Annotated in this window: 109 protein-coding genes (2 of these 109 only partly in view); 43 read left to right on the plus strand and 66 right to left on the minus strand. The window is 67.1% G+C overall.

Features of this window, described 5'->3' with window-relative positions; genetic code table 11:
* The 4 genes from ftsH to AZL_RS08715 form a co-directional block, all read left to right on the plus strand.
* A protein-coding gene (gene ftsH, locus AZL_RS08700; RefSeq protein ID WP_012974260.1) for an ATP-dependent zinc metalloprotease FtsH crosses the window boundary here: on the plus strand, positions 1-305 show its 3' end. Its footprint begins 1,477 nt before the window's first position; only the last 305 of its 1,782 coding nucleotides appear in the window; its start codon lies beyond the left edge, outside the window; it ends in the stop codon at positions 303-305.
* Positions 306-455: 150 nt separating this feature from the next.
* The gene (locus AZL_RS08705) at positions 456-1,220 is read left to right on the plus strand and encodes a transporter substrate-binding domain-containing protein (RefSeq protein WP_247894330.1); all 765 of its coding nucleotides are present in this window, start codon (positions 456-458) and stop codon (positions 1,218-1,220) included.
* A complete protein-coding gene (locus AZL_RS08710) occupies positions 1,217-2,827 on the plus strand; it encodes a SpoIIE family protein phosphatase (RefSeq protein ID WP_148219259.1) in 1,611 nt (536 codons plus the stop codon). The genes AZL_RS08705 and AZL_RS08710 overlap by 4 nt, the downstream gene beginning before the upstream one ends.
* A gap of 178 nt (positions 2,828-3,005) precedes the next feature.
* A complete protein-coding gene (locus AZL_RS08715) occupies positions 3,006-3,761 on the plus strand; it encodes a response regulator transcription factor (RefSeq protein ID WP_042442835.1) in 756 nt (251 codons plus the stop codon).
* Between the two features lie 7 nt (positions 3,762-3,768).
* Here AZL_RS08715 and AZL_RS08720 read toward each other — a convergent pair whose 3' ends face one another.
* The 4 genes from AZL_RS08720 to AZL_RS08735 form a co-directional block, all read right to left on the minus strand.
* Complete coding sequence (locus tag AZL_RS08720) at positions 3,769-4,827, minus strand: sensor histidine kinase (protein ID WP_012974264.1); 1,059 nt, start codon at positions 4,825-4,827, stop codon at positions 3,769-3,771.
* Positions 4,824-5,222, minus strand: a complete 399-nt coding sequence (locus AZL_RS08725; RefSeq protein WP_012974265.1) for a DUF1987 domain-containing protein — start codon at positions 5,220-5,222, stop codon at positions 4,824-4,826. The genes AZL_RS08720 and AZL_RS08725 overlap by 4 nt, the downstream gene beginning before the upstream one ends.
* Before the next feature lie 23 nt (positions 5,223-5,245).
* The gene (locus AZL_RS08730; RefSeq protein ID WP_247894177.1) at positions 5,246-5,818 is read right to left on the minus strand and encodes a SiaB family protein kinase; all 573 of its coding nucleotides are present in this window, start codon (positions 5,816-5,818) and stop codon (positions 5,246-5,248) included.
* Between the two features lie 81 nt (positions 5,819-5,899).
* Positions 5,900-7,660 carry a sensor histidine kinase gene (locus AZL_RS08735; RefSeq protein ID WP_247894178.1) on the minus strand — a complete coding sequence of 587 codons (1,761 nt, stop codon included), beginning with the start codon at positions 7,658-7,660 and terminating at the stop codon, positions 5,900-5,902.
* A 523-nt stretch (positions 7,661-8,183) separates the two neighbouring features.
* Between AZL_RS08735 and AZL_RS08740 the strand changes: the two genes are divergently transcribed.
* On the plus strand, positions 8,184-9,842 hold the full coding sequence (locus AZL_RS08740) for a sensor histidine kinase (RefSeq protein WP_247894179.1): 1,659 nt from the start codon (positions 8,184-8,186) through the stop codon (positions 9,840-9,842).
* A gap of 98 nt (positions 9,843-9,940) precedes the next feature.
* Here AZL_RS08740 and hisE read toward each other — a convergent pair whose 3' ends face one another.
* Positions 9,941-10,357, minus strand: a complete 417-nt coding sequence (hisE, locus tag AZL_RS08745; protein ID WP_247894180.1) for a phosphoribosyl-ATP diphosphatase — start codon at positions 10,355-10,357, stop codon at positions 9,941-9,943.
* Positions 10,358-10,678: 321 nt separating this feature from the next.
* Between hisE and AZL_RS08750 the strand changes: the two genes are divergently transcribed.
* Together AZL_RS08750 and AZL_RS08755 are read left to right on the plus strand one after the other, a co-directional pair.
* Entirely contained in the window at positions 10,679-10,873 is a 195-nt protein-coding gene (locus tag AZL_RS08750) for a hypothetical protein (RefSeq protein ID WP_042442838.1), read from the plus strand.
* Positions 10,874-10,915: 42 nt separating this feature from the next.
* Positions 10,916-11,104 carry a hypothetical protein gene (locus tag AZL_RS08755; protein ID WP_012974271.1) on the plus strand — a complete coding sequence of 63 codons (189 nt, stop codon included), beginning with the start codon at positions 10,916-10,918 and terminating at the stop codon, positions 11,102-11,104.
* Positions 11,105-11,227: 123 nt separating this feature from the next.
* Here AZL_RS08755 and AZL_RS08760 read toward each other — a convergent pair whose 3' ends face one another.
* Positions 11,228-11,950: a Crp/Fnr family transcriptional regulator gene (locus AZL_RS08760; RefSeq protein WP_042443675.1), complete on the minus strand. Its 723-nt coding sequence runs from the start codon at positions 11,948-11,950 to the stop codon at positions 11,228-11,230.
* Positions 11,951-12,156: 206 nt separating this feature from the next.
* Between AZL_RS08760 and AZL_RS08765 the strand changes: the two genes are divergently transcribed.
* Both AZL_RS08765 and AZL_RS08770 read left to right on the plus strand, forming a co-directional pair.
* The gene (locus AZL_RS08765) at positions 12,157-12,558 is read left to right on the plus strand and encodes a hypothetical protein (RefSeq protein WP_148219261.1); all 402 of its coding nucleotides are present in this window, start codon (positions 12,157-12,159) and stop codon (positions 12,556-12,558) included.
* Positions 12,559-12,658: 100 nt separating this feature from the next.
* Positions 12,659-13,495: a DUF502 domain-containing protein gene (locus AZL_RS08770; protein WP_012974274.1), complete on the plus strand. Its 837-nt coding sequence runs from the start codon at positions 12,659-12,661 to the stop codon at positions 13,493-13,495.
* Here AZL_RS08770 and recG read toward each other — a convergent pair.
* The 7 genes from recG to AZL_RS08805 form a co-directional block, all read right to left on the minus strand.
* Entirely contained in the window at positions 13,447-15,528 is a 2,082-nt protein-coding gene (gene recG / locus AZL_RS08775; RefSeq protein ID WP_012974275.1) for an ATP-dependent DNA helicase RecG, read from the minus strand. The two genes, AZL_RS08770 and recG, sit on opposite strands and share 49 nt — an antisense overlap.
* 403 nt (positions 15,529-15,931) lie before the next feature.
* On the minus strand, positions 15,932-18,901 hold the full coding sequence (locus AZL_RS08780; protein ID WP_012974276.1) for a chemotaxis protein CheA: 2,970 nt from the start codon (positions 18,899-18,901) through the stop codon (positions 15,932-15,934).
* A gap of 39 nt (positions 18,902-18,940) precedes the next feature.
* Positions 18,941-19,363 (minus strand): response regulator, encoded by a 423-nt coding sequence (locus AZL_RS08785; RefSeq protein ID WP_012974277.1) that lies wholly within the window; start codon positions 19,361-19,363, stop codon positions 18,941-18,943.
* 57 nt (positions 19,364-19,420) lie between these two features.
* Entirely contained in the window at positions 19,421-20,524 is a 1,104-nt protein-coding gene (cheB, locus tag AZL_RS08790) for a chemotaxis-specific protein-glutamate methyltransferase CheB (RefSeq protein ID WP_012974278.1), read from the minus strand.
* The gene (locus tag AZL_RS08795) at positions 20,521-21,939 is read right to left on the minus strand and encodes a chemotaxis protein CheW (protein ID WP_012974279.1); all 1,419 of its coding nucleotides are present in this window, start codon (positions 21,937-21,939) and stop codon (positions 20,521-20,523) included. The genes cheB and AZL_RS08795 overlap by 4 nt, the downstream gene beginning before the upstream one ends.
* The gene (locus AZL_RS08800) at positions 21,936-22,865 is read right to left on the minus strand and encodes a CheR family methyltransferase (RefSeq protein WP_012974280.1); all 930 of its coding nucleotides are present in this window, start codon (positions 22,863-22,865) and stop codon (positions 21,936-21,938) included. The genes AZL_RS08795 and AZL_RS08800 overlap by 4 nt, the downstream gene beginning before the upstream one ends.
* The gene (locus AZL_RS08805) at positions 22,862-24,073 is read right to left on the minus strand and encodes a methyl-accepting chemotaxis protein (RefSeq protein ID WP_063828221.1); all 1,212 of its coding nucleotides are present in this window, start codon (positions 24,071-24,073) and stop codon (positions 22,862-22,864) included. The genes AZL_RS08800 and AZL_RS08805 overlap by 4 nt, the downstream gene beginning before the upstream one ends.
* Before the next feature lie 214 nt (positions 24,074-24,287).
* Here AZL_RS08805 and AZL_RS08810 point away from each other — a divergent pair, with 214 nt between their 5' ends.
* Together AZL_RS08810 and AZL_RS08815 are read left to right on the plus strand one after the other, a co-directional pair.
* Positions 24,288-26,285 (plus strand): methyl-accepting chemotaxis protein, encoded by a 1,998-nt coding sequence (locus tag AZL_RS08810; protein WP_012974282.1) that lies wholly within the window; start codon positions 24,288-24,290, stop codon positions 26,283-26,285.
* 235 nt (positions 26,286-26,520) lie between these two features.
* Positions 26,521-26,760 (plus strand): hypothetical protein, encoded by a 240-nt coding sequence (locus AZL_RS08815; RefSeq protein WP_042442840.1) that lies wholly within the window; start codon positions 26,521-26,523, stop codon positions 26,758-26,760.
* Positions 26,761-26,782: 22 nt separating this feature from the next.
* Here AZL_RS08815 and AZL_RS08820 read toward each other — a convergent pair whose 3' ends face one another.
* The 7 genes from AZL_RS08820 to AZL_RS08850 all read right to left on the minus strand — a co-directional run bounded on the left by AZL_RS08820 (position 26,783) and on the right by AZL_RS08850 (position 33,056).
* Positions 26,783-27,112, minus strand: a complete 330-nt coding sequence (locus AZL_RS08820; protein ID WP_042442843.1) for a DUF2934 domain-containing protein — start codon at positions 27,110-27,112, stop codon at positions 26,783-26,785.
* Between the two features lie 110 nt (positions 27,113-27,222).
* Positions 27,223-28,230 carry an endolytic transglycosylase MltG gene (gene mltG / locus AZL_RS08825; protein ID WP_012974284.1) on the minus strand — a complete coding sequence of 336 codons (1,008 nt, stop codon included), beginning with the start codon at positions 28,228-28,230 and terminating at the stop codon, positions 27,223-27,225.
* Positions 28,231-28,279: 49 nt separating this feature from the next.
* The gene (gene fabF / locus AZL_RS08830; RefSeq protein ID WP_012974285.1) at positions 28,280-29,542 is read right to left on the minus strand and encodes a beta-ketoacyl-ACP synthase II; all 1,263 of its coding nucleotides are present in this window, start codon (positions 29,540-29,542) and stop codon (positions 28,280-28,282) included.
* A 127-nt stretch (positions 29,543-29,669) separates the two neighbouring features.
* Complete coding sequence (locus AZL_RS08835; protein WP_012974286.1) at positions 29,670-29,909, minus strand: acyl carrier protein; 240 nt, start codon at positions 29,907-29,909, stop codon at positions 29,670-29,672.
* Between the two features lie 186 nt (positions 29,910-30,095).
* Positions 30,096-30,833: a 3-oxoacyl-[acyl-carrier-protein] reductase gene (gene fabG / locus AZL_RS08840; RefSeq protein WP_012974287.1), complete on the minus strand. Its 738-nt coding sequence runs from the start codon at positions 30,831-30,833 to the stop codon at positions 30,096-30,098.
* Positions 30,834-30,871: 38 nt separating this feature from the next.
* Positions 30,872-31,813, minus strand: coding sequence for an ACP S-malonyltransferase (gene fabD / locus AZL_RS08845; protein WP_012974288.1), 942 nt, complete (start codon positions 31,811-31,813; stop codon positions 30,872-30,874).
* Between the two features lie 256 nt (positions 31,814-32,069).
* On the minus strand, positions 32,070-33,056 hold the full coding sequence (locus tag AZL_RS08850; RefSeq protein ID WP_012974289.1) for an acyltransferase family protein: 987 nt from the start codon (positions 33,054-33,056) through the stop codon (positions 32,070-32,072).
* 412 nt (positions 33,057-33,468) lie between these two features.
* On the opposite strand from AZL_RS08850, the gene rpsF reads away from it, so the two are divergent.
* The 5 genes from rpsF to AZL_RS08875 all read left to right on the plus strand — a co-directional run bounded on the left by rpsF (position 33,469) and on the right by AZL_RS08875 (position 37,288).
* Positions 33,469-33,909, plus strand: coding sequence for a 30S ribosomal protein S6 (rpsF, locus tag AZL_RS08855; protein WP_012974290.1), 441 nt, complete (start codon positions 33,469-33,471; stop codon positions 33,907-33,909).
* Positions 33,910-34,179, plus strand: a complete 270-nt coding sequence (rpsR, locus tag AZL_RS08860; protein WP_012974291.1) for a 30S ribosomal protein S18 — start codon at positions 33,910-33,912, stop codon at positions 34,177-34,179. It begins immediately after the preceding gene.
* Between the two features lie 49 nt (positions 34,180-34,228).
* Entirely contained in the window at positions 34,229-35,188 is a 960-nt protein-coding gene (locus AZL_RS08865; RefSeq protein ID WP_012974292.1) for a DUF2232 domain-containing protein, read from the plus strand.
* Positions 35,188-35,751, plus strand: a complete 564-nt coding sequence (rplI, locus tag AZL_RS08870; protein ID WP_012974293.1) for a 50S ribosomal protein L9 — start codon at positions 35,188-35,190, stop codon at positions 35,749-35,751. The genes AZL_RS08865 and rplI overlap by 1 nt, the downstream gene beginning before the upstream one ends.
* Positions 35,752-36,019: 268 nt before the next feature.
* Positions 36,020-37,288 carry an SAM-dependent methyltransferase gene (locus AZL_RS08875; RefSeq protein ID WP_012974294.1) on the plus strand — a complete coding sequence of 423 codons (1,269 nt, stop codon included), beginning with the start codon at positions 36,020-36,022 and terminating at the stop codon, positions 37,286-37,288.
* 74 nt (positions 37,289-37,362) lie between these two features.
* On the opposite strand, the gene AZL_RS34130 is transcribed toward AZL_RS08875, so the two are convergent.
* Positions 37,363-38,529 (minus strand): GGDEF domain-containing protein, encoded by a 1,167-nt coding sequence (locus tag AZL_RS34130; RefSeq protein WP_012974295.1) that lies wholly within the window; start codon positions 38,527-38,529, stop codon positions 37,363-37,365.
* 21 nt (positions 38,530-38,550) lie between these two features.
* On the minus strand, positions 38,551-38,850 hold the full coding sequence (locus AZL_RS35385; protein ID WP_148219262.1) for a hypothetical protein: 300 nt from the start codon (positions 38,848-38,850) through the stop codon (positions 38,551-38,553).
* Between the two features lie 210 nt (positions 38,851-39,060).
* Between AZL_RS35385 and AZL_RS08885 the strand changes: the two genes are divergently transcribed.
* From AZL_RS08885 to AZL_RS08900, 4 genes are all read left to right on the plus strand, one after another.
* Positions 39,061-40,284 carry an NADP-dependent isocitrate dehydrogenase gene (locus AZL_RS08885; protein WP_012974296.1) on the plus strand — a complete coding sequence of 408 codons (1,224 nt, stop codon included), beginning with the start codon at positions 39,061-39,063 and terminating at the stop codon, positions 40,282-40,284.
* Between the two features lie 129 nt (positions 40,285-40,413).
* A complete protein-coding gene (locus AZL_RS08890; RefSeq protein ID WP_012974297.1) occupies positions 40,414-40,794 on the plus strand; it encodes an oxidoreductase in 381 nt (126 codons plus the stop codon).
* 102 nt (positions 40,795-40,896) lie between these two features.
* Positions 40,897-41,850: an SPFH domain-containing protein gene (locus AZL_RS08895; protein WP_012974298.1), complete on the plus strand. Its 954-nt coding sequence runs from the start codon at positions 40,897-40,899 to the stop codon at positions 41,848-41,850.
* Between the two features lie 2 nt (positions 41,851-41,852).
* A complete protein-coding gene (locus tag AZL_RS08900) occupies positions 41,853-42,296 on the plus strand; it encodes an NfeD family protein (RefSeq protein WP_012974299.1) in 444 nt (147 codons plus the stop codon).
* Positions 42,297-42,382: 86 nt separating this feature from the next.
* Here AZL_RS08900 and AZL_RS08905 read toward each other — a convergent pair whose 3' ends face one another.
* The 5 genes from AZL_RS08905 to AZL_RS08925 all read right to left on the minus strand — a co-directional run bounded on the left by AZL_RS08905 (position 42,383) and on the right by AZL_RS08925 (position 46,860).
* Positions 42,383-42,751 (minus strand): GcrA family cell cycle regulator, encoded by a 369-nt coding sequence (locus AZL_RS08905; RefSeq protein WP_012974300.1) that lies wholly within the window; start codon positions 42,749-42,751, stop codon positions 42,383-42,385.
* 173 nt (positions 42,752-42,924) lie between these two features.
* Positions 42,925-43,761, minus strand: coding sequence for an anti-sigma factor family protein (locus AZL_RS08910; RefSeq protein WP_042442845.1), 837 nt, complete (start codon positions 43,759-43,761; stop codon positions 42,925-42,927).
* Positions 43,761-44,312 (minus strand): RNA polymerase sigma factor, encoded by a 552-nt coding sequence (locus AZL_RS08915; protein ID WP_012974302.1) that lies wholly within the window; start codon positions 44,310-44,312, stop codon positions 43,761-43,763. The genes AZL_RS08910 and AZL_RS08915 overlap by 1 nt, the downstream gene beginning before the upstream one ends.
* 42 nt (positions 44,313-44,354) lie before the next feature.
* A complete protein-coding gene (locus tag AZL_RS08920; RefSeq protein WP_012974303.1) occupies positions 44,355-45,800 on the minus strand; it encodes an NADP-dependent isocitrate dehydrogenase in 1,446 nt (481 codons plus the stop codon).
* A gap of 193 nt (positions 45,801-45,993) precedes the next feature.
* Entirely contained in the window at positions 45,994-46,860 is an 867-nt protein-coding gene (locus tag AZL_RS08925) for a hypothetical protein (protein WP_012974304.1), read from the minus strand.
* A 464-nt stretch (positions 46,861-47,324) separates the two neighbouring features.
* On the opposite strand from AZL_RS08925, the gene AZL_RS08930 reads away from it, so the two are divergent.
* Complete coding sequence (locus AZL_RS08930) at positions 47,325-47,675, plus strand: hypothetical protein (RefSeq protein WP_148219263.1); 351 nt, start codon at positions 47,325-47,327, stop codon at positions 47,673-47,675.
* 256 nt (positions 47,676-47,931) lie between these two features.
* On the opposite strand, the gene AZL_RS08935 is transcribed toward AZL_RS08930, so the two are convergent.
* The 5 genes from AZL_RS08935 to AZL_RS08955 all read right to left on the minus strand — a co-directional run bounded on the left by AZL_RS08935 (position 47,932) and on the right by AZL_RS08955 (position 50,843).
* Complete coding sequence (locus AZL_RS08935; RefSeq protein ID WP_012974305.1) at positions 47,932-48,357, minus strand: CopD family protein; 426 nt, start codon at positions 48,355-48,357, stop codon at positions 47,932-47,934.
* Between the two features lie 9 nt (positions 48,358-48,366).
* Positions 48,367-48,711 carry a DUF3817 domain-containing protein gene (locus AZL_RS08940; protein WP_012974306.1) on the minus strand — a complete coding sequence of 115 codons (345 nt, stop codon included), beginning with the start codon at positions 48,709-48,711 and terminating at the stop codon, positions 48,367-48,369.
* Entirely contained in the window at positions 48,708-48,971 is a 264-nt protein-coding gene (locus tag AZL_RS08945) for a hypothetical protein (protein WP_012974307.1), read from the minus strand. Before AZL_RS08945 ends, AZL_RS08940 begins: the two co-directional genes overlap by 4 nt.
* Positions 48,972-48,982: 11 nt before the next feature.
* Complete coding sequence (locus AZL_RS08950) at positions 48,983-49,309, minus strand: ArsR/SmtB family transcription factor (RefSeq protein WP_012974308.1); 327 nt, start codon at positions 49,307-49,309, stop codon at positions 48,983-48,985.
* Between the two features lie 343 nt (positions 49,310-49,652).
* Positions 49,653-50,843 (minus strand): vWA domain-containing protein, encoded by a 1,191-nt coding sequence (locus AZL_RS08955; RefSeq protein ID WP_012974309.1) that lies wholly within the window; start codon positions 50,841-50,843, stop codon positions 49,653-49,655.
* A 68-nt stretch (positions 50,844-50,911) separates the two neighbouring features.
* Here AZL_RS08955 and AZL_RS08960 point away from each other — a divergent pair, with 68 nt between their 5' ends.
* Entirely contained in the window at positions 50,912-51,490 is a 579-nt protein-coding gene (locus tag AZL_RS08960) for an HD domain-containing protein (protein WP_012974310.1), read from the plus strand.
* A gap of 122 nt (positions 51,491-51,612) precedes the next feature.
* The gene (gene ccoG / locus AZL_RS08965) at positions 51,613-53,157 is read left to right on the plus strand and encodes a cytochrome c oxidase accessory protein CcoG (RefSeq protein WP_012974311.1); all 1,545 of its coding nucleotides are present in this window, start codon (positions 51,613-51,615) and stop codon (positions 53,155-53,157) included.
* Between the two features lie 53 nt (positions 53,158-53,210).
* On the opposite strand, the gene AZL_RS08970 is transcribed toward ccoG, so the two are convergent.
* The 6 genes from AZL_RS08970 to AZL_RS08995 form a co-directional block, all read right to left on the minus strand.
* The gene (locus AZL_RS08970) at positions 53,211-53,918 is read right to left on the minus strand and encodes an SDR family NAD(P)-dependent oxidoreductase (RefSeq protein ID WP_012974312.1); all 708 of its coding nucleotides are present in this window, start codon (positions 53,916-53,918) and stop codon (positions 53,211-53,213) included.
* Between the two features lie 79 nt (positions 53,919-53,997).
* Positions 53,998-55,446, minus strand: a complete 1,449-nt coding sequence (gene purF, locus AZL_RS08975) for an amidophosphoribosyltransferase (protein WP_042442850.1) — start codon at positions 55,444-55,446, stop codon at positions 53,998-54,000.
* A 108-nt stretch (positions 55,447-55,554) separates the two neighbouring features.
* Positions 55,555-56,244, minus strand: coding sequence for a CvpA family protein (locus AZL_RS08980; protein ID WP_012974314.1), 690 nt, complete (start codon positions 56,242-56,244; stop codon positions 55,555-55,557).
* Positions 56,245-56,287: 43 nt separating this feature from the next.
* A complete protein-coding gene (gene radA / locus AZL_RS08985) occupies positions 56,288-57,736 on the minus strand; it encodes a DNA repair protein RadA (protein WP_012974315.1) in 1,449 nt (482 codons plus the stop codon).
* A 91-nt stretch (positions 57,737-57,827) separates the two neighbouring features.
* Complete coding sequence (locus AZL_RS33335; protein WP_052293651.1) at positions 57,828-58,823, minus strand: tetratricopeptide repeat protein; 996 nt, start codon at positions 58,821-58,823, stop codon at positions 57,828-57,830.
* Positions 58,824-58,969: 146 nt separating this feature from the next.
* A complete protein-coding gene (locus AZL_RS08995; RefSeq protein ID WP_012974317.1) occupies positions 58,970-59,770 on the minus strand; it encodes a hypothetical protein in 801 nt (266 codons plus the stop codon).
* 303 nt (positions 59,771-60,073) lie between these two features.
* Here AZL_RS08995 and map point away from each other — a divergent pair, with 303 nt between their 5' ends.
* Genes map through AZL_RS09015 form a run of 4 tightly spaced genes read left to right on the plus strand, consistent with a single transcriptional unit; the run spans position 60,074 to position 62,590 of the window.
* Entirely contained in the window at positions 60,074-60,925 is an 852-nt protein-coding gene (gene map / locus AZL_RS09000; protein ID WP_012974318.1) for a type I methionyl aminopeptidase, read from the plus strand.
* The gene (locus AZL_RS09005; protein WP_012974319.1) at positions 60,922-61,527 is read left to right on the plus strand and encodes an NUDIX hydrolase; all 606 of its coding nucleotides are present in this window, start codon (positions 60,922-60,924) and stop codon (positions 61,525-61,527) included. The genes map and AZL_RS09005 overlap by 4 nt, the downstream gene beginning before the upstream one ends.
* Before the next feature lie 36 nt (positions 61,528-61,563).
* Positions 61,564-62,157 carry a Uma2 family endonuclease gene (locus AZL_RS09010; protein WP_012974320.1) on the plus strand — a complete coding sequence of 198 codons (594 nt, stop codon included), beginning with the start codon at positions 61,564-61,566 and terminating at the stop codon, positions 62,155-62,157.
* The gene (locus tag AZL_RS09015) at positions 62,150-62,590 is read left to right on the plus strand and encodes a cupin domain-containing protein (RefSeq protein WP_012974321.1); all 441 of its coding nucleotides are present in this window, start codon (positions 62,150-62,152) and stop codon (positions 62,588-62,590) included. Before AZL_RS09010 ends, AZL_RS09015 begins: the two co-directional genes overlap by 8 nt.
* A gap of 50 nt (positions 62,591-62,640) precedes the next feature.
* Here AZL_RS09015 and der read toward each other — a convergent pair whose 3' ends face one another.
* From der to mutS, 4 genes are all read right to left on the minus strand, one after another.
* Positions 62,641-64,035 (minus strand): ribosome biogenesis GTPase Der, encoded by a 1,395-nt coding sequence (gene der / locus AZL_RS09020; RefSeq protein ID WP_012974322.1) that lies wholly within the window; start codon positions 64,033-64,035, stop codon positions 62,641-62,643.
* Positions 64,036-64,076: 41 nt separating this feature from the next.
* Positions 64,077-65,447 carry a PQQ-binding-like beta-propeller repeat protein gene (locus AZL_RS09025; RefSeq protein ID WP_173380476.1) on the minus strand — a complete coding sequence of 457 codons (1,371 nt, stop codon included), beginning with the start codon at positions 65,445-65,447 and terminating at the stop codon, positions 64,077-64,079.
* Positions 65,448-65,468: 21 nt separating this feature from the next.
* Positions 65,469-66,113 (minus strand): tetratricopeptide repeat protein, encoded by a 645-nt coding sequence (locus AZL_RS09030; protein WP_012974324.1) that lies wholly within the window; start codon positions 66,111-66,113, stop codon positions 65,469-65,471.
* 167 nt (positions 66,114-66,280) lie between these two features.
* A complete protein-coding gene (mutS, locus tag AZL_RS09035; RefSeq protein ID WP_052293652.1) occupies positions 66,281-68,917 on the minus strand; it encodes a DNA mismatch repair protein MutS in 2,637 nt (878 codons plus the stop codon).
* A 313-nt stretch (positions 68,918-69,230) separates the two neighbouring features.
* On the opposite strand from mutS, the gene AZL_RS09040 reads away from it, so the two are divergent.
* Entirely contained in the window at positions 69,231-69,737 is a 507-nt protein-coding gene (locus AZL_RS09040; protein WP_012974326.1) for a hypothetical protein, read from the plus strand.
* A gap of 26 nt (positions 69,738-69,763) precedes the next feature.
* Here the strand turns inward: AZL_RS09040 and AZL_RS33340 are convergent, their stop codons facing one another.
* Positions 69,764-70,087, minus strand: a complete 324-nt coding sequence (locus AZL_RS33340) for a hypothetical protein (RefSeq protein ID WP_012974327.1) — start codon at positions 70,085-70,087, stop codon at positions 69,764-69,766.
* Positions 70,088-70,277: 190 nt separating this feature from the next.
* The gene (locus tag AZL_RS09050) at positions 70,278-70,589 is read right to left on the minus strand and encodes a hypothetical protein (RefSeq protein ID WP_148219264.1); all 312 of its coding nucleotides are present in this window, start codon (positions 70,587-70,589) and stop codon (positions 70,278-70,280) included.
* A 269-nt stretch (positions 70,590-70,858) separates the two neighbouring features.
* On the opposite strand from AZL_RS09050, the gene AZL_RS09055 reads away from it, so the two are divergent.
* Positions 70,859-73,702 (plus strand): [protein-PII] uridylyltransferase, encoded by a 2,844-nt coding sequence (locus AZL_RS09055; RefSeq protein ID WP_012974329.1) that lies wholly within the window; start codon positions 70,859-70,861, stop codon positions 73,700-73,702.
* A gap of 66 nt (positions 73,703-73,768) precedes the next feature.
* Here AZL_RS09055 and AZL_RS09060 read toward each other — a convergent pair whose 3' ends face one another.
* A complete protein-coding gene (locus AZL_RS09060) occupies positions 73,769-74,410 on the minus strand; it encodes a response regulator transcription factor (protein ID WP_012974330.1) in 642 nt (213 codons plus the stop codon).
* A 1,022-nt stretch (positions 74,411-75,432) separates the two neighbouring features.
* Here AZL_RS09060 and AZL_RS09065 point away from each other — a divergent pair.
* Positions 75,433-76,170: a response regulator transcription factor gene (locus tag AZL_RS09065; protein ID WP_012974331.1), complete on the plus strand. Its 738-nt coding sequence runs from the start codon at positions 75,433-75,435 to the stop codon at positions 76,168-76,170.
* 24 nt (positions 76,171-76,194) lie between these two features.
* On the opposite strand, the gene AZL_RS09070 is transcribed toward AZL_RS09065, so the two are convergent.
* Positions 76,195-78,150, minus strand: a complete 1,956-nt coding sequence (locus AZL_RS09070) for a methyl-accepting chemotaxis protein (RefSeq protein ID WP_247894181.1) — start codon at positions 78,148-78,150, stop codon at positions 76,195-76,197.
* 271 nt (positions 78,151-78,421) lie between these two features.
* Entirely contained in the window at positions 78,422-78,757 is a 336-nt protein-coding gene (locus AZL_RS09075; protein ID WP_012974333.1) for a tRNA-binding protein, read from the minus strand.
* A gap of 166 nt (positions 78,758-78,923) precedes the next feature.
* On the opposite strand from AZL_RS09075, the gene AZL_RS09080 reads away from it, so the two are divergent.
* A complete protein-coding gene (locus AZL_RS09080) occupies positions 78,924-80,018 on the plus strand; it encodes an ISAs1-like element ISAzs12 family transposase (RefSeq protein WP_012974334.1) in 1,095 nt (364 codons plus the stop codon).
* Positions 80,019-80,043: 25 nt separating this feature from the next.
* On the opposite strand, the gene flgK is transcribed toward AZL_RS09080, so the two are convergent.
* From flgK to AZL_RS09135, 11 genes are all read right to left on the minus strand, one after another.
* Entirely contained in the window at positions 80,044-81,441 is a 1,398-nt protein-coding gene (gene flgK / locus AZL_RS09085; protein ID WP_012974335.1) for a flagellar hook-associated protein FlgK, read from the minus strand.
* 44 nt (positions 81,442-81,485) lie between these two features.
* The gene (locus AZL_RS09090; RefSeq protein ID WP_012974336.1) at positions 81,486-84,131 is read right to left on the minus strand and encodes a flagellar hook-basal body complex protein; all 2,646 of its coding nucleotides are present in this window, start codon (positions 84,129-84,131) and stop codon (positions 81,486-81,488) included.
* A 25-nt stretch (positions 84,132-84,156) separates the two neighbouring features.
* A complete protein-coding gene (locus AZL_RS09095; protein ID WP_012974337.1) occupies positions 84,157-86,022 on the minus strand; it encodes a flagellin in 1,866 nt (621 codons plus the stop codon).
* 703 nt (positions 86,023-86,725) lie between these two features.
* Positions 86,726-87,160, minus strand: a complete 435-nt coding sequence (locus AZL_RS09100) for a phasin family protein (RefSeq protein ID WP_012974338.1) — start codon at positions 87,158-87,160, stop codon at positions 86,726-86,728.
* 172 nt (positions 87,161-87,332) lie between these two features.
* A complete protein-coding gene (locus AZL_RS09105; protein ID WP_012974339.1) occupies positions 87,333-88,049 on the minus strand; it encodes a TetR family transcriptional regulator in 717 nt (238 codons plus the stop codon).
* Positions 88,050-88,143: 94 nt separating this feature from the next.
* Positions 88,144-88,626 carry a YbaK/EbsC family protein gene (locus AZL_RS09110; protein WP_012974340.1) on the minus strand — a complete coding sequence of 161 codons (483 nt, stop codon included), beginning with the start codon at positions 88,624-88,626 and terminating at the stop codon, positions 88,144-88,146.
* Positions 88,627-88,835: 209 nt separating this feature from the next.
* The gene (locus tag AZL_RS09115; RefSeq protein WP_042442858.1) at positions 88,836-89,675 is read right to left on the minus strand and encodes a hypothetical protein; all 840 of its coding nucleotides are present in this window, start codon (positions 89,673-89,675) and stop codon (positions 88,836-88,838) included.
* Between the two features lie 189 nt (positions 89,676-89,864).
* Positions 89,865-90,686 (minus strand): pyrroline-5-carboxylate reductase, encoded by an 822-nt coding sequence (proC, locus tag AZL_RS09120; protein WP_042442860.1) that lies wholly within the window; start codon positions 90,684-90,686, stop codon positions 89,865-89,867.
* A 42-nt stretch (positions 90,687-90,728) separates the two neighbouring features.
* Positions 90,729-91,232 (minus strand): YbjN domain-containing protein, encoded by a 504-nt coding sequence (locus AZL_RS09125; protein ID WP_012974343.1) that lies wholly within the window; start codon positions 91,230-91,232, stop codon positions 90,729-90,731.
* Between the two features lie 215 nt (positions 91,233-91,447).
* Positions 91,448-91,789: an accessory factor UbiK family protein gene (locus tag AZL_RS09130; protein WP_012974344.1), complete on the minus strand. Its 342-nt coding sequence runs from the start codon at positions 91,787-91,789 to the stop codon at positions 91,448-91,450.
* 124 nt (positions 91,790-91,913) lie between these two features.
* Entirely contained in the window at positions 91,914-95,186 is a 3,273-nt protein-coding gene (locus AZL_RS09135; protein WP_012974345.1) for an AsmA family protein, read from the minus strand.
* Positions 95,187-95,485: 299 nt separating this feature from the next.
* Between AZL_RS09135 and AZL_RS09140 the strand changes: the two genes are divergently transcribed.
* Positions 95,486-95,668, plus strand: a complete 183-nt coding sequence (locus tag AZL_RS09140; RefSeq protein ID WP_012974346.1) for a DUF4169 family protein — start codon at positions 95,486-95,488, stop codon at positions 95,666-95,668.
* A 197-nt stretch (positions 95,669-95,865) separates the two neighbouring features.
* On the plus strand, positions 95,866-96,696 hold the full coding sequence (locus tag AZL_RS09145) for a DUF2189 domain-containing protein (protein ID WP_042443690.1): 831 nt from the start codon (positions 95,866-95,868) through the stop codon (positions 96,694-96,696).
* Between the two features lie 62 nt (positions 96,697-96,758).
* Here the strand turns inward: AZL_RS09145 and AZL_RS09150 are convergent, their stop codons facing one another.
* A complete protein-coding gene (locus tag AZL_RS09150) occupies positions 96,759-96,956 on the minus strand; it encodes a DUF1192 domain-containing protein (RefSeq protein ID WP_042442862.1) in 198 nt (65 codons plus the stop codon).
* Positions 96,957-97,125: 169 nt separating this feature from the next.
* Here AZL_RS09150 and AZL_RS09155 point away from each other — a divergent pair, with 169 nt between their 5' ends.
* From AZL_RS09155 to AZL_RS09170, 4 genes are all read left to right on the plus strand, one after another.
* Complete coding sequence (locus AZL_RS09155; protein WP_012974349.1) at positions 97,126-98,154, plus strand: NAD(P)H-quinone oxidoreductase; 1,029 nt, start codon at positions 97,126-97,128, stop codon at positions 98,152-98,154.
* Between the two features lie 353 nt (positions 98,155-98,507).
* Positions 98,508-99,122 (plus strand): DUF1013 domain-containing protein, encoded by a 615-nt coding sequence (locus AZL_RS09160; protein WP_012974350.1) that lies wholly within the window; start codon positions 98,508-98,510, stop codon positions 99,120-99,122.
* A gap of 132 nt (positions 99,123-99,254) precedes the next feature.
* Positions 99,255-99,848: a UbiX family flavin prenyltransferase gene (locus AZL_RS09165; RefSeq protein ID WP_012974351.1), complete on the plus strand. Its 594-nt coding sequence runs from the start codon at positions 99,255-99,257 to the stop codon at positions 99,846-99,848.
* A 131-nt stretch (positions 99,849-99,979) separates the two neighbouring features.
* Entirely contained in the window at positions 99,980-100,660 is a 681-nt protein-coding gene (locus AZL_RS09170; protein ID WP_042442864.1) for a carbonic anhydrase, read from the plus strand.
* A gap of 43 nt (positions 100,661-100,703) precedes the next feature.
* Here AZL_RS09170 and AZL_RS09175 read toward each other — a convergent pair whose 3' ends face one another.
* Entirely contained in the window at positions 100,704-102,509 is a 1,806-nt protein-coding gene (locus tag AZL_RS09175; RefSeq protein WP_012974353.1) for a tetratricopeptide repeat protein, read from the minus strand.
* Between the two features lie 179 nt (positions 102,510-102,688).
* On the opposite strand from AZL_RS09175, the gene AZL_RS09180 reads away from it, so the two are divergent.
* Complete coding sequence (locus tag AZL_RS09180) at positions 102,689-103,108, plus strand: hypothetical protein (protein ID WP_012974354.1); 420 nt, start codon at positions 102,689-102,691, stop codon at positions 103,106-103,108.
* Between the two features lie 51 nt (positions 103,109-103,159).
* Here AZL_RS09180 and AZL_RS09185 read toward each other — a convergent pair whose 3' ends face one another.
* Both AZL_RS09185 and AZL_RS09190 read right to left on the minus strand, forming a co-directional pair.
* Complete coding sequence (locus tag AZL_RS09185; protein ID WP_247894182.1) at positions 103,160-103,627, minus strand: TIGR02444 family protein; 468 nt, start codon at positions 103,625-103,627, stop codon at positions 103,160-103,162.
* 16 nt (positions 103,628-103,643) lie between these two features.
* Positions 103,644-104,738, minus strand: coding sequence for an ATP-dependent 6-phosphofructokinase (locus AZL_RS09190; RefSeq protein ID WP_012974356.1), 1,095 nt, complete (start codon positions 104,736-104,738; stop codon positions 103,644-103,646).
* Positions 104,739-105,048: 310 nt separating this feature from the next.
* Here AZL_RS09190 and AZL_RS09195 point away from each other — a divergent pair, with 310 nt between their 5' ends.
* Together AZL_RS09195 and AZL_RS35390 are read left to right on the plus strand one after the other, a co-directional pair.
* Positions 105,049-105,249: a YdcH family protein gene (locus AZL_RS09195; protein ID WP_012974357.1), complete on the plus strand. Its 201-nt coding sequence runs from the start codon at positions 105,049-105,051 to the stop codon at positions 105,247-105,249.
* Positions 105,250-105,590: 341 nt separating this feature from the next.
* A complete protein-coding gene (locus tag AZL_RS35390) occupies positions 105,591-106,124 on the plus strand; it encodes a hypothetical protein (RefSeq protein WP_148219265.1) in 534 nt (177 codons plus the stop codon).
* 248 nt (positions 106,125-106,372) lie between these two features.
* Here AZL_RS35390 and AZL_RS09200 read toward each other — a convergent pair whose 3' ends face one another.
* Complete coding sequence (locus AZL_RS09200; RefSeq protein ID WP_197540133.1) at positions 106,373-106,834, minus strand: group III truncated hemoglobin; 462 nt, start codon at positions 106,832-106,834, stop codon at positions 106,373-106,375.
* Positions 106,835-107,060: 226 nt separating this feature from the next.
* On the opposite strand from AZL_RS09200, the gene purE reads away from it, so the two are divergent.
* The 3 genes from purE (at position 107,061) to AZL_RS09215 (ending at position 110,871) form a co-directional block, all read left to right on the plus strand.
* Complete coding sequence (gene purE, locus AZL_RS09205) at positions 107,061-107,597, plus strand: 5-(carboxyamino)imidazole ribonucleotide mutase (protein ID WP_012974359.1); 537 nt, start codon at positions 107,061-107,063, stop codon at positions 107,595-107,597.
* A 65-nt stretch (positions 107,598-107,662) separates the two neighbouring features.
* Positions 107,663-108,802 (plus strand): 5-(carboxyamino)imidazole ribonucleotide synthase, encoded by a 1,140-nt coding sequence (locus AZL_RS09210; RefSeq protein ID WP_012974360.1) that lies wholly within the window; start codon positions 107,663-107,665, stop codon positions 108,800-108,802.
* A gap of 311 nt (positions 108,803-109,113) precedes the next feature.
* Positions 109,114-110,871, plus strand: a complete 1,758-nt coding sequence (locus AZL_RS09215) for an EAL domain-containing protein (protein ID WP_012974361.1) — start codon at positions 109,114-109,116, stop codon at positions 110,869-110,871.
* 89 nt (positions 110,872-110,960) lie between these two features.
* Here the strand turns inward: AZL_RS09215 and AZL_RS36505 are convergent, their stop codons facing one another.
* The 3 genes from AZL_RS36505 to AZL_RS09230 form a co-directional block, all read right to left on the minus strand.
* Positions 110,961-111,347 carry a hypothetical protein gene (locus AZL_RS36505; RefSeq protein ID WP_148219266.1) on the minus strand — a complete coding sequence of 129 codons (387 nt, stop codon included), beginning with the start codon at positions 111,345-111,347 and terminating at the stop codon, positions 110,961-110,963.
* Entirely contained in the window at positions 111,311-112,048 is a 738-nt protein-coding gene (locus AZL_RS09225) for a DUF599 domain-containing protein (RefSeq protein WP_247894183.1), read from the minus strand. The genes AZL_RS36505 and AZL_RS09225 overlap by 37 nt, the downstream gene beginning before the upstream one ends.
* A gap of 134 nt (positions 112,049-112,182) precedes the next feature.
* A protein-coding gene (locus AZL_RS09230) for a ribbon-helix-helix domain-containing protein (protein ID WP_042442868.1) crosses the window boundary here: on the minus strand, positions 112,183-112,291 show its 3' portion. It continues 98 nt past the right edge of the window; only the last 109 of its 207 coding nucleotides appear in the window; the start codon falls outside the window, past its right edge; its stop codon occupies positions 112,183-112,185.

A 112,291-nucleotide genomic window follows, 5' to 3' on the forward strand; every position in this document is an offset into this window, starting at 1 on the left:
TCCGCGCCGCCACCGATCTCGCCCGCCGAATGGTCACCGCCTGGGGGATGAGCGGAGAGATCGGCCATGTCGCCCATGCGGCGGCGGAGCCGGGCACGCGGTCCGAACGGACCGCGTGGCGCATCGACGAGGAGGTCCGCCGCCTCACAGACGAGGGCATGGAGCACGCCCGCCACCTGCTGCGCACCAACCGCGCCGCGCTGGACGGCATCGCCGAGGCCCTGCTGGAGCGTGAGACCCTCGGCGGCGACGAGATCGCCGCGTTGGCCGAGCGACAACCGGAACGCGCCACCGAGGCGGCGTGAGACCGGTCGGAATGAGATCAAAAGAAAATTGCGTTTCTCCCGAAAGGATACGTCCCGCATTGCAGCAGAGGCGCATACCGGGGTAGACTGATCCTATTCCATCAAGAGTAACGCAAGAGGGACGCGATGACGGGGACGCTATCCCGCCGCATGGTTCTGAGGACCACGTTTCCTTTTCTTTGCGCCCTTCCCATCCTGTCCGCCCGCCCGGTCGCCGCGCAATCGGCGCCCGTCACCTTGCGGGTTGGCGCTTATGATTTTCCGCCCTATGTCGACGAATCGGGGGGGGGGGTCACACGGGACCTGCTGAATCTGTTCAACGCCGCGCAGAGCGCTTACCGATTCGAAATGGTCAGAACCGCCCCGCAGCGGCGTTATGACGATCTGGATCAGGGGCGGTTCGATATGATCGCCTTCGAAAGCAAGACCTGGGGGTGGCAGGACCGCCCCGTCGATGCGTCCCGCCCCTATCTGCGCGATGCCGAGGTGTTCGTCGCCAAGGCCGGGCCGGGAATCGACCAGCATTATTTCGACGATCTGACCGGCAAATCGATCTTGGGCCGACTCGGCTTTCACTATGCCTTCGCCGGCTTCAACGCCGATCCCAAGCAGCTTGAGCAGCGTTACCGCACCCGCGTGACGGTAACGCATGAAGGCAATGTCCGCAGCGTCGTCGCCGGCCGGGCCGACCTCGCCATCATCACCCGATCCTTTCTCACCCGCTTTTTGCAACGGGAGCCGGACCTTGCCCGTCAGGTCCTGGTGTCCGACCGCACCGACCAGATCTACGAACACACCATCCTGACCCGCCAGGGCGGCCCGGTGACCGTCGGCTGGATCGATGCGCTGCTCGACCGGCTGGAGGCCGGCGGGCAGTTGGAGGCGCTGTGGCGGCGAAGCGGGATCCTGGCGTGAGGCCGCGATTCTCTCTGCTGACGCGGGTGGCGGGGGTCATCCTGCTGACGACGGTAAGCATCGGGGCCGCCGCGTTGCTGCTGTCGGAGCGGATCGTCGAAGGGCAGCGTCACCAGGATCTCGTGCGCCGGGCAGAACTGGTCGCCGCGACCCAGGCCGATGCGCTGAGCGGCCCGGTCTGGGAGCTGGACGGCCGCAGCGCCCAGCGCATGATCGACGCGCTGACCGGCCGCGATCCGGCCATCCGCTCGATCACCGTCTTCGAGAACGACCGGGACGTGCCGCTGGCGCAGGCCACGGCAGGAGAAAGCGCCGGTATCGCGGAGAGCAGCGGACACGGATCCGGCCGGATCACGGTCAATCTCCCCATCGTCCTGCACGGGCGCGAGGGCCAGGTCCAGACGGTCGGACGTCTGCGCATCGTCTATTCGACGGCCGAGGTGCGGCAGACCACTCTGAGCGCGCTGATCCCGGTGGCGGGGCTGTTGCTGCTGTCGCTGCTGGCGGCGATGGCGGTGCTGGGACTGACGCTGGACCGGATGGTGCTGCGTCCGCTGCGCCGGCTGACCCAGCTGGCGCGCGCCATGGCGCAGGGCGATTACGGCGCCCGCATGCATGCCGGCCGGAGCGATGAGATCGGCCTGCTGGCCAGGGGCTTCAACCGGATGGCGGAAACCGTGCAGGACCATACCAGCACCCTGGAGAGCCGCGTGCGAGAGCGGACGGAGGCGCTGGCCGCCACCAACCGCGCCATCATGGACAGCATCAATTACGCCCAGCTGATCCAATCCGCCATCCTGCCTTCGGCCGATGCGTTGACCGCGGGCCTGACCGAACATTTCGTCCTGTGGCGCCCGCGCGACGTGGTCAGCGGCGACTTCTACCTCTGCCGCGAGGTGGCGGACGGCTTCGTCGTCGCCGTGGCCGACTGCACCGGGCACGGCGTGCCCGGCGCCTTCATGACGATGACCGCCAGCGCCATCCTGAACAACACGCTGGATCTGCTGGGCGCCGACGATCCCGCGGCGGTGCTCGCCACCGTCGACCGCAAGGTCCGCGCGACACTCCATCAGGAATGCGTGGCGCGCAGCGGGACCGACTGCTTCGACAATGGTCTGGATCTGGGGCTGTGTCACATCCGCCCGGCCGACGGGCGCCTGGTCTTCGCCGGCGCCCGCATTCCGCTGCTGATCGTCGCCGGCGGTCTGGTGACGGAACTGCGCGGCGACCGCCGCAGCCTGGGGTACCGTCCGACCATGATGGAAGGAGGCCGCCCGGTAGAGAGCGGCGATGATGCCGGGTCGCCCTTCACCAACCACAGCGTGACGCTGGAGCCAGGCCAGACCTTTCTCATGGGCACCGATGGCTTGCCGGATCAGAATGGCGGAGAGCATGGCCGCAGTTTCGGCCGCGCGAGGTTGCACGAGATGGTACGGCAGGGTGGAGAGGGTCCGCTCGACAGCCTGAAAAACGACCTGGAAATCTCCCTCGATCAGTTCCAGGCCGGCAGGGAACAGCGCGACGACATCACGCTGTTCGGCTTCCGTGTGCGGTCGGCCGGTGCCGGTGCCGTGTCCGCCCCGGAGTCCGGACGCAGGGCCGCATGAAGGCCTCTTAAAAATCCCTGGACCACGGCGCTGAATCTGTTACAGAGTTGTCACCATATGTGACATCTTGTGACGCAAACGAACCGCGCACGACTGAAACCCAGTCAAGTTTGTTTTAAAATTTATCCATTGCAGGGTATGTTGCAGCTGCCGAACTGGTTATAGGGAGAGCGTGGGCATGGCCGGTCCGACGATCGTCGTGGTCGAAGACGAGAATTCCCTGCGGTCCGATATGGTCGAGTATCTGTCGAGCTGCGGATTCGATGCGATCGGCGCACGCGACGGATCCGAGCTTGACCAGCTGCTGCAGACCCGCAATGCGGCCGTCGTCATCCTGGACGTCAATCTGCCGGATGAAGACGGTTTCAAGATCGCGGCCCGGCTGCGCGACCATCACGGCGCCGGCATCATCATGGTCACCGCCCGCAGCTCCACCGTCGATCGCGTGGTCGGGCTCGAAATCGGCGCCGACGCCTACCTGGTCAAGCCGGTCGAGCTCCGCGAATTGGAAGCGCAGGTGAAATCGCTGCTGCGCCGGATAAACGAGCGGGCCGCCGAAGCGGCGGCACAGGGCGCGAACGGCACCATGCCGGCCGAGTCCGTCAGCGACGGTGCGGACGAAGCACGTTGGTTGCTGGATCCCACGGAATGGAGCCTGACCAACCCGGCGGGTGTCCGCATCAGCCTGACCAGCATGGAAATGAAGCTGACCAGCCTGTTGGCGACCCAGGCCCGCAAGCCGGCGACGCGCGACCAGATCTCCCAGGCGCTCTACAATCGCCGCTGGAATCCGGAAGACCGCTCCATCGACACCGTCGTCGGCCGCCTGCGCCACAAGGTCGAGGGCGCGATCGGCGGCCCCGCCCCGCTGAAGTCGGTGCACGGCGTCGGCTATGTCTTTTCCGCGCCCATCCGGGTGGCGGGCACGGCATAGGGCTTGGTCAGGGCCGCTCCGGCGTGGCGTCCTGTCCCGCCCTGTCGGTGTCGGGAGTTCTGCGGGGAAATATCAGGATGAAGCTGGTGCCGCGGTCCGGCGCGCTATCCACCGTGATCGCCCCCATCAGCGCCCCCACGACCAAATTGTGGACGATGTGCAGTCCCAACCCGCTGCCGCCATGGCTCCGCGTGGTGGTGAAAAAGGGTTCGAACACCCTGGCACGATGTTCCTCGCTCATGCCACGGCCGTTGTCGGTAAAGCAGAGGCGAACGGTGTCGGGGTCCGGACACTGCGCCGTGATCGTCATGTCGCCAACCCGCCCGTCGGCAAACGCGTGGGTCAGGGCGTTCATCACCAGATTCGACAGGATCTGCGACAGCACGCCGGGATAACTGTCCAACTCCAGATCCACCGGACAGTCGACCGCCACCGCATGTCCGGACGGCCGAAGCTTCGGTTGCAGGCTGACCAGAGTGTCATGAATGCAGGCGGCAAGGTTGATGCTGCGCCGGAGGGCGCTGGTCCGATCGACCGCCACCTGCTTGAAGCCGGCGATCAGTTGGGCCGCCCGCTCGCAATTGCCCAGGATCAGGTCGGTGGTGTCGACAGCGGTGGCGAGATAGCGGGCGAATGCCGCCTTGCTCAGTTCCCCTTCCTCCGCCCGCCGGCGTATGGCTTGCGTGGAGTCGGCCAGATGCGACGCACAGGAAACGGCGATTCCGACCGGCGTATTGATTTCATGGGCGACACCGGCGACCAGCGCGCCAAGGGAGGCGAGTTTTTCCGACTGGATCATCGCCTCCTGCGCCTCGCGCAGCCTGTCCAGCGCCGCCTCCGCTTCGCTGCGCCGCCGGTCCAACTCATGATTCGCGTCGCTCAACTGGGCCTGAAGCCGGTCGCTGACCCGCACGAGGCGTCGCTGTTCCCGCGTGCTCAGTTCGAAGGCGGCAACAAGCTCGCGGAATTCCGGAAGGCAGTCCGGTGCCAGTTCGGCCAGCCTCTCCTCCATCGCATGGGCCTTGGCGAGGGCTTCCTCCTCGGCGGCGAAGAGATTGAAGCTCATGAATCGCCACCGGCGGGGATCTCCCGCATCTGAAAGGCGACGTGACGCAGATCCTCCGAGAAATCCTCGCCCAGTTCGCGCATCGAGTCGTCGTTCCTTTCGAAACACCAGCTCAGCGTCACCGGGCGACCCGTCCTGGCCACCGTCTCGAGCATCTGGAAGATGTTCATCAGCGCCTTGGCGCTGGAGCTATTGAAATAGAGGAGCTCCATGTCGAAACGAATCGCACCGCCATCCGGACGCTCCAGGAAGCCCCGCAGCGCCTCGAACACCGGACCGAAGAATGCGGCGACGTCGTCGGGATAGGACTCACCGGTCATGCGCAGATGGCCGGAGGCGAAATCGAAGGAAACGCCGGGCGTGCGTCCCGTGGCGGGGATGGACAAGCCGTCCATGACCGCTCGCTCGATTGGGCGGCTCATACCCGGACCTTCAGACAGAAGAAGCTGCGATCGGCGTCCATCGGGTCGAAATCATAGTCGATGGGGTCGCTGGCCCGACGGGCGATCTCGATCAGTCCCAGCGTGGCGCCGCGACTGCCATCGTCCGGCTCCTCCCGGAGCTGCTCACGGTAATAGCTCTTGATGCCGGCACGATCCAAGCTCTTGAGATGGTCCAGCCGTTCCTTCAGCCGGGGGACTTCGCTGTTCCGCACGGTGTTGCCGCAGACGATGAAGACCTTTCCGCCCTCCATACCGATGGTGACCATGCCGGCGCTCAGTTCCACCGCGCGCCCCACGCTGCCGGACATCTTTTCCGCCGAATAGCGGATGATGTTCTGCATCTGCTCGATGAAGACAGAGAAGACGCGACGGATGGTGGGTCCGTCCGCCTCCTCCAAAGCCATTTTCTCACGCAATGCCTCTCCAAGGGAATAAAGTATCCCTTCCGACAAGTACCCACTAAACGAGAACAGAATCCCCCTATCGTCGAGATCACGCTTTATCGACGCATATTGCTGGGCGAGCATGATTGCAGCCTGGGTTTCCATCAGCGCAGGAATTCCACCGACTATGTCACTCCCCGCTGCAAAGGGCCATAGTCTTTCAGATTGACGTGACATCACGCCGCCTCACACCGGGAACAGGATTCGGAAGGTCGATCCTGTTCCCGGTTCGCTATCGACCGCGACCGCGCCACCATGCAGGTGGACGATCTGCTGGACGGTATGCAGACCTATTCCCGTGCCGGGCACGCCGGACGCACCCGCGCCCCGGAAAAAGCGGTCGAACAGGCGTGGAAGTTCGCCTTCCGGAATACCGCGGCCCCGGTCCGTCACCTCGATCACCGCCATGGCGCCGTCGGTCTCGCCATGAAGATGGATCGGCCCCCCCGGTCCCGAATATTTCACGGCATTGTTGACGAGGTTGCTGAGAACCAGCGCGATCAGGTTCGCGTCGATTTCCGCCCGTCGCGGCAGCCCGTCCAGGGTCATCCGGAACTCGCGATCCGGATAGGCGACGCGGAAGGGCTGGACGACATTGCGGATCAGGTCGGGCAGATCGACCTCGGCAAGCTCCAGGACGAGCGCGTTCCGCTGCAGACGCTCGTCGGTCATATGCGCGTCGATCAGGCCTGTCAGGCGCTGCACGCTGCCGCGGATCACCGCCAGCCGCTCCAGCATCTCCGGCTCCACCTGCCCGGCCCGCATCGCCAGCAATTGGGCGGCGCTGTCGATGATGGCGAGCGGCGTACGGAATTCATGACTGACCATGCCCAGGAACTGCCGTTGCTGGTCACGCGCCTGCAATTCACGCTCCAACGCCCTTTCGACCCGCTCCTTCGCCAGGATCAGCGCCTTCTGATTGGCGGCGAGCTCGTCGGTGCGCTCCTCCACCCGCCGCTCCAGGGAGCGGTTCAGCGCCATCAGTTCCTCATACAGGCAGACATTGTCGAAACCGATGGCCACGCGGTTACAGAACAGCTCCAGCAACCGGTGTTCATCCGCCAGATAGGGCTCCGTCCGCTCCAGCCGGAAAACCGTCACGCCATGCTCGCGCGTACGGAAAACGAGGACGCATCGGTCATCATGGTAATGATTGCGCTGGCTCTGCAAGGCGTCCACCACCTCCGCCGCCGCACCGGCCGGCAGAACATCGCCGACCGGCAGGCCGATGCCGCGGGCGTAGGGACCCAGCCCGGCCACGACGGCGATCGTCCCGCAGCCGTCGCCGCGCTCGATCGCCCGGCAGGCCAGCACCGCCGGGGCGCTGCCATGGTCGACGACACGGGCGACCTGCTCCGCCAGACGTTCGACGAAGCTCCGCATCGGCAGCATCTCGAACAAGGGGGCGGAGGCGCTGAGGATCCGCTCCAATCCCTGCCTGTTGCGCTCGATCGTCACGATGTCGCGCCACGCGCGCAGAGCGCTGACCAGGGTGGTGAACAGGCGCTGCGCGGTCAGCTCGCTCTTGGCCTTGTAGTCGTTGATGTCGTAGCCGACGATGACGTCACGCTCCGGTGCCTGACCCGGCTGGCCGGTGCGCAGGATGATGCGCATCCGCCGGTTGCCCAGTTCCTCCCGGATGTGCCGGACCAGCTTCAGACCGGCATCCTCGGTCTCCATCACCACATCGAGGAGAGCGACGGGAAGAGTCGGCCGCCTGTCGAGAACCGCCTTCGCCTCTTCCGCCGACAGGGCGCTCACCACTTCGAACGGACGTCCGTCGAATTCGAAGTCGCGCAGCAACACCGCCGTCATGGCGTGGACCTGGGGATCGTCATCCACCACCAGAATGGGCCAAGGGGGAGCGTCCGGCCGCCGGGGGCTTGCCGTCTCCGTGGCACCATCCTCAGGGCCGAACAGCAGCTCATCATCCAGCTCCCTGTCCATGCCGACCATTCCCCACTCCCAAACCGATAGACACGACCAGCCCTGTCACCGGGCGATGGAACCACCGTACGATGCGGCTTCCAAGACAAAATCGGCCGATTGGCAGCATTGGTTTCAATTTGTCGCATATGAACGGAGAGTGTTTCTGAACATCGTGAATGATGAGGAAGATCTCATTACATCCCGACACGGCAGAACGGCGAAAATGCATGATGCGGACCGATAACGACCATGATGTCTCTGGCTGACGCCCCCTTTTTTGCCCTCCCCCTTTCAAGGCCGGCAGGCATCGAGCGGGCTTGGCAATATCCAGTTGAGAGCATGACACGTCGAGCCATGTCGGATAACCGGATTCACACCAACCATTCAGCGCATTGGTTGGGCGGTTTATCCCGACATAGCTGCCGGATGACGCGCGACAAACCTTCAGCTATCCTTCCGCCCACTCCCTTCGCGAATGGACCATTTTGCTCCGATGACCCCATCCGGCTTCGACCAGGATAAAGCTGCCGCTGGGAGCACCGTGATCGGGGGCCCTTCAGGCCGTGCCGGACGCAAGGCCGCTTCCCCGGCGATCATGGCCCTGCTGGCGGTCGCGCTGGTCGTGACCGTCGGCCTTCTGCTGTTCGCCGGCTGCCAGTACCGCAACCAGGTGATCGCCGAGGCGGAAAACCGCAGCGTCGCCATCGCGCGCGTCCTCGAGGAGCATGCGGCAAAGACGCTGGGCATCCACGCCACCACCCTGACACATCTGGAATGGATGGTGGATGACCTGGGGTGGGAACGGATCGACGCCTCTCCGCTGCTGTTCGAACGCCTGAAGACGATGGCGAGCCTGTCGCCGGAGGTGCAGTCCTATTGGATCACGGACGAGACCGGACGGGTCCGCGCCAGCAGCTTCGAATGGCCGATGCGGCCGATGACCGTGGGCGACCGCGAATATTTCCGCGCCCACCTCAATCCCGACGAAACATTCCACATCGGCCCGCGGCTGAGCGGCAAGATCGTCTCGGAGATTTTCTTCACCCTGAGCCGCCGGATGGAACTGCCCGACCGCCAGTTCCAGGGCGTGGTGCAGATCTCCCTGCTTCCCAGCTATTTCGCCGACTTCTACCGATCCGTCCTGCACGGCTCGCAGGATGTGATCCTGCTGATGCGCGAGGACGGGGAGGTGTTGGTCCGCACGCCCCAGAACACCCCCTCCGACATCCCCCGGATCGGACGTTTTCCGGAACTGATCACGGCGCCAGATAAGGACGGCGTCTTCCGCGCCGTCACTCCCCTGGATGGGGTGCAACGGGTGCTGGCCCGGCGCAAGGTGCCGGATCTCCCCGTCTATGTCATCTACGGCACCGACGCCGCTTCGATCGAGGCGGCTTGGCGCGACCGGGTGTTTCCCTATGCCCTGTTCGCGGTGCCGGCGCTGGGCCTGCTGGGCCTGCTTGGCGGTATCGCGCTGCGCCGCTCACATCAGGCGACCGACGCCCAGAGCGCGCTGGGGCGCGCGAACGAGGCGCTGGAAAGCCGCATCGCCGAGCGCACCCGCCATCTCGACCAGGCTCTGGCCGACAAGGAGATGCTTCTGCGCGACATCCACCATCGGGTGAAGAACAACCTGCAGGTCATCCTCAGCCTGCTGGAGTTGCAGGCTCAACGGGTACCGGAACTGGAAGCGCCATTCGGCGAGGCGCTGACCCGCATCAACACCATGGGACTGATCCACGAGCAGATATATCGCACCACCGGCGTTTCGGCGGTGGAACTGGACAATTTCGTCGCAGCGCTGGCCGAGCATCTCAACAGCTTCCACAGCCGCCCCGGCAGGACCATCGTCATCCGCCACCGGGTGGAGCCGCTCAGTCTCGACCTGAACCGGGTGGTGCCTTTCGCCCTGATCCTGAACGAAGTGGTGTCGAACGCCTACAAGCATGCGTTCACCGGGCGCGATTCCGGCTCCATCGAGATCATGGTGACGGCGAGGGACGGATCGTTGCGCCTGACCATCGAAGATGACGGCATCGGCTCCACCGAGCCCAAGGAACAGGCCACGCCGCGGCGGCGGTCCATGGGAATGGACCTGATCCGGGCCTTCACCCGGCAAATCCACGGTGAATACAGCTTCACCCGTGGGCGCGGCACGCGGTTCGACCTTGTCTTCCCGCAGGATGGCGATGCCGCCTAGCGGGCGATCGCTTCAGACGGAACCGTCGGAAGCGTGAATCGCACGGAAAATCAGGAAACTGGAATCCGTCCGATGCTTCAATAAGCATCGGACGGATTCTAGCGTTTGCCGCGCTTGTTCGGAGCGGGTTTGACCGCAACCGATCCGATGGAGATCGCCTTGGCGGAGTCGGTCATGGACGGTTTGGCCGTGATTGGAACAGCTGCCGCATCGCTCAGGGAAGCATCGGTCTTCGGCAGTTTTTCGGCGATACCATAGGCCAGTTCGCGTCGCCGCAACTCCGCCAGGATCTCGTCGGGAGCGATGTCGAGATCGGCGAGAAGCACAACCAGATTGTACAGAAGATCAGCCGATTCCATCACCAGGGCACCGCGGTCGCCGCGCATCGCCTCGATCGCGACCTCTATCGCCTCCTCCCCGACCTTTCGCGCCATTCGGCCACGGCCCTGCGCCAGCAGCTTCGCCGTGCGGGAGGCTTCCGGAAAGGCGGAGGGTTCGCGCCGCAGGGCTTGCACGGCGTCATACAGACTGCGGAGCGGATCGGGACCGATATATTGAACCATAAGCGTGAGATCGTCTTTCCGGCTGCGCTTTCAAGATGTTGATCGAACGTTCAAATATCTTGGCGACGCCACTGGCGCAATCGGAACCGAATGGGCCGTAGGGAAAGGCGTGCAAGATTAGTTTGTGACGCTGATTTATCGTATAGTTGATGATACGCAGGGGGAAATCTCTGTGCAGCTGTAATTTTTACAGCATCCAGCAATGCAAAGGCAACGCATTTGGCATTGGGTATACCAGTATATAGTCTCCTCAACAGCCCGATGGAGACGACGATGACCACCACCACTTTCCAGCCCGGCACCGACAACCACGCTTCGACCGATGCTCTGCATGCTGTCGCCGAATTCCCGGTCGCCTGGTTCGAAGCCACCCCGGCCTATCTGGTTCTGCGCCCGGTCGGCGCCTTCCTCGGCAACTGGGTCGCCGCCACGCCGGCCGGCATGCTGCTCGGCATGCTGAAGCGCTGACACCGTTCCACGTACTCACGACCCCATTCGACGGAGACGATCATGAGCATCCTCAGCCTTCATCACGGCGTCCATGGCGACAGCCAAGCCCTGCATCCGGTTCGCGATTTCGCCGCGGACTGGCTGCACGCCACCCCCGCCGCCATCCTGCTGCGCCCGGTCGGCGCCTTTCTGACGGACTGGGCCAAGGCCACCCCGATGGCGATCCTGTTCCGCTCCCTGCACCGCTGATCCAACGGCCCTTTTCCGGGCGTACGAACAAGAATAGCGTTTCAAAAGGCGACCGCGGCACGGCCCTACCGATCGGGCGGCCGCGGCCTTTTCATTTTTAAGGTCTGTTTTCCGTCGGTGCGCTCAAGCGCCGCCGCGGACATCCTCGACCATCATCTCCAACCGTGACAGGTCGCGCACCACCAGCGCATCCGGTCGGCGTTCCAGCAATCCATCGCGGGTCAGATCGCTCAACACCCTGGCCACGGTCTCGCGGGTGGTGCTGACGCGGGCGGCGATGTCGGAATGGACCGGGATCGGCGTTATGAGCGCGCAAGCGCCCTGCCGCGATCCACGCTTGGCAAGGCGCAGCAGTTCGGCATGGACACGGTTGTTGGCGCCCAGCGTCGACAATTCAATGATACGGTCGGTGGCGCCGCGCAGCTTGTCGCACAGACGCAGCATCATCGCCATCGCCAGATCCGGATGGGTCGCCACCAGATGCTGGAAGGGCCTCGCCGGCAGGAAGGCGATCAATGCCCCCTCCCCAAGGGCCACGACAGAGGCCGAGCGGGGGCGGCCATCCAGCGCCGACATCTCCCCCACCAACTCACCCGCCTCGACATCGCTGAAGCTGATTTCGCGCCCACCGGCCGAATGGCTGAGCACCCGCACCCGCCCTTCCACCACGAAGGCGGCGTCACGGGTGTCGGCCCAATGGTCGATCAGTTGTTCGTCGGGAGCAAATCGGCGCCAACGGCACTGACGCGCCACCGCCGCCCGCTGGTCGGGGCTCAACGGGCGCAGCAGCGCGATCCGGTCCAATCCGGCGGGCGGGATGCCGGGCGGGCTTTCGGGAATGGTCATGTCGGCCTTGCCCACAGGGCTGTTCCGGCTCCGCTCCGGACTGTTCGTTGCGTCAAAAGGATAGCGCGACCTGCGCAAAGGTGGAAGGCGCTGTAACCAATGGCCGGTGTCAACCCTCCGTTAACGCCGAACGCGCAGAAGGAAACCACGTCTCGCCGACACATCCGTCATCGGCACCCCACCCAATCGTTGCCGGAGCGCCTGCCATGCCCCGCCTGTTCCCCGTGCCCAAAGCCAACCGCATCGATCGGCAACGACTGCTATCGGTCGCCCTGATCCCTTTCGCCGCGGCCATCGCCATGGCGAGCACGGTCGCCGCCACCGGGATCACCGCCAGCCCGTTGGGCGAAGCGCGCAGCACGCTGGGCTTCCTGCTGGATTTCGTCGAGTTCTGCTATCTCGCCGTCGCCATGGCCCATCTCTCGGGCGCCATCGCCGACCACAGCTGCGGCAGCTTGGCCGCCGGCCTGTCGATCGATGAGTATGACGCGCCGGAACCGATGTCACGGGACGAGTTCTGGCGCGCCTTCCCCAACCATGTCGACGGCGCCGCCATCGCCGGGGCCGTTACCCTGCTATGCGTGATCGGGGGAGCGCTGATCGGCTGAGATCGGCCGGCAAAAACCCAGCTTCGCGAATGCGATGGTTGAGAGCCGGCTGCACTTGCCCCACTATGTCACAGATGGATGATCGGCGGATGGGCAAGGCGTGAGCGGAGATCAGAAGACCGAACCGACGGCCCCGGGAAAGACCCCGGCGGCGGAACAGGCGCGGCACCGCCGCGAGGGAATCGGGTTCATCGGCCGCCTGCGCGCCTATTTCCTCGCCGGCATCCTGGTGACGGCCCCCATCGCCATCACCGTCTATATCGCCTGGTGGTTCGTTTCCCTGATCGACGGCCATATCCGTCCGCTGATCCCCGCCGCCTACAATCCGGAAAACTACCTGCCCTTCTCGATCCCCGGCATCGGCGTGCTGGTGGTCATCATCGTCGTCACCCTGATCGGCGCCTTCGCCGCCGGCTATGTCGGCCGGCTGGTTCTGGGCGTCGGCGAGGGGGTGGTCGGGCGCATGCCGGTGGTCCGCTCCGTCTATGGCGGGGTGAAGCAGATCTTCGAAACCGTTCTGGCGAAGAAGTCCAACGCGTTCCGCGAGGTGGTGGTCATCCAGTACCCGCGCCCCGGCGTCTGGTCGCTCGGCTTCATCACCGGCAACGCCCATCCGGAGGTGCAGACCCGGTTGGCCGGACAGGCCGACGACATGGTGAATGTCTTCATCCCTTGCGCGCCCCCCACCGCCGGCTATCTGGCGATGGTGCCGCGACAGGAGGTGACCGTTTTGAACATGAGCGTCGAGGACGGGCTGAAACTGGTGATGTCCGGCGGCATCGTCGTCCCGCCGGAGCGGCGCCCCGGCCCGGCGGAGGCTCCGGCCGACAGTGATGTCACCGGTCCCGATGGCGACCTGAACGGCGGACATCCGGATGGCGGGAACGGTCAGCCAGACCGCAAGGTCTTGGCCGCGGCGTCCCGCTCGAAGAGATAGAGCAGCGTCCGCAGCGCCTGCCCGCGCGGGCTGGCGAGATCGGGGTCGCGCTCCACCACCAGACGGGCATCGTCCCGCGCCACCGCCAGCAGGTCGCCATGCACCGCGAGGTCGGCCATCCGGAATCCGGGTAGACCGGACTGGCGGGTGCCGAGCACTTCGCCGGCGCCGCGCAGGCGCAAATCCTCTTCGGCGATGATGAAGCCGTCCTCGGTGTCGCGCAGGGTCTTCAGCCGCGCCCGCGCCGTCTCCGTCAGATTCGCATCGAACATCAGCAGGCAGCTCGACGGCTTCTCGCCACGCCCCACCCGGCCGCGCAGCTGATGGAGCTGGGCGAGACCGAAGCGCTCGGCATGCTCGATCACCATCACCGTCGCTTCCGGCACATTCACCCCGACCTCGATCACCGTGGTGGCGACCAGCACGTCCAGGCCGCCCTCGGCGAAGGCGGCCATCACCGCGTCCTTGTCGGATCCGCGCATCTTGCCATGAACCAGCCCGACCCGGTCGCCGAAGGTGGCGCGGAGAAAGGCGTGGCGCTCGGTCGCGGCGGCGAGGTCGCTCTGCTCCGATTCGTCGACCAGCGGACAGACCCAATAAACCCGCGCGCCCTCCGCCACCTTGCGCTGGATGCCGTTCACCACCTCCTCCAGCCGGTCGAGCGCGATGGTGACGGTCTGTACCGGCTTGCGCCCGGCCGGCTTCTCGGTCAGGCGGGAAACATCCATGTCACCATAGGCGGTCAGGGTGAGGGTTCGCGGGATCGGGGTGGCGGTCATCACCAGCACGTCCACCGCCCGTCCCTTGGCCGACAGTTGCAGGCGCTGATGCACGCCGAAGCGATGCTGTTCGTCGATCACCGCCAGAGCCAGATCCTTGAAGGCGACATCCTCCTGGAACAGGGCATGGGTGCCGACCAGCAGCGGCAGGTCGCCCGAGGCCAGCCGGTCGAGCACGGCCTGCCGCGCCTTGCCCTTGTCACGGCCGGTCAGCAACCCGATCTCCACCCCCGCGGCCCGGCACAGGGGCGCCAGACTTTCGGCATGCTGCCGGGCGAGGATTTCGGTCGGGGCCATCAAGGCGGCCTGGGCGCCAGCCTCCACCGCGTTCAGCATCGCCATCAGCGCGACAACCGTCTTGCCGCTGCCGACATCGCCCTGGAGAAGCCGCAGCATCCGCCGTTCGGCGGCCATGTCGACATAGATGTCCTCCAGCGCCGCCGCCTGCGATCCGGTCAGGGAGAAGGGCAGCGCCGCCAGCGCCGCCCGGCGCAGGGTGCCGTCGCCCTGGGTCACCCGACCGGCCAGCCGGCGCTGGCTCGCCCGCACCAGCATCAGGGCCAGCTGGTTCGCCAGCAACTCGTCATAGGCGAGGCGGCAGCGGATGGGAGCGGTGGCGGCGAGATCGCCCTCGTCCTCCGGTGCATGGGCGCGCTTCAGCGCATCGGCCCAGCCCGGCCATTGCCGGCGGGCGAGCCATGCCGGATCCTGCCATTCGGCGAGTGCGGGAACATCGGCGAGCGCGGCACGCACCGCCTTGCGCAGCGTCTTGGCCGGCAGACCGGCGGTCATGGGATAGACCGGCTCCACCAGCTCCAGATCCTCCTTCGCATCGACCGCGACAACGGCGTCGGGATGGGTGATCTGGGCAGTGTCGTTGAACCACTCCACCTTGCCGGAGACCACCATGGTGGTGCCGGCCGGGATCTGCTTCGACAACCAGTCGCCGCGGACGTGGAAATAGACCAGCTCCAGCACGCCGGTCTCATCGGTGCAGCGGATCTTGTAGGGATGGCGCGGGTTCAGCGGCGGCGCATGCGAATCGATGCGCACGGTCAGGGTCGCGATGCGCCCGTGCGGCGCGTCGGCGATCTTCGGCGAGAACCGGCGGTCAACCACCCCGCAGGGCAGATGCCACAGCAGATCGACGACATGGGGACCGGCCAGCTTCTCCACCAGCTTGCCCAGCCGGGGGCCGAGGCCGGGAAGTGCCGTGACCGGTTTGAACAGCGGAAACAGGATGGCGGGACGCACGGGCGGGCGCTACCGGGAAAGCCTTGGACGGGCTTCAGAAAGCCGCCTGGGCGTGCCCGCGTCAAGGCCACTGAAGGGAGATAGGGGAAAAGAAGGAACGGCGGAGCGCACCCGAGGCCAGGGGCCAATGGTGGGGGGCAACGTCGGCCGGGAAATGGCTTGGACGCGCTCCGCCGATAGGTACCGTCCGGAGGCAAACGGGAGAACCGGACGATCAGGTCCGATGGCAGGGAACCATCGGGAAGAGACACCAGATAGGAAGACGCTCTTTTGTGACCGGCCGGTGTTTCAGGGGGGCTGGCCCGACCGCGTCACAGATAGAACAATAGCCCGGCGGCCCTGTCCCCAACCTGACCCGACCATGAAATCCGCTTCATGAACCGCCGGGGCAGGCAGAGGCCGATCAGGCCGGCGCATCGGCTTCCCGCCGCTGGGCGGCGGCGGCGAGACGATAAAGCTCGTCACCCTCCAGGATGATGACGATGCGGCCGTCGTTCAGCAGCGAAACACCGCCCACCCCCGGCACCTCGGCAAGGCCGGGATGGCTTTCGCGGACGAACAGGTCGCCGCGGCGCAGAAGCCTGTCGATCGCCACCCCGATGCGGCGGCTGCCCTGGCGCAGGACGACGACGAGACCCTGGCCGGGGCCCGAGGGCGGCCACTCCCCATCGGCGGGAAAGCCCAGCGCGTCGGCGAGGCGAACCACCGGCAGCACCCGGTTGCGGCGCATGACCGTCCAGCAGCCGGAAACCTTGTGGAAATCGTCGGCGGTGAAGCCACAAACCTCCTCGACGAAGCGGTCGGGAATCGCCAGAACCTGATCATCCACCTGCACCAGCAGAGTGCGCGTGATCGCCGCCGACAGCGGGAGATCGATGGCGAAGGCGGTGCCAGCCCCTTCGCGGGTGCGGATGGCGATGCTGCCGCCCAACCGGGTGACGGCGGTTCGGACCACATCCATGCCGACACCACGGCCCGAGGTTTCGGTGAGGGTTTCAGCGGTGGAGAAGCCGGGGGCGAAGATGAACTCGCGCACCGCCTCCGGCGGCAGATGCAGGCTTTCCTCCTCGCCGATCATGCCCAGGCGCACCGCCTTGGCGCGCACGGCCTCCGTCGGGATGCCGCGACCATCCTCGGCGATCTCCACCAACACGCGGCTGCTGCGCTGGATGGCGCGCAGGCAGAGCGTCGCCTGGGTTGGCTTGCCAGCCGCCTCACGGTCGGCCGGCGGCTCGATCCCGTGGTCGATGGCGTTGCGCACCATATGCATCAGCGGGTCGTAGAGCATCTCCACCATGCTCTTGTCGATGCGCACGTCGCCGCCCTCGGTGACGAAGCGCACCGACTTGCCCTGGACCCGAGCCAGTTCGCGCACCACACGGGGAAACTGGTTGAACAGGGTCTCGATGGGCACGACGCGCAGATCCAGTGCCGCCTCCCGCAAGCGGTCGACCGACCGGCTGAGCTGGGTGTCGAGGTCGAGCAGGTCGCGGCGGTGACGCTCGACCGCTTCGCGCAGGACACGGAGGTCGGGATCGCCGGTCCCCAGCCGCTCGGTCAGGGAGGACAGCGCGCTTTCCAACCGCAGGTCGTTGGCCGTAGCGTTCAGGTCGCCCGACAGCAGGACCATGCCGTCGATCCGTGCCATGAAGCGGTCGATCGCCTCGCCAGGCACGCGCAGCACGCCATTCGCAGGCGCCACCGAAGGGCGCGCGGTCACGGCGGGTGGCGAGGGAGGGGACGGTGGGGCGGGTGGCGGCGGGGCGGGCGCCACCACCGGGGCGCCGCTCGTCGCCACAGCCGGCAAGGCGGAGGGGGCCGGGGGGGGCGTCGGATCGGCGGATGGCTCCTCCCCGCTCTGCCCGGCGGCCACCATGGGCGGGACGCAGGCGCGGATATGGAGGAAGCCGCCGCCGGGGTCAATGTCGGCCAGCGCGTCGGCCAGGGATGCGAGCTCCTGCGGCGAGGCGATCAGCACGCGCAACCAAGTCTTGCCGTCGATGAAGTCCGGCCAGTTGGTGATGGCCCGCACCTTGCTGCCCATCCATTGGACAAAGCCCGACGCCACCTCCGGCGAGGTTTCCAAGAAGGCGGTGACCTCGTAAAGCCGCATCTCCGGGTCGGCGATGGCGGCGCGCAGGTCGGCCGTGCTGTCCGGCGACAGGAAGCGCAGCAGACCGGGATCGAGCCCGAGCGCCGACAGTTCGTCGGCCGTCAGCGGCCGGCGCGCCTCTCCGGCCTCCCGCTCGGCGGAGACGGCATCGACGAAGGCGCGCAGGCGCTCCTCCAATGCGACCGCGCCTTCGGCCTCCAGATCCTTGGCGGGCTCGCTTGCCGCCTGTTCCGCAAGGTCGGCGAGTGCCGCGCGGGCATCGGCCAGCAGGATGGGCCAATCGGCATGGTCGGCGGCCGGCGTGCGGCGCATCACGTCGGCCAGCACCCGCAGCAGGGCGGAGCCTCGCGGCAGCCGGACGATGTCCAGCGTCGCCGCCATCCGGTCGAGCAGCCCAGCCAGTTCGCCGGCCGCAGCCGCATCCGCCAGCGCCGCCGGATCAGCCAGCAGCGCATCGGCGCGGGCGCTGCCCTGGGCCAGGATCTGGGCGTTGTGATCGGCCAGCAGGGTGGCCAGGATCGCGGCACCGGCATCCTTTCCGGTCAGCCGGCCGATGCGGGCGCTGGCGGTGGCGACACCTTGGAGCTCGCGCAGAATCGCCTCGTCATCGCGGGCGGCCAGCGCCTCGCGAAAGCGACGCAGCGTGTCGGCGAAGGGCAGGAAGTTCAGCCGTTCGCAGGCCAACTGAAGCCGGTCGGCGGTGTCGTCGACGCTGTGGGCTCCCTCCTCGTCCAGACTGTCGAGGTCAAGCGCGCGAGTCAGCGTCGCCATGCCGTCATGCAGCAGTCCGACGAACAGGCCCAGCATCCGCTCATTTTCGTGCAGGCGCACCGGCGGGGGCGGCGGACTGCGGACAGGCTTGGCGGCAGGCCCCTCCCCGCCCAACGCGTCAAGCCGTTCCAGCAGGTCGGCCGGCGCCTGACCATCGCGGCGGTCGCGCATGCCGGACTCGGCGAGCCCGCGGAGCACATCCAACGCCTCCAGCAGCGGGGCCGCGACCTCCTCGGTCAAGACCAGCCCACCGGTGCGCACACGGCCGAGAATAGTCTCCGCCCGATGCGCCACCGCCTCCATCGCGAAGAGGTCCATGGCGCGGGCGGCTCCCTTCAGCGAATGGAAGGAGCGGAACAGGGCAGCGATCCGCTCCGCCTCCGGCCCTTCGCCGGGGGTGGCGGACAGCAGCTTCTCCAGCAGGTCGCAATGCTCGCCGGCCTCGACGCCGAACTGCCGCCACAAGGTCTCGATCAGTTCGCTGCTCATGGATCACCGCTCAGGGAGGGGAGGCCCGGCACCGGGGGATCAGGGCTTCGCGGGCGGCGGCAGGCCGGCGGCGCGGCGGATGGCGGCGACGATATCGTGCCCCTTCTTGTGGGCGAGATCGAGGCTCATGGTGCCGGACGGCTTGGCGATGATCTCCACCGCGCCCAGCGCGCGGGCCTCGTTCGCCTCGGGCGAGCCGACCTGGGCGACGGAGGAGATGATGATGACCTTGGCGCGCGACATGAGCGACAGATGCTCCATCACCTCCAGCCCCGACATCTCCGGCATCTCGATGTCGAGCAGGACGATGTCCGGCTTCAAGGTCTTGACCATCTCCAGAGCCACTTTGCCGTTCTCGGCCGCGCCGACCAGCGACAGCTCGTCGTCCGCGCGCACGATGTCGCCGATGATGGTCCGCATCAGCACCGAGTCATCGACCAACAGGATCGTCGGCTTCGCCATGGGTGAAAACTTCCTATGTTGGCACTGTTGGCCGGCCATCCGGGGCCGGCGTTCAGATCAGGCTAGAGTGAAGAGGGCGTTCAGCTTGCGGGCGATCGCCGCAACGGGCAATACCTCCGTGGCCACACCGGCACGGATCGCCGCCTTTGGCATACCGTCCACCGCGCAGGTCACCGGATCCTGGACCAGGACGGGGAGGCGCCGCTCCGCGAAGGCGGCGGCACCGGCGCTGCCATCGTCCCCCATGCCGGTCAATACGACGGCGACCGGCGACTCCGCCGACTCCGCGGCGCTGCGGAACAGCCGGTCGGCCGACGGATGGTAGATGGCGCCGGCCGGATCGGCGGCATGAAGGGTGAAGCGGCCGGAAGCGCCACGGCGCACCGTCCAGTCGGCGCCGCCGCGCAGAATGGTGACAGCGCCGGGGACCAGCACCGCGCCGTCACCGCCCTCCTCCACCGTCCGGCCAAGCGAACGGGTGAGCGAAGCGGCGAAACCGGCGGTGAAGCTGGCCGGCATATGCTGGGCCACCACCAGCGGACAGGGCAGCGGTGCCAGCGCGCCCAGCAACTCCACCAACGCAACCGGCCCGCCGGTGGAGACGCCGACGACGACAAGGTCGGGGCGATGGCCGCGGGCCGAGGACCGCAGCGGCGGGATCGGCTTTGGAACCGGCTCCGGCATCGGCTCGGGAGCCGGTTCGACCGCGGGCACCGAAGCGGCATCCGCCACCGACTCCCCGGTCAACGCCATGCGCCAACGCCCCCAATGGCGCACCTTCTCGGTCAGCTGGCGCTCGATCGACGCCATGTCGAAGGTGATGAATGAACTGTGCTTGCAGACGAAATCCACCGCTCCGGTCTCCAGTGCCCGGATGGTAGCGTCGGCCCCTTCGGAGGTCTCGTTGGAGACCATGATGCAGGGCGGCCCCTTTTCGGCGGCGATGGCCTGGACCGACTCGATGCCGTCCATGATCGGCATGTTCAGATCCATGGCGACGACATGGGGCTTCAGCTTGCGCGACAGCCTCAACGCCTCGGCACCATTGCGCGCCTCGCCGACGATCTCGATGTCGGATGCCGGCTCCAGCATCTTGCGGAGCGCGATCCGGACGAAGTTGCTGTCGTCCACCACCAGCAGACGGATACGCGGCCCGGTCATGCCTCGGCACCTCCCACGGGCAACCCTCTTGGTCCCGGCGCCGTGGCGACGGTCAGCCCTTCCGGCCGCAAGACCGGGATCAGCGCGTGGTCGAGACGGATGACGGCGGCGGTCAGCCGGTCGGAGAGCGGGTCGACATCCTCGGCGGCGATCTTGCGGATGCGCTGGATCTCGTCGGCGATCACCGCCACGGTGCCGCCGTCGATCTCCAGCAGGATGGCGACGCCGGACGTGGCGGTCGGGCTCCCGACCGGCCCCCGCGACAGCAGCCGGCGCAGATCGAGAACCGGCAGGATGCGTCCGTCGACATCGGTCAGCCCGTCGAAGCTTTCCGCCCCCGCCGGCAGGCGCAGCCGGTCCGAAATCTCGACCACCCGGCGGACCTTCTCGAACTCGAGCGCATAGATGCGCGCCTCCACCACCAGCGTCAGGAAACGACGGTAGAAACGGCGCGGCAGACGGCTTTCGGCCATGTCGTCGGCGGGATCGCCGCCCTCCGGCACGAAGCGGCCGATGTCGTCGAGTTGATCGCCCATCATGCGCGCCGCACTCCTCACGTCGAGCCAAGTCCCATCATAATCCACGATCCGGGCCGGTGCGCCGGCCTCGCCAGCCCGCAGGCGGTCCAACGGGACGCGCACCACGCCGCGCACCCCGTCCACCCGGACCCCCACCGGCCCGCAGCGCGTCCGCAGAACGACGACATAGCCGCCGGAACGGTCTTCCGCCCCCAGCGGGTCGGTCACCAGAACCGACCGCTTGTGCACCCGCGCCACGCCGCGGACCAGGGCCGGCGCGTGGGGCAGCGGGCGCAGATCGCCAAACGGAAAGACCAGAAGCAGGTCGGCCATCTCCAGCGCCTGCGGCCGCCCGGCGACATCGACCATCAGCAGGCGGATGCTGCCGTGCTCGCGCGCGGGTCCCAGGGGGTCCGCCGCACCACCGGTCAGCGCGTCGGTCTCCATCGCCCCCGCCAGCCCGGTCAGCGACCCGCCCCGCCCGAGCTCCATCAGATCGGGGTCGAGCAGACGCAAGGACCGGCTACCATGGCGCAGCCGGCCGGCCACCGGCGCGCCGCTGTCCTCCGGTTCCGCCCCGGACAGGGTCACCCGCTCCGCCGGCAGATTGCCACCGATCCGGCCGGCGCGCAGGGCGAGCAGGCCGGTCCCGGCCCGCAGCACGATCAGCAGGCCGCCTCGCCGCCCGCCTCCCCAGGCCAACCGCAGCGAGGGATAGCCGGTGACGTCCAGCACCGGCAGGATGCGCCCGGCGACCGTCGCCAGCCCCTCCACCTGAGGCGGCGAGAAGGGCAGCCGGGTGGTCCCGGTCGGTTCGGCGACCTCCTCCACCCGGTCGGCGGCCACGGCGAAGGGCGTACCGGCGATGTCGAAGGTGAGGAAGCCGCCCACCGTCATGCCACCCCTCCGCGCCGGTAGGCCAGCGCCCGGTCGCCGCGGTGGCGTTCGAACCCGTGGCTGTCGTCCAGCCGGTCGGTGGTGCCGAGCACCAGCCAGCCGCCAGGCGCCACCGCCGCGGTCAGCAGCGAAAGCGCGCGCTCCCGGCTGTCGTCGTCGAAATAGATCATGACGTTGCGGCAGGATACGAGGTCGAAGCCGCCAGCCGGCGCACCGGCCGGCAGGGAGGCGTCCATCAGATTGTGACGGGCGAAGCGAACGATTCGGCGGGCATCGGCGCGCACCCGCCGATGGAGCGGCGCCTCCCCCCCGAGCGGCACGAACCAACCGCCATACTCCGCCGGCATTTCGCGGAAAGGGCCCAACCCCTCGCCACCATAGCTGGCATTGGCGGCCTGCCGCACGGCAAGGCTGCTGAGGTCGGTGCCGAGAATCCCGACACTCCAGTCGGTTTCCAGCCCATGGCCGGTGCGGCGCGCCTCGCCGGCATCGGCCAGCGCCTCCAGCGTCACGATGGCGAGGCTGTACGCCTCCTCTCCGGTCGCGCAGCCGGCGCTCCAGAAACGCAGGGTCCGGATGCCCCGGCGTTCGGCGATCAGACGCGGCAGAAGATGGCGGCGGAGATGGGCGTGGTGGGGCAGGTCGCGGAAGAAATAGGTCTCGTGGATCGTCAGATTTTCGATCAGGCTCAACCAGTCCGGGCTGTCGGCCGCCGCCCCTTCGATCTGCGCCACCCATTCCTCCAGAACCGGCAGCGGCATCGCCGCCAGGATGCGCGCCAGCTTGCGCTCCAGCGGCCGGTCGTGGCGGATGCCGGCCTTGCGCCGGACATCGTCCAGAAGCCGCCGCACCAGACCATACAGCGGCCCGTCCGGCGGTGGCCCGTCCGGTGCGACGGCCGAAGGAGGCGTATCGGCGCCGGTCACGGCGCCCGGAAGCGTTCGGCCAGCCGCCGCGTGTCGTCGGCGAGCCGGGACAGATGGACCATGGTCGCCGTGATCTCCTCCGACGCGGCGGAATTCTTGGAGGCGACGGTGCGGATGTTGCCGACGTTCGATTCGATCTCGACGATATGATCCTGCTGGCTGGCCATGGCGGAGGCGACCGACTGGACCATGCGGTCGATCTGGGCGACCCGCTCGGCGATGCCGTCCATCATCTGCACCACCTCCGCCGTCGCCGCCATCCCCTCTTCGGCCAGGGCCGCCGCGGTCTCGACGATCTCGGCGATCTGGCGGGCGCTTTCGACGGAACTGTCGGCCAGTTTGCCGACCTCCTCGGCCACCACCTCGAATCCCTTGCCCTGTTCGCCGGCGCGGGCGGCCTCGATGGAGGCGTTGACCGACAGGATGTTGGTCTTGACGGCGATCTGGGTGATCGCCTCGGTGATGCGGCCGATGCGCCGGCTGTTGTCGCCGATGGTCTGGGAGACGCGCACCAGCCGCGCCATCTCCGCCTTGCCCCGGTCGGCGAAACCGGCGGTCACCCTCACCATGTCGGAGGCGGCGCGGGTGCTGTCGGTGACATCGGCGATGGCGCGGACGGAACGGCCGACCGCACCGACCACCCGGTCCAGATCCTCCGTCTGGATGGCGGCGCCGTCGGCGACCTGGGAAACCGCGGTGCTGGCCTGCCCGGCGGCGATGGCGACCTGGGCCGCCTGCTGGCCGATGTGCCGGAAGGAGGAACGCGCATCCTCCACCAGCGCCGCCATCTCGGCGAAGCGGCCGGGAAGCGGAGCGGTGGCCGGCATGTCGCCCTCCCCCTCCTGGATCAGACGGCGCAGGGCGGCATGCAGCGCGTCCTGGGTCTGCGCGATGCGGACATGGGCCGAGGCGACCATCCCGACCTCGTCCCCCCGGGCCGGCAACGGCGAGACTTCAACCGGCCGCCCTTCGGCAAGCCCGCTGGCGTCCGACGCCAGCCGAGCCATCGCGTCGGACAGGTCGAGAGCCAGGACGAGCGCGACCAGCAACGCCAGCGCCAGCGCCAGGCCGGTGGCCAGCCACACGGACCGCGGCGCGATATCCGGAACCGCATGTGGCAGCAGAAGGGGAACCAGGGCCGCGGCGGCCGGCAACAGGGCGGCGATGCCGAAACGGGGAAGAACCCGCAAGCTGACCGGAAGCGACATCGCGCGACAGGCTCCTTACCGAACAACCGACGGAATCCCGCGACAGGACGCGGGCGCCGAACATCACCCTTATGACTTGCCGGATGCACCCCGACCGACGCAAGGTGAATCCGGCGGAAGGTATCGGAAGCGGCAACACCGCGGGCCTCCTCCCTCCGCCCGCCCGCTCAACCCGGCGCCGCCCCCAGGCGGCCTTGATTGGACCTCCATCGGCATGTCGATCACCACCCGCATCGCCCTGGGCTTCGCCGCCGTCCTGCTGCTGACGCTCGCCGTCGCCGTGATCGGTTGGAGCGGGCTGAACACCTACGCGTCACAGGTGGAGGTCGCCGCCCGGACCGCCCGGCTCGACACGCTGCTGTTCAGCGCGCGGCAGGAGGAGGCGCATTATCTGCTGGATGTCGATCCTTCCGCCAGCCGGAGGGTACGGCAGCTGACCGACCAGCTGCGGATGGAAGCGGAGGCGCTACTGGCTTTGCCCGACCACAGCGTTCCCCCCGATGCGCTGAGGGAGGCGCTGGCCAAGCTGGCCGCCTACCGCAAATCCTTCGACGAGGTGGTCGGGCTGGAGGTCGATCGTTTCGCCAGCCTGTCCAAGCTGCGCAAGCAGACCGGCGCCCTGCTGGTGATCGCCCAGACCCTGACGCGCGACCAGTCGGCACGCTATGCCGACGCGCTGGCGCGGCTGAAGGCGGACTCGGGCGACCGCGCGGCGCTGACCGCGCTGGAATCATCGACCCTGCTGATGTCCATCGCCGGACGGCTGATCCAGGACACCCGCGGCGCCCTGCTGGATGTTCAGCAATTCCTGATCGACCACGGCGAATCGGGCCGCAATTCCCTGAGCGCCAGCATCGACCGGCTGCTGGGGGCCGTCGGCGACGTCCGCAAGGCCGTCACCGACGACGCGGCCCTGCGCGAATCGGAAACGCTGACCGCCTCGATCATGGGGGTGGAGACGGAGTTCCTGCTGGTGGCCGACATCGTCGCCCGGCGCAACGCCGCCCGCGACGCCATGCGCGACGCCGCCAAGATCGTCAACGATCAGGTGACACAGCTGGTGGCGGCCCAGACGGCGGAGCGCGAGGCCGGACGCTCGCGCGCCATGATGCTGCTGTGGACGGGTGCCCTGGGCGCGCTGGCCGCCGGCGTCCTGCTGTCCATCCTGATCGCCCGCAGCCTGACCGGCCCGATCGCCGCCACCACCGCGGCGGTGCAGCGCGTGTCGGAAGGCGACCTGACCGTCGCGGTTCCCGGCACCGGGAGACAGGACGAGTTGGGGTCCATCGGCCGCGCCGTGGCCACCGTCATCCAGGTGCTGCACGGTCTGCACGGCGAGATGCACCGGCTGTCGGGCAAGGCTGTGCAAAATGACGCGGCGACAAACGAACCGCCAGCCTTCCACGGCGCCTATGGCGAGATGGTGGCGCTGTTGCAGGAAACCGGCGGCGCCTTCCGCGCCATCGGCGAACAGGCCACCCAGGTCGCCATCGCCGCCGGACAGGCGAGCACCGCCATCGCCCACGTCTCGGATGGCGCCTCGGAACAGACCGACGATCTCGATCAGGTGGCGACCGCGGTCGGCCAATCGGCCCGCGCCATCGCCCATGTGACGGACAGCACCCGCGACGCCTCCGACATGGTGAAGGACGCCGCCGATTTCGCCAACGGCGGCCGCGAGGATATGGCCCGCCTTCTGCGGGTCTCGCAGACCATCGCCGAGAACAGCCGGCGCATCGGCCGCATCACCGAGGCGATCACCCAGATCGCCGTCAAGACCAACATCCTGTCGGTCAACGCCTCCATCGAGGCCGCCCGCGCCGGCGAACAGGGCAAGGGATTCGAGGTGGTGGCCGAGGAGGTCGGCAAACTGGCCGACAACGCCGTCGAAAGCGCCCGCCAGATCGCCGAGATCATCGAGGCCGCGGCAGCCCTGGCCGAAGAGGGCAAGGCGGTCACCGAGCAGGCGCGGCGCCGGATGGATGGGCTGGCGGGCCGGGTGGACCGCATCGACAGCGCCTTCCAGTCGGTCGCCGTCGCCATGGAGGAACAACAGGCGTCGGTCCGTGAAATCGAGCGGTCGGTGGAAAGCGTGCGCACCGTCGCCTCCAAGAACGCCGCCGCGTCGGAGGAGATCGCGGCCACCATGGTTCATCTCTCCCGCCTGGCCGACGAGACGCGGCGGCAGGTATCACGCTTCCAGGCGGATTGACGCCGTTTTCATCAGTGGCGTCTCAGTGACGGCATGATGTGACGCACAGCTCACTCCAAAATCCGGTGCGGCGGCCCGACCACGCCAAAATCCGAAGTGGTAATTCTTATTTCCTGCGACGGTTATTCGGCATTTAAGCCTCTTTTAACTATACTATACGCCTAATCGATCAACGGGACCGCATGATCCCGGGAAGATGCTTTCATCAGCCCCCATGACACCAAGGGAGTTCCCGATGCCCGCACAGAAGGTGGCCGAAGAAGTCCGCTCGGCCAGCCGCATCCATGCGCGTCTGTTGGACGCCTTCATCGACCTCACCGAACGGGAATTGGCCAACCTCCCTCCCGGCTTCGCCGAGGAAAGCCTGATGGAGGCGCTGGATGCGCTGAGAGCCGCCCGCAAATCCTATGGCACGGCGGCCGGGGTCATGATGGTTTCCAACCTGCCGATTCCGCAGGCATCGAACGCCGCCTGACCCCAAGGAAGCCACGCACCCGTCAGACGACCATCGTCTTGCGGGCCCTTGGCTTGCGTGGCTTCGGCGCATCGGCGGCCGATTCGGCAGGCGGTTCGGCGGAGGTGGCTTTCGTTGCCGGAACTTTCGCAGCCCCTCGAACGGCAGCGGTTCGCGGCTTGGCGTTGGTGGTTTTGCGCGGGGCCTTCACCACCGCCACAACCGGCGAAATTTCCGGACTTGCGACGGTTTCGGCCTTGATGGCTCGTTCAGCCAGCAACCAATGGTCGCCATCCCGACCATGAGGACAACCCTCCTCCAACCAGATCGAATAGGCGCGGTCACGGATCCGCTGTTCGACATCCACGCTCATCACATCTCCCCGGAGACTGGTGGTCAGGATTGCTGCACCGCAAGACTGCCCAATTCACCGAAGGCGCGCAACCGGGTTAATCGCTTTCCGAGTTTTCCAACCATCCGCCGTTACTCCGGCGCCGTTTCGCCATGGTCGGATTGCCGGCTTTGCTGCACCTCGCGCCATTTGGCGACATTACGATTGTGATCGGCCAACGACTTCGCGAAGACATGGCCGCCGGTGCCGTCGGCAACGAAATACACAAACTCATGATGTTCCGGTTTCAACACCGCCTGGATCGAAGCCTTGCCCGGATTGGCGATGGGTCCCGGCGGCAGGCCGGCGGCCACATAGGTGTTGTAGGGCGACTCGAGTTTCCAGTCGTTGCGGGTCAGCGCCCGCCCCAATTCGCCGCCGCCGTCGGTCAGCGCGTAGATCACCGTCGGATCGGACTGCAACTTCATGCCCGCTTCCAGCCGATTGATGAAGACCCCCGCCACCTTGGGCCGCTCGGCGGCGATGCCCGTCTCCTTCTCGACAATCGACGCGAGGGTCAGGGCCTGTTGAGGTGTCTCGAAGGGCAGGTTCGGATCGCGATTTTTCCAGGCCTCCGCCAGGATCTGGGTCATCGCGGCTTGCATCCGCTCGATCAGGGTGTTCCGGCTGTCTCCATGAGAGAAATGATAGGTCTCCGGCAGGAGGGATCCTTCCTTCGGCGGCTTGGCGATTTCACCGGTGAGTCCGGATTCGCGTGCCAGCAGCGCCACAACCTGGGCAGAGGTCAATCCCTCCGGAACGGTGAAACGATGCACCACGGTTCGACCCTGGCGCATCTGTTCCAGGACACCGTCGATGCTGATTCCCGCAGGGAATTGGTACTCGCCAGCCTTCAGGTCCCGGAACGTGCCGGTTAGCTTGGCGGCAGCGGCGAAGACCAGAGGCGAAGCAATGACGCCAGAATCGCCCAAAGTGATGGCGATCGCTTCCAACCCGCTGCCGCGGGGGATGATGACCGTCTCCGGTTGCTCCAAAGGTCCGGGAGCCGAATAACGCTGGTATCCCCAGACACCAACCCCGCCGGCTACCGCTACGGCGAGGGCCAGGGTCCCCGCGAAAATTCGGAGCCCCCAGCCCATCGCTCACCTCTTGAGGACAAAAGACGGCAGTGCCGATGCGGAAAGTCGCTTATGCGAATTCCTTGAACACCAGCGACGCGTTGGTGCCGCCGAAGCCGAATGAGTTCGACAGCGCGGCACGGACACGGCGTTCCTGCGCCACCTTCGGCACCAGATTGACGCCGGCACAGCTTTCCGACGGGTTGTCGAGATTCAGCGTGGGCGGCACGATGCCGTGGTTGATCGCCTTGATCGAATAGATCGCCTCGACCGCACCGGCAGCCCCGAGAAGGTGGCCGATGGCCGACTTGGTTGAGGACATCGCCAGCGTGTTCATCGCCTCGCCGAACAGACGCTTCACCGCGCCCAGCTCGATCTCGTCACCCAAAGGCGTGGAGGTGCCGTGGGCGTTTACGTAATCAATGTCGGACGGGGTCAGGCCGGCGCGCTTCAGCGCGCCCTTCATGGCGCGGAAGCCGCCATTGCCATCTTCCGCCGGAGCGGAGATGTGGTAGGCGTCGCCCGACAGACCATAACCGACGACCTCGGCGTAAATGGTGGCGCCCCGCTTCTTCGCGTGCTCCAGTTCCTCAAGCACGACGACACCGGCGCCCTCGCCGATGACGAAGCCGTCGCGATCCTTGTCGTAGGGACGCGACGCTTTTTCAGGCGTGTCGTTGAAGCTGGTGGAGAGCGCACGCATGGCGGCGAAGCCGCCGACACCGAGACGGCTGACAGCCGCCTCCGTCCCGCCGGCGACCATGACGTCGGCATCGTCCCACATGATCAGGCGGGCGGCATCGCCAATGGCATGCGCGCCGGTGGAGCAGGCGGTGACGACCGCGTGGTTGGGGCCCTTGAAGCCGTGCTGGATCGAAATGTGACCGGAGGCCAGATTGATCAGGCAGGCGGGAATGAAGAACGGCGATAGGCGGCGCGGTCCCTTTTCCTGCATGGTCACGGCACCGTCGGCGATACCCGGAAGGCCGCCGATGCCCGAACCGACCATGACACCGGTCCGCTCGCGCTCCTCATCGCTCTGAGGAGCCCAACCTGAATCCTTGATTGCTTCCTGCGCCGCGGCGATGGCGAAGATGATGAAGTCATCCATCTTGCGCTGGTCCTTCGGCGTCACGAAGGCGTCGGCGTTGAACTCGCCGTCCCCCGTTCCGCGCGGGAGCTGCCCGGCGACCTTGGAGGCCAGGTCCGAGACATCGAACCCCGTGATGCCGCGGATTCCCGAGTTTCCGGAAATCAGCCGCTCCCAGTTCAGCGTGTGGCCGACGCCAAGCGGCGTGACCATACCGAGTCCGGTGACGACGACACGTCTCATGAGGCTGTTCCTTGACCTTTCCTCGAAAAAACTGTCGACGATCAAATCGTCGACGGCCAGGCCCCGCGCTGCTTGTGTCGCAATAGCGGATCGCCTGGCCCTCGGGGGCTCACTGCCCGCAGCCTGATCAGGCGGCGGCGTTGGCCTTGATGAAGTCGATGGCGTCCTTCACCGACAGGATCTTCTCCGCGGCGTCGTCCGGGATCTCGACACCGAACTCTTCCTCGAAGGCCATGACCAGCTCGACGGTGTCGAGGCTGTCGGCGCCCAGATCGTCGATGAAGGAGGCTTGCTCCACCACCTTCGTCTCCTCAACACCCAGGTGGTCCACAACGATCTTCTTCACGCGCTCGGCGATGTCGCTCATCTTTTAAGACCTTCCAATCCTTGAAACCGCTCGGGATAATCCGGTCGGAGCAACACGCGAAGAACGTGCCGTCCTGCCGCGAAAAGCCCCGTCCGATAACACATTTCAGCAGCCTTGACCAGCATCCGCAAGGGAACCCGGTTGGCGCCGTTCCACAGGTGACGATACCGTCCCGTCAGATCCTCATCAGATCATGGCCATGCCGCCGTTGATGTGCAGCGTCTGGCCGGTGACGTAGGCGGCCTCCTCGCTCGCGAGGTACACGACCCCGGCGGCGATCTCGTCCGACTGGCCCATGCGGCCAGCCGGGATGGCGGGGAGCAGCTTCTGCTTCTGCTCGTCGTTCAGCGCGTCGGTCATGGCCGTGGCGATGAAACCCGGCGCGACGCAATTGACGGTGATGTTGCGCGAGGCCAATTCGGCCGCCAGCGACTTCGACATGCCGATCAGGCCGGCCTTCGACGCGGCGTAGTTCGCCTGACCCGGGTTGCCGGTGACCCCGACGACCGACGTGATGTTGATGATGCGGCCCCAGCGGCGCTTCATCATGCCGCGCATCGCGGCCCGCGACAGACGGAAGGCCGCCGTCAGGTTGACGTCGATGACCGACTGCCAGTCCTCGTCCTTCAGCCGCATCGCGATCTGGTCGCGGGTCAGGCCGGCATTGTTGACGAGGATGTCGATCTTGCCCAGCGCCGCTTCGGCATCCTTGAACAGCTGTTCGGTCGCCGCGGCCTCGGCAAGGTTGCCGGGCACGACGACGGCGCGCTCGCCCAATTCGGCGGCCAGCGTCTCCAGAGGAGCGACACGGGTGCCGGACAGCGCGACGGTGGCGCCCTGGGCATGCAGCGCACGGGCGATCGACGCGCCGATGCCGCCGGACGCGCCGGTGACGAGGGCCGACTTGCCGGTCAGGTCAAACATGGATGGCCTCACGAGGCTGATGTGTCACGGGGTGAGGATCAGAGGGTCTTCAGGAACGACTCGACATCGGCGGGCGTGCCGACCGACACCGCCGCCAGATCCTTGTCGATACGCTTGGCCAACCCAGCCAGCACCTTGCCGGAGCCGACCTCGACCAGCCGCTCGACACCCTGCTCCTTCATGGAGAGCACGCATTCGCGCCAGCGGACCATGCCGGTCACCTGTTCGACCAGCAGACGGCGGATGGCGTTGGGATCGGACACCGCCGACGCGGTGACGTTCGCCACGACCGGAACCACCGGCGCGGAGATGGTCACGTTCCCCAGGGCCTCCGCCATCGCGTCGGCGGCCGGCTGCATCAGCGCGCAATGGAAGGGGGCGGATACCGGCAGGCGCACCGAGCGCTTCAGCCCACGTTCCGCCGCCAGCACGATCGCGCGGTCAATGGCGTCGGCGCCGCCGGAAATAACCACCTGTCCGACCGAATTGTCGTTGGCGATGCTGCACACCTCGCCCTGGGCGGCATCGGCGGCGATCGCCCGCGCCTGCTCCAGGTCGGCGCCCAGCAGGGCCGCCATGGCGCCCTTGCCGACCGGAACCGCCTTCTGCATCGCCTGACCGCGCAGCTTGAGAAGGCGCGCGGTATCGGCCAGCGAGAAGGCGCCGGCGGCGCAGAGCGCGGAATATTCGCCCAGCGAGTGACCGGCGACGAAGCTGGCATGCCTGGACAGGTCGACCCCGCCTTCGCTCGCCAAGACCCGCATCACCGCGACACTGACCGCCATCAGGGCGGGCTGGGCATTCTCCGTCAGGGTCAGGTCGGCCTCGGGTCCCTCGACCATCAGGCGCGACAGCCTCTGGTTCAGCGCGTCATCGACCTCCTCAAAGGTGTGACGAGCGACTTCGAACGCCTCGGCGAGTTCGCGGCCCATGCCGACGGCCTGGCTGCCTTGCCCCGGAAAGACGAACGCCCTGGTCATGCTTCGGTGAAACCCTGGATGATTGCGCCCCGCCCCTGCGGCGGCACCATGGATTGGGCGACAGTCATACCCTCACTTTTTAGCAAGTCAAGCGACGCGCGATGACCAAAGCGACAATGATGCGATAAAACGCCACGTATTGAGGCAGATCGCCCACGAAAAACCGCCATCGACAGGGGGTTGTTCGTGGGGAGATCAGGGACATGGCGCGCCGGGTCTTTCACCGTCTGCCGCAGCGCAAATCAAAGGCCCGCGGTCACGCCTTGCCCATCAGCGCGACTCCGGTCCAAGGCCTGATCCGCGCCAGCGCCTCCAACACCATCGGCCCCATCAGGCCCGAAAGCAGCGCCGCGCAGAAAATCACGCCATCCCTGGCATCCAGCCGGTGCAGGACCAAGCGGGCGCCGGCGGCGAACAGGGCGTGATGCAGGTAAATGGCGTAGGAGGAATCCCCCACGATGCGGAAAACCCGGCTCGACGGCATGGCGTGCAGAAGGGTCACCGCGCCGCCCATGCCACACAGGAGGGCGACACCGCTGTTCCAGCCGAAATGGGGCAGAAGGCCCCACAGCGACGCCTGATGAAGGGTGACGCCGATCGCAAGGGCGCCACCCGCCATGCCCAGCATGGCCTGACGTGGCGCCATGGCCCGGAACCGGGTCACGCCGACCCCCAGCAGGAAATGGGGCAGCAGGAAACAGGCCTCGTTCACCGACATCATGTTCGAGTCGCTGTGGGCCGTCAGACAGGTCGCCACCGCCGCCGCCATGGCCAACGCGAACCCGCCCGGCCTGTCCATGGCATGAAACGCGTCGAGCAGCGCCACCACGGCGAAAATCAGGAACAGCGCCTGCAAATACCAGAAGTGGGCATAGGAGAAGACATAGATCCGCCACATCGAGTCGGGAGCGAAGCTGCCGTTCGCACCGGGCACGTGGATCTGTAGAAGATAGAAGAGTGTCGACACCACCAGGAACGGGATCCCCAGGCGGCGCGACTTCTTGACGAAGAAGGTTCCCAGCCGGCCGTCCCCGACCGGGTTCAGCGCGTAGACGAGTCCCGAGATGAAGGTGAAGAGCGGCATCCGGATCAGCTCGAAGCTGTCGGTGGCATAGCGGTAGATCGACCCGTCCGCCACCTGCATTCCGGTTCCCGGAATGCCGACGACGTGATAGGCGACCAGCAGGATGCAGGCCAGCCCCCTCAATTCCACGACATGATAAGGCAATATGGTCTTGCGCATGGCATCTCCGGGCCGCGGACAGTCATCCGCTGGCGGAGAGCGGTCGGAGGTGAGCCCCGAAACTCCGCCTGGGCGGCAGCTCGAAGATGGCGTCCGCGCCGGTCGATTGCACTTCGGTCAAATGCGTCGAATCATATCCCGAGCGATATCCACGGCCGCACAGCGGCTACCCAGCCCATGCCGGGCTCCGCACGGCCGGGTTCATCCGGGTGGCGTCCGCCGGCGCGAACGGAGTTTTTTGAAGCGACACGGAGGCTGGCCGATTTTGGCTTGCCCCCGCCGCCGGTCTGTGCATACTGCGCCGCTTCATAACTCCTTGCCGGCGGCCCGCCGTCGGTTAGGCCCGGGCGGCTGATCCGATCCATGAGGGATGGGGCGCAGCGCCGGACCATGAACAGCCATGGGGAGTGCAATGGCACTTTACGAGTGCGTGCTGATCGCGCGCCAGGACATTTCGGCCGCCCAGGCCGAGCAGCTCTCTGAGCAGTTCGCCCAGATCGTCCGCGACAACGGCGGCACGATCGCCAAGAGCGAATACTGGGGTCTGAAGACCCTCACCTACAAGATCAAGAAGAACCGCAAGGGTCACTACACCCTCTTCAACATCGACGCGCCGGCCGCCGCCGTCGCCGAGATGGAGCGGAACATGAGCATCAGCGAAGATGTGCTGCGCTTCATGACCGTGCGTGTCGACGCCCTTGATGCCAACCCGTCGGCGATGATGCAGAGCCGCAACGAGCGTGGTGAGCGCGGCGAGCGTGGCGACCGCGGCCCGCGTCGCTTCGACGACCGTGGCCCGCGTCCGCCGCGCCGTCAGGAAAACGTTGCCGCCGCCGAAGGGGAGACCGCGTAAATGTCCGACAAGCAGACCACGGGCGCTCCCGCCCGCACCGGCGGTGCCCGCCGTCCGTTCTTCCGCCGCCGCAAGACCTGCCCGTTCTCGGGCGCGAACGCTCCGGCGATCGACTACAAGGACGTCAAGCTGCTGTCCCGCTTCATCTCCGAGCGCGGGAAGATCGTCCCGAGCCGCATCACCGCGGTCTCGACGAAGAAGCAGCGCGAACTGGCCCGCGCCATCAAGCGCGCCCGTTTCCTGGCCCTTCTCCCCTATGTGGTGAAGTAAGCCCGGCAACGGCCGATCTGTTTCGGTGAAGGTTCAATAAGGGGTTTCCATGGCCTTGGGTCCGGCCGTACCGCTGGTGATCGCCGTCGGCGGCGGGCTGGCAAGCGCGTTCTTCTACCTGTCGGTCACGTTCGGCGGGTTCGGCGCGCTGATCCTCGGCTATCTGGCCCCCCTGCCCCTGTTCCTGACGGGACTGTGGCTGGGGGCGCCGGCGGTGGCGCTGGCCGGTTTGGCCGGCGCCTTCGCGGTGATGCTGGGCACCTCCGGCAGCATGCTGGTGGCATTGTCCTATCTGGTGACCGGGGCCGCCCCGGTGATCCTGGTGGTCAGACAATCGCTGTTGGCACGGTCGCGGGGGGATGGAAGCCTGGAATGGTATCCACCCGGCCGGGTCCTGATGGGCCTGACCGGGATGGGTGTGGCGGCGCTGCTCGCCGCGGTGATCCTGACGCTCGGCGAGCCCGGTGGGCTTGAAGGGCTGATGCGGCAGACACTGGCACGCGTTGTCGAGCCGGTGTTCCGCGCGCAGGGCCAACCGGCCCCGGATCCCGAGGCGTTCTGGGTCGCCGCCATCCTGCCGGGTCTCGTTGCGGTCTCATGGCTTGTCATGACGATCGTCAACGCGGTGCTGGCGCAGGGGGCGCTGATGCGGTTCGGCCGCAACCGGCGCCCCGCCATGCGTCTGGCCGAGCTGGAGTTGCCCAACTGGTTGGCACCGCTGTTCGCGGTGTCGGTCGCGGCGGCTTCGGTCGTACCGGGAACCGCAGGGTTCCTGGCGGTCAATCTGGCGCTGATCCTGGCGGTGCCATTCGCCTTCGCCGGGCTTTCGGTGGTTCATGTATTCGCCAGCAGCAAATCGGCGCGCACGCTGATCCTCGTTGGCTTCTACATGATGCTGTTTCTCTTCGGGTGGCCGATCCTGCTTTTGGTCGGCCTGGGCATGATCGAGCAATGGATCGGGCTGCGCCGCCGGTTTTCCCCCGCGGCCCCCGGTCAGGAGGACGAGTGATGGAAGTTATTCTGCTGGAACGGGTTGAGAAGCTCGGCCAGATGGGCCAGGTCGTCAATGTGCGTCCCGGCTTCGCCCGCAACTATCTGCTGCCGCAGAAGAAGGCCATGCGCGCCACCAAGGCGAACCTGGCGGTCTTCGAGAAGCAGAAGGCCCACCTTGAGGCCGTGAACCTGGAGCGCCGCAAGGACGCGGAGCAGGTTGCGACCAAGATGGACAACGTGTCGGTCGTCGTGATCCGTCAGGCCGCCGAGACCGGCGTCCTGTACGGTTCGGTGACCACCCGCGACGTCTCCGACGCGCTGACCGCCGCCGGCTACAAGACCGACCGCAAGCAGGTCCAGATCGACACCCCGATCAAGACCCTGGGTCTGTTCAAGCTGCGCGTCGTGCTGCATCCGGAAGTCTCGATCACGGTGACGGTCAACGTCGCCCGTTCGGCCGAGGAGGCCGAACTGCAGGCCCAGCGTGGTGGCATGATCACCGCCGCCGATCTGCGTGACGATGACGAGGAAGAAGAGACCTACGTCGAAGAGGCCGCGACCGAGGAAGAGGAGGGCTGATCGCCCTTCCGCCGACGGAGTTCCGGGGGGGTCTCCCCAGTGATTTCGACGGCACCGCCCGCACCGCTCGTCCGGAAGCCGCCCACCCCACCCGGGGTTGGGCGGTTTTCCGTATCGCGGCCGTGGATATCCGAAGCCGCCGAGCGCCGACCAGACTGTATGCATACACCCACAATGCCCAATGGGGTAGGAATGCTGACCGATTGACAGATTGTGGGACATCTCCTTGCGCGCCATGCTGGGAATGGCACCGCGGAAGGAGTTCGGCATGCTGCTGGTTCGCCTGCTTGCCGCCGCCAAGGGCGACGGAACACTGATTCTCGTCACAGCCGATGGCAAGAGCCATCGGATCGGCTCCGGTCCACCGACTCTGACTCTTCGCCTCCATGACCGGGCCGTCGAACGGGACCTGCTGATCAACCCGCGCCTGCGTTTCGGCGAAGCCTATATGGACGGCCGCTTTTCGATCGATGGCGGCACCATTTACGACCTGCTGGCGATGCTGATGAGCGGTGCGGAGGTGCAGGGCGCCCTGGGACGCGCCCTGGACTCGCTGTCGCCCTTGCTGCGCCGGGTACAGCAATATAATCCGATGCGGCGTTCAAGGGAGAATGTCGAGCATCACTACAATCTTTCCCGCGAGTTCTATCGGCTCTTTCTCGATCGAGACATGCAATATTCCTGCGCCTACTTCGCCGAGCCCGGCTTGTCGCTGGACGAGGCGCAGGAGGCCAAGAAGCGGCATATCGCGGCGAAGCTGCTCATCGTACCGGGGATGCGGGTGCTCGATATCGGCTGTGGCTGGGGAGGCATGGCGCTTTACCTGGCCCGCCACACCGGCGCGCGGGTGACCGGCATCACCCTGTCGTCGGAACAACTGACGGTCGCGCGCCAGCGGGCGGAAGAGGCGGGACTTGCGGACCGTGTCACTTTCGAATTGCGGGATTATCGCGAATTCGCCGCCGCACATCGCGGGGCTTTCGACCGTATCGTTTCCGTCGGCATGTTCGAGCATGTCGGCGTGCCGCATTACCGCGACTATTTCGACGCCGTGCGCGACATGCTGAATGACGATGGGGTGGCGCTGATCCACTCCATCGGCCGGCTCGACGGGCCGGCAAGCACCAATCCCTGGATCCGCAAATACATCTTCCCCGGCGGCTACTCCCCCGCTCTGTCGGAAGTGTTGCCGGTCATCGAGCGCTCCGGCCTGCTCGCCACCGATCTGGAGATTCTGCGGCTGCATTATGCCGAGACGCTGCGCCACTGGCGCGCCCGCTTCAACGCCCGCCGGGAAAAGGCGAAGGCGCTGTATGACGAACGGTTCTGCCGGATGTGGGAATTCTATCTGGCTGGTGCCGAGTTGTCGTTCCGTCTGCAGGGTCACATGGTGTTCCAGGTCCAACTCGCCCGCTCGCTGGGTGCGGCACCGCTGACGCGCGACTATATGCTGAATGCGGAACGTGACCTCGCTTCGACCGTGACCGATCCGACGGAGCAGGCGCCGTCACCCAGGACGGAAATCACCATCCCCTGAGCAAGCCGCGTTTCACACCCGGCCAAGCGATGGGACCGTCCGGTTTCCATGTCCACCCGTGGCGGGACGGTCGCTCAGATGGGAGGCGGACTCTCTTCCGTCTCCCATCCGTGAACACAGGTCCGGTTCCGGCCGGTGGCCTTGGCGCTGTAGAGCGCGGTGTCGGCATTCCTGATCCAGGTCTCCCAACTGTCTCCTTGCCGGCATTCGGCAACGCCCAGGCTGACGGTCGCTCGCTGCCCGCCTGGAAAGACATGGCTTTCCAACTGTATCCGGAGTCGCTCGGCGGTGGACACCGCTTCGGCGACCGTGGTTCCCGGCAGCAGGATGATGAACTCCTCACCTCCCCAGCGGCCAAGCAAGTCGATCGAGCGAACCGAACGCCGCGCCAGGTCCGCGAACCCGATGAGAACCTCGTCCCCCACCCAATGCCCGTGCAGATCGTTCAACGATTTAAAGTGATCCAGATCGGCGAGGATCATCGATACCGGCCGGCCGTTGCGCTCCAGAACCGCCATTTCGTGCCGCGCCACCTCCTCCACCCGCATCCGGTTCCAGCAATCGGTCAATTTGTCTTTCATCGCTATAATCCGCAGACGATCCGCTGAACGTTCGACGGCCATCAGGAGAAATCCATTGGATACCAAAATGAGATTTGCCAGCGACGATACATAGGTGACGGTCTGGATCAGCGATGCGTTTAAAGCGCCGCTCAACAATTCAGGGAAAAAGATACCCGCAACGATGCGAAGAGATGTTACAAAGACGGTGATTGATATTCCGATGAAAACGACACACCAACCACGCCCAACAAGCTGGTTACGTTCAACTATTATGATTCTAATCATCATGCATAGCTGAAAAACAAACAAAATATTACCAGAAATTATCTTGTTAACTAATTCAAATAAAGGGATTATGAAAAATAATATTATCAAAATTGGAGGACACCAAAAAATTATTCGATTCACACTCCTGGAAAAGAAAAAATTTATCGCTAGATAAAACAAAGACAGCGTCAATGAAATGAGAAAATTTCCTCCAATGATGGAAATCACGTCAGAAATACTCCCTCTTTCATATAGAAGGACATATGCAAACCCGTTTGTCGCCAACCCTATCGACCAGGTCCACAACCCATCCCTGTCATTTTTCCAATTTACAAGTCCAATCGACAGAGCAAGAAAAAAACTCAAAAGAGCAGTGATGATGAATGTCGTCGGAATATGAAGGATTAACATATCTACTCCCGAAGAATTCCCTCACTCTTTTACCATCAAGCCTGAAAATGGCAATGATACTTCCATCGCTTTCGGAAGACACTTAACATTCGACAGTTGATAAAACTGATTTTGTCCCCGCGCCTTCCGTCTGCGATCCGCGACCCGCGTGTTCAGCGCTCCCGGCATACAGGGAAAGCATGACCGATCCGCCAAAGCGAGGCCCGCGACCGCCGATAAGAGCGAACCTCTCCCGCCGATCCGCGCGACAAAAAACCGAATGTGGCGACTTTCACCGGTAATACCAATTTCCTTGTTTTGATTGCCGGACACAGGCGGCATGAAAGAAATCCCGCGACATTGAGCCCCTATGCATTGCCGTGCCTTCCTTTCCGTCACGGGGCAATGCTATATAACCGCGATTGATTTCCGCCCGGGGTACCGGGGAGCCACCCATGCGGCATGCTCCCCGGCAACAAGCGCCCGCTGGACGACGCGCCCGGCTCCCAAGGAATGACAACGCCCTTACCCGTTCGGGGAGATCTCGCACCCATGACCAAGATCAAGGTAGCCAATCCGGTCGTCGAACTCGACGGCGACGAGATGACGCGCATCATCTGGCAGTTCATCAAAGACAAGCTGATCCTGCCCTACCTCGACATCGACCTGAAATACTACGACCTCGGCATCGAGAACCGCGACAAGACCGACGACAAGGTCACCGTCGAGTCGGCGAACGCCATCAAGCAGTATGGCGTCGGCGTCAAGTGCGCGACCATCACCCCGGACGAAGCGCGGGTGAAGGAGTTCAACCTCAAGAAGATGTGGAAGTCGCCGAACGGCACGATCCGCAACATCCTGGGCGGCACCGTCTTCCGCGAGCCGATCGTCTGCTCCAACGTTCCGCGCTACGTTCCGGGCTGGACCAAGCCGATCATCATCGGCCGTCACGCCTTCGGCGACCAATACAAGGCCACCGACTTCGTCGTTCCGGGACCGGGCAAGCTGACGATCAAGTGGGAAGCCACCGACGGCAGCAACAAGATCGAGCACGAGGTGTTCGACTACCCCGGCGCCGGCGTGGCGATGGGCATGTACAACCTCGACGAATCGATCGAGGGCTTCGCCCATTCCAGCTTCATGTACGGCCTGGAGCGTGGCTACTCGGTCTATCTGTCGACGAAGAACACGATCCTGAAGGCCTATGACGGCCGCTTCAAGGACATCTTCCAGAAGGTTTTCGACGAGAGCTACGCCGACCAGTTCAAGGCCAAGGGGCTGGTCTACGAGCACCGCCTGATCGACGACATGGTCGCCTCCGCCCTGAAGTGGGAAGGCGGTTTCGTCTGGGCCTGCAAGAACTACGACGGCGACGTCGAGTCGGACGTGGTGGCGCAGGGCTTCGGCTCGCTCGGCCTGATGACCTCGGTCCTGGTCACGCCGGACGGCAAGACCGTCGAGGCCGAGGCCGCCCACGGCACGGTGACCCGCCACTATCGCGAGCACCAGAAGGGCAAGGAGACCTCGACCAACCCGATCGCCTCGATCTATGCCTGGACCCAGGGCCTGGCCTATCGCGGCAAGTTCGACAACACCCCGGACGTCATCAAGTTCGCCCAGACGCTGGAACGCGTCTGCGTCGAGACGGTCGAATCCGGCTACATGACCAAGGATCTCGCCATCCTGATCGGCCCGCAGCAGCCGTGGCTGACCACCAAGCAGTTCCTGGACAAGCTGTCGGACAATCTCGAAAAGAAGATGGCCGCCTGGTCGTAACGCCGGCTGCGTCTTCAAGGGTGCGACGCCGCGTCCGGGTCAAACCGGACGGCAGCTCGGCTAGGGTTCGAGCGGGGAGTTTCGGCTCCCCGCTTTTTTCTTGCCCGCTTCCAGAAAGGACCGCACCCGATGCCCAACGATCTGTTCCGCGTCGCCGTCGTCGGCGCCGGCGAGACCGGAACGCCGCTGCTGCGCAAGCTGCTGGCCGCCCCCTTCGTCGAAGTGCTGGGCGTGGCGGACCTTGATGCCGAGGCGCCGGGCATGCTGCTGGCCGGCCATCGCGGCGTGACCACCACCACCGATTTCCACGAACTGGCCCGGCTGGGCGAAGGGCTGGACGTGCTGATCGACGTCACCGGCGTGCCGGCGGTCCGCGAGTCCCTGCGCAAGGCGATGCAGGAGACCGGCAACCATCACACCGTGATCGTCCATGAGATGGTCGTGCAGTTGATGCTGTCGCTGCTCAACGGCGATCTGGTGCAACTGAAGCACGACACCCGGGATTATTGAGCGCGACCGGCCCGGCGGCGGGATTTGCAGCCTCCGCGAATTGGCTCATGATGGGCCGAGGGCGCCCGTCGCGGCGCCCGCCCCTGTCAGGAGCGGCCATCGATGGAACTCGGCATTCTGGTCATCGCGGCGTTCGTACTGGTCGTCCTGCTGGCGATCACCAGCGTCCGCATCGTCCCCCAGGGCTTCAACTTCATCGTCGAGCGGCTGGGGCGCTACCAGGAAACGCTGCATCCCGGCTTCAACGTCATCTTCCCGGTCATCAGCTCGGTCCGCGCCAAGGTCGACATGCGCGAGACGGTGGTGGATGTGCCGTCGCAAAGCGTCATCACCAAGGACAACGCCGCGGTGACCGCCGACGGTGTGCTGTATTTCCAGGTCCTGGACCCGATGAAGGCGATCTATGAGGTCAACGACCTGCAACGGGCGATCCAGACCTTGGCGATGACCACCACCCGCACGGTGATGGGGTCCATGGATCTGGATGAGCTGCTGAGCCAGCGCGAGGCGATCAACGCCAGCCTGCTGCGCGCGGTGGACGAGGCCACCGCCTCCTGGGGGGTCAGGGTGACGCGCATCGAACTGCGCGACATCACCCCGCCCGACGACATCGTCCAGGCGATGGGCCGGCAGTTGAAGGCCGAACGGTTGCGCCGCGCCCAGATCCTGGAGGCCGACGCCGAGAAGGAAAGCCAGATCCGCATCGCCCAGGGCAAGCTGGAGGCCGCCAAGCTGGAGGCCGAAGCCCGCGAGCGTCTGGCGGAGGCCGAAGCCAAGGCGACCCGTCTGGTGTCGGATGCGGTGGCGCAGGGCTCCAACCAGGCGCTCGGCTATTTCCTCGGGCAGAAATACATGGAGGCGCTGAAGGCCTTCGCCGCCTCCCCCAACCAGAAGACGATGATCCTGCCGGTGGAGCTGGCCGGCGTCGCCGGTGCGCTCGCCGGGCTGGGCGACCTGCTGCGCGACGCCACCCCGCCCCGGACAGCCGCCCCACCGCCGGCGGCTCCGCGCAATCCCTGGTCGGTGCCGCCGACGACGCCGACGGATGGGGCCTGACGATGTCGCCACTGCTGTGGGGGGCGCTGGGCGCCGTGCTGATCGCGGCGGAGCTGGTGATCCCCGGAATTTTCCTGATCTGGTTCGGCGGGGCGGCCCTGCTGACCGGGCTGGTCACCGCGCTGTGGCAGGGGTGGGGACTGGTCGGCGAGGCCGGATTCTTCACCGTCGCCGCCGGTGCCGCGGTCGTGGCCGCCATCCTGCGGGCTCGCCGCCGCAGCGCGTTGACCGATGGCGAAGCCATGCGGATCAACGACCGCGCCGGCCAACTGGTCGGACGGGCGGTGACGCTGAGCGAACCGATCGTCAACGGACGGGGACGGGTGTTCGTCGGCGACACGCTGTGGTCGGTCGAGGGGCCGGACCGGCCGGACGGGGCGACGATGCTGGTCGCCGGCCATAAGGGGATGGTGCTGGTTCTGCGCGATGCCGCGGAGGGACGATAAGACCGCCCTGCCCCGCCGAACCGATCCCAACGAAAAAGCCCGCCTCTCCCCCGAGAGCGGGCTTTTTCGGGAAACTCGGCGATCGGTCAGGCGGCGCCGACGTTGCGGTCCTCGTCACGCTTCTTGCCGCCCGAGGCCGGCTGGTAGGCCAGGGCCGCATGCTCCGCGCAATAAGGCATGCCGGGCAGCGCGGTCTTGCCGCAGAAATGGAAATCCTGATGCTTGGGATCACCGACCGGCCATTTGCACATGCGCTCGGTCAGGGCCAGGATGGTGGCGCCGCGCGTGGGCTTCTTCTTGATGGGCGACGGCCGGCCGGACAAGCCCAGGCGATGGGCCTTGCCGATGACGGCGTTGCGGGTGATATCTCCCAGAATGTCGGCGATCTCGCTCGCGCTCAAACCCTGGGACCAGAGATCCTTGAGCTGTTGAATCCGCTCGTCCGTCCAACTCATCCCCGAGTACTCCCGATCCGGTGTCCGGTTATGCTGTGGCATAGGGGTCACGGTCTAGTGCCGTTTTCCATAAGCCGCAACATTTTGTGCCAGCCGGTGAGGAAGCTACCAGATGACGGCCGCCGACGATAGGGGGCGCGGCAACATTCCTGTTGATAAGTCCGTGGGTGGACTTATGAGTTCAGCGCGCCATAGACCTCCTCGGCGATTCCGGACAGGGTGTCCCTGTCGGCCTCGCCGGCGACGGCCAGAGCCAACCCATTGTCCTGCCAATACAAAGCGCGCACGCCGCCGTCCTGGGCGAAGCGGAAGGCCGAACCGGAGGTGTTGGGAGAGGGGCGGATATACAACGTGATGCGACGCCCGGCCGCATCCTCGTACATGTACATTGCAACAGGTCCAGCGGAATCCGCCAGCAGACGGCCGCCGATCAACTGATAGCCCCCCTTGGTGACCCTTGGGCAACGCATGCTCTTGCCCAGCCGCTTGGACAGCCAGTTGACCAGATGCGCCTCCTCGTCGACGCCGATCTCGACCGGATGGCGGACCTCGACGGAAAAGACGCGGTGGGCGGCGACGGCGTCGGCGATGAAGTCGGCGGTCAGCGGCTCGCCCCCCCGCCCGGCCCAGCCCGGTCCGGCCATGCGGTCGCGCAGCAGCCAGCCGCCGGTCCCGCCGGCGACGAACATCAGGAGCGAGGCGGCAATCGCCGTTCCCCACCAGACGCCCCGGCCCCAGCCACGCGGAGCCCGGTCCGCCCGCTCCCCCCATTCCAAAGGATCACGCGCGAGGAAGGGCGGGGTCAGGCGCTCGGGCAGCGGTTGGTCGATCAGCGCCCCGAAGCTCTGGCCCAGCAGGGAGCGCTGGGCACGGTAGCGGTCGAAGCGCCGGGCGACCTCCGGATTGCCGGCGAGGTGCAGTTCGACATCGGCGAGCCGCTCCTCCGGCAATTCTCCGTCGAGCCAGGCATGCAGCTCGGCCTCGGTCACGGGATTGCGGGTGCCGCTCATCACTTGATCCTCCTGACGACCTGCTCGGTACCACCGTCCAGCAGGACCCTCAATTTCTCGCGCGCCCGCGCCAGCCGCGACATCACCGTCCCGATCGGCAGCTCCAGAACCTCCGCCACCTCGCGGTAGGACAACCCCTCCATTCCGGTCAGCAGCAGGATGGTGCGGTGCTCGTCGGTCAGCTGGGCGAAGGCGCGGACGAAGTCGCGCACCGCCCCGCGATCGGCCGGCGGGGCGCTGAGCGCCAGATCGTCGGCCAGGTCCTCCACCGGCACCTCGGCCCCGCGCCGCCGCCGGCCGCGCTGGGTGGAGATGTGCAGGTTGTGCAGGATCGTCATCAGCCAGCCGCCGAGCTTCGACGGGTCGCGCAGCGCATGGCGGTTGGCCAGCGCCTTCTCCACGCAATCCTGGACCAGATCGTCGGCGTCCGACCGGTTGCCCACCAGGGCGGTCGCGTAGCGCCGGAGCCGCGGCACATGGGCGGCGATGGCGCGGTCGTCGATGTCGGGCGGGGTCATGTCGGGTCCGGAAAGCGCGTCGTCACCCGTCATGACGCCCCACCCCGCCGCTTTATTCCCGCAGCGCCCATGATTTCACAAGCCCGGAGAGGAGAAGCCGGCCTTGCCGTCGAAATTGCTGAGATTCTCGGTCTGGGTGAAATCGATCCCCGCCGCCGCCAGCCGGCCCAACAGCTCGACGATCGCGCCATGCCGCACCGGGCCGTGCTGCGACAGGAAGCGGCAGCGCCAATGGTCGGTGCAGAAGACGCCGGCATTGCCGTCCGGCCACACCCGCTGCGAGCGGTTGGAGATGCTGGTGAGCCGCAGCGCCTCGGTCGACAGCGGCAGGACCAGCTCGGCGAGATCGTCGGGCAGCCCGCCCGACCATTGCAGGAAGACGTCGACCCCGACCAGCTCCTTCAACGCCCGCACGCGCGGAGCCAACCGGTTGAGGCCGTCATAGGTCGGCCGCGCGGTGGAATATCCCACCGGCGGCATGGTGACCGGGGTCTGCCCCAAACGCTCCACCACCGCCTCGGCGAAGGCGGCGGTGCCGGCGCGCACCCGCCCCAGCCCGCGGGCGTAGATGTCCGCGGTGTGGATGCCGTCCTCGATCGTCTTCAGCCAGGCATTGTGGATGCGGGCGGCGATGTCGCCCTGGCCGATATGGACCAGCATCATCACCGCGGCCATCAGCAGGCCCGACGGGTTGGCGATGCCCTGCCCGGCGATCATCGGGGCGGAGCCGTGGATCGCCTCGAACATGGCGCAGCTCTCGCCGATGTTGGCGGAGCCGGCCAGCCCGACCGAGCCGGTGAGCTGGGCGGCGATGTCCGACACGATGTCGCCATAGAGATTGAGGGTGACGATGACGTCGAAGCGCTCCGGCTGGTCGGCCAGCCGGGCGGCGCCGATGTCGACGATCATGTGGTCGGCCTTGATCTCCGGATAATCGGCGGCGATCTCGTAGAAGATCTTCAGGAACAGCCCGTCCGTCATCTTCATGACGTTGTCCTTGACGAAGGCCGTCACCTTCTGCCGGTGATTGGAGCGGGCGAAGTCGAAGGCGTAGCGGACGATGCGTTCCGAGCCCGGCCGCGAGATCAGCTTCACCGACTGGATGACGTCGTCGGTCTGCCGGTGCTCGATCCCGGCATAGAGGTCCTCCTCGTTCTCGCGGATGATGACCACATCCATGCGCGGATGGCGGGTGCGGACATAGGGATGGTAGGACACGCAGGGCCGCACATTGGCGAACAGGCCGAGCGTGGTGCGGGCGACCACGTTCAGCGACTTGTTGCCATAGCCCTGGGGCGTGGTGATCGGCCCCTTGAGGAAGACCCGCGTGCGGCGGATCGAGCCCCAGCCGGCGGCGTCCAGCCCGCCGGGATGGCCGCGCTTGTAGACCGCCTCGCCGGCCGGAACCTCTTCCACCTTCAGCCGCGCGCCGGCCGCAGTCATCACATGAAGCACCGCGGCCATGATTTCCGGGCCGATGCCGTCGCCGGGGGCGACCGTGACGGGGGTGATATCGCGCATGCACACACTCCAACGGGACGCGCGACCGTAGACGCAAACCGGGGCCCTTTTCAATGGTTGGAGCCAGCGACGGATCGCAGCAAGGGAAGAGGGGGCGGCGGCCGGCGGAATGGAACATTTGAAACACCGGGAGCGGTTTTCCCGGTGGCGTTCCATGGTGGCGTTCCATGGTGGCGCTCCATGGTTCACCGGCTCAGCCGCCGCGCCGGGGGAAGGCGGCCGCCCCACCCCGCCGTTCCCGCGCCGAACCGAGATTGGGAAAGCGGTCGTCGGGGTTGAGGGTCCAGGGATAGACGCCCTTGGGTCCTTCGGCCTCGGGCCGGGCGAGGACGGCGGCGACCTCATGCGGATCGGGCGGGGTGCGTTCGCGAAGCGCGCCGGGGACGGAATCATCATCGAGATCGGCGGCGGCCAGACCGGCGGCGAAATGGGCGATGGGAGCATCCGCGCAATCGGCCGCCGGGTCGGCCGCCGGGTGAATCGCCGGTTCGGGATCGGCGCCGGCCTCCCGCATGGGATCGGGCGCCGGGCTGGCGGGCGGCATGGTTTGGGACGGCATGGTGTCAGGCGGGGCGGCGTCCCACCCGGCGGCGGCGGGACGGACGGTCTCGGCCGGCTGGCTGTCGAGCCCCTTGAACAGGCCGAGCCGGTCGGCCACCCAGCGGACGGTGGAGGGATCGCCGGCCGAAACCAGCCGCTCGATCTGCTCCGTCGCCAGGGCGCGGAGCGAGGCGAGGCGAAGCTCCGATTCCCGGTTCAGCGCCTGCCGCTCCCACCAGACCCGGTGGGTGAAGGCCGGCGACCCGTAATAGGCCCGCCACAGCGTGGTGCGGCTGCACCCCATGGCGCGGGCGACCTGCTGGAAGGAGGCGCCGCGCGCGAGCATGCCGGCGGCCATCACCCATTGCTCCTCGTGGAAGCGCGAACCGGGCACCAGCGAGCCGTCGGCGGGAACCGGCGGATCCTCGGCCCACCAGGGCAGGCCGGCGGCGGCGGCGTTGGCGGCGTTGTCGGGGGCGTTGGCGGCGGCCTTGTTGGGGGGCAGGCAATCGGCGGGCATGGGGCGGCTCCTGGATCGGGTAGGCGATTACTCCCATTCCAACCCAGGTTTCAGGATATTGATAGGAAAATTATCATAATTTAGAAACCGCTGTCTTCGTCAGGCAGAGGCATGGCTTGAACCCGGGATGTGCGAAAAAATATTCTGATCAAAACTGGACGATGGCCAATATATCAAGAGAAATATGTGATGCTGTTTCGCCACACCAATCATAAGGCAAAACTCTCATCATACATTTGAACACATTACCTGAATTTGGAATTCACTCAATGGTATTATTTATTAATTATAATAATAAACGACATGTACCAATATGATATTTTATAGAGCGCGAAAATGTGATTCATTTCGATTCAATGATTGAGTTGATATTATTTATATTTGAAATGATTATGGTTACGCACAAAGGAACACACAATCTTGTGCATCGCATTATAACCAATCATTGTACAATGGAGTATAAGATGCGTTCTTCTCTCAAGACGGCTATGATTGGCACCGTTCTGGCCTTCGCGGCTTTTTCAGCCGGGGCAGCCCACGCCGACACTGTGACCATCACGTCCAATGCCAGCATCGCCTCGCCGGGTGAAAATCTGTCGTCCAGCTTGAAATGGTCGCACGATCCGACCAGCCCCGAACTGATGATCCAGGTTGCCGGCAAGATCTGCACCCTGATCAGCTCGAAGAAGGCCGGAAGCTCCAATGGTTGCAATTACGCGCTGAACGTCGCGAACGACGGGACGATCACCGGCACACTGACCGCCGGCAACGCCCAATGCACCCCGTCGGCGCAGGTCGCCAGCAGCTGCAAATAATGTGGTGAGCGCCGGCGGATCAAAGCCGCCGGCGACATCCGGCCAAGCCCCCTCCCCACGCTCATCGCGGAGCCCGGTCGTCGAGAGTGCGGAATTCGCGGCGGCCCCACACCTCTACAGCTCGGCGGAGGCGGCTCCCGTGCTGGCCGATGCGCACCCGCTCCGGGTTTCTGCCAGTAGCGGGCCGAATAAAGCGAGTTGCTACACGGGAGAACGTTGGAGACGGGCCGATGTAGATCGGCTGTGCCGCTGGATGTCAGTAGGGCTTTAAAACCACGATAAGAACAATCACGATCATCGCGACGATGATCGCCGGCGGCGCGTAGCACGACATCGCCGCAGGCTGACCCGTCTGGCCAAGTTTCCGAAGCGTGCCTGCCAGCATTCCATGCAGCCCTGACAGGGCGACAACGAACACCAGCTTCATCATCAGCCAGGGCGAGCCGAACCAGCCGCCTTGCATCGCCACGGCCACCCCGAAAAGCCAGGCCAGCAGCATCGCCGGCGCGGTCACCCGGCGGTCCCAACGGCGCAAGGCGTCGATGATATCGGCATGACCTGATGTGTAAGACAGGCTTTTCGAGGTGGAAACAGCGGTGATGGCGATCGCCGCGCCAAACATCCCGCCGATCCAGACCATCACCGAAATTATGTGGAGCCCCTTTATCCATAGATAGGTCATGACGGCGCCTCAAACGGTCGAAGCGAGCGCCGCTCGCCGGCTCAGGGTGCGCGCGCTGACGAAGGCGCCGAAGGGGAGCATGGCGGCGATGAGGAGCTTGATCATCTCGCCCCGCGACCAGCCGCCGGCCGCCACCATCCGGACCAGCATCCAGAGATAGGTCAGGAAAGCGAGACCGTGGATCGGCCCGATCGCCCGCACGGCATCAGGAAAATCGGCGAAATGCTTCAGCGGCACGGCCACGAAGAGCAGGAGGATCAGCGTGCCTCCCTCAACGAGGCAGGCTATCCGCATCCGCAGCATCTGCCGGCGATCCTCCATATCGGATCCCACATCGGTTTCCGGCGCCATCATCCGACATCCTTCAGGACTTTCTCCACGCTGGCGAGCCGGCCCTCGATCTGCGTGACGCTGCCCCGGATCGAAGCCAGGGTCGCGGTCAGTTCCTCCTGCGCCTTGAGCGTCCGTTCGGCAAGGTCGCGATATGCGGCGTCGCCGGCGATCTGCATCCGGGCCCGGCGGGCGGATGAGACATACTTCATCGCGAAAATCAGAAGGATCGTGACGAGGACGAGGATCGTGACGAGAAGGAAATAGGATTCTTTGCCGATCATCGGAGGCTCCTTCAGGAGGCGGAATTTCTGGTGGTTGCGGTCAGGGAAGACGCGGCCGCGGCGATCACCGCAGGCGTCAGTTCAATCGCGAATGAGGCGACTTCGAAGAAATTGAGGGCTTTCCCATCGGACGAGACCTCAAGCCGGCTGGTGACGAGACCCGCCTCCTCAAGTTTCCGCAAATGGAGGTGCAGAAGCGGACGGCTGATGCCGATCTCCCGCGCCAACTGGCTGACATAGGTTCGCCCCATGACGCTCAGCGTCGCGACGATCCGCAGCCGGTGCGGGTTCGCCAGCGCCGACAGCATCTCAAGCAATTGGTCGCCGCTACGGGTCATGTCCGCTCCGCCTTTTACCAGTAATATTTTTCTTACAGGTTAATCGCCCAACCCGTCAAGAAAAACTGATAGGTGGAAGATTTCTCTTTCAAAATTGATTTGACCGTCCGCGCCCGAGGTGAGGCGGCACGCATACGCTTGCCCCGCGTGCGTGTGGCACGCCGGCCTGAGGTTGATGGTGGCCGAAGGTGACCGGGACAACCGACGAGCGGCCCGACGGGAATGGTCCTCGAACGCGAACCCTGTCGAGCGATGGCGTCCGCACGCCGCAAGCCGAGAGGGGCAGAGCCGACAGAAGCGGAGCCGACATCACCGCCCATCACCATATGGACGGCGGATTCTCTTACCGCCCCAGCTCCCGCATCGCCCCGTCCAGCCCCTCCAGCGTCAGCGGGAACATCCGCCCGCCCATCAGGCGCTGGAGCAGGCGGGTGCTTTCCGTATAGTCCCAATATCGCGGCGCCGCCGGATTCAGCCACACCGCCTTGGCATAGACCGACAGCAGGCGCTGCATCCACACCTGCCCGGCCTCCTCGTTCCAATGCTCGACGCTGCCGCCGGGATAAAGGATCTCGTAGGGGCTCATGGCGGCGTCACCAACGAAGACCAGCTTGTAGTCGGCGGGATAGGTGCGCAGCACGTCCCAGGTCGGGATGCGCTCGGCATGGCGCCGCGCGTTGTCGCGCCAGACACCCTCATAGACGCAGTTGTGGAAATAGAAATGTTCGAGATGCTTGAACTCGCCGCGCGCGGCGGAGAACAGCTCCTCGACCAGACGGATATGGTCGTCCATCGAGCCGCCGACATCGAGGAACAGCAGCACCTTGATCGTGTTGTGGCGCTCCGGCACCATCTTCAGGTCGAGCCAGCCGGCGTTGTTGGCGGTGGCGCGGATGGTGCCGGGCAAATCCAGCTCGCTGGCCGCCCCGCTGCGGGCGAATTTGCGCAGGCGGCGCAGGGCAACCTTGATGTTGCGGGTGCCGATCTCGACCCGGTCGTCGAAATTGCGGAACTCGCGGCGGTCCCACACCTTCACCGCGCGGCGGTGGCGGCTCTCCCGCTGGCCGATGCGCACCCCCTCCGGGTTGTAGCCATAGGCGCCGAAGGGCGAGGTGCCGGCGGTGCCGATCCATTTGGAGCCGCCCTGATGCCGGCCCTTCTGCTCGGCCAGGCGCTGGGCCAGCGTCTCCATCAGCTTGTCCCAGCCGCCGAGCGCCTGGACCCGCGCCTTCTCCTCCTCGGTCAGGAAGCGTTCGGCCAGCTTGCGCAGCCACTCCTCCGGCAGGTCGGTGACGGGGATTTCCTCCTTCGAGGGGGTGTCATCGGTCAGGCCGTCGAAGGTGGCGGCGAAGACGCGGTCGAAGCGGTCGAGATTGCGTTCGTCCTTAACCAGACATGCACGACTGAGATAATAGAACTCCTCGACGCGGAAGGACGCCGTGCCCCGCTTCATGGCCTCCATGAGGGTCAGATACTCCGTCAGCGAGACGGGGATGCCGGCCTTGCGCAGATCGAAGAAGAAAGTCGTGAACATGGGCGCGATCCTTGGCGTGGGGTGTCCCCGGACCGAGGATAATGCAATGCCCCAGCCGAGAGAACAGCATGAGCCCGCCAAACGCCTCCCTGCCCGGCGCCCCCCTTCTCGATTTCGCCCGTGCGCTGGATTTCGCCGCGCACAAGCACATCGACCAGCGCCGCAAGGGCGTGCGCGCCGAACCCTATGTCAACCACCTGTCGGAGGTCGCCCTGCTGGTGGCCCAGGCGACCGAAGGCAAGGATGCGGTGGTGGTGATCGCGGCGTTGCTGCACGACACGCTGGAGGACACCGACGCCAGCTATGAGGAGATCGAGCAGCTGTTCGGCGTCGAGGTCGTGCAGGTGGTGGCCGAGACCACCGACGACAAGCGCATGTCGAAGGCCGAGCGCAAGCAGCGCCAGATCGACGCCGCCCCCCACGCCTCGCGCCGGGCCAAGCTGGTGAAGCTGGCCGACAAGGTGTCGAACCTGCGCTCGATGGCGCACAGCCCGCCCGCCGACTGGCCGCTGTCGCGCAAGGTCGAGTATTTCGAATGGGCCCATGCGGTGGTCGCCGGCCTGCGCGGCGTCGACGCCCGGCTGGAGGCCCTGTTCGACCGCGCCTATCACGACGGGCTGGCGGAGCTGCGCGGGCAGAACGGTTGAGGCCGGAGACGGATATGGCCGGGGGCGATTGACATCGCGCAATGCGGCTTCATCACGGAAGGCTTATGGAGAAGGGACGATGCCGACGCCACCCGTGCCGCTGACGGCCGAGGAAAGATGCCATGTCCCTTCGCCAAGAAGACACCACCCTCACCCGCCGCCCCGCCCCCTCCGGCGGACAGGCGGCCCAGCCCCATGCCGAACCGCATGAGGAGCCGGGACGCCACTGGTTCATCAACCGGCCCAAGGTCTATGCCGCCGACGTGAAGGGGCGCTTCCGCCAGATCAAGTGGGCCGCCCTGATCCTCCTGCTGGCGATCTACTACGTCACGCCGTGGTTGCGCTGGGAACGCGGGCCGGGCATCCCGGATCAGGCGGTGCTGATCGACATGGTCGGGCGCCGCGCCTATTTCCTGTGGATCGAGATCTGGCCGCAGGAGGTCTATTACCTGACCGGTCTCTTGATCCTCGGCGCCTTCGGCATCTTCTTCGCCACCACGCTGGCCGGGCGCATCTGGTGCGGCTACGCCTGCCCGCAGACGGTGTGGACCGACCTGTTCATGTGGGTCGAGCGCAAGATCGAGGGGCCGCGCACCACCCGCATCCGGCTGGACAAGGCGCCGATGACCGGTGCGAAGCTGGTGCGCAAGACCGCCAAGCATGCCGCCTGGATCCTGATCTCGCTGCTGACCGGCGGGGCCTGGGTGTTCTACTTCAACGACGCGCCGACGCTGATGGGCGAGCTGCTGCACGGGCGGATCACCAGCGGGGTGGCGACCTTCATCGCGCTGTTCAGCTTCACCACCTATTTCTTCGCCGGCTGGGCGCGCGAACAGATCTGCATCTATGTCTGCCCGTGGCGCAGCTTCCAGTCGGCGATGGTCGACGAGGACACCTTCCTGGTCACCTATGAGGATTGGCGCGGCGAGGGCCGCGGGCCGCTGCGCAAGTCGCAGAGCTGGGACGACCGGCGGGCGGCGGGGCTGGGCGACTGCATCGACTGCAAGCAATGCGTCCATGTCTGCCCGACCGGCACCGACATCCGCGAGGGCCAGCAGATCTCCTGCATCGGCTGCGGCCTGTGCGTCGACGCCTGCAACGACGTGATGGCGCAGATCGGCCGTCCGCTCGACCTCGTGCGCTTCGACACCCAGTCCAACCAGATCGCCAAGATCGACGGCAAGCCGGAACGGGTGAAGCTGATCCGGCCGCGCACGGTGATCTATTCGCTGATCATGCTGATCGTCGTCTGCGCCATGGGCATCGCCCTGCTGCTGCGCCCGACGCTGGACGTCAGCGTGCTGCGCGACCGCGCCCCGCTGTTCGTCACCCTGTCCGACGGGTCGGTGCAGAACGCCTACACCATCAAGCTGCTGAACAAGACCCACATCGCCCGCAGCTATGTCGTGACCGTCGACGGGCTGCGCGACGCCCATCTGTCGGTGGTCGGCGAAAGCGGGGCCGGCGACACCGGGACGGGCGCTCCGGCGGCCGGTGGCGGCAGCCTCACCCTGAAGGCGGAGGCCGATTCGGTGGCGACCTACCGCGTGTTCGTCAAGGTTCCGGCGGCGGCGGTGAAGTCGGGCTCGACCGACGTGGCGGTGATCGCCAGGGAACAGGCCAGCGGCGAAGCCGGCCGCCACGCCAGCGTGTTCATGGCGCCGTAGCCTGGGACAGGGTCATCCCCCCTCTCCGCAGGGGCGAGGGGGGATGGTGTTCTTCATTGCGCCTGGACCAGTTCGCCGTGGCGGGCGCAAGCGGCCTCGGCCAGTTCGACGAAGGCGTCGGTCACCTGGTCCGGCTGGGCGACCTTGGTCGGATCCTCGCCGGGGAAGGCCTGGGTGCGCAGCTTGCTCGCCACGATGCCGGGGTCGATCAGGTTGACGCGCAGGCTGGAGCCGGCGACCTCCATCGCGTAGGTCTTCACGATCATCTCCAGCGCCGCCTTGCTGGCGCCATAGGGCATCCAGTAATGCTGCGGCGCCTGGGCGGCGGCCGACGTGACGTAGATCGCCCGCCCGCTGCCCGACGCGCGCAGCAGCGGATCCATCGAACGGATCAGCCGGTAGTTGGCGGTGACGTTCAGGTCCATCACCCGCGACCACAGCTTCGGATCATACTGGGCGACCGGCCCCAGAGCCTCCAGCGCGCCGGCATTGCCGACCACCACGTCGAGCTTGCCGAAACGCTGGTAGAGCGCGTGGCCGAGCTGGTCGATCTTGTCATAGTCGCGCAGATCCATCGGCACCAGCGTCGCCGACTGGCCGGAGATCTTCTGGATGGCGTCGTCGGTCTCCTCCAGCCCGCCGACGGTGCGGGCGACCAGGACCAGATGGGCGCCTTCGGCGGCGAAGCGCTTGGCGACGGCGGCGCCGATGCCGCGCGACGCGCCGGTGACGAGAGCGATGCGGCCGGACAGACGGGACATGGGGACGGCTCGTTTCCTGGATTATTGTTCGTTCACATAGGAAAAACCCTCTTCCGGGGAGGAAGAGGGTTTTGGTCGGTCAGGCGCGGACGGGGACGTTCGCCTCGGTCGGCGGGCTTTCCAGCGCATCGGTCAGCGGGATCGGGTAGTCGCCGGTGAAGCAGGCGTCGCAATAGCCGAGCCTCGCCGGGTCGCGCCTCTCCTCGCCCATGGCGCGATAGAGGCCGTCGAGCGAGATGAAGGCGAGGCTGTCGGCCTGGATGAAGTCGCGCATCTGCTCCACCGTCATGCGGTGGGCCAGCAGCTTGCCCTGTTCCGGCGTGTCGATGCCGTAGAAGCAGGGATGCGAGGTCGGCGGGCTGGAGATGCGCATATGCACCTCCTTGGCCCCGGCGGCGCGCACCATCTCGACGATCTTCTTGGAGGTGGTGCCGCGCACGATCGAATCATCGACCAGCACGACGCGCTTGCCCTCGATCATCGCGCGGTTGGCGTTGTGCTTCAGCTTCACGCCGAGATGGCGGATCTGGTCGGTCGGCTCGATGAAGGTGCGGCCGACATAATGGTTGCGGATGATGCCGAGGTCGAAAGGCACCCCGGCCTCCTGGGCGTAGCCCAGCGCCGCCGGCACGCCGCTGTCCGGCACCGGCACGATGACGTCGGCGGGGACCCCGGCCTCGCGCGCCAGCTCGCGGCCGATGCGCTGGCGGGCCTGATAGACGGAGGTGCCCTCCATCACGCTGTCGGGACGGGCGAAGTAGATGTACTCGAAGATGCAGAGCCGGCGCTGCTGCGGCTGGAACGGGTGCAGGCTGTGCAGGCCGTCGCCGTCGATGACGATCATCTCGCCCGGCTCGACGTCGCGGACATAATCGGCGCCGACGATGTCGAAGGCGCAGGTCTCGCTGGCCAGGATGTAGGTGTCGCCCAGCTTGCCCAGCACCAGCGGCCGGACGCCGAGCGCGTCGCGCACGCCGATGACCTCCTTGGAGGTCAGCGCCACCAGGGAGAAGGCGCCCTCGACCTGCCGCACCGCCTCGATCAGCCGGTCGACCGGCGAGCCGCCGCGGGCGGTCGCCATCAGATGGACGATCACCTCGGTGTCGGTGGAGGACTGGAACAGGCAGCCGCGGCGCACGAGCTGGCGGCGCAGGGTCTGCGCGTTGGTCAGGTTGCCGTTGTGGGCCAGCGCGAAACCGCCGAACTCGAAATCGGCATAGAGCGGCTGGACGTTGCGGATCGAGGTGTCGCCGGTGGTGGCGTAGCGCACATGGCCGATGGCGCTGGCGCCCTTCAGCTTGGCGATGATCGCCTCGGAGCTGAAATGGTCACCGACCAGCCCCAGCGTGTGCTGGAGATGGAAGCGGCCGCCGTCGAAGCTGACGATGCCCGCCGCCTCCTGCCCGCGGTGCTGCAAGGCATGCAGGCCCAGCGCCGTGATGGCGCCCGCCTGCGGGTTGCCGTAGATGCCGAACACGCCGCACTCCTCGCGCAGCTTGTCGTCGTCGAACGGATGCGTCGTCAGCATCACCAGAAGTCCTTCGTCCAGGAGGCGCCGGAGGGCGCGTCAGCACATGCAACGGAAAAAAACCACGGTCCACAAACGTCAATCGCGCCAAGAACCGAGCGGTCAAGCTCAGCGGGCGTTGTTCTGCATCAGCCTTTCAAGGTCGGCGCGGTCGCGGTCCTTATAACCGGTATCGGGCGCCTGCGCACCCCCGGTCTTCGCGGGGCTGGGCACCGGCGTCGACAGACGGTCGAGCGCCTGCTTGGCCTCCATCGCCTGTTTCGCGCGCTCGCGCGCCATGTCCATCTGGCCGAGCCCCTCCTTGCGCAAAGTCTCCGGGACGAAGGCATAGAGCGTCTCCGCCCCCATCGCCAGGAAGGGCCGGGTCTTCGCCTCCCGCAACCAGACCGGCTGTTCCTCGGGCTTCGGCACCAGCCACAGGAAGAACAGGTAGGCGATGGAGACCAGAACCGCCCCCTTCACCAGCCCGAAGACGAAGCCCAGCGTACGGTCCAGCGCCGACAGGGCCGAGTTCTGCACCCCGCGCGACAGGCTGCGCCCGACAAGCGTCAGCACGACCAGCGCGACGACGAACACCCCGACCGCCGAGACGGCATAGGCCAGCATCTCGAAGCGGATATAGATCTGCGCATAGGGAAGCACATGGGGCAGCGCGTAGAGCGTGATGACCGATGCGCCGGCCCAGGCGGCGACCGACACCACCTCCGCCACCATGCCGCGGCTGAAGGCGAGCAGCGCGGCCAGAAGCAGCACGGCGATGACGACGGCGTCCACCGGATTGACGGGAAGATTGTCCATGACCCTATGCCGATTGCTCTGCCAGTGAAGGGGGTGGTCGGAATCAGATATACTCGTCGTCGCGCCAGCGGCGCGTGTCGTTGTCGTCATGGGGCCGCCGTGACGGCGGACGGCCGGATGCCCCCTGCGGCTGGAACAGCGGCATCAGCTCGCCCAACTGCTGGAGTTCGACCGTCTTCAGCCCGTTGTCGCCGCGGCCGCCCTTCCCGCCGGCACGGCGCGCCGGGAAGATGGCGGAGGAGAAGCCGAGCTTCGCCGCCTCCTTCAGCCTCGTGTCGCTCTGGCCGACGGCGCGGACCTCGCCCGACAGGCCGATCTCGCCGAACACCACGGCATCGGCCGGCACCGGCTCCCCGGTCAGGGAGGAGACCAGCGCCGCGGCGACGGCGAGGTCGGCGGCGGGTTCGGTGATGCGCAGGCCGCCGGCCACATTCAGATAGACGTCGTTGGCGCCGATCTGCACGCCACAGCGCGCCTCCAGCACCGCCAGCACCATGGCGAGGCGGGCGGAATCCCAGCCGACCACCGCGCGGCGCGGCGTGCCGAGCGGCGACGGCGCGACCAGCGCCTGCACCTCGACCAGGACGGGGCGCGTGCCCTCCATCCCGGCGAAGACCGCCGCACCCGACACGTCGCCGCGCCGTTCGGCGAGGAACAGGGCCGACGGGTTGGCGACCTCGCCCAGACCACCGTCGCCCATCTCGAACACGCCGATCTCGTCGGTCGGGCCGAAGCGGTTCTTCACCGCGCGCAGGATGCGGAACTGGTGGCCGCGCTCGCCCTCGAAATACAGAACCGTGTCCACCATGTGCTCCAGCACGCGGGGACCGGCGATCATGCCTTCCTTGGTGACGTGTCCGACCAGCAACAGCACGACGCCGCGCCGCTTGGCGACGCGGATCAGTTCCTGCGCGCTGGCGCGGACCTGGGCGACGGTGCCGGGGGCGCTGTCCAGATTGTCCATATACATGGTCTGGATCGAATCGATGACGATCACCTCCGGCCCCCTGGCCTCGTCCAGCGAGGCGACGATGTCGCGCACGCTGGTGGCCGACGCGAGATCGACCGGGGCCGACGCGCAGCCGAGACGCTGGGCGCGCAGCCGCACCTGATCCACCGCCTCCTCGCCCGAGACATAGGCGCAGCGGTGGTCCTGCGACAGCCGGGCCATCGCCTGGAGCAGAAGGGTCGATTTGCCGATGCCGGGATCGCCGCCGATCAGGATGGCCGAGCCGGGAACCAGCCCGCCGCCGCACACGCGGTCGAACTCGGCGATGCCGGTCATGCGGCGCGGCGGCGCCTCGCTGGAGCCATGCAGGCCGACGAAATCGATGCGCCGCCCGCGGGCGGCGCCCAGCCCCTTGGGCGCGCTGTCGGGTGCCGCCTCCTCGACGAGGCTGTTCCATTCGCCGCAGGCGTCGCACTTTCCCGCCCATTTGGGGAAGGAGGCGCCGCAGGCCTGGCAGACATATCGGGTGGTGGGCTTCGCCAAAGGTCTTAGGGTCCGGGCTGTCCAAGGCTGCGCATCATATAGCAAGCCCCCTCCCGGATTCCTATGACATCGGACGAACTCCCGCCCCGCCTCACCAGTACCAGTAATGATAGACGGTGGTGGTGTTCAGTTCGCGCACATAGGCGGCCTGCGCCCAATAGGCCATGGTCTGGGCCGACTGCTCCGCCAGTCTCCGGCGATAGTCCTGCTCCTCCCGCTCCCGGCGCACCGCCTCCTCCAGCAGCTTGCCCGCCTCGCGGTCGCCCTTCTGGGCGGCGAGCGACAGCCAGGTCTTGGCCTCGGTGAAATCCTGCCCCATGGTGTCGAGCCCGGTCAGATAGAGCCGGCCGACCGCGGTCTGCGCCTTGACGTTGCCGTTGCCGCCGGCATGGCGCATCCACTCCAGCGCGCCGGACAGGTCGCGCGGGACGCCGTCGCCATGGAAGGTCAGCAGGGCCAGATTATACTGGGCATCAGCGACTCCCTGTTCGGCGGCGATGGTGAACCAGCGGGCCGCCTGGGCGCTGTCCCTGGGCAACCCGTCGCCGGTCAGCGCCATCACGCCGAGCGCGTTCGCGGCGAGCGGTTGCCGGGCCGAAGCGGCGGCGGTCAGATAGTGCAAGGCCAGTTGGCGGTCGCGCGGGACACCCCGGCCGCTGCGGTACATCTCGCCCAGGCGATAGGCCGCCCAGCCATGGCCGCCATCGGCCGCCTGACGGAACCAGCGGGCGGCGGTCTCCGCGCTCTTGGCCCCGCCGGTGCCGGACAGGGCGGCCATGCCCAGCTTGTAGGCGGCGACGACATCGCCCGACGCGGCGGCGGCCTGGAGATCGGCCCGGCTTTCCCCGGCATAGGCATCGGGATCGCGTGGCGGACTGGCGCGCGGGTCGTCCTGGGGGACGAATGTCTGGACGGAGGCGTCCTGGATCGAACAATCGCCGCCGGTGCAGATGCGCACGGTCTGGCGCTGCTGCGGCGCGGAAACGCATCCGGCCAGCAGGACGCCCAGCAGGACGGCGACAGGCAGGACGGTGACGGGTTGGGCGGTGACAGGTCGGGCGTTTTTGGACTTGGCCGTCTTGAGCATGGAGCGGCACCCCGAAGCGAAAATCCATGGAAGGATCAGCAAAGGCATGACACGGCGATCCGGGCCGGCGGATGGGAGGTCGTCACCCCCATCCGCCGGCCCGGCGCCGGTCTTCGGCAGGAAAACAGGCGGGAGGATCGGCGGGATCAGTTGCCGACCTTCATCGTGCCGCCCTTGCCCAGGCCGCCACGGACATTCTGCGCCTTATAGTTCTTCAGCGAGATGACCATGTCGTTGTAGGCGTTCACGAAGGAGATGACGGTGGTCTTGCCCGCCGGGGTCCTGGTATAGCCGCCGAGCGCGCCGCCGGCGCTGGGGCCGAGTGCCCCGAGCATCGCGCCGAAATCGGTCGCGTCGGCGGTGCCGGTGGAGATGCCGATCTGCACCTGCGAGCGGATGTCGAACAGCGACAGCGTGGTCGTGGCGCTCTTGGTGGACAGGGTGCCGCCGAGCGCGGAGCCCACCGATCCGAGCAGCGCGCCGCCGATGGCGCCGCCGATGGCGCCCGTGTTCGATTCGCTGAAGACGATCGCCGGTTCCATCCAGTAATCGGCGGCGACGCGCTGGCCCTTCTCCTGCTTGGAGCCGGCGCGGAATTCGCCGTTGCGCTGGGTGTTGGTGATCTTGTCCATCCGCGAGGTCTGGCGGCTGTTGCCCATCGACGTGATGACGAAGCAGTTGGACTGCGCCACCACCAGACGGATCAGCGGCTCCAGCGTCGTGACCTGGGTGGCGGTGGTGAAGGGGCCCCACCACGCCTCCTCCCGGCCATCGTCGATCGCCAGCGTACCGAGCGGCTCGCCGCAGCGCTGCATGTTCTCCTGCGCCCCGACGCTGGTGGCGCCGGCGGCGGCCCCGGTCGGTCCCTGGCCGCCGCCGGTCTGGCAGCCGGCGACGGTCAACACGCACAGTGAAAGCAGAGCAGCCTTGCTTACGGATCCCGACACTTTTGTCCCCTCTGTACAGTTACAGTTCAAAATCCTGATCGGAATTGGCGCGCGCCATTCATGTTATTATCTATGGGCCAAATGTTATCTGACCTTTGGCGCGGCCACCCCAGTAACACCCAACCTACCATAACCAGAAGTATTTGATCCGCCATTTTTTCCATGAGGTTTTATACATAAAATTGGTTATGACGAATGGATATAGGTGAACATTTGTTGTAACTTTTTTGAAGTTACTTGAGGCATGGCTGCCGCCCGCGAGCGCCCGGCGCATGGCGCCTGCCATCCGGACGCGGATGTGATATGGATCGGCGACGACTGATCGAGCGGGAGACGGGTTTCGTGGCAGACAGTGACCAGCGGCGCATCGTGCTGCATGGCCCGGAGGGATTCGAGGCGCTGCGCAAGGCCTGCCGGCTGGCGGCCGAGACGCTGGATTACATCACGCCCTTCGTGGTGCCGGGCGTCAGCACCGGACGGCTCGACAGGCTGATCGAGGCGTTCCAGCGCGACCGCGGCGGCATCCCGGCGACGCTGGGGTACCATGGCTATCCGGCGTGCAGCTGCATCTCGCCGAACCATGTCGTCAACCACGGCATCCCCAGCGACGACAAGAAGCTGGTGGACGGCGACATCGTCAATATCGACGTCACGGTCATCCTGGACGGCTGGTACGGCGACAGCAGCCGCATGTATCTCGTCGGCGAGAAGGTCGGGGTGAAGGCGCGCAAGCTGGTCGATCTGACCTGGCGCTGCATGATGGCCGGCATCGCCCAGGCCAGGCCAGGCAACCGGCTGGGCGACATCGGCCATGCCATCCAGACGATGGCCGAGGCGGCGCGCTGCTCCGTCGTGCGCGATTTCGGCGGGCATGGCATCGGGCAGGTCTTCCACGACGCGCCCCATGTCGATCATTTCGGCAAGCCCGGCACCGGTGTCGAGCTGCGCCCCGGCATGGTCTTCACGGTGGAGCCGATGATCAATGCCGGGCGGCCGGAGGTGAAGACCCTGTCCGACGGCTGGACCACGGTCACCCGCGACCGCTCGCTGTCGGCCCAGTTCGAGCACCAGATCGGCATCACCGAGGATGGCTGCGAGATCTTCACCCTCTCGCCCGCCGGCTTCACCAAGCCGCCCTATGGAGCCGCCGCATGAGCGACGAACGCAAGCATGACGAGCTCGAGCCGTGGGAGGTGCTGGGCAGCCGCGAGCTGCTCGACGCCAGCCCCTATCTGAAGGTGCGGGCGGAGACGGTGCGGCTGCCGGACGGAAGGACGGTGGAGAGCTTCTACCAGCTCGACCAGCCCGACTATGCGCTGATGTATGTCGAGACCGAGGCCGGCGAGATCGTGATGCTGCGCACCTACAAGCATGGGCCGCGCCGTGTCAGCCTGACCTTCCCCGCCGGCGCCATCGAACCCGGCGAGGAGCCGCTGGCCGCCGCCAGGCGCGAGCTGCTGGAGGAGACCGGCTATGCCGCCGACGACTGGACGGCGCTGGGCGGCTTCGTCGTCGGGGCGAATGCCAGGGGCAGCACCTGCCACATGTTCCACGCCAAGGGCGCCCGCAAGGTGGCGGAGCCCGATCACGGCGATCTGGAGGACATGCGGATCGAGCTGCACAGCGCCCGCGCGCTGATCGACGCGGCGGCGCGTGGCGATTACGCCCTCTTGCCGGTGATCGCCATGCTGGGGGCGATGCTGCTGCCCGAACTGCGCGAGGGGCTGGGCATGGCGGCGCGGGCGAGGGCGGTGTAGAAAGGAAGCTGGACTTTCACCGACCAGGGGGCGGTCATGGCACTGCGCAAGCAAAGCCGAATGACACTCGACGAGTTCCTGGCCTGGGAGGAGCGGCAGGACAGCCGGCATGAACTCCTCCAGGGCGAGATCGTCGCCATGGTTGGCGGCACAGTCGCCCACAACCAGATCTCCGGTAACATCTACGTGGCCTTGCGGGCGGCGTTGCGCGGAACGCCATGCCGGGTGTTCCAGGAGACCATGCGGATTCTGGTCGACGGATCGGTGTTCTACCCCGATGTTTTCGTCACCTGCGCCAGGGTGGACGACCGTGACCGGCTGGCGACCGAGCCGACGGTGATCGTCGAGGTGCTGTCGGACAGCACGTCGAGCTACGACCATACCACCAAGAACGCCGCTTACCGCACCTTGCCGTCGCTGACCCAATATGTGCTGGTTCATCAGCGCGTGGCGGTGATCGAAAGTTTCCGGCGAACGGGCGACGGCTGGACGCACGAGCTGCTGTCTGGGCGGGACGGTGCGCTGACGATCCCGGCGCTGGAGGTGATGCTGCCGCTGGCGGCGATCTATGAGGACACGCGGGTGTCCTTCGACCTGACCATCCTCACGGGCGAGAGCGACGATGCCTGACCAGAGCCTGAGCGCCGAACGGCTGATCGAGCTGCTGGGGTTGCGGCCGCATCCTGAGGGTGGCCTCTACGCCGAGACCTACCGCGCGGCGGGGGATGGCGGGCGTGGAGCGGTGACGGCGATCTATTTCCTGCTGCGGGCCGGCGAACGGTCGCACTGGCATACCGTGGATGCCGTGGAGATCTGGCTCTGGCACGGCGGCGCGCCGCTGGAGCTGTCGGTTCATCAGGAGGGCGGCGCCGTCGAGCGTCTCCGGCTGGGAATGGACATCGCCGGCGGCGAACGGCCGCAGGCGGTGGTCCCGGTCGGGGCGTGGCAGGCGGCGCGCAGCCTCGGCGACTGGTCGCTGGTCAGCTGCGCCGTGGCGCCGGCCTTCGAGTTCGCCGGCTTCCGGATGGCGCCGGAGGGATGGGAGCCGGGGGAAGACGCATGAGGGACGGATGACGGCCCCCTCTCCCCCGGAGGGGAGAGGGGAGCTCGAACTCAATCCTCGGCGTACGGGTTCTTGCCCTTGCGCAGCAGCAGGCGCACCGGAACGCCCGGCATGTCGAAGCTCTCGCGCAGATGGGTCGTCAGATAGCGCTGGTAGCTTTCCGGCAGGTCCAGCGGCTTGTTGACGAAGAGCGCGAAGGTCGGCGGACGGGTCTTCACCTGGGTGACGTAGCGGATCTTCACCCGGCGGCCCTCGACCAGGGGCGGCGGATGGTGTTCGAGAACGCCCTCGATCCAGCGGTTCAGCTGGGCGGTGGGGATGCGGCGGTTCCAGACCGTGTAGGTCTCCAGCACGCCGTCCAGCAGCGTTTCGAGCTTGTGGCCCTTCAACGCCGAGATGGTGACGACCGTCACCCCCTTGATGTAGCCGAGCGCGGCCTGGAGCTTGTCCTCGACCTGACGCAGCGCCATGGCGCGGTCATCGACCGTGTCCCACTTGTTGACGGCGATCACCAGGGCGCGCCCCTCCGAGATCACCAGACGGGCGATGGTCAGGTCCTGCTTGTCGAGGATGGCGCCGGCATCGACCACCAGCACCACGACATTGGCCATGCGGATGACGCGCAGGCTGTCGGCGACCGCCAGCTTTTCGACCTTCTCATCGACGCGGGCGCGGCGGCGCATGCCGGCGGTGTCGACCAGCTTGAAGCGGCGGTCGCGCCATTCCCAATCCACCGTGATGGCGTCGCGGGTCATGCCGGCCTCGGGCCCGGTCAGCACCCGCTCCTCGCCGAGCAGGCTGTTGAGCAGGGTCGATTTGCCGACATTCGGACGGCCGACGATGGCGATCTGGATCGGCTTGCTGAGGTCCTCCTCCGGCTCCGGCTGGTCGCCGACCGGGATGGAGGGATCGAAGCCGTCGTCCCTCTCCTCCGCCTCGCCGGCCTCCTCGGCCGGGGCGTAGGGCAGCAGCGCCTCGACCAGATCGGCCATGCCCTCGCCATGCTCGGCGGACAGCGGAATCGGGTCGCCCAGGCCGAGCTCATAGGCCTCGAACATGCCGGGCTGCCCCGCCCTGCCCTCGGTCTTGTTGGCGACCAGCAGGACCGGCGTCTTGCCCCGGCGCAGCAGGTTGGCGAAATGGCGGTCCAGCGGGGTGACCCCGGCGCGGGCGTCGATGATGAACAGCGCCACGTCGGCGCGGGCGAGCGCCTGCTCGGTCTGGCGGCGCATGCGCGCCTCCAGGCTGTCGTCGGTCACGTCCTCCAGCCCGGCGGTGTCGACGACGGTGAAGGACAGGCCGCCGACATGGGCCGGGGCCGAGCGCCAGTCACGGGTGACGCCCGGCGTATCGTCCACCAGGGCCAGCTTCTTGCCGGCCAGACGGTTGAAGAGGGTCGATTTGCCGACATTCGGCCGACCGACGAGGACCACGGTGAACGACATGGGGCCAAAGGCCTTTCACAACAGACGGAGGAAATCCGCGATCAACGGAACGCGACGAGCGTTCCGTTGTCGCACAGCACATAGAGAGTGTTGTTGGCAACGACCGGAGACAAGTAGGCGGCGGCGGGAAGCGAGCGCGTCACCTCCACCTTGCCGTCCGTCGGCGACAGGCCGAGCAGCTGGCCGTTGGAGCCGGCGACCCACAGGCGGTTGCCCGCCAGCACCGGGCCGGACCAGACGATCGGGCCGGTCTTGTCCTCCGGATCCTTGAAGCGGGCGAGCGGCGACACCCAGCGGATCTTGCCGTTCTGGCGCGCCACCGCGACGACCTCCTGGTCGTTGGTGACGGCGAAGAGATAATCGCCGGCCAGCCAGAGGGTGTTGACGCCGCCGATCTCGGTTTCCCAGATGCGGGCGCCGACACGCTCGTCGATGGCGACCATGCGGCCGGAATGGCCGATGGCATAGACGGCGCCGCGATCGATCACCGGCAGGCCGCGGATGTCGGCCAGATTGCTGAGCGCGCCGCTGCGGCGGATGTTGGCGAGGCTCTCCTGCCAGGCGACGCGGCCATTCTCCGGACGCAGGCCGAACAGCTCGCCCGAGGAATAGGGGGCGACGACCAGCGTGCCGGTGGCCGCCGGGCTGGCGGCGCCGAGCAGGCCGGCGGTCTCCAGGATGCCCTGGTGCGACCATTGGACCGCACCGTCGGTGGCGGACAGCGCGATGGTCTGGTTGTCGAGCGTGATCACCATCACACGACCGCCGGCGACCGTCGGCGCCCCGCGGACCGGGCCGGCGATGCGCTTGCGCCACAGCACCTTGCCGCTGCCGGCATCGAGCGACAGCACCTCGGCGAAGCCGGTGGCGGCATAGACGCGGCCATCGGCATAGGCGACGCCGCCGCCGGTGGCGCCGCCGCGCTCGTTCTCCGGCCGGGTGTCGACCCGCCACAAGGACTGGCCGCCGCGCTCGTTCAGGGCTGTGACATGCGACTCGGCGTCCATGGCGAAGATGCGGCCGTCGGCGATCACCGGCGTACCGAGCAGGGCGCGCGAACTGCTGGAGCCCGACCCGATGTCGGCGCGCCAGGCGTCGGACGGGCTGGCCGACAAAGCGAGGTTGCCCAGCGCATGCTCGGTCGTGCCGCCGGGCTGCGCCCAGGCGGCGTTGACGGTCTGCGGCGGCACGGCGACGGCGGTGGCGGCGAGCTGGGCGTCCGGCTCCACCTTGCGCTCGCGCTGGAGGACGGCGATGCGCTTGCCCGGCAGGGCCGGATCGGGCGTCTTGCCGAACCAGCTGTCCACCGTGTCGCAGCCGGCGAGGAGGACGGACAGCAGCGAGGCCGACAGCAGCGCCGCGCGGCGGATGGAGCCGGCCTTCACGATCTTCGTGGTCTTGTCGGTCGTCATGTCGGGGGTCATGGCCCTGCGTCAGCCCTTGCCGTAGAGGGAGGCGAGATCGGCGGCGCGGCCGCGCACGCCCGACGGCGCCAGCTGGTCGTCCGCCAGCTGCTTGTAGAGGGTGCGCGCCTTCTCGGTGTCTCCGGAGCGGGCGGCCAGCATCGCCGTCAGCTCACGCGCGGTGAAGCGCCAGGGGCTGGTCTCGGCGGTCAGCGGCAGCAGCTTCGCGGTCAACTGGGCGGCGTCGCCGTCGCCGGCGCGCTGCATCACCGCCAGCAGGGTGGCGAGGTCGCGGTATTCGACGGGCACCGAGCCATGGCCGGCGATGCCGTCATAGACGGTCGCGGCGTCGGCCGGCTTGCCCTGGCGGATCAGCAGGGCGGCGGCGTTGAACTGGGCGAGGGCGGCGAGGCTGGGATCAGCGGAGCCGGCGAAGGCGGCCAGCGCCTCGATCCCCTTTTCCGGCCCCTGCCCGCTCTGCGAGATGGCGGTGACCAGGGCGACCGTCTGCTCCTGCCTCTTCTGCGCCTGCCAGTTGCGCCAGAAGCTGTAGCCGGCGGTACCGGCGACCACCAGCACGGCGGCGGCGATCATGGCGCCGCCATATCTCTTGAACAGGTGCTCCGCGCGGTCCCGGCGCAGATCCTCGTCGACTTCGCGGAAAATATCGCTCATGGCGCTGCGGTGGCGTCCTTGCGGTGGCGGCTTCGCGCACGGCCCGGATGGCGGCGCGGGTCAGGCGGGACCGCTCCGGCCGGTTCGACGGCCGGAGGATCCCACAAGATCAAGAGGGGCGGATAGCATCGGGCACCCGCCCGGTCAAGTGACTCCCGCTCGGCGACCTATCGCAGCAGCCCCCTCAGGCGGTACAGCTCCTCCAAGGCCTGGCGGGGGGTCAGGCTGTCGGGGTCGATGCCGGAGAGCGCCTCCTCCACCGGCGACGGGCCGGCGGGGATGGGCTCCGCAGCCGTGGCCGTGGGCGCCGGGCGCTTCAGCGCGGCGCTGAACAGCGGCAGATCCTCGGCCAGCCGGTGGATGGTCGCGTTCTGGTCGCCCGATTCCAGCAGCTTCAGCACCTCGTCGGCCCGCCCGACCACCGCCGCCGGCAGGCCCGCCAGCTTGGCGACATGGATGCCGTAGCTGCGGTCGGCCGCCCCCGCCGTCACCTCGTGCAGGAAGACGACGTCGCCCTGCCATTCCTTGATCCGCATGGTGTGGCAGGACAAGGCCGGCAGCTTGGACGCCAGCATCGTCAGCTCATGATAGTGCGTGGCGAACAGCGCCCGGCAGCGGTTCACGTCATGCAGATGCTCGACGCAGGCCCAGGCGATCGACAGCCCGTCGAAGGTGGCGGTGCCGCGCCCGATCTCGTCGAGGATCACCAGGGCGCGGGAGCCCGACTGGTTGAGGATCGCCGCCGTCTCCACCATCTCCACCATGAAGGTGGAGCGCCCGCGCGCCAGATCGTCGGCGGCGCCGACGCGGCTGTAGAGCCGGTCCACCACCCCGATATGGGCGCGTTCCGCCGGCACGAAGCCGCCCATCTGCGCCAGCACCGCGATCAGCGCGTTCTGGCGCAGGAAGGTGGATTTGCCCGCCATGTTGGGGCCGGTCAGCAGCCACAGCCGGTTTTCGGGAGCCAGATCGCAATCGTTGGCGACGAACGGCCCGCCATGGGCGGCGTCGAGCACCGCCTCCACCACCGGATGCCGGCCGCCGACGATCGTGAAGGCGAGGCTGTCATCGACCAGCGGCCGGCTGTAGCGCCGCTCCTCCGCCAGTTCGGCCAGCGAGGTGGCGACGTCGAGCGCCGCCAACGCGTGGGCCGCCTGGGCGATGGCGTCGGCCTTCGCCGCCACCGCCTCGACCAGACCGGCGAACAGCTCCAGCTCCACCGCCAGCGCCCGGTCGGCGGCCTCGGAGATGCGGCGCTCCAGATCCGACAGCTCCACCGTGCCGAAGCGCACGGCGTTGGCCATGGTCTGGCGGTGCATGAAGACCTCGCGGGCCTTGTCCGACATCAGCTTGTCGGCATGGGCGGCGGTGACCTCGATGTGATAGCCCAGCACATTGTTGTGCTTGACCTTCAGCGACGGCACCCCGGCGATCTCGGCGTATTTGCTCTGCAACCCGGCGATCAGCCGCCGGCTCTCGTCGCGCAGCGTCACCAGCTCGTCGAGCGCATAGCTGTAGTCGCGGGCGATGAAGCCGCCGTCGCGGGCCAGCAGCGGCAGCTCCGGCGCCAGCGCCTGGGTCAACTGGTCCACCAGCTCGGCATGGGCGCCCAGCCGCTTGTCGAGCGCCGCCAGCCCGTCGGGCAGCGGCATGGCCGCGGCCAGCAGCCCGCGGATCAGGCCGGCCTGCCGCAGACCGTCGCGGACCGCCGCCAGATCGCGCGGCCCCCCGCGCCCCAGCGTCAGCCGCGACAGCGCCCGCTCCAGATCCGGGCAGCCGCGCAGGGCGTGGCGCAGCTCGCCGCGCAGCCGCTCCCCGGCCAGGGCGAACTCCACCATGTCGAGCCGGCGGCCGATGGCGGCGGGATCGGTCAAGGGGGCGGCGAGATGGGCGCAGAGCAGCCGGGCCCCGGCCCCGGTCACCGTGCGGTCGATGGTGGCGAGCAGGCTGCCGCGCCGCTCCCCGGCCAGCGTGCGGGTCAGTTCCAGATTGCGGGCGGTCGAGGCGTCGATCTCCATCACCGCGCCCGGCCCCAGCCGGCGCGGCGGCGACAGCCGGGGCACGCGCCCCTTCTGCGTCAGCTCGACATAGCCGACCAGGGCGCCGGCCGCCGCGACCTCCGCCCGCGTGAAGCTGCCGAAGGCGTCCAGCGTGCCGACCCCATAGAGCGCCAGCAGGCGCTGCCGGCCATTCTCGCTGTCGAACCGCGGGGTGGGCTGGATGGTCAGCCGCGATTTCCACTCCGCCCACAGCTCGAACAGCTCCGGCGCCTGACTCAGCTTCTCCGAGACCAGCACCTCCTGCGGGTCGAGCCGGCCGAAGGCGGCGCCCAACCCGCCGCGCTCCACCGGCTGCACCACCAGCTCGCCGGTGGACATCTCCAGCCAGGCCAGCCCCAGCCCGCCGGCCGTCTCCGCCACCGCCGCCAGCCAGTTGGAGGAACGGGCGTCGAGCAGGCTGTCCTCGGTCAGGGTGCCGGGGGTGACGATGCGGATGACGCCGCGCTTCACCACCGACTTGGCACCGCGCTTCTTCGCCTCCGCCGGGTCCTCCATCTGCTCGCAGATGGCGACGCGGAAGCCCTGGCGGATCAGGCGTTGCAGGTAATTCTCGTGGGAATGCACCGGCACGCCGCACATCGGGATGTCCTCGCCCAGATGCTGGCCGCGCTTGGTCAGCGCGATGTCGAGCGCGGCGGCGGCGTTCACCGCGTCCTCGAAGAACATCTCGTAGAAGTCGCCCATGCGGTAGAACAGCAGGCAGTCGGGATGCGCCTGCTTGATCTCCAGATACTGCGCCATCATCGGCGTGGCGTCGGGCGGAATGACGATTTCTGCGCTGTCGGACACGAGGGGAACCACGGGGTGTTGGATGGGGGGCGTTGGCGGCGCGCACCCTATCACGGGAGAAGCGGCCGGGGGATAGCCGGGATGGCCCGCCATGGGACAATGGGACGCGCACCAACGCCCCCGGCCATTCTCCCGTCGCGGTTGACGCGGACTTGCCGCCGGTCGCTACAATGACGCGGGCGTCCCGCCTGACGGCCGTCCTGACGGCGGACGGGCGGACCCGCGCGATCGGACGAACTCCGACCTGAAAAATAGGGAGACGGCCACCATGACGCAAATGACCGAGAAGACCGTGCCGGCGGAGGTGCGGGAGGTCGTTGCCCTCTTCTCCACCCGCGCCGGCTTCGACCAGGCGGTCGACACGCTGCTGGCGGCCGGTTTCGACCGTGCCGACCTGTCGGTGCTGGCCAGCCACACCTCGCTGGAGGCGGCGGAAACCAAGAGCAAGCCGCGGGACGAGGCGTTGACCGGACTGGTGGGCGAGCTGAAATACGCCTTCCCCCTGACCACCGCCGGCCTGATCGCCATCGTCGGCGGCCCGATCGAGGCGGCGCTGGCCGCACTGGTCGCCGCCGGTGTCGGCGGTGTCGCCATCAAGGATTATCTGGACGAGCTGACCAGCCACCCCAAGCCCGACGAGTTCACCCGCGCGCTGGAGGCCGGCGGCGTCATCCTGTGGGTCCGGGTCGAAACGGCGGAGGAGGAGGAGCGCGCCACGGCCCTGCTGGAGCGCGAAGGCGGCGGCAACGTGCATGTGAGCGTGCGCGAGGCGTAGGCGGGCGGGCCGGCGGAGAGGGGGCGTCAGGCGCTCAGATTCATCACGGCGCCGCGCTTGGCGTCCTGGCCGGTGAGCTTCCGCTTCAGCTCCTCCGCGATCTCCTTCTCCACCGCCTCGCGCTTTTCCGGCGGCATCGACTGCAAATCCTTCTCCGTCATCTTGTGACGGGCGAGCCAGTCGTCGCGGATGCGCTCGGCCGGCGTCTTCTTCGCCTCGGCGAGGAAGGCGTCGGCGGTACCGCCGACGCCGGATGGGGTGCCGACCGACGGCGCGCTGGTCCCCCAGCCCCTGCGGGTTGTGGACGATTGGACGGCCGCATAGGCGGATCCATAGCCGGAAACCTGCATCGCTCTGTCCCCATCATCGGGAAAGCCATCGCCCGGCAACCGCGTGCCGGGACGGGGAGCATCGATGCAATTTTCACGCTAACCAGGAAATCCTTCCATTTCAGAGGGTTGCCGGAGAGTAACGGAGGAAGCGCCCCTCCGGCGGAAAAAATCGCCGGCACGTTCCTGCCGACCGGCAGGTATGGAAGCGTTAGGCCGCCACCCGGACGGCGACGCGCCGCTCCACCATCCGCAATCCCCGCAGCTTGTATTGCGCTTGGACGATCGACGCCCACCCCATGCGGATCAGCGTGAGCTTCACCCCGTCCGATATGTCATCGCCGGTGACAAGGTCGGTCACCTGCCGCATCAGCGCATCGTCCACCGAGCGTGGGAACAGGGCCGCGACCCGCAGCAGACGCGCCATCAGCGCCTCGGTCGTCTGCACGCCCAGTCCGCGTTCCGCCAACGTCAGCGCGTCGTTCAGCGCCGCCAGCTCCCGCCGCCCCTTCACCGTCGCCATGATCCGCCCCTCCGCATGCCCCGTCCGCCACGTCCACACCGTGACATCCACAATCATGGCGCGAGAAAGACGGGCTGGCTGTGACGGCCGTCACAGCCCCCGACATGACCGCCCTTCCGGGCGCGCCCGTGGGCGGCCCTGGCATTCCATCGTTGGCGTGCTACCTGTTGGCTTTACCGCTATAGTGTGACCGCAGCGGCAATCATCCCCCATCGCCGCGAGATCGCCGCCCCAGTAGCCGCCCCAGTAGCCGAGGTTCTCCCCGACCGATGCTGTCCCCCCGCTCCAAGGCGCCGCCCCCGCCCGAAACCCCGGCACCCGTCATCCCCAACAAGCGCGCCATCATCTCCCGCCGCAAGCTGTCGGGGGAGCTTGAGGATCTGGTGGCCGAACTCGGCACCGGCGACAAGCTGCGCCCGGCGCTGATCGCCTGCCTGCGCAAGGCGCTGGCCGAGGGGCGGGCGGAGGTGCGGCGCCGCTTCGACGCCGGCGGGTCGGGCGAGCAGTGCGTGCGCGAGAACTGCTATCTCGCCGACCGGCTGGTCGGCACGCTGGCCGACTTCACCGTCCGCCACATCTTCGCCACCGCCAACCCGACCTCCGGCGAGGTGTTCGACGTGGCGGCCACCGGCGGCTACGGCCGTGGCGAGTTGGCCCCCTTCTCCGACATCGATCTGTTGTTCCTGCTGCCCTACAAGCGCACGCCCAGGGTCGAGCAGGTGGTCGAGTACATGCTGTACATCCTGTGGGATCTGGGGCTGAAGGTCGGCCATGCCGTGCGCAGCGTCGACGAGTGCATCCGCCAGTCCAAGGCCGACGTCACCATCCGCACCGCCATCCTCGAATCCCGGTATCTCTGGGGTCCGGGCAAGCTGTTCGCCGAGCTGCGCAAGCGTTACGACAAGGAGGTCGTCGCGGGAACCGGCCCGGAATTCGTCGAAGCCAAGCTGGCCGAGCGCGACAACCGCCATCTGAAGATGGGCGACAGCCGCTATGTCCTGGAACCCAACCTGAAGGACGGCAAGGGCGGCCTGCGCGATCTCCAGACGCTGTTCTGGATCGCCAAATACCTCTACCGGGTCGAGGGGGTCGAGGAGCTGGTCGGCAAGCATGTGCTGACGCCGGAGGAGGCGCAGCGCTTCGCCAAGGCGCAGAACTTCCTGTGGACCGCGCGCTGCCACCTGCATTACCTGACCGGCCGGTTGGAGGACCGCCTGACCTTCGACGTCCAGACCAGCATCGGCGCCGCCATGGGCTATACCGACCATGCCGGCACCAAGGGCGTCGAGCGCTTCATGAAGCATTATTTCCTGGTCGCCAAGGATGTCGGCGACCTGACGCGCATCTTCTGCGCGGCGCTGGAGGCGGAATCGAAGCGTCCGCCCAAGTTCAACCTGCTGCGGCTGGCCTCGGTCGCCCGGCGCAAGGACGTGGACGGCTTCATCGTCGACGGCGAACGGCTGAACGCCCGCAGCGACAAGCAGTTCAAGGAACAGCCGATCGACATGATCCGCCTGTTCCACACCGCGCAGATGAACGACATCGACGTCCATCCGGCGGCGCTGCGCGCCATCACCCGGTCGCTGTCGGCGATCGGGCCGAAGCTGCGCAACGATCCGGAAGCCAACCGGCTGTTCCTCGACATCCTGACCGGGCCGAAGGATCCGGAGATCACGCTGCGCCGGATGAACGAGGCCGGCGTGATGGCCCGCTTCATCCCCGATTTCGGCCGGGTCGTCGCCCAGATGCAGTATGACATGTACCATGTCTACACGGTGGACGAGCACACGCTGTTCGCGCTGGGCATCCTGCACAAGATCGCGTCGGGCGAGCATGCCGACGAGCTGCCGCTGTCCACCGAGGTGATCCACAAGGTGGTGTCGAAACGGGCGCTCTATGTCGCCGTCCTGCTGCACGACATCGCCAAGGGCCGCGGCGGCGACCATTCGGTGCTGGGCGCGCGGGTGGCGGAGAAGCTGTGCCCGCGCCTGGGGCTGACGGCGGAGGAGACCGAGACGGTGGCCTGGCTGGTGCGCTGGCACCTCGCCATGTCCTACACCGCCTTCAAGCGCGACCTGGAGGACGAGAAGACCGTCCGCGATTTCGTGGCCTTGGTCCAGTCGCCGGAACGGCTGCGCCTGCTGCTGGTGCTGACGGTGGCCGACATCCGCGCCGTCGGGCCGCAGCGCTGGAACAACTGGAAGGCGACGCTGCTGCGCGAGCTCTACAGCCGGTCGGAGGAGCTGATGTCCGGCGGCATGACGGTGGAGGGGCGCGGGCGCCGCATCCAGGCGGCCCAGGCCAACCTGCGCGCCGAGCTGAGCGATTTCGACGACGCGGCGTTCGAGCGGCACAAGGCGCTGGGATATCCCGGCTATTGGCTGGCCTTCGACGCCGAGACGCTGGCCCATCAGGCCCGCATCGTCCGCGAGGCCGAGCGGGCCGGGCGTCCGCTGACGGTGGAGACCCGCGTCGACCGCGGCCGCGCGGTGACGGAGGTGACGATCTACGCCACCGACCACAGCGGCCTGTTCTCCCGCCTCGCCGGGGCGCTGGCGGCCTGCGGCGCCGACATCGTCGACGCCCGCATCTTCACCATGACCAACGGCATGGCGCTCGACGTCTTCTCCGTCCAGGACGCCGCCGGCGGCGCCTTCGAGAGCAGCGACAAGCTCGCCAAGCTGTCGGTGATGATCGAGAAGGTGCTGTCGGGCCAGTTGAAGCCGCTGAACGACCTCGCCACCCGCCGCACCAGCCATGCCAGCCGCACCCGCGTCTTCCATGTGCCGCCGCGCGTGCTGATCGACAACAACGCCTCCACCACCCACACGGTGATCGAGGTGAACGGGCGCGACCGTCCGGGCCTGCTCTACGACCTGACGCGGGCGCTGTCGAACCTGACCCTGCAAATCAGCTCGGCCAAGATCTCCACCTTCGGCGAGAAGGCCATCGACGTCTTCTATGTGAAGGACGTCTTCGGCCTGAAGGTGACGCATGAGGGCAAGCTGGCCAAGATCAAGGAGCGCCTGCTGAGCGCGCTGGACGATCCCGCCGGCGACGCCCCGCCGCCCGCGGCCGTGAAGCGGACGAGAACCAAGGTGACGGGAGCCTAACGGCGAAACGCCCCCTCCCGCGAGGGGAGAGGGCGTTCCTTGCCACGTGGCGGGTGATCAGATGCCTTACGCCGACAAGGCCGCAGCGGCGATGACGGCCTGGGTGCGGTTCTTGACGCCGAGGGACTTGAAGATGGCGGTGACGTGGATCTTCACCGTGCCTTCCGACAGGCCCAGCTCATAGGCGATCTGCTTGTTCGACTTGCCAAGACGCAGGCATTCCAGCACCTCGCGCTGGCGCTGGGTCAGGCCGTAGCCGGCGTTGCGGTCGGTCACCTCGATCGAACGGCGGCGCGGGGCGGCGTCCATGCTGGCGGTCAGGGCGCCCGGCGGCAGGTAGATGCCGCCCGAGAACACGAGGTTCAGGGCGCCCATCATCACCTTAACGCTGCTCGATTTCGGGATATAGCCGGTCGCGCCATGGTCGAGCGCGCCGCGGATGTCGCCCAGCGCCTCCGAGGCGGAGATCACCACCACCGGAACGCCCGGTTGCAGGGCCTGGATCTCGCGCAGGCCGTCGAAGCCCGGCCAGCCCGGCATGTGCAGATCCATCAGGATGATGTCGAAGGTGCCGCCGGCCCGGCACTGGTCCAGCACCTCGTCGAAGGTCCCGGCCTCGACGAAGCTGGCGCCGCCCTGCAACTGCTCCAGCAAACGCCGCAGTCCCTCACGGAAGAGCAGATGGTCGTCCCCGATCAAAATCTTCATGGTCCCCGTCATCCTCGCTCGCCGGCCCTTGTCGGTCCCGTCCCCTTGCGGACGGTCGCCCGTCAGGGCTGTTGTCGATCTTGCCCGGTGCGCCCCCGCGGCACCCGGATCACCCCGTCCACACCGGCTGTTCCAACAAATGCCCCAGCCAGCCGGCCGATCTGTCCGACACCCCCGCAGACCTCGGCCCGATGCCCGTCCGCCGTTACTGACGTCCACAGTCGTTGATCTGTTACCGTCATCGGCCTGTATTTTCTCTGTGATGAGTACCAGATACCACGATCGGAAGTGGTCCTGTATCCGGACAAGCGCCATAGGTCATTTGAAGCCGCGGCGCTCCTTCGAGGCACCGTTGGTCATGGACGGACAAATAGCCTCCCCGCCGAAAGTCATAGTTTTACCGACCTGTCCGAATGAAGCGGTCGGATGGGCCTATCGGATTCAGAACATCCGTCGGGGTTCATTCGAAAGGTGCCGCGCCGTCTCCATCAGTGCCGGGAGATTTTCTGGAACCTTGCCATCTTCGGGGCGTTCGTGTTCGAGGAGCTTGGCTAATCCTGATTCGGTTGCGCAAGGGAGGGGAAAGGCCGCGACCAAACCAAACGGATAGTCCTGAAGGATGCCTGTACCAACGCGCATTCCTCTGTGACCCGGCCAGCACACATCATTCCATAAGTGTTACCGTTTCGAAACTTGGCGCGACCAACAAGGAGACGACAAGCGATCTTGGCTGATCATCCATCGCCTGATTTACGTCGAGCACTGTTCATTTCTAAATCACGCGGTGCGGCCAGTTCTTCTCTGGCGTGGCTTCCCTCTCTTCGAACAGGGTTCCGGGACGGGGTAAGGAGCTTCCGGACCACAAGGCGAACACGCCGATATCCACAGTTGTTTTCCGGATGACGTGACGATTACGACAACGTGCCTGGGCCGACCGCCCGATTTCCTTTCAACCCTTAGACGCAGGCGGCGACGCCCCAGCCGGGCCGGCCGTGGATGCCTCCTCCAGACAGAGCTGACCCATGCACCCACATCATGAGTACGCCCATGAGAAAGCATCTCACCAGACCCGCAACGCGGTGACCCCCATGCATGTCTGCCTGATCCTCGACAACAACGCGCTGACCGAGACGGTGGTGCAGCAGCTCGACCGCGGTGGCCGCCACCGCGTGACCGTGCTGCACGACATCGGAGAGCTGACGCAGAGCGCGCTGACGCCGGACGCGATCCTGATCGGACTGCAACAGTTCACGGCGTTGCGCGAGAACGAACCGATGGTCTATCTGCGGCTGTCGCGCCGCTCGCGGATCGTCGTCGTCCTCTCATCGCGCGAGCTGCTGGACGCGGCCCATATCCTGGCTTTCGCCGACGCCTGGGTGTTCGAGGATCTGAACGTCGACCGCATCAACGAGCTGCTGGACCTCGGGCTGGAAGGCCATTGCCTGATGCCCAAGCAGTTCCTGTCGCGCCTGGGCGTCGACGAGATCCGGCTGACGCTGCTGCCGCGCCTGTCCGACCCGGAGTTCGAGACGCTGCGCCTGCTGGGCGAGGGCATGAACAACCGGACCATCGCCAACGCGCTGGATCTGTCGGAGGCGGTGATCAAGTCGATGGTGCGCAGCGTGCTGTCGAAGCTGCATTTCCGCAACCGGACGGAGGCCGGCGTCTTCGCCGCCCGGCAGCAGGGCGCCCTGGAACAGGCGCGGACCGGCATCACCCCGCCGCATGTCCAGGCCGCCGTCCGCCGCGCCGGCTTCTGACCGGGCGGGGCCTGGAAAGCCCCTTCAGGCCGCCAACCGACGACCGGCCATCGTCTCCTCGAAGCGGGCGAAACGGGCGGCGAACGCCTGCCGCTCGCTTTCGGCCAGCCGGAAGCGGACCCGCAACACCCCACCCTCGCGGCTGACGACATCGAAGGGCACGGCCATGCCCAGGGCGTCGAACAGCAGGCTGCCACGATCGCCGACGGCATCCGCCTCGGCCAATGCCGCCCCCTGGCGCGAGATGTCGAGCAGCCGCACCGTCAGGCGGCCTTCCGCCGCCGCCTCCCTACAGACCACCGCGCAGGGCGCCTCGACGCGGTAGCGCGGCAGGCCGCGGCGGTCGACATCGTCGGTCGCGGTGCGCACGGCGCGGACCAGCACATGCATCAGCTCGTCGATGCTGTGGGTCACGTCCGACGCCCCGGCCCGCAATTCGTCGGCCCGCTCCCCCGTCACCGAGGCCTCGCGCGACACCTCGTCGATCCGGGTCGACACGTCGGTCGCGGCACTGGCGGTCTGGCTGACGTTGCGCGAGATCTCCTGAGTCGCCGAGGCCTGCTGTTCCACCGCGGCGGCGACCGTGCCGGAGATGGCGTCGATTTCGCCGATGGTGCGGCTGATCTCTCGCACCTCCTCGACGCTGCGGGCGGTGACCGCCTGGATTTCGGCGATCAGGCGCGAGATCTCCCCGGTCGAATGCGAGGTCTGGTTGGCGAGGCTCTTGACCTCGTTGGCGACCACGGCGAACCCCTTGCCGGCCTCCCCCGCCCGTGCCGCCTCGATGGTGGCGTTGAGCGCCAGCAGATTGGTCTGCGCCGCGATGCCCTGGATCAGTTCGGCCACGTCGCCGATGCGGCCGACCACAGACGACAGCGAGTCGATGGTGGTCTCGGTCCGGCCGCTGGCGGCCACGGCGGCGCGGGTCACGCTGGTGGCGTGGCCGACCTGATTGCCGATCTCCTCGATCGAGGCGGTGAGCTGCTCGGCGGCCGAGGCCACCGCCTGGGCGTTGCTGAGCGCCTGGGCCGCGGCGGCGGCGACATTCTGCGCGTTGGAGCCGACCAGCCCGGCCGAGGCCGCCATGGCGCCGGCATTGCGGTCCATATCCTGCGAGCGCGCGGCGATCCGCTCCACCGCGTGGCGGCTTTCCTGCTCCACCGTATCGGCCATCAGTCGCAGGGCCCTGCGCTTCTGCACCTCGCCCTCGACGCGCTGGCGCTCCTGCTCGGCGCGCAGCCGCTCGGCCTCGGCCATGCCGTCGCGGAAGACCAGGACGGAGCGCGCCATGGCGCCGATCTCGTCCAGCCGGCCGGCACCGGCGACGCCGGCGTTCAGATCGCCCGAGGACAGCGCCGTCATCACCTGGGCGAGCTGGCCCAGCGGACGCAGCAGCCGGCGCGAGGCCAGATAGCCGGGCACCGCCAGCATGACGGCGCAGATCGTCACCAGCATGGCGGCGAAGCGCATGCTGTCGTCGTAGGTCTTGAACACCTCCGCCTTGCGGATGCCGACATAGAGGATGCCGACCGTGGCGCCGGCGGCGTCCTTGATCGGGTCATAGGCGGCGTAATAGGGCTCGCCCAGAATCTCGACCATGCCGCGGAAGGGAGCGCCCTGGCGCAGCACCGCGTCGTAGGCGGGCCCCTGCGCCAGCGTGGTGCCGACCGCGCGGCCGCCGTCGGCGTTGGTCACGTTGGTGGCGATGCGGCGGTCGCCGAGGAACAGGGTGGCGGTGCCGCCGGTGATGCGCTTGATCCGGTCGACCACGAGGTTGTTGTCGTTCATCACGACGCCGTCCAGCAGCAGCTTGCCGTCGGCGACGGTGAAGCGGCCGCCGCGCTCCTGCAACGACGACCAGGCGATGTCGATGCTGAGACGCTGCATGTCGATCGCCTGCCGTTCCAGATCACGGACGATCACCTGACCGATCGCGAACAGGATCGCCGTGCTGAGGATCAGCATGCCGACAAGGTTCAACAGCGTGACTTTCGTGGAAATCGAAAGCCGACCGACAAAAACGCGCAGGCGGTTCATCAATTCCATCCACCGGAAAAGCATGTTGCGGGTGCTGGTTCACAGTCACTGGCGCCATGTCATCCGGATCTGCGCTTCCATCATATGATTTACATCAAAAGGCAGCCGCGATTTGTCACAGTTTCGTAATCCATCCCGGCTCGGCCAACCGGCGATTGTTACGAACCCGCCCGCATCGCAAATACATCTCCACCGCTGTTGGAAAGGGTCGCGCTCAGAACAGCCGGGCGCCGTCCGGCACCACCTGATCCGGGCCGACCAGCACCACGGCGCCCCCGGCGTCGGGCAGGCCGAGACACAGAACCTCGCTGGTGAAGGGGCCGATCCGCTTGGGCGGAAAATTCACCACCGCCAGCACCTGCCGGCCGACCAGCGCCTCGGCGGTGTAATGGCCGGTGATCTGGGCGGAACTGCGCCTGGTGCCGATCTCTCCGCCGAAATCGATGGTCAGCTTGTAGGCCGGCTTGCGGGCCTCCGGGAAGGGATCGACGGCGCGGATGGTGCCGACACGGATATCGACCTTGGCGAAATCGTCATAGCTGATGGTCATGGCCTGTCCGGTCCGGTTTTGCGGTCGGGATCAGGGTAGCGCGGCGGCATCCGGATCGGAACCGGGCATTGGAACCGGGACAGGGGAATCGCATACGGAAAAGCCTTGCCATTCCTATCGGATTTGATTCTACCCGGCGGACCGATTTGGGCGTTGGGGGAACGAGATGGAAGGGTTCAAAGCGTGCTTTGGAGCGCTGGACGATCCACGACGGGGCAATGCTCGTCAACACGACCTTCATGAAATGCTGATGATCGCTCTCTGCACGTTCCTGTGCGGTGGGCGAACCTGCATCGACATGGCGGAGTTCGCTGACGAACGTCAGGAGTTTCTGGGCGAATTCCTCACCTTAAAGGGCGGTCCGCCATCGCACGATACCTTCAGCCGGCTGTTTCGTCTCCTTGATCCCAAGCAGTTTCAGGCCTGTTTCCGCACCTTCATGGACCGCTTTGCCGAGACCTGCCAGGGCGTCATCGCCATCGACGGCAAGGCGCTGCGGCGCTCCTTCGATACGGCGAGTGCTAAGTCGCCCCTGCACATGGTCAGCGCCTGGGGGTGCGAGCAGCGTCTGGTGCTCGCTCAGATCGCCACCGACGCCAAGTCCAACGAAATCACCGCCGTGCCCACGTTGTTGGAGATGCTGGCGCTCAAAGGGACCATCGTGACCGTCGACGCGCTCAACTGCCAGCGCGACATCGCCCAGAAAATCATCGATCGGAAGGGCGACTACGCCTTGGCGCTCAAAGGCAATCAGGGCACGCTCCATGCTGACGTGAGCCTGTTTCTCGACGATCCCGAGACCACGACCACCACCAGCCACACCACCGTTGATGGCGATCATGGCCGCATTGAGACCCGTACCAGCGTCGTCTCCACCGACATTACCTGGCTCCAGGCCATTCACCAATGGCCTGGGCTGGCGGCCATCGGCAAGGTGGTCCGTACCCGCGAAACCCCGGCCAAGACGACGACGGAGACCGCCTACTACCTGTTCAGCACGCCGCTCTCCGCCGAACGCTGCGGTGAGGTCGTCCGCGCCCATTGGGGCGTGGAGAACAGCCTGCATTGGCGCCTCGACGTCACCATGAACGAGGATCAAGCCCGTAACCGCAAGGACAACGGCCCCGAAAACCTCGCCGTCCTCCGGCACCTCGCCATCAACCTCGTCTCAAAGGATGCTTCCAAGGGGTCTACCCGCGTCAAGCTGCTGCGAGCCGCCTGGAATTCCGCCTTCCTCCGAAAACTGCTCGCCCAAATCTGATATGCGATTGCCCTGGGAACCGGGATCACTTCAGCAGCGATTCCAGCGTGTCGTGCATCGCCTTCACGGTCTGGAGGATGCGGGCCGAGGCGGCGTAGGCCGTCTGCAACTGTTGCAGGGTGGCGATCTCCTCGTCGAGATTGACCCCGGTCTTGGCGTGATAACGCTCATCGACCAGCTGGAGCGCCGCCTTCTCCTGCCCCTGCTGGTCATTGGCCGCCTTCGCCGCGGTCGCCCAACTGCCGGTGAAGGCGCTGACCATGCCGGTGTAGGAGCTGTCGCTGGTCTTCAAACCGTCGGCATCGAGCTGGCGGCCGGTCGCGTTCAGCGCCCGGACCACCGGCGACAGCGCCGACGTCTTGACGCTTTCCCGCTCGTCGAGCAGGGACGGCTTCACCGCCAGGGTGAAACGGTCCTTGCCCTGGAAGAAGCCGGCCGGCGCCTCGCCGGATTTGGCCGGCTTGGCCTCGTCATAGGCGTCGCGGAAGCTCTTCGGTTCACCCGGCCTGGTCTCGCCGACGAATCCCTGCGCCAGCCCGTCCAGTTGCGAGCGCAATTTGCGGATGACCTCCGCCGTCGGCTCGCCATCGGCCGGCTTCGGCGGATCGGCGGTAGACCCGTCGCGCAGCATCGACATCAGCGCGCCGATCTTGCCGTCCTTCACATGGCCGTCCACCGCCTCGCCGGACGACAAACGCACGCTGTTGCCGTCCGTGGTCAGGGTGACGGGGGTCGCGTCGAGAAGCATCATCCCCGACCCGGTGAACAGGGCGACCCGACCATCGCCGCGCGTCATGCTGCGCACACCGATATAGCCGTTCAGCTCCTTGATCAGCTGGTCGCGGCGATCCATCGCCGACAGCGCGGCGTCGCCATCCTTGCCCGAGCCGATCCGCTCGTTGAGCGCCGCGATCTCCTTCAGCAGCCCGTTGGTCGCGGCGACGCTGTTCTTCAGGTCCGTTTGCATGGATCGTCCCAATGTTTCGACGCCGTCCGATACCCGCCTGATCTCGCCGGCGAAGCGGTCCGCCGCCCGCACCAGCTCGATCTTCGCCGTCCGGCTTTCGGGCGACGCCTCCAGCGTCTTCCAGGCCGCCTGGAAGCTGGAGGCGTAGCTGTTCAACAGCGGCTTGCCGCCGGAGGTGCGCAGCAGTCCGCCGAGTTCCCGCATGTAGCCGGCCTGGGTGGCCGCCCCGCTCTCCCGCGCGGTGAGCGCCTCCACCTGCCCCTTCAGCACCTCGTCGGCGTCGCGGCGGTAGCTCGTCGCGGTCTGGCCGTTGCCGTCCAGCGGCTGCTGGGCGACATGCCGGGTCCGCGTCGGGTCGTTCGCCTTGGCGATGTTGCCGGAAACGACGGAGACGTTCGTCTGGACGGCGCGCAGGCTGGCCGTGGCCGTCTGCAACGCGGAGAGCAGGGACGACATGGCGGGCGACCTTCAGTGAAGGACCGGGGCGGCGAAGGCGACGGTCACCGTTTCAGCCCCAGCACTTCCTGGAGCATCTCGTCGGACGCGGTCAGCACCTTGGCGTTGGCCGAATAGCCGCGCTGGGTGACGATCATCTTGGTGAATTCGCTGGCGATATCGACGTTGGAGGCCTCCACGCTGTTCGCCACCATGGCGCCGGCGCCGTTCAGCTTCGGATCGTTGAGGTTCGGCTTGCCCGCCCCTTCGCTTTCGACGAAGACGCCGCCGGACTCGCGCTGAAGGGCGTTTGGATTGTTGAAGGTGACGATCGGCACCTTGGCGATCATCCGCGACCGGCCATTGTCGTAATTGACCATCACCGCGCCATTCTCGCCGAACACCACCTCCTTGAACTGGCCGCGCGGCGCGCCGTTCTGGACCAGTTGGGTGACGTTGATCTCGCTGCCGGAGAATTGGGTCAGGCCGCCCGGCTTCTGGTATTTGCCGAGATTGAGCGTGATCTGCTGCGGGCCGAAGCCGTAATCGACGGTGAAGGTGACCGAGGCGGGGGAGCCGGCGGCCTCGGCGACCGTGCTGACCGCCGTGCCGGTGCCGACCAGGGCGGTCGAGATGCCGGTCAGGGTGCCGACGGTCTCCGGCGTCTTGCCGAAGGTCAGGCCGATGTGGGCCGGCGTCCTGCCGGCGGCGGCACTCTGGTCGAGGGTGAATTGCGGGGCCGGCGCGTCGGTGACGGCGCCGCTGGCGGCGGCGTCGCTGGTGACGGTCAGGGCGCTGCCGGTCTGCGTGACGGTGCCGCCGGCCGCGGTGATCTGCGACGCCAGCTGCGCCATCACCTTGGCCGGCGTGTTGAAGCTGGCGATGTTGGCGTTGTCGAGCGTCAGCGAGAAACGCTGGGGCACGCCGCCGATCCTCGTCGTGATCGAATAGCTGTCCCCGACATCGACGCTGGTCCCGCCCAGCGTGATGGTGCCGGTGCCGGTCATCGTGTTCACGGTGGTGGCGCTGGCCGGGGTCTTGGCGGTGACGGTGATGACGCCGCCCTGGGCGGTGGCGGTCACCGGCAAGGCGGTGTTGGCGTTGATCTTGTTGGCCAGCGCCGCGGTGATGTCCTCCATCGTCATCTCTTCGCCGGTGGTGCTGTAGGTCACCGCCGTGCCGTTGACGCTGAGGGTGTATTGCGTGCCGATGTCGCCCGGCGTGCCGGTCAGCGTCACCGTCCGGCTCTGCCGCACGCCGGCCACGCTGGAGACCGACGGCAGCGAGCTCATCGTGTTCGCGGCGCTGGAGGCGTTGGCGACCCTGCCGCTGGTGGTGACGGCGCCGCCCGGCGCATTGGCCTGGATCGACAGGATGTTGCCCGCGACCGACGCGGTGACGGTCGAGCCCAACGCCTTGTTGATCCGGCCGGCCAGCTGGGAGACGACGTCGCCCACCGTCTGATAGCTCTGATAGGTCGCGGCGGTCACCGTGTAGCTGATCGGCGTGCCGTTCACGGTGATGGTGAAGGAATCGCCGACCTCGACCTGGCTCTGCGGGAACTGGAACTTGTCGATCTTGCCCGAACTGGCGGTGGCCGCCGTCGAGGTCTGGGGAACGATGCTGTTGACCGTGCTGGCGCCGGACACCACGTCGGTGTTCAGCTTGAACGGCGTGCCGGGATTGCGGGCGGTGACGCGGATGGTCTGGCCCGACGAGGTGGCGAGCACCGACGCCGCCGGCGAGGCGGAATTGATCTGGTTGGCCAGCGCGCCGGCCAGCCCGGAATAGGTCCGGATCGAGCCGATGTTGTCGGCCGTGACCTTCAGGCTGTAGCTGGTGCCGTCGATCTTGACCGAATAGACGTCGCCGATGCGCAGGTTGTCCTGGCCGTTGGTGTTGGCGCCGGCGATGGTGACGACATTGACCTGGGCGACCGCGGTCTGGCCGGCGATGTTCTGGCCGAAGGACACGGTGGCGGGATTGCCGGTGAAGCTGCCGTCCACCGGCTTGGTGTTGGAGCCCGGCGTGTCGACGACCATGCGCCAGCCGCTGTCGGCCTGCTGGCGCCATTTGAAATTGACGGTGCGCGGGTTGCCCTGGCTGTCGAAGATCTGGATGCTGCTGTCGGGAATCTTCTGCCCGGCCTTGGGCGTCGCCGGAAGGTTGGCCGACAGATCGATGCCGCTGGTGGCGACCGGCTTGTCGATCAGCGAATTGACCTGGACCGGCGCCACCCGATCCTTCTGGACGGCGCCGGTGACCGGATCGACCAGCCAGCCATTCAGGGCGAAGCCGGAACTGTTGACGAGATGGCGGGTGCGGCTCAACTGGAAATCGCCGAGGCGGGTATAGACGTTGGGGCCGCTCCCCGTGGCGCCGCCGCCCGTGGCGCCGCCGATCGTCCCGGCGGTTTGCGCATCCAGCCGCGAGACGCTGAAGAAGCCCTGGCCCTGGATGGCGGCGCTGGTGTTGCTGGATACCGAGGTCAGGTTGCCCTGGACGTCGTTCATGAAGGACGGCCGGGCGGTGACGCCGCCCGGCGCGTGGTTGCGGGGGGAAGATTGCAGCACCATGGACTGGAACGTCGTGTCCACCCGCTTGTAGCCGGCGGTCGAGGCGTTCGCGATGTTGTCCGAGATGTTTCCGAGCGCCTTCGATTGGGCAACCAGCCCCATCAAGGCGCTCGACCGCGACCCGAAAATGCTCATGGCGCTGCCTTTTCGTGAAAAGAAATCAGAACAGGCGCAGGATCGACTGCTGCGACTGGTTGGCGAGCGAGAGGGCGATGGTGCCCAGCTGCTGCCGGGTCTGGAGCATCAGCAGGCTGGCGCCTTCCTCGTTCTGATCGGCCAGCGTCAGCTTGTTGGCGCCTTCGGTCAGAACGTCGCTGAACTCCTTGGTGAAGCTCTCGCGGGTGGTGATGACGCTGAGGTTGGTCGACAGCGACTGGGAGGCGGAGCGGATCGTCGCCTTGGCGTTGTCCAGGCCGGCGACCGCCTTGTCGATGTCGGCGCGGTCCGTCCAGTTGTTCTGGGCGGCGTCCAGCTTCAGCCCCTGGCCGCTGGTCGACAGGTTGACCGCGTTGACCGTGATCGAGTTGGTGTTGGTCTCGTTCAACTGGACGGTGATGTCGTTCTTGGAGTTGGCGTCGGAGATCTGCTTGGTGACGATGTTGGCCGAGCAGTTGGCCGAAGCCGCCTGCTTGATCGTCTTGGCATTGACATCCAGGCGCACCGTGCCGCTGTCGAAGGTGAAAGCCTGCTCGCCGCCGCTCAGCTTGCCGTCACCGCGGTCGCTCTTGCCGTCGCGGGTGACCTGGGCACCGTTGGAGTTGGTGACCTGGACCTGGATGTCCACCTTCTTCTCGATGACGGAGACGCCGTTGCCCTGGTTGTTCGCCGCCTCCAGCAGACGGCGGTCGACGGTGAAGGACACCACGGTGCCCGACGCGAAGCTTTCCGAGATCTTCTTGGTCAGCGCGTTGGTGGTGCTGGAGGTCAGCGTGAAATCACGCACGACGCCGGCCGTGGTGGCGCCCGTCAGGGTGATGGTGCCGCTGGTGCCGACCGTGGCGGTGGCGACGCTCTTGCCGTTCAGACGGCCGCTGGCGCTGCTGATGGCGGTGCTGATCGAGGCCTTCAGCTGGTTCGCCACGTTCTTGGCGGCGTTCTGGCCGGTGGCGACGTCGCCGCTGGTGGCGGTGTAGCTGAAGGTCTGGCCCTGCACCGTGACGGTGAAGATGTCGCCGGCCTCGACGGTGCCGCTGACATTCACCGTGGACACCTGGGCCGATCCGGAGACGGCGGCCTTCTGGAGTTTGGTGTCGATGGTCTGGCTGTTGTCGAAATAGGAGATGGTCCGGCTTTCCTTGCCGTCCGACACGATGAAGTCGCGCGAGCGGCCGTTGGCGCCGCGCACCTCGATCTGGACATCGGCGAAATTGCCGGTGGTGCTGGACATCGTGCCCGACAGCTTCAGCCCGGTCAGGCCATGGGAGTTCTGGGCCTTGTTGATGTCATCGGTCTTGCCCTCGATCGACCCGGTGCCCTTGAAGCGGATGGCATAGGTGTCGGCCGAGATGACATTGGTGACGCGGGCGTTGCTGACGCCGGTGATGGTGTTGACGGCGGCACGGGAGGCGCTGGTGCTGTCCAGGCTGAGGCCATTGCCGTTGATCAGATTCTTGCCGCCATACTGGCTGTCGGCGGCCAGCTTGTCGATCTGGTCGCGCAACGTGTTGAACTGCCCGGCCAATGCCTTGCGGGTGGCGATGGAGGCGGCGTCGTTGCCCAGCGCCGCATAGGCGGCGGTGGTCAGACCCTTGGCCTGGTCGACCAGATCCCCGATCTTGGTCAGGCCCTTGTCGGCCGCCTTGATGGTGCTGATCGACTGGCCCATCGCGTCCTTCAGCGACGACAGGTCGCCGGCACGCTGGGTCAGCCCCTTCGCGGCGAAGAAGTCGGTCGGACCGTCGAGCGCCGAGTTGATCTTGTTGCCCGTCGCCAGAGTGTTCTGCTTTTGGGCAATCATCTTTTGAACGCCCTGCAACTGAAGCAGATTCGTTCGCATGGACGCGCTGAGCGATACTCCGTCAGCCATGACGGAACCTCCTTTAAGGTTCGGATTGTTCCACAAGCACGGTAAAGTTGCGTATAGAGATGGTTTTTATCTCTAAAGCCGAAATCGACGGGCGCTCGCGCGCGCCATTTTGATCGTATTTATTTGATATTTTAGATATTTTTTATTGAAATATCCGGATTCTCAACCCGTCCGGAATGATGCTTTTATATTTTTGTGGAAATATTTTTCGACAATAAAAGTTGACGGCAGATTTATCCGCAATAATCCCAATAAGCTTTGAGAGTCTTTAAGGGTCTTCAGCGATTCATCTGGAATCACAACTCCGATCTTCACAGTATTTCTTTCACCGTTTTCCGGTGACAAACTGTGGATCCGCTGTGTCAATTTTCTGTGGAGAGACCATCAAGACCGCATCAAGAGCGCTCACCCCTCGATGGGGTCCGTCATGGCGCGGACAGGATTGATGGAAAGCCGACGGATGGGCGTGGCGCCCCGGTCATCGCAACCTGCATTGGAAGCGGATCGGGAGTCATTCAACGGAACGGGAAAGGGTCCGTCATCGTCGGCGGTCACGCCGCGACGCACCGGCATCGCTCCCGGTCAGGGGGAGACCGGTCGCGGGCGGGATGATCGAAGAGGGGAAAGCGGATGTCGCGCCCATGAAAAAAGGGGCCGCCGATGGCGACCCCTCTTCATGGTGTTCCGGCGGAGCGGAGACGGATCAGGCCTTCGCCTTGGCGATGGCGGCCTTGACCTCATCCAGGCCGTCCGACACGCGCTTGGTCAGGATCTCGGCGGCCTCGGTGTTCGACTTGGCGATCATCTCGCTCAGCTCGCGGATGTTCGACAGCGACTTCTCGAAGGCGGCCTTGACCAGATCAGCCTGCTTGCTGGCCTTCTCCTCCGGGGTGCCGGCGGCCGACAGCTCGCCGACGGCGCGGTTCACATCCTCGGCGACGGTGCGCAGCACCTCGGCCTGACGACGGACGACGGCCTGGAAGCCTTCGAAGGCGAGCTGGTTGGCGGCGGTCACCGCCTCGATGTTGCGGCGCTGGCTGGCGATGATGGATTCCACATCGACACCCGGCACCTTCAGGTCACCCATCAGCTTGGACGGATCGAATTCGAGGAAGGGGTTACCGCTGATCTTGGCCATGTTTCTCATCCCAGCATCGGTGTTTGCTGCCCGCATCGCAATCCGGGCATGTTGCGTCGCAACATTACGGAAGCCGACTATGCAGATTGATCAAAAGTTAGTCAATGCGATTTTTTGCGCCGCAGCATAACCGTGGCGGGAAAAATTCCCGCCGCGGATCGCCGAACCGTTGCTAAATGCTTGAAGCCATGGGCTCCGTCCCCGCCGCCTTGCCGGACGACCCGCGCGATCCGGTCCAGCGGCAGAAGGTCGCGCCCCAGCGCTCCGCCCCGCGCAGCGCGTTGTCCAGCGCCGCCATGGTGCGCGACAGATCGGCGGTATCATCGTCGAGGAAGACGCGCATCACCCGCGCCTGGATGGCCCCCAGTCCGGTGACCAGCACGGCGCCGCCACGCCGGTCGGGATCGATGCCGGCGGCGCGCAACATCCAGGCCATCGAGCGGCCGAAGGCGCAGGAGAAGGCGAGCGCGGCGGCCGGGTCGGCCGGCAGGTCGCGCAACACCGCGCGCAAACCGTCGCGGAAGGGGCGCAGTCCGTCGAAGCGGCGCATCATCACCTCGAACAGCCGGTCGCGCGCCGATTCGGCCGGATCACCATCACCGTCGCCGCCCCCGTCGCCGCCACCGGCCAGGACCGTGGCGTCGGCGACGCGCGACACCGCCGCCAGCAGATCGGCCCGCCCGCGATAGCGGTGATGGAAGCGCGACAGCGGAATGCCCGCCGCATGCGCCACCTCGAGCAGGCCAACGCCGCGCCAGCCTTTTTCAGCCGCCAGCCGCATCGCCGCCGCCGCGACGGCGCGGTCGAGGCTGTCGGGATCGGCGGATTCGCTGGCGGGACTGGAACGGAAGGCGTTGTCTTCAGGCTTGCCGGACGACGGGTCGGACATGGCACCACCTCCAGGAGACAGGGCAGGCGACGGGGATCGCACCATAAGGTGGGGTGTGGACAGGCGAACGTCACCCGCCCACATGCGGGATCCGCTACGCCTTCCGTACGGTCTCCACCCGGCCACCGGTCATGCCGACCAGATCGGCGGGGGTCAGGCGGAAAACGGAGTTGGGCGTGCCGGCGGCGGCCCAGATCGTCTCCAGCCGCAGCAAATCGTCGTCGATCAGCACCAGCGGCGGCACGGCATGGCCGATCGGCGGCACGCCGCCGATGGCGAAGCCGGTCGAGTCGCGGACGAATTCCGGATCGGCGCGCTCGATCTTCTCGCCGATCAGGCGGCCGACCGCCTTCTCGTCGACGCGGTTGGCGCCGCTGGCGACGACCAGGACCGGACGCCCGGTCTCCTTGGTGCGGAAGATCAGCGACTTGGCGATCTGCGCCACGTCGCAGCCGACGGCATTGGCCGCGTCTTCCGAGGTGCGGGTGCTGCCCTCATGCTCGACCACGCGATGGCCGAGGCCGAGGCCGTCCAGAACGGCCTGGACGCGGGCGGCGGAGGGGCTGAGAGCGGTCACTCGCCCAGCCCCGTCATGCCGGTGCCCACGGTGTCGACCGATGCGACGCGAAGTTCCGCCGAAGCCAAGATCGTCCAAGCCTCCCTTGAGATTTCCCATTCGCCATGCCGTGAGATCGGAGATGGCGACCATGGCCCAGGATGCCGTCCGCCCGGCGATCGCTCAAGACCAAATGGCGGGGACGATGGCGGGTCTCTTGGAGACGGGCGTCATCCGCGCTGAAGCGACTTGATGCTGGCATAGAGGCCGGCCGCCCTGTTGACCGCCGCCGAATCATTGCCGCGGGTGAACAGCAGCGCGCCGACGACCGCATCGGATCCGGTTTTGCCGTTGGTCACGGCATAGCGGTGCATCCCGGCCTTGGCCGGTTGATCGGCGGCGGCGGACAGGTCCGCCCCCAAGGCCCCCGACAGAACCGAGGCCAGCAGGCCGCTGGCCGTCGCGTCACCGGAATCGAGATCCACGATGCTCATCTGGCCATCTGGAATATCGACCGTGCGATCAAAGCTCACCGACGCCAGGGAATTGAGGTCCGCGCGACTCTCCATCCGGTCTTTCACGGTGATCTCGCCGATCCTGGCGGCGGCGAACGACGACGGATCATGCGGATCCTCGGCGCCGGCGTCCTTCAAAATCTTGGGCATCTCCGGCCGCACCACCCCCTTGGCCGCCAGGGACGCGCGGACGATGTCGGTGGCGGCCCCGCCCAGCAGCGCCGTTTCGTCGCTGGTGCCGGTGAAGGTCCGCGCGGTGAAGCCGGACATTTGTTCCCAATAGCCGAACAGCTTGTCGGTCCACTCGGAAAAGGCGTTCAGGAAATTGGAGACCCCGACGCGTCTCAGCTTGTCGTCGCCGGGCACGGTGATATCGGCGGGCTCATAGCCCCCGCCGATGGAATAGGACATGCCCGGCTTCAAATTCTGAATGGCCGAGCGCAAATCGACGACCACCCCGGCGCCACGGCTCGAGGAATCGGAACCTGCGGTCATCGCATCGGACTTCACAGGCACCGCCTGACCGGTGGCCGACGGCCGGAACGCCCCGCCCATCGTCGGGTCCGAAGTCACCCTCATGGCTCTCTCCTCTTATGGGGGGAGAACCCATGCCAGCCTCGTAGCCGGACAGCGGCTCTTCCGCCAAACACCCTCATCGGTTGTCGAGGATGCATCCTGGCGCTGTTCAGATCAAACGGAAATTCGCGCCAGGGGCGGCCATGTCCGGCGGTCAGCCGATCCGATTCAGCCGGCCAGTTCGCGCGAGCGGCGGGTGGCGGCGGCGATCGCGGTCGTCATCACCGGCTGCAAGCCGTCCGGCGCCATCAGCACCTCCAGCGCCGCCTGGGTGGTGCCGTTCGGGCTGGTCACCGCCTTGCGCAGGTCGGCGGCCGGCTGCGGCGAGGCGTCGAGCAGGGCGCCGGCCCCCGACACGGTGGCGCGGGCCAGCCGCATCGCCAGATCGGTGGGCAGGCCGGCGGCCTCGCCGGCCTTGGCCATCGCCTCCACCAGGAAGAAGACATAGGCGGGGCCGCTGCCGGACAGGGCGGTGACGGGGTCGAGCAGACCCTCGTCCCCGACCCAGGCGACGTCGCCGACGGCGCGCAGCAGGCGGTCGGAGAGGTCGCGCTGGCCGGCGCTGACGCGGGAATTGGCGACGGCGACGGTCATGCCGCGGCCGATGGCGGCCGGGGTGTTGGGCATCGAGCGGACGATGACCGCCCCCTCCCCCAGCATCCTCTCGAAATAGCCGATGGTCTTGCCGGCGGCGATCGACAGGAAGACGGTGCCGGGATGGACGAGCGCGCGGTAGGCCGGCAGCGCCTCCTCCATCACCTGGGGCTTGACGGCCAGGACGATCACGTCGGGAACGAAGCCGTCCGGCAGGGACTCGGCGCCGGATGCCAGGGTGACGCGGGCATCCGCCGCCACCGATCGCGGTAGCCCGGCCCGATCGACCACCACGACGCGCGACGCGGTCCCGGCGGCCAGCCAGCCGTCCAGCATCGCCCCGCCCATCTTTCCACAGCCGACCAGCAGCAGCGACGCACCCGATTCCACCGTCATCACCCCGACCTTCCCCCTTCGCTCAACGAACCGGCTTCGTGCTCAGGCTTCGCCCATGGTGTCGAGGATGGCGGCCGACACCGCCTCCGACGCCGACTTCCCGCCCCAGATGACGAACTGGAAGGCGGGATAGAAACGCTCGCACTCCGACAGGGCGATCTCCACCAGATCCTCCAGCTGTTCCACCGCGGCACCGCGCGCGCCGCGCAGCAGCATGGTCTGGCGGAACATCGGCGTGTGCTCCTCCGAGCAGACATCGAAATGGCCGAGCCACATGCGGCCGTTGACCTCGGCCAGCAGTTCGGCGACGGCGAGCCGGCGGGCGGCCTGGACCTTCATGTCGAACTGACAGGAGAACTGCATGGCGCTGACGTCCGGCTGCCAGACGAAATAGAGCCGGTAATCGCACCAGCGCCCGCCGATCTCGACGACCAGCTCATCCTCGGTGGCACGGTCGAAGGGCCATTCGTTGGCGGTGACGATCTCCTCGACGACATCGAGCGGATTGTGGGCGGAATTGGTGGTTTCGACGGCGACTGCCGACATGTCCGCGTCCTCCTGTGAAGGCGCAAAGGGCGGTACCGTTCGCCCGGACCGGGGAAACGCGCCGGCGACGGCGCGCCACGATCCGGGGCAATACCCCGAAGATGATGACGGAAAGGGGGGGCGGGATCGAGCAAGGCGCCGTCGCGAACCGGCCGCGCGGGCGGCGTGGCGCCGGACGACGGGAGGGGCGTCGGGGAGTTCGACAGCGCCGTCGCTCAAGGGGTGGGGGGAGCCGAGCCGGCGTCGGTGCCGGCATCGCCGGGCTTGCCGGTGGCGGCCTGGACCGGCTGCGGCGCCGTGGCGGCGCTCAGCGACGCGACGGTCGCCTCGAGCGCGGCCAGACGCTCCGCCATCGCCTCCTGCTCCTCGCGGGCCTTGACGGCCATGGCGCGGACAGCCTCGTATTCCTCGCGGCTGACGACGTCCATCCGCGACAGAACACGTTCGAGCTGGGCGCGCAGCTGGCCTTCCGCCTCTTCGCGCAAGGACGAGAAGGCGCCGAGCGCGCCACCCGCCACACGGGCGAGATCGTCCAAAATCCTGTTGTCCACCTGCATCGCTCTAACTTCCGGTTACCGTACGTTCATTATGGACGCCGCGCGCGGCGACTTCAACGCCCTTGGCCGGGAGGACAGGCCATTCACCGGACATCCCTGCCCTTCCTCCGGGGAAGACAGGGCATCACTTGGCCGGAGCGGCGGCATTGAAATGGTCGCGCAGGGCCTTCAGGTCCAGCGTCTGGGTCGGCGCCGCCCAGGGACCGCCGACGCGCAGCGTCAGCGGCGGCAGGTCGCCATCCGTCTTCACCGTCAACGCCAAAGCCAGATCGAGCCGCTCGTCGGGAAGCGAGACGGTGCCCGACAGCGCGCCATCGGCCGGCCCGGTGGTCAACCGGGCGTCCTCGGTGCGAATCACGCCCCCGTCGATGGCGATGCGGGCATCCAGCCGGTCCAGCCTGGTCTCGCCCCCCTGCAACGCGCCGGCGACGGCGCCCAGCACCTCCTGGCTGCGCTCCGCCCCGGCCAGCCGGCCGCGCAGGGTGGCGAGATCGACACCGCGCAGCACGCCGCCCGTGGCCACCGCCCGGCCCCGGCCGCTCAGACTGCGCAGAAGCGCCCCGCCCTGGCCGCTGCCCGACAGGGTCAGGTCGAGATCGACCCTGCCGCCGCTGAGCCCGAGGCCGGCGATGCTCGACAGAGCGGTGCCGATGTCGGCCTTGATCACGGTGACGTCGGCGTCGAGCCTGGGCGCCTGCCCCGGCGCGGTGGCGAGCCGGCCGCTGAGACCGATCTGCCCGCCCTGCCACTCGCCGTCGAGCTGTTCCAGCGTCGCGACGCCGTCGGCGAGCGTCGCCCGCAGCGCCGGCTGGGTGATGCGCTGCCCGCCCACGGTCAGGGAGGTGGCGGTCAGGGCGAGACGCCCGTCCAGCGATCGCAGCCAGCCCGGATCCGACAGGGGATCGGACAGGGATTCGGCGGAGGGGTCGGCGGAAGGATCGGCTGCGGGGTCGGCATTGGCGGACCAGCCATCGCCGACCAGCGGCGCGCCGCGCAGCCGGTCGAGGTCGAGGTCGCCGGTCTGGACGTCGGCCTGGAACGCGGTGCGCTCCGCCTTGCGGTCGAGCATCAGCTTGCCGCGCACGGGAATGCCGGCGACCAGCCCCTGGAGGTTGGTCAGGCTGGGCGCGGTGGCGGTACCGGCCAGCTCGCCGTAGAGGTCGAGCGGGCCATAGGCGCGGGCGAGACCGGTGTCGGTGAACAGCGCGGCGATGCGCCCCATCTCCGGATGGATGACGCGCAGCTTCAGGTCGGCGCTGGGCGAGTGGTCGAGTCCGAGCAGGACGCCGCCGGCCTCGAGCGTACCGCCGAGCATGGCGGCCGACGCCTCCACCGCCATGCGCTCGCCGTCACCGGCCAGCCGCGCCTTGGCGCTGACCGCGCCGAGACGCTCGGGCACCGGCAGGCCGGGCGGCCAGGCCACGGCGCTGGGCAGGCCGCCCAGCGACGCCGCCTCCGCCTTGAGGGAGAGATTGACGCCGCGCAGCGGGATCAGACTGCCAACCTGCCCGTCGATCCGCGCCTGGAGCCCGGCGAGGTCATCCACCTTGGCCTCGCGCACCGTCAGCGCCCCGGAGGCGACGGTGGCATCGAGATGCAGCCCCTGCACCGGCAGCCCGCCCACCGTCAGCTGGCCGACCCGCAGGTCCAGGTTGGCGTCGGCGAGGCCGAGCAGCCGCTGCGGTGTCTGGCCGGTTTCGGTGGCGGGGCGCGGGCCGACCGCGCGCGTCGCCTGGGCCGGGGTGCCGGAGGGCGCCTGAGTGGCGGACGGCTGGGCGGAAGGGGGGTCGGCCGGACGGTAGCCGTCGAGGTTCAGGCGGTCCAGCTCGAGCCGGGCGCCGAAGGCCGGACGGCCGCGGTCGACATAGGCGACGGCGCCGCTGAGACGGCTGCTGTCGAAACGAAAATCCAGACCGGACAGCTCGAAACGGTCGGCATGGCCCTGGAGACGCGCCGACAACGAGGCGCGGCGCAGCCGGTCGGCGGGGACGCCGCCCAGGTCCAACTTCATCCAGTCCAGCAGGGCGCGCAGATTGTCGGCGTTCGCCTCCATCCGCATGTCGAGCGTCGGCTGGCCGCCGGGCGTCGTCACCTCTCCCGCCGCCACCATGTCGGAACCGCCGGGCAGCAGCGCGCTGACACGGTCGATGTTCAGCCGGCCGCCGGACAGGCTGGCCTCGATCCGGCCCTGGCGCACCACGCCGCGGTTGTAGCCGATGGCGTCGACCGCCACGTCGAGCTTGGCCTCCACCCCCGTCGGCAGCACGATGGAAAGGGCCGGCGGCGCCTTGGCCGACCCGCCGGCGGTTCCGGCAGCCGGATCCGGCGCGTCGGTGCCCGTGCCGGCGGTCACCGACGCGCGGCCGGCGGTCTGGGCGTTGCGCGCCAGCCAGGAATCGAGATCCAGGCGGTTGATCGCGAGGGTCAGCTCGGTGCGCGGGACTTCGCCCTTGGTTGGATCGCCGGCGCGCAGGGAGGCGTTGCCGGTGGCGCGGGTGTCGCCCAACTGCGCTTCCAGGCTGGTGAAGGTGGCGAGGCTGGTTCCCGCCTCCACCGTCGAGCGCAGGCTGAAGGGCTGGGCCAGCGCCGCCGGCACGCGGGCGGAGCCATGCGTCTCGACCAGCCTGGCGAAGTCGCCGCCCTCCGCGCGCAGGTCGCCCTGCACCTTGAAGGTGCCGCCGGCCAGGATACCGGCGAAGCGCAGCGTCGCGTCGGTCTGGGGCAGCGACAGGGTGGCGCGCACCGGGACGGCGGCGCCCTCGGTGAAGCGGCCGGCGGTCGCCTCGCCATGCAGCGACAGGCCGCGCAGGCGGAAATCGCCCTGCCATTGGAAGGGACCGGTCAGGCTGCCGGCGGCGATGCGGGCGCTCAGCCCCTCCACCGTCTCGGTCCGGCCGTTGCGGTCGTCGCGGTAGATGACCGTGCCGTTGTCGATCAGCACCTGATCGAAGCTGACGGCGGAGACCAGCCCCTCGGCCGCTCCCAGCCCGTCGCCCTTGCGCGGACCCGCGCTGGACAGATCCCAGTTGATCCGGCCGTCCTTCAGCACCTCCACCACGAAGGTCGGCTCGACCAGCGCGATGCTCTCCACCTGGATTCGGCCGCCAAGCAGCGGACCGAGCGCCACGCGGGCGTCCAGCTTCTTCAGGCGCACCATGTCGGGTTCGTCGGCGCCGGCGGCGTTGGCCAGCCGGGCGTCGCGCAGGGTCAGGGCCGGCGACGGCAACAGGGTGAAGCCGAGATCGCCCCGCAACTCCACCCGCCGGCCGGTCGCCTGCGACACCCGCTCGGCGATGGCGCCCTTATAGGCGTTCCAGTCGATAAGGCTCGGCGCCGCCAACAGCAGACCGGCCAGAGCCGCCAGTCCGGCCAGAGCAGCGATCAGGATCTTCTTCACCGGGTTTCCGCCTTCCCTGCGACCGGCCTTGTCGTCGGCCGGGCCCCTTTGCCACGTCGTTTCGATACCGCCAGCCATCCGCGCCGGCCGGCCTTCCGGCCAACCGGCTTCCGGCGCGCCCCGTCCTTCGGTAAGCTAGCGCCCGCAGAAGAAACAAGCAATTTGGGCAATCCCACGGCCAACTTGTGGCCCGTCCGATTTTTTCGCGACGTTTTCCCATCCCCCCTTCGGCCCGCCGCCCGCCCGAACCGGCCGCGCGGCGCCCGAATCCCCGCAAAACAGCCGCCGGAGACCGAACCATGGGCGACGTGGTCAACCTCAACCGTTTCCGCAAGACCCGCGAGCGGGCCGAGCGCGCCAAGGAGGCCGAGGCGAATCGGGCCCGATTCGGCCGCAGCAAGGCCGAGAAGGAGCGCGACCGCAAGGAGGCCGAGCGGAGAACTCAGACTTTGGACGGGCATAGGCTGGAGGAGGAGAACTGACCGGATCGGCCGAACGACAGAGCCGCCCCTGACCAACGGAAGAAAAGACCAAGCTGGCGCCTGGGAATAACCTCCGCATTTTCGTTACTATTGAATGCACCGATAGTTCCCTATTGCGACCATTGCCGCGACTGTGTGAGAGTTCCCTCATGAGCGCCGGCGGGCGCGGTCCTTGGCTGATGGGGAGGGCGGTCATCATGGTCGACATGACGTCGTTTCGCGGATCGGTGCAGCCTCCTCGGCCCCAATCCCGGTCCCAGTCCCCGGCCCGCCCGCCCGACTGGCTGCCGGCGATCCGGACGGTCGAGGTCGACCGCCCCTGGGTCTGGCTGGCCTCGGCCTGGCAGGACATGATGGCCGCCCCCGTCATCAGCGTCGCCTATGGCGGGCTGGCGGTGATCTCCAGCTTCGTCCTGGTCGTCGGGCTGGCGATGATGGACATGGAATATCTGCTGCTGCCGATGGCGGCGGGCTTCATGCTGGTCGGTCCGCTGTTCGCCGTCGGGCTGTACGAGACCAGCCGGCTGCTGGAGCTGGGGGAGCGGCCGACCTTCGGCAAGGTCGTCGCCGCCTACCGCCGCAACGGGGTGCAGATCGCCGGAATCGGCATGGTGCTGATGCTGGCGCTGCTGGCCTGGATCCGTGTCGCCTTCCTGATATTCGCGCTGTTCTTCTCCGGCGAGCCGCCGGCGTTGGACCAGCTGGTCGACCGCATCTTCTTCTCGGCCGAGACGATTCCGTTCCTGCTGACCGGAACGCTGTTCGGCGGGATCATCGCCTCGGCGGTCTTCTCCATCGCCGCGGTGTCGGTGCCGATGCTGCTCGACCGCGAGACCGACGTCTTCACCGCGATGGCGACCAGCATCGCCGTGGTGCGCGCGAACATCCGGCCGATGATCGGCTGGGGCTTCCTGATCGCCCTGTTCATGAGCGCCGGGATGGTCACCGGCTTCCTGGGTCTGGCGATCGCCCTGCCGGTGGTCGGCCACGCCTCCTGGCACTGCTACCGCGATCTGGTCGGGCGGTAACACGCATGCGGTGATGCGCATGCGGGAACGCCCTCTCCCCAGGCGGGAGGGGGCGTTTTCCGTCAGCCCTTCTTGAAGAACGCCTCGGCCGCCGATTTCTGCGCCTGTTTGGCGGCGATGACGGCGCGGGCGCGGGTGATCTCCGCCTCCAGCGTGGCGATGTAGGTCTCGATCTCGGCCACGCCCATCACGGTCAAATCCTTGGGCGCCGGCTTGCCCTTGCGCGGCTCCAGATCCTCCAAACGGTCGTCGATCGCCATCGCCCGCATCCCTCCCCTGCCCGGTTGCCCGTTCCCGTCCCGATCGTCCCGACCTTGGCGTCGTGATCTTGCCAGGGCGGTCGGGCAAATCTACCTTTCGGTCCGGACGATTCCAACCCGCCGCTGTCGGAAGACAGGGCTCGCGAAAAAGATCGAAGGGACGACCGACATGGGCTTTGCCCCACCCGACAGCATGCCCAGCCAGATGCGCTGCGTCGAGATCACCCAGCCCGGCGGGCCGGAGGTGCTGCGCCCGACGAACCGCCCGGTTCCGCAGCCCGGCCCCGGCGAGATTCTGGTGAAGGTGGCCGCCGCCGGCGTGAACCGCCCCGACACGCTCCAGCGCCAGGGCCGCTACGACCCGCCGCCGGGCGCGTCGGACCTGCCGGGGCTGGAACTGTCGGGCAGGGTGGTGGCCATCGGCGACGGGGTGCAGGACTGGGCGGCGGGCGACACGGTCTGCGCGCTGGTGGCCGGCGGCGGCTATGCCGAGTATTGCGTGGTGCCGGCGGTGCAGGCCCTGCCGATTCCCGGCGCGCTGTCGATGATCGAGGCGGCGGCGGTGCCGGAGACCTTCTTCACCGTCTGGACCAACGTGTTCGAGCGCGGCGCCCTGAAGCGCGGCGAGACCCTGCTGATCCATGGCGGATCGAGTGGCATCGGCACCACGGCGATCCAGCTGGCCAAGGCCTTCGGCGCCACGGTGTTCACGACCGCCGGCAGCGACGACAAATGCCGGGCCTGCGAGGATCTCGGCGCCGACCGCGCCATCAATTACCGCAGCGAGGATTTCGTCGCGGTGATCCGCGAGGCGACCGGCGGGCGCGGCGTCGACGTGGTGCTGGACATGGTCGGCGGCGATTACATCGCCCGCGACATCGACATCATGGCGGTGGACGGGCGCCATGTCTCCATCGCCTTCCTCCAGGGAGCCAAGGTGTCGCTCAACATGGCGCCGATGATGACCAAGCGGCTGACGCTGACCGGATCGACGCTGCGCGCCCGCCCCGTGGCGGAAAAGGGCCGCATCGCCGCGGCCCTGCGCGAGCAGGTCTGGCCGCTGCTGGAAGCCGGCGGCATCAAGCCGCGGATCCACGGCGTCTTCCCGCTGGAGCGGGCGGACGAGGCGCACCGGCTGATGGAAAGCAGCGCTCATATCGGCAAGATCGTGCTGACGGTTGACGCGGGCGCGGCCTGACGCCGGAAGGGGCAATGCGGGCCGGGACGCCGGAAACGGCCCGCATTTTCGCTTTTCTTCGCCGGTCCGCCGCCGTCGGGCTTGCCTTGGGCGGGCAAGACGGGGTAGCAGAGGCAAGCGGGCGGCCGGGATTTCCCGGTGCGCCTGCGCAAGCATGCTTAAGCGGAGCGGCGTTCGCCCCCCATCATGATGACCCCGCGGTCCGATGATGGGGTCCGATGACGAGCTCCGATGACAGGCGTGGGGCGGCCCCGGGGTCGCCGAACCGCTCCGGCGCCGCATGATCAGGTCGAACGGCCGGCCGCACCACCCGCCAGCGGGTGCGGCCGGTGAAGAGTTTCTCAGGAGGGATGATGGCACTGCCCTTGATGCCGAAAGCGACAGCCGTCTGGCTGGTCGAGAACACGTCCTTGTCCTTCGAGCAGATCGCCGCCTTCTGCGGCATGCATTCGCTGGAAGTCCAGGCCATCGCCGACGGCGAGGTCGCGGTCGGCATGGTCGGGCTGGACCCCATCGCCAACGGCCAGCTGACCAAGACCGAGATCGAGCGCTGCGAGAAGAACCAGGACCTGCGCCTGAAACTGCTGGTCGCCGACCTGCCGCAGGTGGCTTCCCGGTCCAAGGGCCCGCGCTATACCCCGATCACCAAGCGCGGCGACAAGCCCGACGCCATCGCCTGGCTGCTGAAGCACCATCCGGAGCTGTCGGACGCCCAGATCTGCCGCCTGATCGGCACCACCAAGCCGACCATCGCCGCCGTGCGCGACCGCACGCACTGGAACGTCTCCAACATCAAGCCGCGCGGCCCGGTGATGCTGGGCCTCTGCTCCCAGCGCGAGCTGGAGGAGGCGCTGGCGCTCGCCATCCGCCGCGGCGGCGTGCCGCGCCCGCCGGAGGAGGAGGCCGAGGATCTCTACGGCGAAGGCCGCGACGACGGCAGCTATTCCGAACAGGAAGACGCGCACTGAAGGCGCATGGCCACCCCTCTCCCGGAACTCTCGGCGGATCTTCGATCCGCCTGACGCCGTCGGCACGCACGACGTTCGTGCCAGAGGCGGGAGAGGGCATGACGCGGGCTTGGAGCGCTTGAAAAAGACCTCATGACCGATCCAACCAGCCCACCTCCCCGGCTCGTCGTCGGCATCAGCGGCGCGTCTGGGGTGATCTACGGCATCCGCATGCTGCAAACGCTGCGGCGGATCGGTGTCGAATCGCATCTGGTCGTCAGCCGTTCGGCCGAGGTGACGCTGGCTCATGAATCCAGCATGAAGGTGGCGGAACTGCGGGCGCTGGCCGATGTCAGCCATGCCGCCGCCGACATCGGGGCGGCGATCTCCAGCGGCAGCTTCCGCACGCTGGGGATGGTGGTCGCCCCCTGCTCCGTCCGCACGATGAGCGAGATCGCCAGCGGCGTCACCTCCACCCTGCTGACACGGGCGGCCGACGTGGCGTTGAAGGAACGGCGGCGGCTGGTGCTGATGGTGCGCGAGACGCCGCTGCATCTCGGCCATCTGCGCACGATGACGGCGCTGGCGGAGATGGGAGCGGTGATCGCGCCGCCGGTTCCCGCCTTCTACGCCAAGCCGCGGAGCATCGATGATCTGGTCGACCATTCGGTCGGACGGGTGCTCGACCTGTTCGGGCTGGAGGCCGGCAATCTGCGGCGCTGGGGCGAGCGGCCGGAGGAGGCCTGAGCGGCGGGCCGTTTCGGCGGCGCAGCAACAGGCGGCTTGGTCCGGGGGCGCAATACCGTTATACGCTGTCGGTACACCATGTGATGCGGAGCCGGCGCCGCCTGCCGGCAGAAACGGGGACGAGCCGACCCATGCCCTTCAGCAGCCAACCGACCCAGCCCATCCGCATGCTTCTGGCCGGCATCAAGGCGTTCCGTGCCCGCTATTACGAACGGCGCCCCGACAACATGCGGCAACTGGTGACCGAAGGGCAGCACCCCGAGGTTCTGCTGATCGGCTGTTCCGACAGCCGGGTCGATCCCGCGCTGCTGACCATGGCGGAGCCGGGCGAGCTGTTCGTGGTGCGCAACGTCGCCAACCTCGTGCCGCCCTATCAACCGGACGGCGCTTATCACGGCACCTCGGCCGCCGTCGAATATGCGGTGAAGTCGCTGAAGGTGTCGGAGATCATCGTGCTGGGCCATGCCCAGTGCGGCGGCATCCGCGGGCTGATCCGGCTGCGCGCCGGTCAGGCGCAGGATGACGATTTCGTCTCCCCCTGGGTGTCGATCGCCGGGTCGGCGCTCGATCCCTATGTCGGGCCCCAGGGCACCGAACAGGGCCGCGCCGACGCGGAGCGGCTGCAAAACACCCCGGAGATCATCGAACGGGCCGCCGTCCGCGCCTCCGTCGACAATCTGATGACCTTCCCCTTCGTGCGGGAACGGGTCGAGGCCGGCACGCTGAACATCCATGGCTGGTGGTTCGACATCGAATCGGGCGAGATGTGGGCGATCAATCCCGACACCCGCCTGTTCCAGCCGGTGGAGTGACGCGGCAGTCAGGCGTTACGGCACCGGCGTTACGGCACCGGCGTTACGGCACCGGGGTGAAGCCCCCGGCCAGCGCCGCCAGTTCGGCGGCCATCCGCCGGGCGACGGCCGGCCAGTCGCCGGGTGCCGGCTGACGGAACAGCCGGGCGGTCGGATACCACGGGCTGTCGTCGCGGCCGGTCAGCCAGCGCCAGTCCGGCGAGTAGGGCAGCGCCAGCCAGAGCGGCACCCCCAACGCCCCGGCGAGATGGGCGGGGCCGGTGCAGGACGACACCACCAGATCCAGATTGGCCATGATCGCCGCGGTGTCGGCGAAATCGGTGATCTCCGGCCCGAGATCGATGAAGCCGTCCGGCAGGGCGGCGCCAGTCCGGTCGGTGCCGGTCCGGCCGGCGCCGGTCAGGTCGGCCCGCCCCGGCCCCATCTGCAAAGCATGGACGCGGCAGCCCGGCACGTCGAGGAGCGGGCGAAGGCCGCTCAGTCCGGGCGACCGCTCCGCGTCGCCGGGAAAGCGCGGGTTGCCGGCCCACACGATGCCGACGCGGAGATGGCGTCGCGGCCCCAGCCTGTCGCGCCAGCGGTCGACCCGCCGGGCGTCGGGCCGCAGATAGGGAACGGCGGCCGGCAGGCTGTCCAGGCCGCCGGCGAAGGCGCGCGGCAGGCTCATCAGCGGACATTCGAGATCGAAGGGCGGCAACGGATCGCCACGGGCGATGACCTGCTCCGCCCCCTCCAGCCCCGGCATCAGCGGCAGCAGGGGGCGCTGGACCTCCAGCACCACCCGGCCGCCGCGGGCCGCCACCAGCGGGACATAGCGCAGGAATTGCAGCGTGTCGCCCAAGCCCTGTTCGGCATAGAGCAGGATCCGGCGGCCCTCCAGCGGCTCGCCGCGCCAGACCGGCTGGACGAAATGGCGCCAGGGCGGCTCGGCGCGGTCATCCTGGCGGCGCCAGTCGAACTCCGGCCAGCCGCCTTCGTAATCGCCGGCCATCAGCCGGGCGAAGCCGCTGTTCCAATGCAGGCCGGCATCCTGCGGCCGGACAGCCAGGGCGCGCTCGAACTCGGCCACCGCCTCCGCCGGACGGGCCATGGCGACCAGCGCCGTGCCGCGCGCCGCCCACAGCGAGGGGCCGGGGCGGAGCCGCTCCGCTTGCGCGAAGGCGTCCAGCGAGTCGGCGAAACGGCCCAGCTTGGCCAACACCGCACCCAGCACCTCCCACGCCTCGCCGATCCCGCGGTCGATGGACAGCGACGCGCGGGCGGCGGCCTCGGACTCGGCCCAGCGACGTCGCGCCGCCAGGGCGGCGGCCAGCGTGGCATGGGCGATGGGCGAGCGGGCGTCGAGACGGAGCGAGCGGCGGGCGCAGCGCTCCGCCGCCGGGGCGTCGCCATGGGACAGCAGGGCGGCGGCACGGTTCGCCAGCGCGCCGGCATGGTCGGGAGCCAGGGCAAGCGCCCTGCCGGCGGCGGCCAGCGCCGCATCCGTCCGCCCCAGGCGACGCAGCGCGCCGCTGCTGTTGGCATGGGCGTCGGCCAGATCGGGCAGCAGGCGCAGCGCCCGGTCATAAAGCCGCAGCGCAAGCTCGGGGGCGCCCGCCGACTGCTCCACCCCCGCCAGATTGGACAGGGCGCCGGCCCCGTCGGGACGCAGCGCCACCGCCCGGCGCAGCCGCCGCCCGGCCTCGGCCGGCCGGCCGGTCTGAACGGCCAGAACGCCCAGAAGCTGCATCGCGTCGGCATGTTCGGGATCGGCGCCCAGGATCAGGCGATAGATGTCCTCCGCCTCCACGGCCCGGCCCGCCTGATGGTGCTCCAGCGCGATCAGCAGGGCTTGCGACAAGGTGACCATCGGAACTCTTGGGAATTGGGAGGGCTGCCGATGGGGCGGATCATGCCCCGGCGGCTTCGGACGGTCCAGCCGCGCCTGTTGGGAAATCGTCGCAAACGGTCACAGAATCGGGAATTTCCCTGGATTGTCCTGAGGCTCACGCATCGCTATTGTGCGTCGCGATAGTCAAGGAGCGGATCATGACCTCCCGCCCAGTCCGGGCACTCTGCCAATCCGGCATCCGCCGGATCACCTTCACCGCCGCCCTGATGTTCGGTTTCGGTTTTGGCATCACCACCGCGCAGGCCAATGAGGGCGCCAAGTCGAACGGCTGCCCCTGGTCGCAGGACGTGACCCTGGAAATCAACGGCAAGACGCTGACCCTGAAGCAGGACGATTTCAAGACCAACAGCCCGGAGCCGCTGGAGATCGAGCAGTTCAAGGTTTTCCCGCTGGTCGACCAGTTGAAGCTGCGGATCATCGGCCCCAAGGGCCGCGAGTGGGAAGCCGCCCTGACCCGTCTGGTCAGCGGCAAGCGTTGCAGCGCCTTCTATGCCGGCAAGCCGGAGCTGGTGTCGGACAAGATCCGCGATCCGAACGAGCTGATCCTGAACCGCTGAAGTCCTGAACCGCTGGGATCCTGGACCTCTGATACAAGGCGCGCTGGCCGGTCATCGCCCGGCCAGCAGACCCACCAGCTCTTTCAGCGCCGGGTCGCCACCCGGAACCACCAGCGCCATGTTGGCGGCGGCAAGCTCCACATCGCCGCCAGAGCGCGGAACGAAGCCGCCGACGGTGAACAGACGATCCTGCTGCACGCGCTCCGCCTCCAGCTCCGCCGCCTTCATGCGGCGATAGAGGGCGTCGTCCTCCGTCTTGGCGCGGCGGCGCAGGGCGCGCAAGGGACGCACAACCTCCTCCCGCCAGCCGGACACCGCCCCGTCGATGCGGGCGAGGTCGGCGGCGGTCAGGCGGACGCCGCAGTCCAGCCCGGCCCAGGCGGCGAACAGCAGGATATTGACGTCCACCCCGCGCCGGTCCTGAAGGGCGAGGCAGCAGGCGGGAACCCCCGGCCGCCGATAGACGGCCAGGGAGAAGTCCCAGAAGGGAGTCGCCGCCATTTCGCCGGCTGGCCGCATCCCCTCCGCCATACCCTCAATCGCCAAAGCTGATGTTCAGGCCGCGGGCCGTCTTCACTAGCGCCCCGTCCAGCTCGACGCAGGAATAATGCTCGATCGCCTCGGTGATCGGCACGTCGATGACGCCGCGGTTGGACCAGGCGACCATGCGGTTGAACCTGCCCTCCGCGATCAGGTCGACGGCATGGACGCCGAAGGCCGAGGCGATCAGCCGGTCGCGCGGGCTGGGCATGCTGCCGCGCTGGACATGGCCCAGCACGGTGACGCGGGTCTCGGCCCCGGTGGCGTCGGCGATCTTCTCGCCGATGTAATCACCGATGCCGCCATAGCGCTTCTCGCCGCCCTGAAGCACCTTCTTGACGCCGGTGCCCTCCAGGGTCTTCACCGCCTCCGACACCACGACCAGGGCGAAGTTGCGGCCGGACTCGCGGACCTCCTGAATCTTGGCGGCGATGCTTTCGATGGAATAGGGGATCTCGGGGATCAGGATCACGTCGGCGCCGCCGGCGATGCCGGCCGCCAGCGCGATGTGGCCGGCGTCGCGGCCCATCACCTCCAGCACCATCACGCGGTGATGGCTGGCGGCGGTTGGTTGCAGGCGGTCGAGCGCCTCGACCGCGACGGCGACGGCGGTGTCGTAGCCGACCGACACCTCGGTCTTGCCCAGATCATTGTCGATGGTCTTGGGCACGCCTACCATCGGAAAGCCGCCCTTCTGCGCCAGCTTGTGCAGGATGGCGAAGCTGCCGTCGCCGCCGATGCCGATCAGCGCGTCGAGGCCGAGTTCGCGGTAGCCGCCGACGATCTCGTCGGAGCGGTCCTTCAGCGTGCCGTCGGGCATCGGGTAGGCGAAGGGGTCGCCACGGTTGGTGGTGCCCAGGATGGTGCCGCCCTGGCGCATCATGTGGCCGTCGACGGAGCCGAGATCGAGCGTCTGATACTGGACCGGGCGCTGGAGCAGTCCCTGGGTGCCTTCCTTGATGCCCAGCACCTGCCAGCCATAGCCGGTGGCGCGGTGGACCACCGCGCGGATCACCGCGTTCAGCCCGGCGCAGTCGCCGCCGCTGGTCAGGATGCCGATGCGCTTGCCGGCTTTCTTGGGGGCAGTCATTGAGAGGTTCCCGTCCCGTTGGCCTGTTCATTGAAACGAGACGCCATGTTACCGGAAAGGAGCTTTCCCGCAATCGTTGCCGGCGTCGGCAAGGGAGGCATCGCGCCGCACCCGCTCCGCCGCCCGACCGGCGGGAGCGGCCGAAGGACCGGCCCGGTGATTTCCCTGTGGCCCGTCAGCGGTTTGCCGGTGCCGTGCCGCCGGATTTCTGATATAGTGCGGGCTGCCCAGCCAAAGGGCCACCCGCAAGAGCATCCCCGACCCAAACGGGGCAACCGCCATTGACAACGGGCGCGATGAAACGGGCGCGATGAACGAGCAAGAGATTTTGAAGGAAAAGCTGGCGAGCTTGCGCAGCGAGCACCGCGACCTGGACGATGTCATCGCCCGGCTTGCCGAACGTGCGCCCTATGACCAATTGCAGATGCAGCGGCTGAAGAAGCGCAAGCTGATGCTGAAGGACCAGATCATGGTCCTGGAAAGCCGGCTGTTGCCGGACATCATCGCATAAAATCCAGGCATGGCGTTTGGGCATAAGGTTTGGAGGCCGCATCCGGGCAGGCTTGGCAAGGCAGGTCCGGAGTCGGCGAGGACTGAGGTTTCCTCCCATCTCCGCCGTCCGCCCCGGCGCCCGCGACTCCCCCCTCCACATACCCGACATGCTTGCGGACCGGTTGGCGACGCGTATCGCGGTATACTCCCACGAACATTCCCGCAGCCATAAAGGACGGCTCCTTTCATATTGCCGAAATGGATGCGTCAGACATCTCATTGCGATCAAAGCCACCTTGTGCTTATCTGCCGGCTGCCTGGAGATCTGCGGGTGAACCGCAAAAAAGGACAAAGCCAACAGTGTCTTACCCGTGGAAAGACAAGGGTCGGTATGATCGCGGCAATTTCTCCCTCGACCATCTGAGAAATTATACCCACACCTACAAATCCTCCGACGGCACGACCTCATATCCGGTAGTCTTCAAATTTCATTTCCATTGCTTCACCGATCACCAAAATTCGACCGGTGACCATCGGGTTCCATTTGAGGATCCCGATTTTCCTGGAGAGAACCGCCTCTTTTGCCCTCATCGGTGGTCTCTGTCGAAGCGTTTGTCGCAGATACTTGGAGGCCCGATCGAAGGGAAGCGTCTATACTATGCGGGGGGCTTGCAGTGGGTCTATAATCATCGCCTGCTTGATATCGATATTCCTTACGCGATTTACATGAAGTTCTCACCGGGACCACCCGGCGGTTCGATCACCGTCAATGTGAACAGTGCCTACACGAAAGCTGATTTTCAGAAAAGCGGACCCGAGAAGCGGTTCGATCTGCTTCTCGCCGACGCACGCGCGGGGAAAATCCCAGGCAGCGATCTGGAAAAGAAGAAATGAAAAAGCCGAGCCACCGGTGAGTGGCTCGGCTATATCTTGCCCGTTGTCTCCGCGAAACGCGTGAACCCGACTTGGCAGTCTGGCGGGGTACCCATTAGGCGGAAGCTTCGTTGGTCGCTTCCAGCCAACGTCCCAGGTACGGACTTATTATAGGGCCGTACCGGGCCAGCCGCAACCCATTTGGCGACTGCCGGACCGGTCGGCCGAACCACGGCTAGGCCCTTCCCTGACGGGAAACCATTTCGCTCTCACCCCTTCTTGGGCACGGTGAAGAACTGGATGCCCATCTGGAAGCTGCGGGCGATGTTCTCGGCCTTGCCGACCAGGAAGGCGGCGCCGTCGGGCTGGAACAGCTCGGTGGCGGTCTCGCGGAACAGGCCGAGCCAGCGCTCGAAATGCTGCGGTTCCAACCCGAGCGAGATGTGCACCGGCATCGGGCGCCCGTCGTAACGCTGGGTCAGCAGAGCGATGGACGACCAGAAATCCATCATCTTGCGCAGATGCGGCTCCCAATCGGTGATGGCGCGGCCGAAGATCGGCCCCAGCACCTCGTCCGTCATGATCTTGCCGTAGAAGGTCCGCACCAGCCTTTCGATCGACTCCTCGTCGATGCCGACGGCGGTCATCCGCTCCTCCGCCATGGCGGCGCGGATGTCGCGGTGCTCTTTGCGCTGGTCATCGGTGGGAGCGGCGTCGGTATCGGCGGTCATGGGAGGGGTCCGGTCTGAAAAGGTCATGCTGGTCATATGGGGCGGCACCATAGGCGGACCCATGTTCAACCGGAAGAGCCGGAATGTCGCGGGCGGGGGTGGGAATCATGGGGCGTCGACCGACAAAGCGCCTTCGGCGGTGGCGACAGGGCGGGCCGCCACTGGACAGCCGCCCGACTCTTCCTATAATGCGCCGCTTTCCGGACCTTGAGGGAAGCGCCAGGCCGTGTCCGCCGATCATCCGCAAAACAGCACCCCGTCGGCTGCCGGCGTCCAGCCGCTGGTCGGCATCATCATGGGCAGCCAATCCGATTGGACCACCATGAAGCACGCCGCCGACACGCTGGCGGCGCTGGGCATCGCGCACGAGGTCCGCATCGTTTCCGCCCACCGCACCCCGCATCGGCTGGTCGAGTACGCCACCACCGCCAAGGCGCGCGGGCTGAAGGTGGTGATCGCCGGGGCCGGCGGAGCCGCCCATCTGCCGGGCATGGCCGCATCGATGACGCCGCTGCCGGTCTTCGGCGTCCCGGTCGAGAGCCACGCGCTGAAGGGCATGGACAGCCTGCTGTCCATCGTGCAGATGCCGGGCGGCGTCCCGGTCGGCACGCTGGCCATCGGCAAGGCCGGCGCCATCAACGCCGCCCTGCTCGCCGGGTCGGTCATCGCGCTGATGGACCCGGTGGTGGCGGACGCATTGGACGGCTGGCGTGCCCGCCAGACCGCCGCGGTCGCCGAAGCCCCCGTCGACGATCCCGTCTGACCGTCCCCGACCAGCCGTCCGCGACCAGCCGTTCCCGTCCGACCGCGAGAGAAAGCCAGCCCCCAATGACCGGCGAGCCCCCGTTCCACCCGCTGCCCCGCCTCGCCCCCGGCTCCACCATCGGCATGCTGGGCGCCGGACAGCTCGGCCGGATGACGGCGCTGGCCGCCGCGAAGCTGGGTTACAAGACCCATGTCTACGCCCCCGACGCGGCGGGCAGCCCGGCGGCCCAAGTCAGCGCCGCGGCGACGGTCGCCGACTGGGACGATCTGGCGGCGCTGGAACGCTTCGCCCGCTCGGTCGACGTGGTGACGCTGGAGTGGGAGAATGTGCCGGTCGCCACGGCCGAGCATCTGCGCCGCTTCACCACCCTGCATCCCGGCCCGAACGTGCTGTCGGTGGCGCAGGACCGCATCGCCGAGAAGAGCTTCGTCAACGCCCTCGGCATCGCCACGGCACCCTGGCGGGCCGCCGGCAGCGCCGAGGAGGTCGCCCGCGCGATGGCCGAGATCGGTCCGCGCTGCGTGCTGAAATCGACGCGGCTCGGCTATGACGGCAAGGGGCAGGCGCGGCTGGAGGCGGACAGCGACGCCGCCGCCGCCTGGGAGGCCATCGGCGGTGGCAAGCCCGGCGCGGACGGCACCGCCGTGCAAGGCATCGTCGAGGGTTTCGTGACCTTCGCCTGCGAGGTGTCGGTGATCGTCGCCCGTGGCGCCGACGGCGTCATGGTCGCCTATCCGGCGGTGGAGAACCGCCACAAGAACGGCATCCTCGACGTCACCATCGCCCCGGCATCGCCGGAGAAGGTGTCGGCGGCGACAGCGGCGGAGGCCGACCACATCGCCCGGCGCATCGCCGAGGCGCTGGATCTGGTCGGCGTGCTGGCGGTCGAGATGTTCGTCACCGCCGACGGCGCCGTCCTGGTCAACGAGATGGCGCCCCGCCCGCACAATTCCGGCCATTGGACCATGGACGCCTGCGCCAGTTGCCAATTCGAACAGCTGGTGCGCGCGGTCTGCGGCCTGCCGCTGGGCTCGGTCGGACGGATGGCCGACGCGGAGATGACCAACCTGATCGGCGACGACGTGCTGCGCTGGCCCGACCTGCTGGCCGAGCCCGGCGCCCGCCTGCACCTGTACGGCAAGGCGGAAGCCCGGCCCGGCCGCAAGATGGGCCACGTCAACCGGCTGTTCCCACGCCGCTGACCAGCCGACCTTCCAAGACCGCCAAAGCCCCGCGACCGTTCCGGTCCGCGGGGCTTTTCGTGTTCCCCGCATCCCTTGCACGGGCGGAACGATGATTGGATGTTTCCGCTGGTGATAATCGCAGTCGGCAGGAGGCGCGCGGAAAAGATCATCGTTGATTTCGCATACCCGGAAAATACGCGCCAAATCACCGATATTTCTCGGCTCGCAGGTCTTCGGTCACCAACAGGCTTTTAACCCATATCAATATTGGTTACCCTCTCTGCCATTCATCGGCAAACCAGCTAAACTTTGATGAAATTTGTAACCGCATGAAGACGCCCCTGCCGCAGGACAGTGCGGGACGCTCTTCCGCCGTGAGCGCGCCGGTCGCCAGCCCCGCAACCAGCGCGGCCGGGCAACGTCGTCCGCAGTCCAGCCGAGACCGGGACCGCTTCGTCGGCTTCGCCTTCGCCGCCGCCGACCTGCTGATCGAGACGGACGCGCAGGGCAACATCCTGTTTTCCGCCGGCGCCCGCTGCCGCCTGACCAAGGGCGAGGTCGGCGGGCTGGTGGGCAGCAACCTGATGGAGGTGGTGGCCCCCGGCGACCGCAAATACGTCCATGTCCTGTTCGACCGCATCCGGGAAAAGGCGCGGATCAAGCCGTCGCGCGTGACGTTCCTGGCCTTCGACGGCCAGCGGTTCCCGGCGCTGCTGGGCGGCTGCCGGCTCGATTCCTGTCCGGGTTCGCTGTTCCTCACCATCCTGCTGACCGCCCCGGCCCGCGCCGGACGCGGGGCCGCCACTCCCGCAGCGGGGCAAGGCGAACTGATGGACCAGGCCGGCTTCGCCGGCATCCTGGAGGAGCGTATCCTCGCCGCCCGCGAGAAGGGGCTGGAGCAGGGGCTGACCCTGCTGCTGGTCGAAGGGTTCCAGGCGATGGTCGAGGCGATGCCCGAGGGTGCGGCGGCGGAGGTGCGCGAGGGCATCGACGCCTATCTGCGCGGCATCTCCGCCGATGGCGACAGCGCCGGGCAACTGACCGGCGACCGCTATGGCATCGTCCATGCCGCCGACATCGACGGGCGCGAGGTGCAGGGCCACATCGCCCAGATCATCGAGGCGGCCGGCGGCGCCCTGCCCGGCGGCATCCGCTCCTGGACGCTGGACATGGCGGACGACCGGCTGGACGCGACCGACGCCGCCCGCGCGCTGGTCTATACGGTGCAGGCCTTCGCCTCGGCCCAGGGCGGGGAGTTCACCATCTCCAGCCTGGAGGACGGCGCCAACCGCCTGATGGCCGGGGCGGTGGAGCGGATCGGCCGCATGCGCGCCACCATCGACAACCGCGACTTCATCGTCGTCTACCAGCCCATCGTCGACATCGTCACCGGCGCCGTCCATCATCTGGAGGCGCTGACCCGTGTCGAGGGAATGAGTTCGCCGCTGGACTTCATCACCTTCGCCGAGGATGTCGGGTTGATCTACGACTTCGACCTGCTGCTGACCCAGACGGTGCTGGACACGTTGCGGGAGTTCCGCAAGGAACCGAAGCTTCCCGACGTGGCGATCAACCTGTCGGCCAAGACGCTGATGAGCCCGATCTTCCTCAAGCAGTTCCAGTCGGTCGCCGCCCCCTATGGCGAACTGGCGAAGAAGCTGCTGATCGAGGTGACGGAAACCGTCGTCGTCACCGACATCGCCAAGCTGAACGAGGTATTGCAGAAGCTGCGGGAATGCGGATTCCGCATCTGCCTGGACGATGTCGGCGCCGGATCGACCAGCTTCCAGTCGCTTTATGGCATCCAGGCCGATTACGCCAAGATCGACGGCACCTTCGTGCGCGGCGCCGTCAACAGCCCGCGCGATATGGCGATGCTGCGCTCCATGATCGACGTCTGCCGCCAGTTGGGGCTGGAGTTGATCGGCGAGCAGGTCGAGGAGACGGTGCATGCCGACCTGCTGACCGGGCTGGGAGTGACGCTGGCCCAGGGCTTCCTGTTCAGCCGGCCGTCGCGCGACTTCGCCTATTTCGCCAAGGACTGGTCGCGGGTGCGCAGCGGCGGCAAGGTGCTGCTGAAGGGCTGAGGCGCCGGAACGGCCCCGCCGCGGAGCCGTCCCCAAATCACGATCATTCCAAATCGCTATGATCGCGATCATTCCAAATCGCCATCGCTTCAGGCCGCCGCCGCCGCGGCGCAGGCGTCGAACGTCCCCATTTCCCTCAATCTGTGGATCTGATCCAGCCGGTGGCGGGCGGCATCGAGGAGTTCGCGGTTGCGGGCCAGAACGTCACCGCAGGCATAGCCGTCGCGCAGGTGCATCCGGCGCAGCAGGTCTTCCGCCTGATCCAGCGATTCCATAATGCTTAACGCAGTATCCGCATCCATTGTCGACCTCTTATCTTTCGCACCGCGCAGAAAATCCGCCGCGCCATTCATGATGCGTCGACAATAACCACCACAACCGATGCGCGGGGAGAGGCCATTTGGTCGCATGTACAAGAAAATAAAAGGCTTTTTATGTTTTATTCTGCTTTTGTTGATTCGTGTTTTTCCAACCATTGGGTCTGTACACGAATGACCTTTTCGGTGGCGGAGAAAGCCTGTCGGCGGGTGAGGATCACAACCACGCCGCTGGACGCCGCGATGAAGGGAAGCGGCCCGATGATCCAGACCAGGGCGGCCAGCGCGAAGTAATAGGAGCGGATCCCGCCGTTCAAGGCGACGATGGCCAGCGTCAGGGCTTCGCTGATGGTCTGGGCGATGGCCTTGCGGTCCTCCGGCGCCACCGGCGGCAACGGGGCGGACCCGATCAGGGCACAGCAGTAATTGTACTGACGCAATGCCCAGGTGAACTTGAAGAAGCCGAAGGTGAAGATCACCACCATCAGCAGCATCTTGATCTCGAACAGCTGATGCGAGGTGTGGACGGCGAAGGACAGGTCGGAGATGACCTGCTGCGCCCGCTCCGCCGCGCCGAAGGAGCCGACCAGCCCGGCCAGCACCAGCATGTTGGTGGAGGCGAAGAAGGTGCAGCTTTGCATGGTGTGGCCGACCAGCTGCGAATCGATGATGCGGTTGTCGCGCTCCAGCATCCGGTCGATCCAGTGGCGGCGTATGATCCGCAGATGCTGGTTCAGCACATTGCCGCCGGACAGCAGATGATCCTGGATGATGGTGAAGCCGACCCAGGAGCCGACGAACCAGACGAAGGCGACGATGTCGAGCGGGGTGACGTCGGGGGGCAGGATGGAGGACAGCATGGCGGCGGTGTCTTGTCGGATGGCGGGAGTCCGCACCCTTTACGCTGGCGGCGGGCGGGTGTCCACCGCGGCTGTCCCCCGAGGCCGCCCCCTGCGGCCGTCCCCTGCGGCCACCCGCTGGGGCGCCGGCTCCCCTACCCGCCCGGCCTCTGAACGGCCTTCAGGACATGCACGCGGATGGCGCTGGACAGGTTGCCGGCACGGCTCTGGTCGATTTCCTCGATGAGCGCGTTCACCGACAGT

Origin of the sequence: Azospirillum sp. B510, from assembly GCF_000010725.1 — a bacterium.
In the GTDB taxonomy this organism is placed as follows: domain Bacteria; phylum Pseudomonadota; class Alphaproteobacteria; order Azospirillales; family Azospirillaceae; genus Azospirillum; species Azospirillum lipoferum_B.

Excerpts from the sequence above, each read along its gene's own strand:
- AZL_RS08705 (WP_247894330.1), top strand. The coding sequence starts at position 456 with ATGGTTCTGAGGACCACGTTTCCTTTTCTTTGCGCCCTTCCCATCCTG.
- AZL_RS08715 (WP_042442835.1), top strand. The coding sequence starts at position 3,006 with ATGGCCGGTCCGACGATCGTCGTGGTCGAAGACGAGAATTCCCTGCGG.
- AZL_RS08720 (WP_012974264.1), bottom strand. The coding sequence starts at position 4,827 with ATGAGCTTCAATCTCTTCGCCGCCGAGGAGGAAGCCCTCGCCAAGGCC.
- AZL_RS08725 (WP_012974265.1), bottom strand. The coding sequence starts at position 5,222 with ATGGACGGCTTGTCCATCCCCGCCACGGGACGCACGCCCGGCGTTTCC.
- AZL_RS08730 (WP_247894177.1), bottom strand. The coding sequence starts at position 5,818 with ATGGAAACCCAGGCTGCAATCATGCTCGCCCAGCAATATGCGTCGATA.
- AZL_RS08735 (WP_247894178.1), bottom strand. The coding sequence starts at position 7,660 with ATGGACAGGGAGCTGGATGATGAGCTGCTGTTCGGCCCTGAGGATGGT.
- AZL_RS08750 (WP_042442838.1), top strand. The coding sequence starts at position 10,679 with ATGACCACCACCACTTTCCAGCCCGGCACCGACAACCACGCTTCGACC.
- AZL_RS08755 (WP_012974271.1), top strand. The coding sequence starts at position 10,916 with ATGAGCATCCTCAGCCTTCATCACGGCGTCCATGGCGACAGCCAAGCC.
- AZL_RS08760 (WP_042443675.1), bottom strand. The coding sequence starts at position 11,950 with ATGACCATTCCCGAAAGCCCGCCCGGCATCCCGCCCGCCGGATTGGAC.
- AZL_RS08765 (WP_148219261.1), top strand. The coding sequence starts at position 12,157 with ATGCCCCGCCTGTTCCCCGTGCCCAAAGCCAACCGCATCGATCGGCAA.
- AZL_RS08780 (WP_012974276.1), bottom strand. The coding sequence starts at position 18,901 with ATGAGCAGCGAACTGATCGAGACCTTGTGGCGGCAGTTCGGCGTCGAG.
- AZL_RS08785 (WP_012974277.1), bottom strand. The coding sequence starts at position 19,363 with ATGGCGAAGCCGACGATCCTGTTGGTCGATGACTCGGTGCTGATGCGG.
- cheB (WP_012974278.1), bottom strand. The coding sequence starts at position 20,524 with ATGACCGGGCCGCGTATCCGTCTGCTGGTGGTGGACGACAGCAACTTC.
- AZL_RS08795 (WP_012974279.1), bottom strand. The coding sequence starts at position 21,939 with ATGACGGTGGGCGGCTTCCTCACCTTCGACATCGCCGGTACGCCCTTC.
- AZL_RS08805 (WP_063828221.1), bottom strand. The coding sequence starts at position 24,073 with ATGTCGCTTCCGGTCAGCTTGCGGGTTCTTCCCCGTTTCGGCATCGCC.
- AZL_RS08810 (WP_012974282.1), top strand. The coding sequence starts at position 24,288 with ATGTCGATCACCACCCGCATCGCCCTGGGCTTCGCCGCCGTCCTGCTG.
- AZL_RS08815 (WP_042442840.1), top strand. The coding sequence starts at position 26,521 with ATGCCCGCACAGAAGGTGGCCGAAGAAGTCCGCTCGGCCAGCCGCATC.
- AZL_RS08820 (WP_042442843.1), bottom strand. The coding sequence starts at position 27,112 with ATGAGCGTGGATGTCGAACAGCGGATCCGTGACCGCGCCTATTCGATC.
- mltG (WP_012974284.1), bottom strand. The coding sequence starts at position 28,230 with ATGGGCTGGGGGCTCCGAATTTTCGCGGGGACCCTGGCCCTCGCCGTA.
- fabF (WP_012974285.1), bottom strand. The coding sequence starts at position 29,542 with ATGAGACGTGTCGTCGTCACCGGACTCGGTATGGTCACGCCGCTTGGC.
- AZL_RS08835 (WP_012974286.1), bottom strand. The coding sequence starts at position 29,909 with ATGAGCGACATCGCCGAGCGCGTGAAGAAGATCGTTGTGGACCACCTG.
- fabG (WP_012974287.1), bottom strand. The coding sequence starts at position 30,833 with ATGTTTGACCTGACCGGCAAGTCGGCCCTCGTCACCGGCGCGTCCGGC.
- fabD (WP_012974288.1), bottom strand. The coding sequence starts at position 31,813 with ATGACCAGGGCGTTCGTCTTTCCGGGGCAAGGCAGCCAGGCCGTCGGC.
- AZL_RS08850 (WP_012974289.1), bottom strand. The coding sequence starts at position 33,056 with ATGCGCAAGACCATATTGCCTTATCATGTCGTGGAATTGAGGGGGCTG.
- rpsF (WP_012974290.1), top strand. The coding sequence starts at position 33,469 with ATGGCACTTTACGAGTGCGTGCTGATCGCGCGCCAGGACATTTCGGCC.
- rpsR (WP_012974291.1), top strand. The coding sequence starts at position 33,910 with ATGTCCGACAAGCAGACCACGGGCGCTCCCGCCCGCACCGGCGGTGCC.
- AZL_RS08865 (WP_012974292.1), top strand. The coding sequence starts at position 34,229 with ATGGCCTTGGGTCCGGCCGTACCGCTGGTGATCGCCGTCGGCGGCGGG.
- rplI (WP_012974293.1), top strand. The coding sequence starts at position 35,188 with ATGGAAGTTATTCTGCTGGAACGGGTTGAGAAGCTCGGCCAGATGGGC.
- AZL_RS08875 (WP_012974294.1), top strand. The coding sequence starts at position 36,020 with ATGCTGCTGGTTCGCCTGCTTGCCGCCGCCAAGGGCGACGGAACACTG.
- AZL_RS34130 (WP_012974295.1), bottom strand. The coding sequence starts at position 38,529 with ATGTTAATCCTTCATATTCCGACGACATTCATCATCACTGCTCTTTTG.
- AZL_RS35385 (WP_148219262.1), bottom strand. The coding sequence starts at position 38,850 with ATGCCGCCTGTGTCCGGCAATCAAAACAAGGAAATTGGTATTACCGGT.
- AZL_RS08885 (WP_012974296.1), top strand. The coding sequence starts at position 39,061 with ATGACCAAGATCAAGGTAGCCAATCCGGTCGTCGAACTCGACGGCGAC.
- AZL_RS08890 (WP_012974297.1), top strand. The coding sequence starts at position 40,414 with ATGCCCAACGATCTGTTCCGCGTCGCCGTCGTCGGCGCCGGCGAGACC.
- AZL_RS08895 (WP_012974298.1), top strand. The coding sequence starts at position 40,897 with ATGGAACTCGGCATTCTGGTCATCGCGGCGTTCGTACTGGTCGTCCTG.
- AZL_RS08900 (WP_012974299.1), top strand. The coding sequence starts at position 41,853 with ATGTCGCCACTGCTGTGGGGGGCGCTGGGCGCCGTGCTGATCGCGGCG.
- AZL_RS08905 (WP_012974300.1), bottom strand. The coding sequence starts at position 42,751 with ATGAGTTGGACGGACGAGCGGATTCAACAGCTCAAGGATCTCTGGTCC.
- AZL_RS08910 (WP_042442845.1), bottom strand. The coding sequence starts at position 43,761 with ATGAGCGGCACCCGCAATCCCGTGACCGAGGCCGAGCTGCATGCCTGG.
- AZL_RS08915 (WP_012974302.1), bottom strand. The coding sequence starts at position 44,312 with ATGACGGGTGACGACGCGCTTTCCGGACCCGACATGACCCCGCCCGAC.
- AZL_RS08920 (WP_012974303.1), bottom strand. The coding sequence starts at position 45,800 with ATGCGCGATATCACCCCCGTCACGGTCGCCCCCGGCGACGGCATCGGC.
- AZL_RS08925 (WP_012974304.1), bottom strand. The coding sequence starts at position 46,860 with ATGCCCGCCGATTGCCTGCCCCCCAACAAGGCCGCCGCCAACGCCCCC.
- AZL_RS08930 (WP_148219263.1), top strand. The coding sequence starts at position 47,325 with ATGCGTTCTTCTCTCAAGACGGCTATGATTGGCACCGTTCTGGCCTTC.
- AZL_RS08935 (WP_012974305.1), bottom strand. The coding sequence starts at position 48,357 with ATGACCTATCTATGGATAAAGGGGCTCCACATAATTTCGGTGATGGTC.
- AZL_RS08940 (WP_012974306.1), bottom strand. The coding sequence starts at position 48,711 with ATGATGGCGCCGGAAACCGATGTGGGATCCGATATGGAGGATCGCCGG.
- AZL_RS08945 (WP_012974307.1), bottom strand. The coding sequence starts at position 48,971 with ATGATCGGCAAAGAATCCTATTTCCTTCTCGTCACGATCCTCGTCCTC.
- AZL_RS08950 (WP_012974308.1), bottom strand. The coding sequence starts at position 49,309 with ATGACCCGTAGCGGCGACCAATTGCTTGAGATGCTGTCGGCGCTGGCG.
- AZL_RS08955 (WP_012974309.1), bottom strand. The coding sequence starts at position 50,843 with ATGTTCACGACTTTCTTCTTCGATCTGCGCAAGGCCGGCATCCCCGTC.
- AZL_RS08960 (WP_012974310.1), top strand. The coding sequence starts at position 50,912 with ATGAGCCCGCCAAACGCCTCCCTGCCCGGCGCCCCCCTTCTCGATTTC.
- ccoG (WP_012974311.1), top strand. The coding sequence starts at position 51,613 with ATGTCCCTTCGCCAAGAAGACACCACCCTCACCCGCCGCCCCGCCCCC.
- AZL_RS08970 (WP_012974312.1), bottom strand. The coding sequence starts at position 53,918 with ATGTCCCGTCTGTCCGGCCGCATCGCTCTCGTCACCGGCGCGTCGCGC.
- purF (WP_042442850.1), bottom strand. The coding sequence starts at position 55,446 with ATGCTGACGACGCATCCGTTCGACGACGACAAGCTGCGCGAGGAGTGC.
- AZL_RS08980 (WP_012974314.1), bottom strand. The coding sequence starts at position 56,244 with ATGGACAATCTTCCCGTCAATCCGGTGGACGCCGTCGTCATCGCCGTG.
- AZL_RS33335 (WP_052293651.1), bottom strand. The coding sequence starts at position 58,823 with ATGCTCAAGACGGCCAAGTCCAAAAACGCCCGACCTGTCACCGCCCAA.
- map (WP_012974318.1), top strand. The coding sequence starts at position 60,074 with ATGGATCGGCGACGACTGATCGAGCGGGAGACGGGTTTCGTGGCAGAC.
- AZL_RS09005 (WP_012974319.1), top strand. The coding sequence starts at position 60,922 with ATGAGCGACGAACGCAAGCATGACGAGCTCGAGCCGTGGGAGGTGCTG.
- AZL_RS09010 (WP_012974320.1), top strand. The coding sequence starts at position 61,564 with ATGGCACTGCGCAAGCAAAGCCGAATGACACTCGACGAGTTCCTGGCC.
- AZL_RS09015 (WP_012974321.1), top strand. The coding sequence starts at position 62,150 with ATGCCTGACCAGAGCCTGAGCGCCGAACGGCTGATCGAGCTGCTGGGG.
- der (WP_012974322.1), bottom strand. The coding sequence starts at position 64,035 with ATGTCGTTCACCGTGGTCCTCGTCGGTCGGCCGAATGTCGGCAAATCG.
- AZL_RS09025 (WP_173380476.1), bottom strand. The coding sequence starts at position 65,447 with ATGACGACCGACAAGACCACGAAGATCGTGAAGGCCGGCTCCATCCGC.
- AZL_RS09030 (WP_012974324.1), bottom strand. The coding sequence starts at position 66,113 with ATGAGCGATATTTTCCGCGAAGTCGACGAGGATCTGCGCCGGGACCGC.
- mutS (WP_052293652.1), bottom strand. The coding sequence starts at position 68,917 with ATGATGGCGCAGTATCTGGAGATCAAGCAGGCGCATCCCGACTGCCTG.
- AZL_RS09040 (WP_012974326.1), top strand. The coding sequence starts at position 69,231 with ATGACGCAAATGACCGAGAAGACCGTGCCGGCGGAGGTGCGGGAGGTC.
- AZL_RS33340 (WP_012974327.1), bottom strand. The coding sequence starts at position 70,087 with ATGCAGGTTTCCGGCTATGGATCCGCCTATGCGGCCGTCCAATCGTCC.
- AZL_RS09050 (WP_148219264.1), bottom strand. The coding sequence starts at position 70,589 with ATGGCGACGGTGAAGGGGCGGCGGGAGCTGGCGGCGCTGAACGACGCG.
- AZL_RS09055 (WP_012974329.1), top strand. The coding sequence starts at position 70,859 with ATGCTGTCCCCCCGCTCCAAGGCGCCGCCCCCGCCCGAAACCCCGGCA.
- AZL_RS09060 (WP_012974330.1), bottom strand. The coding sequence starts at position 74,410 with ATGAAGATTTTGATCGGGGACGACCATCTGCTCTTCCGTGAGGGACTG.
- AZL_RS09065 (WP_012974331.1), top strand. The coding sequence starts at position 75,433 with ATGCACCCACATCATGAGTACGCCCATGAGAAAGCATCTCACCAGACC.
- AZL_RS09075 (WP_012974333.1), bottom strand. The coding sequence starts at position 78,757 with ATGACCATCAGCTATGACGATTTCGCCAAGGTCGATATCCGTGTCGGC.
- AZL_RS09080 (WP_012974334.1), top strand. The coding sequence starts at position 78,924 with ATGGAAGGGTTCAAAGCGTGCTTTGGAGCGCTGGACGATCCACGACGG.
- flgK (WP_012974335.1), bottom strand. The coding sequence starts at position 81,441 with ATGTCGTCCCTGCTCTCCGCGTTGCAGACGGCCACGGCCAGCCTGCGC.
- AZL_RS09090 (WP_012974336.1), bottom strand. The coding sequence starts at position 84,131 with ATGAGCATTTTCGGGTCGCGGTCGAGCGCCTTGATGGGGCTGGTTGCC.
- AZL_RS09095 (WP_012974337.1), bottom strand. The coding sequence starts at position 86,022 with ATGGCTGACGGAGTATCGCTCAGCGCGTCCATGCGAACGAATCTGCTT.
- AZL_RS09100 (WP_012974338.1), bottom strand. The coding sequence starts at position 87,160 with ATGGCCAAGATCAGCGGTAACCCCTTCCTCGAATTCGATCCGTCCAAG.
- AZL_RS09105 (WP_012974339.1), bottom strand. The coding sequence starts at position 88,049 with ATGTCCGACCCGTCGTCCGGCAAGCCTGAAGACAACGCCTTCCGTTCC.
- AZL_RS09115 (WP_042442858.1), bottom strand. The coding sequence starts at position 89,675 with ATGGGCGGGGCGTTCCGGCCGTCGGCCACCGGTCAGGCGGTGCCTGTG.
- proC (WP_042442860.1), bottom strand. The coding sequence starts at position 90,686 with ATGACGGTGGAATCGGGTGCGTCGCTGCTGCTGGTCGGCTGTGGAAAG.
- AZL_RS09125 (WP_012974343.1), bottom strand. The coding sequence starts at position 91,232 with ATGTCGGCAGTCGCCGTCGAAACCACCAATTCCGCCCACAATCCGCTC.
- AZL_RS09130 (WP_012974344.1), bottom strand. The coding sequence starts at position 91,789 with ATGCAGGTGGACAACAGGATTTTGGACGATCTCGCCCGTGTGGCGGGT.
- AZL_RS09140 (WP_012974346.1), top strand. The coding sequence starts at position 95,486 with ATGGGCGACGTGGTCAACCTCAACCGTTTCCGCAAGACCCGCGAGCGG.
- AZL_RS09145 (WP_042443690.1), top strand. The coding sequence starts at position 95,866 with ATGGTCGACATGACGTCGTTTCGCGGATCGGTGCAGCCTCCTCGGCCC.
- AZL_RS09150 (WP_042442862.1), bottom strand. The coding sequence starts at position 96,956 with ATGGCGATCGACGACCGTTTGGAGGATCTGGAGCCGCGCAAGGGCAAG.
- AZL_RS09155 (WP_012974349.1), top strand. The coding sequence starts at position 97,126 with ATGGGCTTTGCCCCACCCGACAGCATGCCCAGCCAGATGCGCTGCGTC.
- AZL_RS09160 (WP_012974350.1), top strand. The coding sequence starts at position 98,508 with ATGGCACTGCCCTTGATGCCGAAAGCGACAGCCGTCTGGCTGGTCGAG.
- AZL_RS09165 (WP_012974351.1), top strand. The coding sequence starts at position 99,255 with ATGACCGATCCAACCAGCCCACCTCCCCGGCTCGTCGTCGGCATCAGC.
- AZL_RS09170 (WP_042442864.1), top strand. The coding sequence starts at position 99,980 with ATGCCCTTCAGCAGCCAACCGACCCAGCCCATCCGCATGCTTCTGGCC.
- AZL_RS09175 (WP_012974353.1), bottom strand. The coding sequence starts at position 102,509 with ATGGTCACCTTGTCGCAAGCCCTGCTGATCGCGCTGGAGCACCATCAG.
- AZL_RS09180 (WP_012974354.1), top strand. The coding sequence starts at position 102,689 with ATGACCTCCCGCCCAGTCCGGGCACTCTGCCAATCCGGCATCCGCCGG.
- AZL_RS09185 (WP_247894182.1), bottom strand. The coding sequence starts at position 103,627 with ATGCGGCCAGCCGGCGAAATGGCGGCGACTCCCTTCTGGGACTTCTCC.
- AZL_RS09190 (WP_012974356.1), bottom strand. The coding sequence starts at position 104,738 with ATGACTGCCCCCAAGAAAGCCGGCAAGCGCATCGGCATCCTGACCAGC.
- AZL_RS09195 (WP_012974357.1), top strand. The coding sequence starts at position 105,049 with ATGAACGAGCAAGAGATTTTGAAGGAAAAGCTGGCGAGCTTGCGCAGC.
- AZL_RS09200 (WP_197540133.1), bottom strand. The coding sequence starts at position 106,834 with ATGACCGCCGATACCGACGCCGCTCCCACCGATGACCAGCGCAAAGAG.
- AZL_RS09210 (WP_012974360.1), top strand. The coding sequence starts at position 107,663 with ATGACCGGCGAGCCCCCGTTCCACCCGCTGCCCCGCCTCGCCCCCGGC.
- AZL_RS09215 (WP_012974361.1), top strand. The coding sequence starts at position 109,114 with ATGAAGACGCCCCTGCCGCAGGACAGTGCGGGACGCTCTTCCGCCGTG.
- AZL_RS36505 (WP_148219266.1), bottom strand. The coding sequence starts at position 111,347 with ATGGTTGGAAAAACACGAATCAACAAAAGCAGAATAAAACATAAAAAG.
- AZL_RS09225 (WP_247894183.1), bottom strand. The coding sequence starts at position 112,048 with ATGCTGTCCTCCATCCTGCCCCCCGACGTCACCCCGCTCGACATCGTC.